Below are 112377 nucleotides of genomic sequence, written 5' to 3' on the forward strand. Positions count from 1 at the left end.
AAATCATCGAATCCGTACATCGTGGACCTTGTGCCTGGCAGGGTGGGACACTCTAGCAGTCTGGCAGCTCACAACAATCTCCGGAATGGATGCCCTGGCTTCAAACGTCCTTTTCGATGACGCTTGAAATGTCGATCGGCGTGCGACCCTCCATCCAGGGCGGCACCGGCAGGTTCTTGCCGCGCAGGAAGTCCGGGTTGAAGATCTTGCTGGCATAGCGATTGCCGTAGTCGCAGAGCACCGTGACGATGGTCTTGCCCGGCCCCAGGTCGCGTGCCATGCGCACCGCGCCGGCAATGTTGATAGCGCTCGAACCGCCCAGGCATAGCCCTTCGTGCTCGAGCAGATCGTAGATGTAGGGCAGGGCCTCGGCATCGGAGATGCGATAGGGCATGTCCACCTCGAGACCTTCGAGGTTGGCGGTGATCCGACCTTGGCCGATGCCTTCGGTGATCGAGTCGCCAGACGATTTCAGTTCGCCATTGGCGAAATATTCGTAGAGCGCCGCACCCTCGGGATCGGCGAGACCGATCTTCACCTCCGGATTGCGCGCCCGCAGCGCTTCGGCCACACCCGCCAGCGTGCCGCCCGAACCCACGGCGCAGATGAAGCCGTCGATGCGGCCATTGGTCTGCTGCCAGATTTCCGGACCCGTGGTCTCCACATGGGCGCGCCGGTTCGAGACATTGTCGAACTGGTTGGCCCAGATGGCGCCATTGGGCAGCTCGGCATTGAGCTTTTCGGCCAGCCGCCCGGATACCTTGATATAGTTGTTGGGGTTCCGATACGGCTTGGCCGGCACTTCGATGAGCTCGGCGCCATAAAGCCGCAGCGCGTCCTTCTTTTCCTGGCTCTGGGTCTCGGGAATGACGATGACCGATTTGAAGCCAAGCGAATTGGCGACCAGCGTCAAACCGATCCCGGTATTGCCCGCCGTCCCCTCGACGATCGTGCCGCCCGGCTTTAGCGCGCCGGATTTGACCGCGTCGTGGATAATGAACAGCGCCGCGCGATCCTTGACTGACTGGCCCGGATTGAGGAATTCGGCCTTGCCCCAGATCTCGCATCCGGTGAGCGTGGATACCCGGTTGAGACGGATCAGCGGCGTGTTGCCGATGGCGGAGATGAGGTCTTCGTGCTTGGCCATACCAGAATTCTGTTGTGTGACGCGCTCGGTGCGCTGGAGGGTTGTGCCAGGCAAGGCCAGCAAAACCAGAAAGATCAGTCACTTATGGTAGGGGCGGGACAGGCGGGCCGCAAGTCGAATGCGCGCAGTTGAGGACCGCTTTTCCCGCTGGCGCGCCGCCGCGCAAGCGGTACTCGGCGCACCCAGCTCAGGTGGAATAGTTTTCCGCGCTAGCTATCGTTCGCGCCCAGATCGGCGAAGGCATCGAGTGCCCGTTGCCGCGTCTGCTTGAGATCGGCAATCGGCTCGGGGTAAGTGTCACCCAACTTCACGCCGGTCTTGGAGAGTGCTTCTGCCGGTGCTTCAAACGGCTTTTGGATGAACTTGTCCGGCAGTGAAGCCAGTTCCGGCACCCAGCGCCGCACATAATCCCCCGTGACGTCGAACCGTTCGCCCTGCGTTACGGGATTGAAAATGCGGAAGTAGGGAGCAGCATCGAGGCCACTTCCGGCCACCCACTGCCAGCTGGCAGGATTGTTGGCCTCGTCGGCATCTACGAGGCAATCCCAGAACCAGTGTTCGCCCTGACGCCAGTCCACCAACAGGTTCTTGGTGAGGAACGACGCCGTCAGCATACGGACCCGGTTGTGCATATAGCCGGTTTCCCAGAGCTCGCGCATGCCGGCGTCGACAATGGGGATGCCGGTCATCCCGGTCTGCCACGCACGCAATTGTGCCGGCGCGTGCCGCCAGTGCAGCCCCTTGAATTTGGCCTGCATCGGAACACGGGCGATGTCGTCCCGGTGGTAGAGTTGGTGGTAGCTGAAATCGCGCCATGCCAGCTCCGAAAGGAATTTGTCGACCGCTCCGGCCTTGCCAGGATGGGCATGGATAAATGCATGCGCCGTGTGCCAGATCTGTCGCGCCGAGATCTCGCCGAACCGCAGATGAGGCGACAGGCGCGACGTCACCGGCCGCGCCGGAAAATCTCGTCCCTCTGGATAGCCGGCAACGCTTTCATCGAGAAATTCCGCCAGCCGCTCCTGCGCTGCACCTTCCCCGATCGACCAATGCTGGCCGAGCTTGCCCGCCCAGTGCGGCTGTTTGTATCCGTTGTCGACCTTGATGCTGCGCTTGGCTTTGCCCTTCGGCGCCGGACTGGGATGCTCGATGTCCATCCCGCGCAGTGTCTTCCAGAAGGGCGTGAAGACCGAATAAGGACGACCCTGGCCGGTCTCAACTGTCCACGGCTCGGCGAGAACATTGCCGGGGTGCGAGTGAGCCGCGATGCCTTGGGTGCGCAGGTCCTCCTTGATATCGGCATCGAGCGCCCGTTCCTTGGGCCCATAGCGGCGGTTCCAATGTACGGCAGCTGCCTCAAGTCCACGCGCCTCGGCCGGCAGGATGTCTCTCGACTTGCCTGCCTCCACTTTGAGCGCAATGCCGATCTCCGCCAGCGACCTTGCAAGATTTTCGAGGCTTTCGTGCAGCCACCAGCGGGCCGCGGCGCCAGTCGGCCGCAGCCCGTCGTCAGCCTCGTCCACATATAGTGCGACGACGCGGTCGTGCTGCTTGGAGGCTGTGAAAAGGGCAGGATTGTCGGCGAGGCGCAGGTCGTTGCGCAGCCAGACCAGGGCAGTGGACACATCAACCTCCGGGCGTCCCACACATAACGGGCGTCCGGAGAATATGGATCAGCCTATTCCATCAGTTCGGCAAGTTCTTCGAGCGCCGCGCTCCAGGCCTCCATGGAAAAGATGCGCGTCTGCGCATCTGCGTGCGGCAGTCCGCGCTCGATCAGCGTGATGATCGTGCTGTCCTCGCCCACCGCCTTGAAGGCAATGTCGAGCACGAAGATCAATTCGCTGTCCTCATCCTCGTCCTTGTGAATCCAGGAGAGAACCAGTCGCTGGTCCTCGACGAAGGTCAAGACCTCGCCGCTCACCTCGTGATCGGCCTCGTCGTCATCTTCGGCGAAGGTGACGAAGCGATACTGGCCGCCTTCGAAGGCGTCGAACTCTGCCTCGTCGGCCTCCCACTGCTCGATCAGGGCCGGATCGGTCCAGGCGGCGAACACGTCCGAGACATGCGCCCCGATGGTGCGAGTCAGCGTGATCTGGCTTTCGTTGTCGGTGTCCATCCCTTGGCTCATGCCGGCTTCCTTTCGGGATGCAGCTCCGCCGTCCGGGGCAGGAGCACGGTAAGAATACCCAGTGCGGGCAGGAAGGCGCAAAGCTGGAACACGGGAATGATGCCGATCCAGTCGGCCAGCCCACCCATCAGCGCTGCGCCCAGAGCACCGATGCCGAAAGCGAAGCCGAAGACGAAGCCAGAAATCATGCCCACTTTGCCGGGCACCAGTTCCTGCGCATAGACCACCATGGCCGAAAACGCCGAGGAGAGGATCAGGCCCACCATGATGCTCATGACGCAGGTCCAGAATAGGTCGAGATAGGGCAGGGCCAGGGTGAAGGGCAGGGCGCCAAGGATCGACACCCAGATCACCGCGAGCCGGCCATAACGATCGCCCACCGGACCGCCGATGAAAGTGCCTGCCGCAACCGCTCCCAGGAAGGCGAACAGGTAATACTGTGCCTCCTGCGCCGAGAGCGCGAATTTCTCGATCAGGAAGAAGGCGTAATAGCTCTTGAGGCCCTCGATATAGATGAACTTGCTGAGCAGCAGGGCGCCGATCACCGCAAACGCGACGACCAACCGCTGCCGCGACAGCACCGGCTTGTGGATTGCGGCGGCCGGGCGCGAGGCGGCCTGGCGCTGGTGGTCGGCGAACCACCGGCCGACATAGGCCAGCAGCGCAATGCCGAATGCCGCCACGATCAGGAACCAGAAGATGCTGGTTTGTCCCATCGGCAGCAGAATCAGCGCCGCCGCCAGCGGGCCGAGCGCGGTGCCGGCATTGCCGCCCACCTGGAACAGGGATTGGGCGAAGCCCAGCCGGCCGCCCGAGGCCATGCGCGCGACGCGAGAGGCTTCCGGGTGGAACAGCGCCGAACCGGTGCCGACGACCACGGCGGCAAGGAACAGCATCCAGAAGCCGCTCGCCGCCGCCAGCAGCGCCACACCCGCCGCAACGATGGTCATCGAAAGGGCCAGCCAATAGGGCTTGGGCCGGAGATCGCCGGACAGACCGAAGATCGGCTGGAGCAGGCACGCGGTGATTTGCTGTCCGAGCGTCAGCATGCCGATCTGGAAATAGGTGAGGCCGTAATTTTCCTTGAGCAGCGGATAAAGCGCCGGCAGCAGGAACTGCAGCAGGTCATTGAGCAGATGCGCCCCGCTCACGCAGAGGATGATCGACAGGGCGGTACGCTGCGCGTCTGGCGCAGTTGGAGCAGCAACGGTGGTCATGGAAATCGCTTCAGGGAAAGGATCTGCCCGCCGTCCTACGCCACGTGACGCGCAAGAGCAATCGCTGGTGCACAATAATCAGGCATTTGGGGGGAGGGAAATGGCTCCGCGAGCTGGACTCGAACCAGCGACCATTCGATTAACAGTCGAACGCTCTACCAACTGAGCTATCGCGGAACACTTTCGTGCGCCCTCTTGGCGAAGGCGAGGTCCGTGTACCCAAACTGATCCGGTTTGCCAAGCCCCCAATGCAGGCCCATGTGAATAACTTGTCACAGACCCTCGGCCTGCGCCCGGCGCGCCAGCGACAGGAGGTCATTGAGCGTGTTGAGATTGGCGAAGGGGTCGGCAGCATGCGTGTCGGCCCAGTCCACCGTCGTGGCCTTTAGCCGGGCCAGCAGGGCTTTCGGGCTTTTCGGCAGCGATCCGTCCTGGGCTCGTGCGGGCAGGTCGCGCAGTGCCGGGAGCCGCCAGATCGCATTGGTGGGATAGACGTTGCCGCCCCATCCCGCCTGCGCGGCGGCCTCGCCCGGCCCTAGCGCAGCGACGAGTCGCCGCACGAAGTCCTCGGGCAGGAATGGCGTATCCACCGCGACCGTCAGCAGCAGGTCAGTGTCGTCATGTCCGGCCAGATGGTCCGCGGCGGCGACCAGGCCAGCCATCGGTCCAGCGATCGGCAGGTCGAGGTCGGGCAGAGAGCTTTCGCCATCGCGCTCTGCGGATGCCCGGCGTCCGGTAGAAATCAGCAGCGGCCTCTCGACATCGCGTAACCGTCCGGCGACGCGTTCCAGCATGGAAGTCCCGCCCAGACGAAGCGCATCCTTGCGCACCGCGCCAAGTCGGCCGCCTTCGCCACCCGCCAGGATCAGCGCATGAATGCTCATTTCGTGTCGCGCGTCCGCAGCAGCAGCATGAGGCCGATGCCGCCGACCAACCCCCAGAACGGCGCGCCGACGCCGACAATGGTGATCCCCGATGCGGTGGTGACAAAGGTGAGAATCGCTGGCAGCCGCGAGTCCTCACTGCCCAGTGCGGCCGCCAGGGCCGCCGCAAGGCTGGAAAACAGCGCGAGACCCGCAACCGCCTGGATCAGCAGGGGCGGGGAGGCGGCAATGAAGGCGGCCGCGAGGCTCGCCGCGAGACCGAAGAGAATATAGGTGGCGCCGGCCGCGACCGGCGCAGGCCAGCGTCTCTCCTTGTCGGGATGGGCCTCGGGACCGGCGCATATGGCGGCGGTGATAGCGGCAAGATTGCTGGTTGGCCCGCCGAAGATGGCCGAGGCGCCGCTGGCGGCCCCGGTCAGCACGAAGAGCGGCGACGGCCGGAGCTCGAAGCCATTGCTCTTCATGACGGCAATGCCCGGAAGGTTCTGCGAGGCCATTGTCACCACATAAAGTGGCAGGGCGATGCGGATGATGGCATCCAGGGTAAACGCGGGCATGACCGGCACCAGCATGGGCCAGGCCCCGTCGAAAGTTCCGACCGGCAGATGCGTTGTCGCAGCCAGCACCACTGCCGTCGCGCAGACCGCCAGCGGAACGGCATAGCGCCGCGCGAAGCGCAGCCCCAGCCCCCAGGCCAGCAATATGGGGAGCGTCTGCCAGGGTAGCTCCGCCAGAGCGTTGATCGGCGCGAGGCACAGCGTCAGCAACATGCCGGCCAGCATGGCGTTGGCGATCACCGCCGGTATAGCTGCAATGGCGCGGCCGAGCGGGGCGATCAAGCCTGTGAGCACGATCAGCACTGCGCAGACGAGAAAAGCGCCCGCCACCGCCGGAAACCCGCCGTCCGGCTCGCCTACGGTGAGCAGGAATGCCATACCCGGCGTGGTCCACGCAAAGCTGATCGGCGTCCGCACGCGCCACGCCACGACCATGTTGAGCACGCCAATGGCGAGGCAGACCGAAAACAGCCCGGAACCCGCCTGTTGCGGCGTCGCCCCCGCAGCGGCGAGCGCGGCCAGCACGAGGGTGAAGGTACTGGCGGAGCCGACAACGGCCGCAAGAATGCCAGCCAGGATCGGCTGGGCATAGTCGCGCCGCGGCGGCGTCAGGGCTTGGGTGGACATGGCGATTCTCTTGTCGGGCAGCCGGAGGCTAGTCCCTCCCGCTTCCCGACGCCACCGGCCTCGGACGAATCGTTTTTATTCGCGCCGGCCCGACGGGCTTGGCCGTTTGAACTGGTCGGTCAGCGCCAGCAGCACCACCATGTGCAGGCGCTCGGGCGTATTGGGTGGCTTGAGGCATTTGACACGCGAGGACACGGTGTATCTCGCGCCATTGCGCTCGCCGGTCGCCGTATAGAGCAGATATTTGCTCGTCTCGTCGTAATAGGCGGAGGTCACCTTGAACTGCATTTTGGGACCAAACTATCCGGATACAACGAAGACAATGGACCATCCCGTCGCCGGTTCCGCTGCCACGGTCAATGCGCGGGAAGGAGAAATTAAGCGGCGCACCAATGAACCTATTGCATAAGCACTTGCCGTCCAATAGGTACTCACGCCCAGAGGCCGCGTGGCGGAGTGGTTACGCAGCGGATTGCAAATCCGTGTACTCCGGTTCGATTCCGGACGCGGCCTCCATCTCTTTTCACTTCTGAATATGCACGTGCAGGCGACTTTCGGCCGGCGACGTCGCTTGCCCTTTGGCGCTTGGCTGACAAAAAGCTGACACCAGCCATCACTCAAATCTAATAGATTTTACAACAGCTTACCTGAAACCTTCCGGTAGGCACCGCGTTTCCGATGCATTCCGCAATCAGCCGAATGACAGGGCGAGCCCCTCGCTCTGAACAAGGAGACCAAGATGAACAAGATGCTGAAAATGATGACCGTCGCCGTGCTCGCATCGACCGCCATGGGCGGCGTGGCACTGGCCCAGTCCTCCTCCGCCACCGCAACCGCCGATCTCAACATCCGGTCCGGTCCGGGACCGCATTATGAATCCATCGGTTTCATTGCCTCCGGCGATACCGCCACCGTGGAAGGCTGCCTCGACGCCAGCAAGTGGTGCCGCGTGGACTATAACGGCGTCAATGGCTGGGCCTATTCCGATTACCTCACGGCCGACCTGTCGGGCGAAGTGGTTGTGCTGACTGACCGCTATGCCGATGTCGGTCTCGAAACCGTCACCTATACCGATGACGGCGGTGCCGAAGGCGGCGCGCTGGCCGGTGCTGCAGGCGGTGCCGTGGTTGGCGCCCTCGTCGGCGGTCCGATTGGCGCGGCGATTGGCGGAACGGTGGGTGCCGCGAGCGGCGCGACCGCCGGCGCCATCATTGATCCGCCCGAAACCGCGCGTGCCTACATCACCGCCAATCCGCTCGATCCCGTCTATCTCGAAGGTGAAGTGGTGATCGGTGCCGGCGTGCCCGATACGGTCGTCCTCGAGACCATCCCCGACTACGAATACAGCTACGTCTACATCAACGGCCAGCCGGTCCTCGTGGACCCGGCGACGCGTCAGATCGTCTACGTCCTCCGCTGATTGTAACCCCGGCATCCTGGGCCCCGCCTGGGATGCCGGCCCCTGGTGGCGCCATCCAACCTCGTGGCGCCACCAGCCCCATTTATCCGGATTGGAACCATGGTTTATCTCACTCGGTCGCAGCGTCGTCAGCGGGCGCAGCTGATCAAAGCCGGCTCTCTCGTAGCCCTTGCCCTCGTCGCCTTCACACCCAAGGACCTGTCAGCTCTGGGCGCGCTTGTCGCGCCGTTGAACCCGGTCGGCGTCGTCCATGCCCAGGAAGCTCCCAGCGCAGATTGAATCCCATTCAGCCGAGTGTGCGAGAAGAAGCGGAAGGCCCTTGCTGCGGCTCTGCGGGGGGCGGGCACCTGCACCAGGGGCCTTCCTGAGGGTCGGCGACTTCTGTGCATGGGGACGCCGACGGGAACACTCTAGCAGACGGCTCCTGATCCATGCCTTCGTGCCGCTGTAAGCGGTTTGTAAGCTTGCGCCCCATAGAATTGCCCCATGCTCAGCCGCCTGCTTTTCCCCCTCCTTATCGTCCTTGCCTGCGCCAGCCCTGCTCTGGCGCAGGGCAACAGTGCCGAGGGTCGGGAAAATGGCAATGGCAACGGCAACGGAAATCCGGGCCAGCAGGGAAACGGCAACGGCAATTCCAATGGGAACGGCAACGCGGGCAATAACGGCAACGGCAACGCCAATGGCGCGGACAACGGCAGCGGAAACTCCAATGGCGGCGGAAACGGCACTTCCAATGGCGACGGCAACGGAAACTCCAATGGCAACGGTAACGCCAACGGAAATTCCAGTTCCAACGGCAACGGCAATTCTGGCGGCAACGGTGATCCCGCTTCGGGCAGCGATAGTGCCGCGCCCGGACCAAGCAGCTCAACCGGGTCCGCCAGCAGCACGGCCGGCAGCTCCAGCAGCGACGGCGATGCGGGTAATGCCGGCGGTGGCGGCAATTCCGGCTCCAACAGCCCGATCGCGGGGGGCAACTCCAGCGCCACGCCGGTGCCGAGCGGCAGCGGCACGCCGGCGCCCGGCAATGCTGCTTCCGCGCCTGCCAGCAGGCCGCTGACGCCGGATCAGGCCCGCCGCGCTGTCGAGACGCGGCAGGCAGCCCCGCTCAAGGATTTTGTAGAGGGCATAAGGCAGCGCAACGGCGGAGAAGTGGTGGACGCCAGCCTGCTGCAGGTCGGGGAAATCCTCGTTTATGCCATCAAGGTCGTGGAGCCGGACGGCGCCCTGACCGTCCAGTATTATTATGCGCGCTCCGGCGGCTATATCGGGAGCCAATGATGCGCATCCTATTGTGCGAGGACGACGACGAGATTGCACAGTCCCTGGCGGTCACGCTGGAGCGGTCGGGTTTTGGCGTCGAACGGGAAAGCGACGGCGAGGCAGCGCTCTATCGGGGCGAAACCGAGAATTTCGACGCAGTCGTGCTCGATTTGGGCCTGCCACAGATGGATGGCCTCACCATCCTCAAGCGCTGGCGTCGGGCAGGGCGTCTGATGCCGGTCCTGATCCTCACGGCCCGCGGCCAATGGGAGGAGCGTGTGGAGGGCATAGAAGCGGGCGCCGACGACTATGTCATCAAGCCATTTCACGTGATGGAGATCGTCGCCCGCTTGCGCGCTCTCATCCGGCGAGCTGCCGGTCTCGCTTCATCGCGCATCACCTTCGGCCCCTATGAACTCGACACCCGCACACTGCAGGTCAGCAAGGACGGTGTGCCCTTCGATCTCAGCCCGCAGGAGTTCAAGCTCGTCTCCTATCTCCTGCACAACAAGGGACGGGTCATCTCTCAACTCGAGATCACCGAGCATCTTTACCGACAGGATTACGAGCGCGATTCCAATGCCGTGGAAGTTCTCGTCGCCCGCGTGCGCAAGCGCCTGGGCCATGAGCTGATCAAGACCCGTCGTGGCTTTGGTTACACCTTGGGGGACGACTATTGAGGCCCCACTCGCTGAGGTTGCGATTGCTGGGCCTGGCCGCTGTGTGGGTTGTCGGCTCGTTGGCCGCGGCCGCCTTTGTCCTCCAATACCTGTTCATGACCAATCTTGAGCGGGACGTGGCCAAGGATTTGGAAGCGGCGATGACACGGGTTATCGCGCTCATCGATCTTAATGCCGCAGTGCCGGCGCTGGCGGGGCCGCTTCCCGACCCGCGATACGAGACGCCCCTGGGTGGGCGCTATTGGCAGATCGAGGCAACGGACGGAAGCGGGGCACTTCGGTCTCGCTCGCTATGGGACATGGTCATCCCCGCCCAGGGCCAGGGCGACGGACTAAGGCACTTCTCCGGCCCCGATGGTTGGCATCTGGTCTATGTGACCCGCAGCATCGACGTCGGCGGTCGCACGTTGCAGGTGAGCGTCGGCGAGGACCATGACCCTATCCATGCGGCGGGCACGGCCTTCCTCTGGGATGTCGTGTGGCTCTTCAGTCTGCTTGGTGCGCTGATCCTGGCCGCCGCCTGGTTGCAGCTCCGCCTGGGACTGGTGCCGCTCACCCGCCTGCGCGAGGAGATCGACCGCATCAGGCAGGGAGCGCAGACGCGTCTCGATGTCGCCTTCCCCAGCGAATTGCTGCCCTTGGTCGATGAGGTCAACGCCTTGCTCGGTGAGCGCGAAGCCAATATCGAACGGGCTCGGGAGCGCGCCTCCGACCTAGCCCATGGCCTCAAGACGCCGCTCGCCGCTCTGCACGGCATTGCCATCCGGGTGCGGGAAAAGGGCAATGCTGCCGACGCAGACCTGATCGACGATATGGCCTTCGAAATGTCGCGGCGGGTCGATTACCAGATGCGTCTCTCGACCATTCGCCTGCGCAGCCATGGCCATCGCGAGAGCGCTTCGCTCAACAGCGCCATCCTGCGCACCATTGCCGTGCTGAAGAAAACCGGCCGGGGCGAGGAGCTGCACTGGCTGGCCCAGCTCGAAGAGGAGATCACGGTCGACATCCATCGGCAGGATCTCATGGAACTCGTCGGCGTCCTGCTGGAAAACGCCGCCCACTGGGCAAGCAGCCGGGTGATCGTGCGATGCGTCACTTCAAACGCAAAGGCAATGCTGGCCATTCTCGACGACGGCCCCGGCATACCGGAGGATCAGCTCTCGCTGCTGGGTGAGCGTGGCCAGCGCCTGGATCAGTCGAAGCCCGGCACAGGTCTGGGCCTCGCCATCGCCCGGGAGATCGTGGCGCTCAATGGCGGCAAGATCCAACTGAGCAAATCCGATATTGGTGGCCTTGCAGTGACCATCACCTTCCGGCTGGCACAGCCGGAACTGCCGGCGCCTTAGCTTGAGCCTGGACGGGACCTTCCGTGTCTTCGCTCAGCAGCATCGCTGTCGCGAAGCAACCCAGGGCCAGGAAGAATGCAAAGAGCAGGAGCGCGATCATCGAACCGGACCTTTCATGAGGTGGATCACTGCCGCGGTCTGATAGGGACGCGGCGAGGATTGGTCGGACAACGGCGATGAGTCCGCGAAGTTCCGCTAAATGGCTGATGTTAAAGTAATATTTTTAATTCAGTGGCAGTAATCTGCCCGTAAGCTTCGAGAAAAATGCGCAGGCGGATAGTTTTCCTGCAACCGATGCGACATACGCGCGTTATTTGAGTATCGGAACGCGATTGAAAAATATCGAAGACCGATAAAAAGAGCCCCGAAGGCGAAAGCCTCCGGGGCTTTTTCATGCCCTGCTCGTCCGCATGGAACGGGAGGCGGGCAGGCGGGTTGCGTGAGGGAAGCACATCGAGGAGAAGACCCATGACCACTGCCCAAAAGAAGCCCGCACCTCTCGAAACTGGTTCAGGCGACCAGAAGGACGACAATATCGACGATCTGGGCCGCCGCCCCGACGGCTCCGAAGAGGACCAGCCCGTCGACGCGGGTCGCGAGAAAAAGTCCCCTGGGGAAAAGCCGGACTCTGGACGCCACTGACGCGACATAATTGTCGCGGACGCTTTAACGGTGTTGCCTTCGAACGGGTCCGGGCATATTCACGTCCAGCATATGCCCGGTTCGGATTTTTGAGTGCACACGCCCGATTACACATCTGCGCGCAAGGCGATGGTGGACAACCAGGTCGCCACCAGCTCGGTAACCGATCCCCGGTTGCTGAGCACCTTGCGTCGCGTGCCGCGCGAACTCTTCCTTCCCGCTGATCGCCACGCCCTTGCCTATAGCGACGCACATCATCCCCTGGGGCAGGGCAGGTTCCTCGTCGCGCCGGCGGTCTTCGCGCGCCTGGTACAACTGACGGAAGTGTCGGAGACCGACCGCGTCCTCGACTACTGGCCTTCGACTGGTTACTCCACCGCTGTCCTGTCCGCCCTTGCTCGCGACGTCGTCGGGTTCGAACCCGATCCTGCACTGGCCGCCGAAGCCCGTATCCGCATGGCCGAGTTGGGCATTTCCAATGCCGTGATCACGCAACAGCTCGCGCCAGGCGACCTCTTTGACGTCGTCCTGGTCGAAGGCGCCGTAGCCGAGATACCGGCGGACCTGCTGCAAAAGCTGGCGCCCGGCGGGCGGCTTGTATGTCTGGTCCGTAACGGGCCGGTGGGTGTCGCCACCGTCTGTCTGCGCGGCGTTACGGGTATTGTTACAAAAACCTGGTTCAATGCGACGCTGCCGGTCATCGACCTTCAGCCAGTTCCGGAGCGCTTCGTCTTCTAGATTGTGTTGCGTTCTGGTCACGTTGCGCCGGGACCTTGATATTAAAGTTTTGTAGGGATTGCCTGGGTCGGTTGTGTACCCCATCTGCCGGGCATTAGAGTGCTGGGGTCTGGAGGCTTGGTCTGATGAAGATTCTTGGGGTACTGACGGCGAGCACGCTCGCCATCATGATGGCAGCTTCGTCGGTCGGCACGGCACAGGCTCAGTCGATCACGCAGGCCCTAACGGCCGCCTATGACCACGCCCCTGATCTGCAATCCGCCCTGATCGCAGCCAAGGCCCAGGCCGAAGGTATCGTTCAGGCCAAGGCGGGCACGATGCCCACCCTCGGCGCCTCCATCAGCGGCAATACCGGCAGCAGCCTGATCGGCGGCACCTGGAGCGACCCCAACCTGTCGTTGACCACAGGTCTGTCGTACAACCAGACCATTTTCGACAACGGCAGCACCGCCGCCCAGGTCGAGGCGGCGCGCGCCGCCGCCGAAGTTGCGGAGTACCAGATCCGCAATACCGAGCAGAACGTCCTGCTCTCCGTGATCCAGGCCTACATGAACGTACTGAGCGGCCGCGAACTGCTCGCGCTGCGCCAGGACAACGTCAATTTCTTCCAGGCCCAGTTGCAGTCGGCGCAGGATCGTCTCGACGTGGGCGAGGGCACCCGCATCGATGTCGCCCAGGCCCAGGCGCGCCTGGCGCAGGGCCAGGCAGCGCTGCAGGCCGCGTCTGGCACGTTGCAGTCCAGTGAGGCGACCTTCCAGCGCCTGGTCGGGCAGCGCCCGCAGGGCCTGTCCACCAGCCACAACTATTCGCGGCTCATTCCGCGCTCGATCGACGCGGCGATCTCGGAAGCGGAAATGGGCCATCCGGCGATCCTGCTGTCCAAGGCCGGCATTCGCGCCGCCCAGGCCGGCAGCGACGTTGCCCAGGCATCCTATTATGGCGCCACGACCAGCGTCTCGGGTCAGGTCGGTTCCACTTGGACCGGTCCTTCGGGTGGCCTGCGGGATGGCATTTCGGCTTCCATGGGCTTCCAGATCACCATTCCGATCTATGCCGGTGGCCGCATGGGCTCCAGCGTCCGCCAGGCGAACCTGCAGCAGATCCAGTCCGAGGTGGACGCCATGTCCGCCTATGACCAGGTCCGCGAAGCGGTTATCTCCGCCTGGACCGGCATCCAGAGCGCCGACGCCCAGATCAGCGCCGCTCAGGCAGCCGTCACCTCCAGCAACACCGTGCTCGATGGCGTGATCCAGGAGCGCGACCTTGGTGCCGCCACCACGCTCGACGTGCTCAATGCCCAGGCCGATCTGACCAGCGCACGCGAGGCGCTTATCAACGCCTCAAACGGCAAGACCATTGCCACCTTCTCCCTGCTGAGCGCCATGGGCCGCATGACCGCTGAGGATCTCGGCCTCGCCGTCGAGATCAAGACTGCGGTGCCCTACACCCAGGCCGTCGAAGATGTCTGGCAGGAACTGCGCACCATCGCCGAATAGTCGGCGTTTGTCAGATCGATCCAAATCTTGTGGCTGGGCTCGTCCCGGCCACAACTTTTCGTGGAAGACGCCAAGTTGGGGGCTTGGGGTGATTCCTAATCCTGCGCCTTGCGATTAAGCTGTTGGTTACGAATCGGGGATGGTGACTGCGGAGACCACCCCTAGTCGGGCGCATGAGTAAGAGGCACTGATGAACAAGCCGGCACCCAAAGAACCCTCCATGGACGAAATCCTGTCGTCCATTCGGCAGATCATCGCAGACGATGACGCCGCAGGGGCGCCGCGTCGTCCGTCTGTGCAGTCGGCGCCGCCGCCGATGCAGGCCGCTCCGGCCCGGGCGCTGAGCGACTCTGACGACCGCGACTTGAGCGACATGCTCGACGATATCGAGCCCTTGGCCCTTTCGCCCTCGCAGATCGTCGACGATGGCGACGATGCAGGTGGCTTCAGCTTCGATTCCATTCTGGCCGATACCGAGGCGCCGGCCGGTGCCCCGCCGCTGGTCGAGGCCGAAGACGTCACCTTCGATATGGACGATCTCCCGAGCTTCGATCCGGCGCCCGCTCGCCCGGCTGTGGTGCAGCCGCTGCGCAGCCCGGCTCCCGAACCGGCTCCCGTGGCGCGCGCCATTCCGGAGCCGGAAATCGAAGTCGAGGAACCCGTCTTCAGCGCGGCAAGTGCCGCGCCGCTCCCCGATCCGACCCTGACGGCCGATATTGCCGACCAGTTGCTTGAGCCGGCCACCCGTGCCGCCGTGCGCGGTTCCATCGGCAAGCTCAGCGCCTTGGGCATCGGCAATCCGAGCCTCACCATTGAGGCCATGATGCGCGACATGCTGCGCCCCATGCTCAAGGAGTGGCTGGACGAAAACCTGCCCTCCGTCGTCGAGCGCATGGTGGAAAAGGAAATCGCCCGCGTATCGCGCGGCGAGTAACGCCCGACGCGGTGCGAGGGCTGTTGACCCCGCACCCCGCATTTGCTTGAAGACTGCCAGCCTGTTTCCGGCCCGCCACGGTCTTTCCTGGCGGGTCGCTGCTGTTCGCGAGTGACGTTATGCTTGAAAAGACCTACGAACCGGCCGTCGTCGAAAGCCGCATCTACGATGCCTGGCTCGATGCCAAGGCCTTTGCCGCCGGTGCCGGCGCAAAGCCGGGTGCGGAAACCTTCACTATCGTCATCCCGCCGCCCAACGTCACCGGCTCGCTCCATATCGGCCACGCGCTCAACAACACCATCCAGGACATCCTCGTTCGCTTCAACCGTATGTTGAAGAAGGATGTGCTCTGGCAGCCCGGAACCGACCATGCCGGCATTGCCACCCAGATGATCGTCGAGCGCCAGCTCGCCGAAAAGCAGATGGATCGCCGCACCATGGGACGCGACGCCTTCATCGAGCGCGTCTGGGAATGGAAGGCCGAAAGCGGCGGCACCATCATGAATCAGCTCAAGCGCCTCGGCGCCTCGGCCGACTTCTCGCGCGAGCGCTTCACCATGGGCGATCGCGGCCAGCCCGACGACCAGATGGTCCGCGCCGTCACCAAGGTCTTTGTCGAGCTGCACAAGCGCGGCCTCATCTACCGCGCCAAGCGCCTCGTGAACTGGCATCCGGGTCTCGAAACCGCGATTTCCGATCTCGAAGTCGAAAATATCGAGGTCAAGGGCCACATGTGGCACCTGCGCTACCCGCTGGCCGATGGCGCAACCTACCAGTTCCCGATCAAGGATGAGGACGGCAACGTCACTGGTACCGAAACGCGCGACTACATCATCGTGGCCACCACCCGCCCCGAAACCATGCTGGGCGACGTCGCCGTCGCTGTTCACCCCGAAGACGAGCGCTACGCTGGTCTGGTTGGGAAATTCATCGAGTTGCCGCTGGTTGGCCGCCGCATTCCCGTTGTCGCCGACGAATATGCCGATCCGACCCTGGGCACGGGCGCGGTGAAGATCACCCCGGCGCATGATTTCAACGACTTCGAAGTCGGAACCCGCGCCGGCGTCGAGCCGATCAACGTCTTCACCACGCGTGGCGCCATCATCGATGCCGATTTCGTTCCCGCAAAATATCGCGGCATGGATCGCTTCGAAGCCCGCAAGGCGATCGTCGCCGACCTGACGGCAATGGCCGAAGAAAACCCGACGCGCGGCCTCGACCATATCGAAGACAAGAAGATCATGGTGCCGCATGACGAGAAGTCCAAGCTCGTCGTCATCGAACCCTTCCTAACCGACCAGTGGTGGGTGAAGGCCGATGTGCTGGCCCAGCCGGCGCTTGCCGCCGTCCGGGAAGGCCGCACCAAGTTCGTGCCGCAGCAATACGAAAACACCTATTTCGCCTGGCTGGAAAACATCAAGCCGTGGTGCATTTCGCGCCAGCTCTGGTGGGGTCACCAGATCCCGGCCTGGTATGGTCCGGACAATGAGGCTTTCGTCGCCTATGACGAAGCCGAGGCCCGTGCGGCCGCCGAAAAACACTATGGCAAGCCGGTCGAGCTGACCCGCGACCCCGACGTGCTCGACACATGGTTCTCATCCGCCCTCTGGCCGTTCTCGACCCTGGGCTGGCCGGACGATACCGCCGAGCTCAAGCGCTATTACCCCACCGACGTTCTCGTCACCGGCTTCGACATCATCTTCTTCTGGGTTGCCCGGATGATGATGATGGGCCTCGAATTCCTCAACGAGGAGCCCTTCCACACGGTCTACATGCACGCCCTGGTCCGCGACGAAAAGGGCCAGAAGATGAGCAAGACCAAAGGCAATGTCATCGACCCGCTTAAGCTCGTCGACGAGTTCGGCGCCGATGCCACCCGCTTCACCCTCGCTGCCATGGCCGCGCAGGGCCGCGACCTCAAGCTCGCCATCAGCCGCGTCGAAGGCTACCGCAACTTCGTCACCAAGCTGTGGAACGCCGCCCGCTTCCTCGAGATGAACGAGTGCCGCCGCGTCACCGGCTACGATCCGCGTGCCAATACGCTGCCGCTCAATCGCTGGATCGTCGGCGCCACCGCGCGTGCCCTGGCCAGCGTCCGCACCGGCATCGAGGACTACAAGTTCAACGAAGCCGCCAACAATGCCTATGACTTCGTCTGGGGCACGTTCTGCGACTGGTACGTGGAATTCGCCAAGCCCGTCTTCATGGGCGAGGACGAGGCCGCCAAGGCCGAGACCCGCGCCACCGCTGCCTGGGCGCTCGACCAGATACTGGTCATGCTGCATCCGATGATGCCCTTCGTCACCGAAGAGCTCTGGGCTGAGACCGGTAAGTTCGGTCCGGCGCGCACCGAGATGCTCATCACGACCGAATGGCCAGACCTCTCGGGTCTCGAAGATGCCGCTGCCGATGCCGAACTTGCCTGGCTGATCGACGTCATTTCAAATGTCCGCTCGGTCCGCGCCGAAATGAACGTGCCGGCCAGCGCCAAGCTGCAGATGGTGGTGACCGGGGCAGGGGAGGAGACTTTGCGTCGCCTCGTCGCCGGCACCTCGCTGATTTCCCGTCTGGCCCGCCTCGAGGAAATTTCGCCGCGCAACGAAGTGCCGGGCGAATCCGCCCAGTTCGTCGTCGGCGACGCGACCTACGCCCTGCCGTTGGCCGGCGTGATCGACATTGCCGTCGAAAAATCCCGCCTCGAAAAGGAAGTGGGCAAGCTCGATGGCGAGATTTCTCAGGTCGACAAGAAGCTGGGCAATGAGCAGTTCGTCTCCAAGGCACCCGAAGAGGTGATCGAGGAGCAGAAGGCCCGCCGCGAAGCCGCCGCCGAGCGTCGTGAAAAGATTCTCGAAGCCCTCAAGCGCCTGAGCTGATCGCCATGACCGATACCGCCGGCCCTCCCAACGATCGCGCCTTGCACAACGGTCTCGTGGGGGGTGGGGCGGTGCTGGTGTTCGACGGCAAGGGCGGCATGCGCCGGCACGAGGGCGGCGAGCCTCCCGTCGTGCCGCCGGGCGGCTTCAAGCTGGTCGTCGGCAATTCCAAGGCGCCGGAATTCAAGCTCTGGCTCAAGAGTGAGCTGGGCGAGTTCAATTCCGGCCTCGTCACAGCGCCCACCTCCCGCAGCCGCTGCAGCGTCCTGGATGATCGTGCCCTCGTCATCCTGCGCGTCGTCCGGCCCGGCGCCGCCCCCCATGATGTCGGCCGCCAGTTCCTCACGATCTGGATCGAGCGCAGCCGGGTCATCATCGCCTCCGAGCTCAACATTCTCGACTTTCTGGGTCTCGCCAGGGCCGAGCAGGCCGAATACGCCCCGACGACGCCGGCTGACCTCATTTCTCGCCTCGCCCTGCGCGCCTCCGACCGGTTGGAGCCGCTGATCGAGATGCTGGGCGATCGGCTCGACGAGATCGAGGAAACCCTCATCACCCAGAAGACCGAAAAGGCGCAGGACAATCTCGAGCAGTTGCGCCGCACGCTGATCAGCTTCCGCCGCCTCGTCTGGCCACAGCGCGACGCCCTCTCGACCCTTGAGGTCGAGGACCTCTCGTTCTTCTCCGACCGCGACCGGCTGCGCCTGCGCGAGGCGGCCATGCGCACCGCCCGTATCGGTGACGAGTTGCAAGCGCTGTCCGAACGCGCCGTGCTTGTGCACGAAGAAATCATCGACGACCGCGCCGAGCAGATGAACAAGGCCATGCTGGTCCTGGCCGCGGTGACAGTGATCTTTTCCCCGCTCACCTTGCTGACCGGCCTTCTCGGCACGAATGTGTCCGGCATTCCCTTTGCTGAGCACCCCGGCGCCTTCTGGGTGGTCTGTGGCGCCGTCCTGGCCATTGGCCTCGGCGCCCTTTGGGTCATGCGAAGGCGGCGCTGGTTGTAGGCGATGGATTGCCCGGACAAGCCGGGCAATGACGATGGGGGCGGATGCCTCCACACCGTCACCACCCGGCTTGTCCGGGTGGTCCATCTTCTCACCCTCAGATGCTCGCCTGCACAGAATGCAATCCGGCATAGACGCCGTCTCGCGCCATCAACTGGTCATGCGTGCCTTCCTCGACGATGCCGTCATTGGTCAGCACCACGATGCGGTCGGCATGACGCACCGTCGACAGCCGGTGGGCGATGACCAGCGTCGTGCGGCCCCGCGCCAGGCCCAGCAGGGCCTTCTGCACGGCCCGCTCGCTCTCGTTGTCGAGCGCACTGGTCGCTTCGTCGAAGATCAGCACCGCCGGGTTCTTCAGGAATGCCCTGGCGATGGTCAGCCGCTGCCTCTGGCCACCCGACAGCTTGACGCCGCGTTGTCCGATCTCCGACTTGTACCCCTCCGGCAAGGCCAGGATAAACTCGTGGGCATTGGCTGCTTTGGCTGCGGCGACGATATCTTCGTCGCTGGCATCAGGCCGGCCATAGCGGAGGTTCTCTTCGACTGAGCCACTGAACAGGTAGACGTCCTGCTGCACAACTCCGATATTCTGACGCAGAGATGCAAGCGTCACATCCCGCACGTCGTGGCCGTCAATGCTGACGCTCCCACCCACCACGTCATAGAAGCGGGGTATCAGGCTGCAGAGGGTGCTCTTGCCCACGCCCGAAGGCCCCACCAGCGCGACGAACTCGCCGGGCGCGATGCGAAGTGACACCCCGTCGAGCACCTTTTGCGCGTCGTCATCATAGTGGAAGCTGATATCGGTGAAGCTGATGCTGCCCTTTACGTCTCGCAGCGGCATGGCGCCGGGGCGGTCCGAGATCTCCGCCTTCTCTTCCAGCAGCTCCATCGCCCGCACGAAGCCAGTATAGCCCAGTTGCCAGAGACGGATGAAGTTATCGAAGCGCTTGATCGGATCGAGCAGCACCCCCACGCAGAGCAGCAGCGTCAGCATGTCGGCTGCCGTCAGGTCGCTGGTGAGGATGCGAATGGCCCCGCCCACGATCACCACCACGGTGATCAACTGGCCGAACGCTTCCATGCCGCTCCAGAGCAGGGCCTCGCTCCGATAGCCATCCTCGCGGCTCTCCAGGAATCGTCGGTTTTCACGGCCAAAGCGCCGGATTTCGTCCCCCTCATTGGCGAAGGACTGCACGACGCGTATGCCGCCCAGCGCGTCCTCGACCCGCTCGTTGATATCGGCGATGCGTTCTTTGGTCTGGCGCAGCGCAATATTCATGCGGCGGTTGAAGTACAACGCGTAACCGCAGGCGAACGGGAGGAGAAGTGCGATGGCGAGTGCGATCACAGGGTCGATATAAGATAGCACCGCCATGGCCCCGACGAATTTGAGGCTGGCAATGGCCAGGTCCTCGGGCCCGTGGTGGAACAGTTCGCCAAGCCAGAGCGAGTCATTGGTGATGCGGCTCATGAGCTGGCCGGTGCGCTGCCGGTCGTAATAGCTGAACGACAAGGTCTGGCAGTGCTCGAACAGCTCCTGGCGCACCTGCGCCTCGATCTTGGCGCCCATGGCGTGGCCTCGGTAGTCGACAAAATAGGTGGCCAGGGCCTGGACGAGAAAGACGCCGACCATCAAGGCGCCCAGCACCAGCAACTGTCCCATTGCGTCTGGCGCCGCGCGCAGGTCGGGCAAACGTCCGACAATGTGGTTGGCCATCAGGGGCAGGGCCAGGGCGGTGCCGGCAACCAGCACGGCGCAGCCGAGAACCGCCGCCAGCAGCGGCAGGTGTGGCCGATAGTAGGATGCGAAGCGTCTCAGCCGCAGCCGGGCGATATCGCGCGCTGCGGTGTCGGGCTCGGAATTTCGGGCGAGAAGTCGGGAGAGCAGGCTAGGGCGTTTGACGCGCCGATCCTGCGCGGAAGACGAAGAAGACATGAGAAACTCTGTCCTGATGAGGAGATGGGTTTTTCTTGGTGGACAGAGTGGTTTTCATCTCGATCTCCCCTTGGAGTGTTCAGCAACTATGCGGCGCGCCGGGCCGCCTGGCAATGTCGGCGTGGTCACAAGCCTGTCTCTGTGACGATTCCGCAACAACGGCATCGATTCCAGTACAGCCCTCTCACCATCAACGATTTGGCGATGTTTCCCGCCACAATCTGCCCCTAAAGCAGGTTGCATGGCATTCGGGGGCGGGTGCCTGCCGGGACTGTCTGGCCACTTTGGGCCCGGCTGTGTCTTGGTATCCCGAACCCCGATAACCTCTGAATTTGGCGCGAAAACCGCCTGAAACGGTACGAATGAACGTGTTTTTGCCGATCGCTGTTGCTCCATACCCGGCGCATGTCGCCTGTCGGGACGGGCTCGATCATCGTTGTGATGGGTTGGGCTGAATGCGGTCACAAAGCTCGTTTACGAAGTCTTCACACTTTGCTTTGCCCGCCAGCGTCCTCCGGGCAAGATCACCCTTGAACCGCGGCCACGCGTCGGCCGCATTGGCAATGCCCGGGCAACCGGCATGGTCGCGTCTATTCGCCCATGGCCCCATGGGCAAAAGGAGTATCATGCGCATCTCTGGGGAGTTTTCCCTTGCCTGCGCTGCGTCAGGATTTTTGTTGGCCCTCGCCATGGCCGTGCCCGCGCACGCCCAGACGGCGGCCGACGCTGCTTTCGACTTTGCCAAGACGCTGGACGGCAATGGCTCGATCGTGTCGAGCGACACGTATCTCTCCGCCCTTGAAAGCGACGCTGCCGCCGGTCGGCCGCTCGCTCTCTGGCAGCTCGGCACCATGTATGAAACCGGCGAAGGCGTCGACAAGGACCCGGTAAAGGCCTTCGGCTATTTCGCGCAGATCGCCAACCAGCACGCAGATACCGCCCCGAAAGGCCTCGAGGCCGATATCGTTGCCAGCTCCTTCGTGAAACTCGGTGAGTATTTCCGCATCGGTGTGCCCGAGGCCGGCGTCTCGCAGAACCCGGCGGAGTACCACCGCATGCTCATGCATGCCGCGACCTATTTCGGTGATGCCGAGGCGCAGTATCGCATCGGCATGCTCTACCAGCAGGAAGAGGGCCTTGGCGTCAGCCCGATGCTCAGCGCCCGCTGGCTGCTCTCGGCTGCACACAAGGGCCACTGCCTGGCGCAGGCGCAGTTGGGCAACCTGCTGTTCAACGGCATGGACAGCTACGACCCGCGGCCTGCCGAAGGGCTGATGTGGCTCAATTTCGCCCAGACCACCTGCCTCGGTACCGGTGACGTGGCGACGGCCGAACACCTGCTCAACAGCGCCATGGCTGTTGCCACCCCGGAAGTTCGTGCCGCCGCGGTGGAAATGGCCAATTCGGGCGTCGTCATCAGCGCCGAATTCTAGTCCGGGAAAAGGGCGCCTCGGCTAGAAGCTGAAGGCGCCTTCCACTGGCACATGGTCGCTCGGCTTGTCCCAGCCGCGTACATCCTTGTGGATCACCACATCGTCCAGCCGATCGGCCGCCTGCGGCGAGAGCATGAGGTGGTCGATGCGGATTCCGGCATTGCGCCGCCACGCCCCGGCCTGGAAATCCCAGAAGGTGAACGCCTGCTCGGCGGTGATGGCCCGCAGCGCGTCGGTCATGCCCATATTGCGCAGGATGCGAAATTTCTCGAGGCTTTCCGGCCGGTAGAGCGCATCGCCCCACCAGGCATCGGGATCATGCGCATCGAGAGGCGCAGGGATCAGGTTGAAGTCGCCCATCAGCACAAAGGGCTCCTCCAGGGTCAGGCGCTCCTCGACGAAGCGATTGAGCCTGTCCATCCACCGCAGCTTATAGGGAAATTTTTCGGTATCCACCGGATTGCCGTTCGGCAGGTAGATATTGCACACCCGCACCACGCCACCCTCGACCGAGAACACGCCCTCGATCAACCGGGACTGCTCGTCCTCGGCATCGCCCGGCAGGCCGCGATGCACCTCGTCGAAAGGGACCTTTGAGAGCAGCGCCACGCCGTTCCAGCTCTTCTGGCCGTGCGTTTCGACATTGTAGCCCAGCGCCTCGATTTCGGCCTTGGGAAACCCGTCGTCCACGCTCTTGATTTCCTGGAGGCCGACAATGTCCGGCTTTTCTTCTTCAAGCCAGCGCAGCAGCAATTCCAGCCGCGCCTTGATGCCGTTGATATTCCAGGTGGCGATACGCAGGGTCATGTCGGCGTCCTCAGGTCAGTTCGGCATAGACGGCCTGGATGATATCCTTCGGATACCGTCCCGTGCACCCCTCGAGTGCCGTATTGCTCATCGAAATCAGCGACAGGCCGTTTGCAGGGTCGATCAGCCATGAATGCCCATAAACGCCGCCCCAGTTGACGGTCCCCTTGGCCGATGGCGAACCGGCAGCCACTGGATCGTCGACAATGGCTCCGAAATAACCGAAGCGCTGTCCGGCTTCGCGTTCGACCTCCCCGATCTGGTTGGAAAAGGCCGCGGCCACAGTATCGCGGCTGACTACGCCACCGCCGCCATTGAGCATCGCCTCGAGAAACCGCAGCACATCGGCCGGCGTGCCGGCCATGCCGGCGCCGCCGGATTGGAACGCTGTCTTGCTGAAGATGCGGGACGGTGAGAATACCACCGGGCCGTTGTCGCCCTCGACCGCCTGCGGATCGGTCATCGGCGTCGGCGGCACTCCATCGGCATAAGGCTTTGCGAGGCGACTTTCGTCGGCCACGAAGAACCCGGTTTCCGTCATCCCGAGCGGTCCGGTCACATGCGCCTTCACGGCATCGCCCAGCGTACCGCCATGCACCTGCGCCAGCACCGCGCCGAGCACATCGATGGCCACCGAATACTGCCAGGCAGAACCCGGCACATAGGCGAGCGGATGCCGGGCCACCCGCGAAAAATTCTCTTGAAGGCTCCGCTCGGTTTGCCCCAGGCCCGTCGTGATTTCAGGGTCCTGCGGATAGCCATAGGATAGGCCGGCCGTATGCGTCAGCAGGTGATGGATGGTTATGGCCCCCTCGCGGCCATCCTGGAGCCGCGGCGCGAACCAAGGAATGTACTGCTTCACTGGCTCATGGAGCCCGATCAGCCCCTCGTCCACCATGGCGAGAGCTGTGGCAGCCACAATCGGCTTGGTCACCGAGGCCAGCCGATAGATCGCATTGTCGATCATCGGCGCGCCGGCCTCGCGATCGAACCAGCCGGCCGTGCGCCGATAGACGATGTCGCCATGGCGTGCCACGGCCAGCTCAGCGCCAACAATGGTCTGGTTGGCGATGGCGGCATCCATAACGGCGTCGATACGGCTGGTCATGGCGTCGATTCCTCCAAACTGGGAGGGACTTTAGCCGCTGTCCGATGTCGGGTGAAGCTAGACCGCGAAGCTGGTGCCGCAGCCGCAGGAGGCAACAGCATTCGGGTTCTTGATCTGGAAGGACTGGCCGATCAGATCGTCGACGAAGTCGATCTCCGCACCGCCCATGAATTCGAGGCTGAGCGAGTCGATCAGCACGGTCGCGTCGCCCTTGGCCAGCACCAGGTCGTCCTCATTGGGCGTTTCCTGCACGAGATTGTACTCGTACTGGAAGCCGGAACAGCCGCCGCCCGCCACCGAAATGCGCAACACCGTTCCGGGCGCTTCCTTGGAGAGAATGCGCGTCACACGCTTGGCGGCGCGATCCGAAAGGGTTACGGCAGGGGTGGCCAGCGCGGCTTCGGTCATGGGGAAATCCCGATTGGTCGTAATGTCATAACGCTGCCGCTAAGATAGGCGCTCCAGACGCCATTGCAAAGGCCCGGACTTACACATGAGCGAGACCGCCCCCTATGCCGCCAAATCCGCCCAGTCCCTGGGCCGGCTCCACGGCGCAGGACCCAGCCCCACACGCTCAGAATTCCAGCGCGACCGCGACCGCATCATCCATTCCACGGCCTTTCGCCGCTTGCAGCACAAGACTCAGGTTTTCCTCGCCCATGAAGGCCGGCATTTCCGCAATCGTCTGACCCATACGCTTGAAGTCAGCCAGATTGCCCGGTCCATCGCCCGCGCCCTACGGCTCGACGAGGATCTTGCCGAGGCGGTCGCGCTCAGCCACGATCTCGGCCACACGCCATTTGGCCATGCTGGCGAACGCGCCCTGCATCGGGCCATGGAGCCCTATGGCGGGTTCGATCACAACGTTCAGGCGCTGCGCGTCGTCACCCTGCTCGAAAACCGCTATGCCGAGCATGACGGCCTCAACCTCACCTGGGAGACGCTCGAAGGCATTCTCAAGCACAACGGCCCGCTGCTCGACGCCCAGGGCCGTCCTTACGGCCGCTACGCCCACGAAGGCCTGCCATCCGGCCTCGACGCCATCCCGGCGCCGGCCGATCTGCGCCTTTCGACCTTTGCCAGCCTCGAAGCCCAGGTGGCCGCCGTCGCCGACGACATCGCCTACAACGCTCACGACATCGACGACGCGCTGCGGGCCGGCCTCGTCACTGTGCCCGATTTCGCCGATGTCCCCATGGCCGGTCCCATCGTCAGCGAAGTGCTCGGCCTTTATCCCGATATTGGCGCCAAGCGCCATGCCCACGAAATCCAGCGCCGCATGATTACCCGTGCCGTCGAAGACGTCATCGCCACCAGCGCCGCCAGGATTGCGGCTGCCGGTGTCGAGACCAGCGAAGACGTCCGCCTTGCCGGTGAGCCGCTGGTTACCTTTTCCGCTGCCACCGCCAACGCGGAAAAAGGCCTCAAGGCCTTCCTCTTCGACCGGGTCTATCGTCACGAGGCAGTCATGGTGCCAGTGCGCGAAAGCGAGAGCGTGGTCGAGCGCCTGTTCGCCGCCTACATGGCCGATCCCGACATGCCCGGCCGCTGGGGCGAGGCGGGCAGGGCGGTCACCGGAGCCGAACGGGCCCGCATCGTTGCCGATTTCGTCGCCGGCATGACCGACCCCTATGCGCTTGATCAATATCAGCGCCTGTTTGACGCTCGCCCGGATTTCCGTTAACCGCACTGAATTGGTGAGGCGCCTAGCCAACAACCTTCCTCGGACTTGAGCCGAGGACCACTCTCTACACCGCGGAAGCGGCGGCTGGCCCTTGGGTCACGCCCGAGGGCGGCATCGTGGTTGTGGATGCGCCTTTCCTCCAAACTAGGACACTTGGTCGTTAAGCCATGGATATTTTCGCCCTTTTCACCACCCGGGTCACCGAGGCCCTGCGTGCCGATTACCCCCAGCTCGACGCCGAGCTGCTGTCGCGCGTCGTGGTGGAACCGCCGCGAGACGCTGCCCATGGCGACCTTTCGACCAATGCGGCCATGGTCGTGGCCAAGCCGCTGGGCAAGAACCCGCGCGAAGTCGCGGCGGCCCTGGTTGAGCGCTTCAAGTCCGCGCCCGATGTGGAATCTGTCGAAGTAGCCGGCCCCGGCTTCATCAATTTCCGTCTGTCGAATTCCATCTGGCATCAGGTGCTGAAGGCCATCGGCGCACAGGGCGACAATTATGGCCGCTCCGATCTCGGCCGGGGCGAACGGGTCAATGTCGAGTATGTCTCGGCCAACCCGACCGGTCCCATGCATGTCGGCCACACTCGCGGCGCCGTCTTTGGCGATGCGCTGGCTTCGCTTATGGCCTGGTCCGGCTATGACGTGACGCGCGAATATTACATCAACGACACCGGCGGCCAGACCATCATCCTCGGGCAATCCGCTTTGCTGCGTTATCGCGAGGCCCTGGGCGAAACCATCGAAATCCCCGCCGGCTTCTATCCGGGCGAGTATCTCATTCCCGTGGGCAAGACGCTGGCGGCCGAATATGGCCCCTCGCTGCTCGAAAAGCCCGAGCAGGAAGCAGTGCTCATCGCCCGCGAGGCCGCCCTTGCGGCCATGATGGAACTGATCAAGGCCGATCTGGCCCAGCTCAATATCCATCACGACGTCTTCTTCTCCGAGCGCACGCTGCACGGGCAGGGGGGCGACATCGACACCACGCTCGACTGGCTGCGCGAGGAGGGCATGGTCTATCAGGGCCGGCTCGAAGCCCCCAAGGGCAAGACGCCGGAGGAGTGGGAAGACCGCGAGCAGACCCTGTTCCGCGCCAAGGATTATGGCGACGACACCGATCGGGCGCTCATCAAGTCCGATGGGTCCTTCACATATTTTGCGGCCGATATCGCCTATCACCGCAACAAGTACCTGCGCGGCTTCAAGCATATGGTCAATGTGCTCGGCGCCGACCATTCGGGCTATGTGAAGCGCCTTTCTGCGGCAGTGAAGGCCGTCTCCCATGGCGAGGCCGACATCGACGTGCGCATCTGCCAGCTTGTCCGCCTGCTCAAGAATGGCGAACCGTTCAAGATGTCCAAGCGCTCGGGGGACCTTGTGACCCTGGCCGACGTGGTCGAGGAAGTGGGCGCCGATGCTACCCGTTTCATGCTCCTCTTCCGGCGCAACGACGCGTCGATGGATTTCGACTTTGCCCTGGTCAAGGAGCAGACGCGCGACAATCCGGTCTTCTACGTCCAATACGCCCATGCCCGGGCCTGCTCGATCTTCAAGACCGCCCGGCGCGACATGCCCGAACTCGACATTTCGCCCGCAGCGCTTGCCGCGGCCGAGGTCGAATTGCTGGGCACGGCTGCCGATATCGAGTTGATCCGCCTGCTCGGCGCCTGGCCGCGCACGGTGGCAGCGGCCGCCGTGGCGCACGAGCCGCACCGCATCGCCTTTTATGTGCACGAACTGGCTGCGGCGCTTCATGGCTTCTGGGCAAAGGGCAAGGATGATCCGCAGTTACGATTTGTTAACCAGTCCGACCCGAAGTTGACGCTTGCTCGACTCGCACTCGTCGATGCCGTTCGCCAGGTTATCCGGAACGGTCTGGGGATTTTGGGGGTCTCTGCGCCCGAAGAGCTTTCATAATTCGGGCGCATTGGTGTGAACACTCGCGGCGAAATCCTTGACAGGACTATCCGCATTCTAGGGGCGCTGCCTGAAGACGACAGCGAAACCGCAATCAATGGCCGCACAGACTGACGCACCGGACGACCTCATCGCCGAATTGGCACGCCTCATGGCCGACGACGCCAAGGTGACGCCGCCACCGGCCAACGACAAGTCGGCGCCGATTCGTATTCCGGGCGACGCGCCCGGGCCGCGTTTTGACTTTTCCGCTTCAAGCAATCTAGCGTCCAATCAGGCGCCGGCTTCGCCCGTGCGCATTCCCGGTGCCGACGCTGCGCCCGCTGCTTCTGCTAATAACGAAGCCTTCCCCTTCAATTTCGATTTCACGCCGTCCGTCGCCAAGCCGCCAGCCGCTCCTGCACCCGTTCCCACGACGCCGGCTCCGGTTGTTGCGCCGGCTCAGCCTGTGCCGCCCGCCGAGCAGCCGGTTTCCGCTGCCGACGAGACCGGGGAACTCGACCACGACAGCCTTGCCGACCTGATCGCAGCCGAACTTGCCGCCGATCTCGGCGCCGACCGCCAGCCTGAGTCCGCCGCGCCAGTCGCGCCCGCTCCGGCCAAGCCTGCTGCTGACAGCTTTGGCGTCCCTCCGGTCTTTGGTTTGGGCTCGTCCCAGCCGGTCGCGTCGTCTGCACCCGTCGCGCGTGAGCCTGCGCCCACGCCAGCCCCCCAGGCTCCGCGTCCCGAGGTGGCAGCACGCGCTCGCGAGGACGATGCCGTCGATCCGCTCGACGAGATCGAGCGTTTGGTCGGTCCCGCCGTTCGCCTCAATACGGCCAGCCCGGCACCGGCACCGGCGCTGCGCAGCCTTGCGACCCCGGTCATGCCCGAGCCGGTCATCCCCGAGCCGGCCAAGGCGCAGCCCGCCCCGGCGCCGGCTGCCATCGGCTCTGTGGACGAGGCCATCCTTGCCGCCGCTGCCGCGACCGGCGCCCATGTCGAATGGGTCAATGCAGGCTCGCCGGACGTTGATGATATCGCCATGGAAGCCGAACCCGAGGTGGCGCCCGCGCGTTCCCGCGTTCGTGGCTTCCGCATGAGCCGCGCCGTTGCCGGGCCGCTCGTTGCCGTCGGTCTGCTGGCCATTGCCGGTTTCGGCCTTTACTGGCTGCTGGGGCAGGGTGGCGCGACCACCGGACCCGCCCCCGTCATCGTCGCCGATACCACCCCCACCAAGGAAGTGCCCGAAGTCGACACCAGCGCGTCGGCCCAGCAGTCGGTGGTCTTCAATGAGATCTCCGGCGCTTCCGCGAATGTCGAGGAGCAGATCGTCTCCCGCGACCAGTCCGATACCGAAGCCGTGGTGGCGGCCAACACGCCCGCCGCGACCTCGGGAGTCATCCCTGACGCCACCGGCACGACTGTCGATCCGAACCAGGATGGGCTCGTCAATCGCAAGGTCCGCACCGTCACCGTGCGTCCCGATGGCACTATCGTAAGTGGCGACGACAGCATGGCCGGCACGGCCATCCTGCCGGTCGATCGCCCCAACGTGCCGGATGTGCCGGGCGCCGATTTCACCACGCCCGACCTGATCGCCAATGCCTCGGCCGAGGCCGAAGCGGCCGCCGCCACCACGCCGATCGACCCTGCGACGGTGCCCGCGACGCCGACGGCACCCGCTGCCGAACCGGGATCGAGCATTGCCGTCGTCGACGCCACGGGTCAGCCCATCACCGGCCGCAGCGTGACCGTACCGATGCAGCGTCCGTCGGACTTCTCCGCCATGGCTTCGGCGGCTATCGCTTCCGCCAATGCCGCGCCCGCCCTGGCCGCGCCGAACACCACCACCACCGCCACCACGCCGGTCGCGGCCGCGCCGCAGGAGGCAGCACCCACTGCAACGGCGCCGACCGGCACGGCCGCCGCCTATGTCCAGCTCGCCTCCCAGCGCAGCGAGGCAGAGGCCCAAGCAACCGTCCAAGCCATCAACACCCGCTATGGCGTGCTGTTCGGCGGCGCATCCCCCCAGATCCAGCGCGTCGATCTGGGCGAACGCGGCATCTACTACCGTGTGCTGGTGCCGGCCGCGTCGCGCGAAGGCGCCGCCAATATCTGCACCAATGTGAAGGCCGCCGGCGGCGATTGCCTCGTGCTCTAGCTGATGTCCGTCGCTTGACGCTGGCTCGCACCAGCGTCAAGGATGGGCGACACGCCATATCCACTGACGGCAGATGACACAGGCAGAAACCAACTGGTTCGACACGCCGGCCCCGCCGCCTGCCGATGAAGTCCTGCATGTCGATGTGGGTGGCTATGAAGGCCCACTCGACCTGCTGCTCGATCTGGCGCGACGCCAGAAGGTCGATCTGGCCAACATTTCCGTCCTGGCACTGGCCGAACAGTATCTCGCCTTTATCGATACCGTGCGGGAACGCCGGATCGAGGTCGCCGCCGATTATCTCGTCATGGCCGCTTGGCTCGCCTATCTCAAGAGCCGGCTCATGGTGCCCCAGGCACAGGGCGACGACGAGCCGAGCGGCGAGATGCTTGCCGCCATGCTGCAGTTTCGTTTGAAGCGGCTCGAAGCCATGCGCATGGCCGCCAGCCGCCTGATGAACCGGCCCCGCCTCGGCTTCCAGATCTATGCCCGCGGTGAACCCGAGCCCATCGAAATTGCCCGGCGCTCCATCTGGGAGGCCAGCCTCTATGACCTGCTCAAGGCCTATTCCAGCCAGCGCGAGCGCGGCATCACCGCCGAATACACGCCGCGCCTGCGCACGGTCTGGTCCCTCCAGGATGCCCGCGACATCCTGCAGCGTCTCATTGGCGACAGCGTTGAATGGGTGTCGCTCGATGCCTATCTGGTGGACTATCTCGCCCGTCCGTCGGAACGCGCCACAGTACGCGCTTCCACCTTTGCCTCGAGCCTCGAACTCGTCCGACAGGGTGAAATCGACATTCGCCAGACCGAAACCTTCGGGCCGCTCTTTATGCGCCGTCGCCGGAAAGAGCCGCGGTGATCGGGATGGAAGACGAAACCGGCGACGTGCTGCGCCGCTCCCTGCGAATCGTCGAAGCGCTGCTCTTCGCCTCCGCCCAGCCGCTGCGCGCTGCCGACATGGCGCCCTACCTGGGCGAGGGCACGGATGTGAATGGCCTCTTGCTGGTGCTGCAGGCCCAGTATGAGGGGAGGGGCATCAATCTCGTCCGGCGGGGTGAGGGCTGGGCCTTCCGGACCGCCGAGGACCTTGGCTTCCTCCTGCGCCGCGAGGAACACGAAACCCGTCCGCTCTCCCGTGCTGCGCTCGAAACCCTCTCCATTATCGCCTATCACCAGCCCGCGACCCGCGCCGAGATCGAAGAGGTGCGCGGCGTCGCCACGGGCAAGGGTACGCTCGACCTTCTGATGGAAGCGGGCTGGGTCCGGATGAGGGGCCGCCGCCGTACAGCCGGCCGGCCCGTCACCTACGGCACGACCGAAGCCTTTCTCGATCATTTCGGGCTCGAAGCGCTATCTGATCTGCCCGGTCTCGATGAACTGAAGGGTTCGGGCCTGCTCTCCGGCCGCCTCCCGGCCTACCTGCAGATCCCGCTGCCGTTCGACGGCGGGCTGCGCGACGACGAGGACCCGCTCGACCCGTCCGACCTGGGCGACCCCGAGCCGGAAGACGGGGAAATCTGACCTTTCCCCGCGCTGAATCACGCCCGGGGGCTACACGTTCTTGTGTTTGGGCGCGATTAAACCTATTTCTCGGTCTATCTATCGCGTGTAACGCGTATCTGGACTTCTAGGGAGAATACTATGCACGCGCCGTCTATCTGGGGCATCCTCGTCGTTGCCGTTGTCGTCATCCTGCTGTTTGGCCGCGGTAAGATTTCCGGCATGATGGGTGAGGTCGCCTCCGGCATCAAAGCCTTCCAGAAGGGCATGAAGGACGACGACAAGCCGGCCGAGCGCATTCAGTCGTCTGCCGAAGTCGAGGCCCGTGAAGTGGATCGCAGCAAGGACGCCTGAGGCGTCCCTTCGCTAGCCACCACTGCAGGCGGCGCGCCGCCTTTCGGAGAATAAATCCATGCTCGGCCTAGGCTGGACAGAGATGCTGGTGATCGGCGTCGTTGCGCTGATCTTCATCGGCCCCAAGGACCTGCCCGTGGTCATGGGCAAGGTTGGCAAGGTCATCGGACAGATCCAGCGCATGGGACGTGAGTTCCAGCGCGAGATCAACAAGACCACCGGCCTCGATGAAGTCCGCAATCTGCGCACCTCGATCACGTCGCCCCTCAAAAAGACCGCAGACGAAATCCGTCGTGATTTCAACGCCATCGGCAAGGATGGTACGCAGTCTCCGACCGGCGCGCTGAAGCCGACTGATCCCAACACCGAAAGCGTCGTCGACGCAATCCAGCAGCAGGCCGGCATGGCACCCGCCAAGAAGTCCAACGACGAACTGGCTGCCGATTACGGCTTCAAGTCCGCAGCGGCCGAGCCGGTCAAGGCTGAGCCCGTCAAGGCCGCGCGCACGCCCGGCAAGCCAAATGTCGTCACCGCGCCGAAACCGGAAGCGATCGCGGCAAAGCCCAAATCCACCGCCAAGCCCAAGGCAGCTGCCTCGACCAAGGCAGCACGCACCAAGGCCGCCTTGGCTGAGGCCGAAGCGGCGGCGGACAAGCCTGCCCGCAAGCCGGCCGCTCCCAAGGCTACCAAGCCGGCCGCTCCCAAGGCTGCCAAGCCGGCGCCGGCCACCGGTGACAAGCCTGCCGCCAAGCCGCGCGCCCCACGCAAGAAACCGGCCGACACCGCCGGAAAGAGCGAATAATGGCCGAAAGCAAGCCGCAGCAGATCGAAGACAAGTCCATGGCCGAGCCGGAAGATGAGCTGGCCGGCAGCGAGGCTCCGCTGCTCGAACACCTGACCGAGCTGCGCAAGCGCCTCATCCACAGCGCCATCGCCATCGTGGTGCTGATGATCGTCTGCTTCCTCTTCGCCGGGCAGATATTCGATATCCTGCTCAATCCCTATCGCTCGATCTATGCCGATCCGGGCGACATGGAGCTGATCTACACCGCGCCGCAGGAATTCTTCTTCACCCAGGTGAACCTCGCTTTCTTCGGCGCCGTGTTCATCGGCTTCCCCTATCTTGCAACGCAAATCTACGGCTTCGTCTCGCCCGGCCTCTACAAGCACGAGCGCAAGGCACTGGTGCCCTATCTCATCGCCACACCGGTCTTCTTCCTGCTCGGCGCGGCCATGGTCTATTTCGTCGTCCTGCCCATGGCGCTCGGCTTCTTTGCCGGCATGCAGACCGACGAAATCAAGCTCCTGGCCAAGGTTTCCGAATATCTCGGCCTTGCCATGACGCTGATCCTCGCCTTTGGCGTCTGCTTCCAGTTGCCCGTGGTCCTGACTCTCTTGGCCCAGCTCGACCTCATCAATGTCGAGCAGCTCAAGAAAGGCCGTCGCTACGCCATTGTCGGCATCCTGATCGTCGCCGCCTTCATTACCCCGCCCGACCCGATCTCGCAGATCGGCCTGGCCCTGCCGATGTACGGCCTTTACGAACTGGCCATCCTCTCGGTCCGCATGGTTGAAAAGCGCCGCAAGGCCGCCCTCGCCGCCGAGGAAGCCAAGAACGTCGAGCAGGCCTGATCTTGCCTCTCCCTCTGGGGAGAGGTCTGCGCGTAGCGGCGGGCGAGGGGCCTTGGGCCCCTTTCCCCTTGCGCCCCCCCGACCACGTCCGTAAACAGTCCGCGTCACCAAAGGAGGCGGGCAGGGGCCCGCATGTGCGATGTTTGATATCAAGTGGATCCGAGACAATCCCGAAGCCTTCGACAAGGCCATGTCGCAGCGCAAGAATGTCTCCGTCCGCTCCAGCGATCTCATCGCCATCGACGACCGTCGTCGGCAGATCATCGTTCGCCTCAACGAGGCCCAGGAAAAGCGCAACAGCCTCTCCAAGCTGATCGGTCAGGCCAAGGCCCAGAAGGATGAGGCGAAAGCCGCCGAACTCATGGCCGAGGTCGCACGCCTCAAGGAAATCATCCCGGCCGGCGAGGCCGAGGAACGTGCGGTGGAAAAGGAACTGCGCGACGCCCTGTCGACCATTCCCAATATGGCGATGGACGATGTGCCTTATGGCGAGGACGAGGGCGGCAATGTCGAGTATTTCGGTTTGAACGGCTCGCCCGAAACGGCGGCCCGGGCGCGCGCGCCCAAGCCGAGCTTTGCCTTTGCGCCCAAGGAGCATTTCGATATCGGCGTCGCCGAGACGAATATGGATTTCGAAATCGCCGCCAAGCTGTCGGGCAGCCGTTTCGTGGTGCTCAAGGGCCAGCTCGCGCGCCTCGAACGCGCCCTCGGCCAGTTCATGCTCGATCTGCACACGACCGAGCACGGCTATCTCGAAGTCCAGCCCCCGGTGCTGGTGCGCGACGATGCGCTCTTTGGCACCGGTCAGTTGCCAAAATTCGAGGAGGACCTGTTCTTCACCCCCCATGGCGAAGGGCGTCTGGCGCTGATCCCCACGGCCGAAGTACCGATGACCAATTTCGTCCGCGAATCCATCATCGCCGAAGAAGAGCTGCCGCTGCGCTTTACCGCGCTGACACCCTGCTTCCGGTCCGAAGCCGGTTCTGCCGGGCGCGATACCCGCGGCATGCTGCGCCAGCATCAGTTCAACAAGGTCGAGCTGGTGGCCATCACCACGCCCGAGGAAGCGGATAATGAGCATGAGCGCATGCTCGTTGCCGCCGAGACCGTGCTGCAAAAGCTCGGCCTCCATTATCGGGTCATGAAGCTTTGCACCGGCGACATGGGCTTTGGCGCCCGACGTACCTATGACATGGAAGTCTGGCTGCCGGGCCAGGACACTTATCGGGAAATCTCCTCGGTGTCGGTCTGCGGTGATTTCCAGGCCCGCCGCATGGAAGCGCGCTATCGGCCTTCCGGCGAAAAGCAGGCGCCGCGCTATGTCCACACGCTCAACGGTTCGGGCACGGCGGTCGGCCGCTGCCTCATCGCGGTTCTCGAGAACTATCAGCAGGAAGATGGCTCGGTGCTCGTCCCCGAGGCGCTCCAGTCCTATATGGGCGGCGTGACATCCATCGGCGGCCGGGGATGAGCCTGCGCATCCTCATCACCAATGATGACGGCGTCGACGCGCCGGGCATTGCCATCATGGCCGAGATCGCCAGCGCGATCTCCGACGATGTCTGGATCGTCGCGCCCGATGGCAACCAGTCCGGGGCAGGGCACCGCTTCAGCTTCGGCCGCGAACTGGCACTCGTCGAGCATGGTCCGCGCCGATTTTCCGTCACTGGTGGCTCCCCGGCCGATTGCGTGGTCGCCGGCATGACCCATGTGCTTGGAGATCGTCCCGCCGATCTGGTTCTGTCGGGCGTCAATGCCGGCCAGAACCTGGGCGACATCGTCAACTGCTCTGGCACGGCCGCGGGCGCCCGCGAAGGCGTGCTCCAGGGCGCCATCGGCATCGCCATGAGTCAGTCCATGGATTACGAAGTCACGCGCGACCCCGAATGGAGCAATGCGCGCCGCTACGGCGCCGAGGTCGTTTCTGCGCTTGTGGCAGCCCATGCTGGCGATGACGTCTTCTACAACGTGAATTTCCCGTTCTGCCACGGCGATGATGTGACCGGCCTTGTCGCCGTGCCGCACCAGCGATTCTCCCGCTCGCCCATACGCCACTATGCAAGCGACAATCCGGGCAAATTCTTCATGGCAATCCCCGAGACGCCAAAGCCGCTGGACCCCAAAGCCGACTTCGAAGTGCTCCGCCGCGGCAACGCCATCACCGTCACCCCCTTTGCCCTGCAACAGACGCACCAGGGCGCGCTCGCACGGCTGGGCAATATGGCGCTCAAGGCGCGATAGTCCTCGCTATATCGAACCTGTGCGAGGGTTCCCCACACAGTGTCGCCCTCGGACTTGATCCGAGGGCCTCTCACCACATGGCATTCCGCTTCGAGTCGATCCGAGGGGTGCTCGCTACCATCTCCCGCACGCGTGATCGCGCCTTCTCCTTTTAACCTTACCCACCTCTGAATCACCGCGCCACGAATTCGCTCAAATCGCATCGGCTTTAAACTCGTCTTTACCTTACCGGCGTAGCGTCAAGCTCAGTTGTTGAGTACCTGCGTACGAGTAAAGCCGATGAGTAATCGCGTTTTTCCGCGGACCCATAGAAGTGCGGTCGCCCTTGCTGGCATCATGATCGCAGCCGTTGGATTGTCCGGCTGTTCGAGCCTTGGGAGCCGCTTTGGCGACTCCACCGTCACCGGCTCGGCCGCCCCGACAGGTCCGGCAACACTCAATCAGCCCATGCCCCCGAGCCTCGGCGCGCCTCAGAGCGTGCAGGTCGCCAGCATGGAATTCTTGCCGCCGGCCAATGTCGGCGCATCCTGGCCTGGTGGCAGCACGCTGCCCCCCGCGCCGGTCGGCAATGGCCTCATGCAGCCGTCCGGTATGACTTCGCCGATCGGGGGCTCCGGCTCCACGGTGCAGACCCAGGCCCTTCCTGCATTGAGTTCGTCGTCACCTATGGGAACCACGCAAGCCATGCCCGCTCCGCAAACTCTTGCCCCAATGCCGGCCGCGCCTGCCGCCGTTGCCATGGGCACTCCGTCCAGCGCCGTCCTGCCGGTCAATTCCAGCGTCCCGGTCCAGGCCGCCGCCAATACCAACGCCTATACCCACACCATCGCCGCCGGCGAGTCGCTCTACACCATTGCCCGCAAGTACGATGTCACCACCCAGGCCATCGTCCATGCAAATGGACTGAGCTCGCCGGACAAGATCATCGTCGGCCAGAAGATCGTCATCCCGGGCCGCTCGGATCTGGTGAACACCGCCAGCGTCCAGGTCGCCAGCACTGCGCCCGTCTCGGCCGTACCGGGCCTGCCCGACAATCGTCCGGCCAATCTGGCCACCACCAATACGCTGCAGACCGCTGCTGCCCCGGCTCCGCTGGGCACCACCCCGGCCGCCGCGCCCGTCGCGGCACCGGTTGCCACACCCGCACCCACCCAGGTGGCTGCCGTGTCGCCTGCGCCGGTTGCTGCGGCCGAACCTGTCGCCTCCGGCAATGACAAGTTCCGCTGGCCGGTCTCGGGCCGAGTCATCACCGATTTCGCCGCCTCGCGTGGCACCGGCATCAATATCGACGTGCCGGAAGGCTCCTCGGTCAAGGCCGCCGAAAACGGCACGGTCATCTATGTCGGCTCCGGCGTCGAAGGCTATGGCAACCTGGTCCTGGTGCGCCACCCCAACGGCTATGTCTCGGCCTATGCTCACCTCAAGGATATGAGCGTCGCCAAGGGTGCCGTGGTCAATCGCGGCGACTCCATCGGCACGGTCGGCCAGACCGGCTCCGTGTCGCGTCCCCAGCTCCACTTCGAGCTGCGCAAGGGCGCAACACCGGTCGACCCGGTCCCGCTGCTCGCCAGCTGAACTGACTACCCTCCAGAGCTGCAAAAGGCCGGAAGTGGTGCTCCGGCCTTTTTCTTTTGATGCGCTGTCAGCTCACGTGCGGGTTCTTCCATCTTTCGTCATTGCCGGGCTTGTCCCGGCAATCCATCTTGGCACTGCATGGACCACCGGGATAAACCCGGTGGTGACGGCGTGGAGGGATCGAGCGCCCGCATAGCACGCCTCAAACCGCCTTGCCCTCTTCGCCCGCGAGTGTCCGAACCAGTTGGATCGCCACGCGGCCCGAACGTGCGCCCCGTGTCGCGGCCCATTCGATGGCCCGCGCCCGCAGCGCCTCGGCATCGATGGCGAGCCCGTAATACTCCGCATAGCCCGAGACCATCGCCAGGTACGTATCCTGGTCCGAATTGTGGAAGCCGAGCCAGAGGCCGAACCGGTCGGAGAGGGACACTTTCTCCTCCACCGCCTCGCTCGGATTGATCGCTGTCGAGCGCTCGTTCTCTATCATGTCGCGCGGCATCAGGTGGCGGCGGTTCGAAGTGGCATAGAACAGCACATTGTCGGGCCGCCCCTCGAGACCACCATCGAGAATGGTCTTGAGCGATTTGTAGCTGGTTTCGCCGCTGTCAAAGCTCAGGTCGTCGCAAAACACGATGAAGCGTGCGGATTGCCCGGAGATTGCCCGCATCAAGTGGGGCAGGGTCTCAAGATCCTCCCGCGCGATCTCCACCAGCACCAGCCGCTCGAAACCCTCGCGCGCTTCGATATCGGCATGGATGGATTTGACCAGCGATGACTTGCCCATGCCGCGCGCCCCCCAGAGCAGGGCATTGTTGGCGCCGTGGCCACGGGCGAACTGCTCGGTATTGGTCAGCAAGAGGTCGCGCACATGGTCGATGCCGCGCAGCATGGCGAGCGGCACGCGGCTGACCTTGGCGACCGGCAGCATGGTGCTATCCTCGCCCTGCCAGTGATAGGCATTGGCGTCGCCCAGCGTGAAGCCGGCCGTCTCGTCCTGGGTCATGGACCGCGCGATCGTCTCCAGCGCATCGGCAATCCTGTCCAGATAGTCCTTGGTTTTCACCACGTCGTCCTTCGCTTTTGGCGCGTCAATCTGCGCGCCCTTATTGGCTTTGCATTAAGCAAACCCCAAATGTATAGTCCGCGCGATTTTGGCCGGGGCGCAAGTGCAGGCAAGCCCGATAGCGTCCACCGTCCCGATGACACCGGACCGGGCCGCCCCATCTCATGAAAAAGAATCGATAAGGAGTTCGCCTGATGTTTGTAACGCCCGCCTATGCGCAGGATGCGGTTGGGGCCCCTGGCGGCATGACTGACATCTTTATTCAGCTCATGCCGATTGCGCTGCTGGTGCTGATTTTCTGGCTGCTGATTTTCCGTCCGCAGCAGAAGCGTCTCAAGGCTCAGCAGGCGATGCTCTCCGCCATCCGCCGTGGCGACACTGTCGTGACCACCGGTGGCCTCGTGGGCAAGGTCACCAAGGCCGTCGATGGTGAAGATCTCGAAGTCGAGATTTCTCAGGGCGTCAAGGTCAAGGTCGTGCGCGGCATGGTCGCCGATGTGCGCTCCAAGTCCGAGCCGGTCAACGACAACAAGCCGGCCTAAGCGCCGTACCGGCCGGAGCCAAGGCTCCGGCCTTATGCCTTTTCAGGACGCCTTTAATGAACCAGTCGCCGTTCCGCGTAATCGTCATTCTGTTCGTCGCTATCGCGGGTATCCTGCTTGCAGCGCCCAATTTCCTGCCCAAGAACGTGCAGGAATCGCTGCCTGGCTGGCTGCCGCAGCCCGGACTGGTTCTCGGCCTGGATTTGCAGGGCGGCTCGCACCTGCTGCTCGAAGTGGACCGCAACGGCATTGTCGAGCAGCGGCTGAGCGATCTGCGGCGCGACGCGCGCAACGTGCTCGCCAACCAGAACGGCATCGGCAACATCATCACCACGGACCCGGCTACCAATTCGATCACCATCGAGCTGACCGATCCGACCCAGAAAGATGCCGCCGCAACCGCCATCCAGGCGCTCCAGAACACCCTCAGCAACAGCCTCTTTTCGGCCGGGGCGGGGGTGAACGAGCTCACTTTTGGCGAAACGACGGACGGCAAGCTCACCATTGCCCTCACCGAAGAGGGCATCACCCAGCGCATGAGCTCCCTGGTGGCCCAGTCCATCGAGGTGATCCGCTCGCGTATCGACGAACTGGGCACGACCGAACCCACCATCCAGCGCCAGGGCGATACGCGCGTCATGGTGCAGGTGCCGGGCTTCGGTGACTCCACCCGCCTCAAGAACATCATTTCCCAGACCGCGCGCCTCACCTTCCACATGGTCTATCCGGGCATGACCGCCGACCAGGCCGAGGCCCAGGGCCTGCCGGTTGGCACCATGATCCTGCCCAGCCAGGATGGCGGCCGCGAGCTGCTCTATGAAGACGTGTCCATCGGCGGCGAATCCCTTGTTGACGCGCAGCCCGCCTATGACCAGCAGCGCGGCATCCCGGTCGTCAGCTTCAAGTTCGACACCCGCGGCGCCATCACCTTCGGCGAGCTCACTTCGGCCAATGTCGGCCAGCGCTTCGCCATCGTCCTCGACGACGAAGTCATAACCGCCCCAGTCATCCAGCAGCCGATCACCGGCGGCTCGGGTCAGATCAGCGGCAGCTTCACCACCGCCAGCGCCAACGACTTGGCCGTGCTGCTGCGCGCCGGTGCGCTGCCGGCCAGCCTCAACGTCATCGAGGAGCGCACCGTAGACGCCAGCCTCGGGGCCGACTCGATCCAGGCCGGTCTCACCGCCGGCATCGTGGCGTCGGTGCTGGTCCTCTCCTTCATGGTGATCGCCTATGGCATCTGGGGCGTCTTCGCCAACGTCTCGCTGATCCTCAACATCATCCTGATCTTTGCCGCGCTCTCCATGCTCGGCTCGACGCTCACGCTGCCTGGCATAGCGGGTATCGTGCTGACCATCGGTATGGCCGTGGACGCCAACGTGCTGATCTACGAGCGAATGCGCGAAGAGCAACGAGCGGGTAAATCGCCATTGCAGGCGATCAATGCCGGCTTCGAGCGCGCCTGGGGCACCATCGTCGACTCTCACCTGACCCAGCTGGTCGCCGCAATCGTGCTCTATTTCATGGGCTCTGGCCCGGTGCAGGGCTTTGCCGTCACACTCGGCCTCGGCATCCTGACCTCGCTTTTCACCTCCTACACGGTCACCTCCTTCCAGGTGCATCTCTGGTACAAGCGCACCCGTCCCAAGGTGCTCAAGATCCAGAAATTCCGCTTCATTCCGGATGGAACCAATATCCCGTTCATGAAGATCTCGCGCTATGTCATCGCGCTCTCGATCATCATGTCGCTGGTTTCCATCGGCGCCGCCTTCACCAAGGGTTTCAACCTCGGCATCGACTTCGTGGGCGGCACCGCCATCGAGGTCCAGCATGTCGGCGGCCCGGCCGATGTGGGTCGCGTGCGCGAATTGCTGACCGATCTCGACCTGGGCGAAATCCAGGTCCAGGGCTTTGGCACGCCCGAAGACGTTCTGGTGCGCGTGCAGGCGCAGGAAGGCGGCCAGTCGGCCGACCAGATCGCCGTCCAGCAGGTGACGGATGCGCTTGCCGGCGACGCCTACGAGGTGCGCCGCGTCGAGGCCGTCAGCGGCACCGTGTCGGGGGAACTCGCCTGGACCGGCACCATCGCCGTTATCATCGCGCTTGTCTGTATTCTCATCTACATCTGGTTCCGCTTCGAGTGGCAGTTCGCCCTGGCCGCGGTCACGACGACGTCGCACGACATCATCATGACCATAGGCCTGTTCTCGCTGACGGGACTCGAATTTAACCTCAGTTCCATCGCCGCGGTGCTGACGCTCGTGGGCCTGTCGCTCAACGAGACCGTGGTGGTCAGCGACCGTATTCGCGAAAATCTGCGGAAACACCGCAAGATGCCGCTGCCTGAGCTGATCGATCTGTCGATCAACCAGACCATCGTCCGAACCTCGCTCACGCAGTTCACCGTGCTCCTGGCCCTCGTGCCGCTGGTGCTGTTCGGCGGCGAGGCCCTGCGCAGCTTCACAATCGCCATGACCTTCGGCTCGCTCGTCGGCATGTACTCGTCGGTCATCATCAACGGCCCGATCCTCATCAACTTCGGCCTCAAGCAGAAGTCCGACGAGGAAGTCGCCGCTGAAGAGGCGAGCAAGAAGGCCAAGACCAACGACGGCGCCTCCGTGTAAGCCATGCGATCCTGCTTGCCTCCATGGAGAGGGGCAGCAGAGCTGGTCCAGACCACCGGCTGTCACCCCGGCGAAGGCCGGGGTCCATCCTGAGACCTCAAGATGGATCCCGGCCTGCGCCGGGATGACATCGAGAGTTTTGAGACAATAGCACTCATGACCAGTGAAACTTCCACAGCCCATTTCCCCCAGCAGGTCGGCATCGACGCCTATGGCAATGGCGGCTTCCGCTTCGCCGACATGTCGCACAAGGGCTCGTTGCTCTGCCTGCCCGGCGGCATGACCGGCTGGCCTGTCGCCTCGGTCGCCGAACTGACGCTCGAAAGCTTGCAGCCGGTGCTCGATCAGGCCGACCGTCTTGACGTCCTCCTGATCGGCCTCGGCGCTGACATCACCGCCATCGATCCGGCCATCCGCCAGGCGTTTCGCGATCGCAAGATCATCATCGAGGCCACCCAGACCGGGGGCGCCGTGCGCACCTACAACGTGCTGCTTGCCGAAGAACGCGCCGTCGGCGCCGCCCTCATCGCCGTCGAGAACGCCCGCTGATGCCGGCCGAAAGTTTCGACTTCGCCGCTCAGGCCCTGCGCGACACCGACCGCGACCGTTTCCTGGCGACCCTCGTCCTTCCGGCCGAGCACCGCCCGGCCATCACCGCGCTTTACGCCTTCAATGCCGACATCGCCGCCATCCGTGAGCGCGTCTCGGGGCCGCAGCCGGGCGAAATCCGACTGCAATGGTGGAATGACGCGCTCACTGGCAGCGGCCACGGTGCCGTCCGCCAAAACCCGCTCGCCGATGCCCTGCTTACCACCATCGAGCAATACGGCCTTCCGGTCGGCACGCTGCAGCGCCTCATCGGCGCCCGCCGCTTCGATCTCTACGACGATCCCATGCCCGATCTCGAGACATTCGAGGGCTATGCCGGGGAAACCGCCTCGACCCTGTTCCAGCTAGCAGCCATGATCCTCAATGGCGGCAAGCCGGTCGAGCAGGGGGATGCCGCCGGTCATCTGGGCGTCGCCCAAGCCATGATCGGCCATCTGCGCGCCTTCGGCTACGTCTCCGCTCAGGGCCGCATCATGCTGCCCTGGTCCATCCTGGAAGCCAATGGCGTCCGCGAAAGCGAAATCTTTGCCGGCCAGGACAGCGAAGGTCTGCAGGCGGCCCTCAGCCAGATTGTCGAACTCGCCGTCAAGCATCGCGATGACGCGCGCGTCGCAATCCGCGCTCTCCCCCCAGCCTTGCGCCCGGCCTTCGCCATCATCGCGCCGCTCGAACAGCAGCTCAAGGATTGGGAAGCCTACAGCTCATCGCCCTTCGCGCCGCCCCCGGACCGGCCTGACTGGCGCAAGATCGCCCGCCTCACCTGGTGGACGCTGCGGAACAGGTAGGTCCGCAACTCAGAAGTCCAGCCCCCACCGTCACCACCCGGCTTGACCGGGTGGTCCATGCGACGATGCTGTGCGTGCCGAGAAATGGATTGCCCGGTCGAGCCGGGCAATGACGAAGGGCGGACGGTATGGAAGCCTGTCAGCGCTCCGCGATCGCCACGAATTCGCCCGCCAGTCGCGCCGCCACTTCGCCGCCGAACAGCAACTCAGCCGTCACGTTGATGCGCGCCCGGTGGCGCCGGTCGAACACATGGCGGAACGCTTGCCAGCTTTCCTCATCGAGTCGCGCCGATGCCCGCACGCATCCCTCTATGGGCCGCAGATATTCCATCTCGGTCCGGTGGATCACCAACTGGTTGGCGATCCCCTCGGCCTCCAGCCGCAGATGGGTGACGCTCCAGGCCGCCAGCAGCCCGAGCGTTGCCGCGCTGCCCCCGAACATCGTGCCATGCACGTTGATATTGGGCTCGAGCGGCGCTTCCAGCACCACCTCGCCGACACCGGCCGACACAACCGACACATCCATGGCCCGCGAGAGCGGGATATGCTGGTGGAGATAGTCTGCCAGCGCCGCGGGGGTCATGCCCAGGCCTTGAGGTCTTCGAGCGCGCGGCCGGTAATGGCGCGGCGCTTGGCGATGGTCTTTTCGGGGCCGCGCCAGCGGGTGACGCCTTCCGGCTTGGTGATCGTCACTTCGGGGAACAGCCCGAAATTGACATTCATGGGCTGGAAGCTGCGCGCGCCGCTATAGCTCTCGGCCTCGATATGCCCGCCGGTAATGTGCCCGATCAGCGCGCCCAGCGCCGTGGTCACCGGCGGCGTCTCAAGCGAACCGCCCAGAGCTTCTGCCGCGGTCATGCGCCCGGTGATCAGGCCCACCGCAGCGCTCTCCACATAGCCCTCGACGCCCGTCACCTGGCCGGCAAAGCGAATGCGGGGATCAGCTTTCAGTTTAAGATCAGGCGCCAGAACCTTGGGAGAATTGATGAATGTGTTCCGATGCAGCCCGCCCAGCCGCGCGAATTGCGCATTGGCCAGCCCCGGGATCATGCGGAAAATCTCCGCCTGGATGCCGTAGCGCATCTTGGTCTGGAACCCGACCATGTTCCACAGCGTGCCCAAGGCATTGTCCTGCCGCAACTGCACGATGGCATAAGGCTTCACGGTGGGATTGCGCGGATTGGTGAGGCCCACCGGCTTCATCGGCCCGTGGCGCAGCGTTTCGACGCCGCGCTCGGCCATCACCTCGATGGGCAGGCAGCCGTCGAAATAGGGCACCTTTTCCCAGTCCTTGAATTCGTGCAGCGGCGCGGTCTTCAGCGCTTCCACGAAGGCAAAATACTGATCCTTGTCCATTGGCAAGTTGAGATAGTCGGCGCCCGTTCCACCCGGGCCGGCCTTGTCATAGCGCGACTGCTTCCAGGCGATGTCGTGATCGATGCTGTCATAGTGGACGATGGGCGCAATGGCGTCGAAAAACGCCAGCGAGTCCTCGCCGGTCTTTTCCAGCACGGCCTCGGCCAGTGCCGGGGAGGTGAGGGGACCCGTGGCGATGATGACATGCTTCCAGTCCCCTAGCGGCCAGCCGGCGACTTCCTCCCGGATGACCGTAATATTGGGATGGTTGCTGATGGCCTCGGTCACTGCGCCCGAAAATCCGTGCCTGTCCACTGCCAGGGCGCCACCGGCCGGCAGTTTATGCTGGTCGGCCGCGCGCATGATCAGCGAATTGCAGCGCCGCATTTCCTCATGCAGCAGCCCCACGGCATTCTGCTCGTGGTCGTCGGAGCGGAAGGAGTTGGAGCAGACGAGTTCTGCAAAGGCATCGGTCTCATGCGCGTCGGTGCGCTTGATGCCGCGCATTTCGTGCAGGATGACCTTGGCGCCCGCTTCCGCGGCCTGCCAAGCGGCTTCAGAGCCGGCGAGGCCTCCGCCGATGATATGAATGGGTTCGTTTGACATGGGCTGGCAAATACCAAGCCCACGAGGCCGGGGCAATCGGCGTTTGCGTCGCGACACGCGCCCCTAAAATCAAAACGCCCGCATCTCAGAGAGAGGCGAGCGTTCGGATCGAAGTATAACCGGCGATATCTTTAGAGAGTATCGGCATGGTCACGAGCAACGCGGCTGATGTCGGTGCGCGAAATGCCCAGGTCGTTGAGCTGACGATTGTCGAGAGCGGCGAGCTCACGGACGGTCTGCTGATAAGCGGCCCATTTCTTGAAAGTCTTGCGGATGTCCATTGGTCTTCTCCTGTCGTTTGCAAGGAGAGATATAGTCCGGCCTGACCTGATCGAGCAGATAGAGATTGATCAAACTTGCCATGCGTTCTGCGCAAGGCTTCAGCAGTGCCCATTCATTCATCGTTCATACCTGTGACGCGTTCGTGGCCGCCGAGAGGCGCCCCGGCGGCCACGAAGCTATGCGAAAGGTGCATCGGGATCAGCGGTCGAAGAGCGACTTTGTCATCTTCGAAAAGTCCGGTCCGGAAATCCCCAGAATGTCGGCATCACGCGTCGAGGGAACGTCCATTTCCCGCAACGTCTGCTTGATGTCGACCAGACGCTTCAAGCGCCAGACGGCTCGTACAAACATGGGCAGGCTCCATGGTGGAGGTCACGGTACGAACAGGAGGATGCGCGCCATTCACGCTCCTGGATAGTGCCCCATTGGCAGGCGCCACATGCGTCAGGTGCATGGATAGTTCGCCTGTTTGTCGCAATTGGCGGCCCGGCGACGGGACGCACGCGGTGTTTACGTCGCAGTAACCACGATCCCTCTTGTGCGAAGCGTCCCAAATCAACACACTCCGGCCAACTGATTTGGGGAGTCGACAGTGCGGCAAGGCGCGCATGTCATCGTTGTTGGCAATGAGAAGGGCGGCTCGGGTAAATCGACCACCGCCTTCCACCTCGCCATTTATCTGCTCTACCAAGGGCACAAGGTGGCGACGATTGACGTCGACAGCCGCCAGCAGACTTTCACCCACTATGTGCGCAATCGGCGCGACTGGGCGCGCGCCAAGGGCCTGAGCCTGCCGCATACGACGCATTTCCACCTGCCGCTGGCGCGTGGCGATTCCGCCCGCGAAAATCACCGCATCGAGTTCGACCTGTTCCGCCAGGCCATCGGCGAGGTCGAGGGCAAGTCGGACTACATCGTCATCGACACGCCCGGCTTCGACACCAATCTCGCCCGGCTGGCCCATTCGCTCGCCGATACGCTGGTAACGCCGGTCAACGACAGCCTCATCGACCTCTCGGTCATGGCGCAGGTCGATCCGGTCACCGGGGAGCCGCGCGAGCTGAGCCACTATGCAAGGCTGGTGCAGCGCGCGCGTTCCGAGCGCCTGTCCATCGATGGTCGCAACATCGACTGGGTCCTGGTCCGCAACCGAATTTCCATGCTGTCCTCGCGCAACATGCGCCAGGTACAGACCATGCTCGAGCGCATTGCCATGCGCCTCGGCTGCCGCGTTGCCGATGGCATCGCCGAGCGCGTCATCTTCCGATCGCTCTTTGCCACTGGCATGACCGTGTTCGATCCGCTCGACGACGATCTGCTGGGCGGTGTGCCGTCCATGTCGCATATGAGCGCGCGCCAGGAATACCGAGCCCTCGTCAATGCCCTCAATCTGCCGTCCAGCCCGCGTGCGGAAGCACGTCGCGAAGTGCTGGCCAGCGCGTCGGGTGACCTCAGCCGCTTCGCCCATATGGCTGGCAGCGAGAGCTGAGCGGGGCTTCAGCCCCGCGCGTAGGCGATCTTGCGCGGCGCTTCGGCGGCCACCGCCACCTCACGCGAATCGTAGATGGCGCGGGCGTCGATAATGGCGTGGTGGTTCTCGGCCGACCAATCCCACAGGGCGCTGATAGGCACCTGCAGGGTCTTGCCCAGTTCGGTGAGGCTATATTCCACCCGCGGCGGGACCTCGGGATAGATGGTGCGGGTGACCAGGCCGTCGCGTTCGAGGTTGCGCAGCGTCAGCGTCAGCATCCGCTGGCTCACCCCGTTGATCATCCGCTTGAGCTCGTTGAAACGCAGCGTCCCGTTGCGGCCGAGCATGCCGACGACCATCACGCTCCATTTGTCACCGATGCGGTTGAGAACATCGGACATGGCCGAGCAATTGGCATGCTGCGACGTATCGGTGAGGGATGTGGATTTGTCGGGCAGCGGCATGTGCGCCTCCATAGTCGTAACTCAGGCACAAATATAGACACGGTTACTGGAATATACCAGAGGGCAGGAGCCGATGTGATCAACCTGTCGTCGCGTGCAACGGTTGACAGCCCCGGCGCGGCCCTGTCTCCTCCCGCCGACTAGTCTCCGGGAGCGACGATGTGACTGAACGTATCGATCAATTGCTGCGCGAATTGACCCTTGAAGAAAAAGTCTCGCTGCTGTCGGGCGAGGATTTCTGGTCCGTCCCCGCGGTCGAGCGGCTCGGCATCGGCAAGCTCCGCGTCACCGATGGCCCCAATGGCGCCCGCGGCGGCGGCTCGCTCATCGGCGGCGTCAACTCGGCCAGCTTTCCGGTCGGCATTGCCTTGGGCGCCACCTGGGACGTGCCTTTGGTGACCGAGATTGGCGCTGCCCTGGCGGACGAGGTGAAATCGAAGGGCGCGCATATGCTGCTGGCGCCAACCGTGAACATCCACCGCTCGGTCACCAATGGCCGCAATTTCGAATGCTATTCGGAAGATCCGATTCTCACGGCTGAGCTTGCCGTCGGCTATATCAACGGCCTGCAGGGGCAGGGGATCGGCGCCACCATCAAGCATTTCGTCGGCAATGAAAGCGAGATCGAGCGCACCACGATTTCAAGCGAGGTCGGCGAACGCGCGCTGCGCGAAATCTATCTCTTTCCCTTCGAACATGCGGTGAAAAAGGCCGGCACCTGGGGCGTCATGAGCTCCTACAACCGCCTCAACGGCACCTTTACCTCCGAGCACAACTGGCTGCTCGCCACCGTCCTCCGCGACGAATGGGGTTATGACGGCATCGTCATGTCCGACTGGTTCGGCTCCCATTCCACCGCGCCCACGGTCAATTCCGGTCTCGACCTCGAAATGCCCGGCCCGCCGCGCGATCGCGGCCAGAAACTCATCGATGCGGTCAAGGCAGGCGAGGTCACCCAGGAAACGCTCGACAAGCGCGTTCTCGCCATGCTGCGCCTCATGGATCGCGTCGGCTCCCTCGACGATCACAGGCCCTTCGTCGAGCGCGCCGATGACCGTCCCGAGCATCGCGCCCTGATCCGTCGCGCCGGTGCCGCGGCTGCGGTGCTGCTGAAAAATCACGGCATCCTGCCCCTGACAGGCAACGGCTCCGTCGCCGTCATCGGACCCAATGCGAAGACCGCGCAGATCATGGGCGGCGGCTCCGCCCAGCTCAACGCCCATTACCGCATCTCGCCCTGGCAAGGGCTGGTGTCTGCGCTTGGCGAAACCCGCCTTTCCTACGCGCCCGGCTGCACCAACCACCGCTTCGAGCCCCTGCTGCGTGGCGCCCTGACGGTCGAATATTTCGCCAACCAGACTCTCAGCGGCGAACCCGTCCATGTCGGCACCATGGAAGATGCGCAGGCCTTCTGGATCGGCCAAGTCGCCGAAGGCAAGGTCGACCCGCTGCATTTCTCCGCCCGCATCAGCGGCGCCTTCACGCCTGAAGTCAGCGGAGAGCATCGCGTCGGCATCTATTCTGCCGGCTTCACCAAAGTCTTTGTCGATGGCAGGCTGGTCGCCGATGCCTGGACCCACTGGACAAAGGGTCGAACCTTCTTCGAAGAAGGCTGCGACGAAGTCGTGGGTACTCTCGACCTCACCGCCGGCCATGCCCACGAAATCGTCATCGAATTCGCCACCAAGGATTTTGCCACCCTCGGCCTCGCCGCCTTTGCCTGCGGCATCGGCCGTCCCATGGGCGATGCCGAGATATCGGAGGCGGTCGCCGCCGCCCGCGCCGCTGAAACGGCCGTCATCTTCATTGGTCGCAATGGCGAATGGGATACCGAGGGCAGCGATCTCGACGGCATCCTGCTGCCCGGCCGCCAGAACGAGCTGGTCGAAGCCGTCGCCGCCGCCAATCCGCGCACCGTTGTTGTGCTCCAGACCGGCGGCCCGGTGGAAATGCCCTGGGTCGGCAATGTCGCCGCCATCCTGCAGGCCTGGTACCCCGGCCAGGAAGCCGGCAATGCCATTGCCGACGTGCTGACAGGTGCGGCCGAACCCGGCGGCCGCCTGCCACAGACTTTTCCGGTCCGCTGGGCCGACAATCCCGCCCATAGCCAGGATCGCGAGGTCTATCCGGGCCTCGAGGGCAAGGTGCGCTACGAGGAGGGCATTTTTGTCGGCTATCGCCACTATGACAAGCTGGGCATGACCCCGCTCTACCCCTTCGGTTTTGGTCTCGGCTACACCGATTTCTCCCTGTCAGACCTTGTCATCGACGACAGCGCCTTCGAGAGCGACGGCCGGCTCGTCGTCTCGCTCACAGCTACCAATACCGGCGCCCGTGCCGGCGCGACCGTGGTGCAGCTCTATGTCAGCGACGACGCCTCCGGCGAACCGCGCCCGGCCAAGGAGCTGAAGGCCTTTGAAAAGCTCCATCTCCAGCCCGGCGAGCAACGATCGGTGACCATGCTGCTCGACGCCCGCGCTTTCGCCTGGTATCGCGAAAAGGCACGGCACTGGCTGGTCGAGGCGGGCAGTTTTACCATCCGCGTCGGCCAATCCTCGGCCGACCTGCCGCTGACCGGGCAGGTCACGCGCTCCACCACGCTGATGCTGCCTGTGTAACTCAGGCGGCCTGATGCTCGGCCGCGTAGAGACCGAGATAGAAGTCGAGGTCCCCATTGCGCAGGCCGAGCGTTTCCAGCACGGCGCCCATGAAGCTCACCGGCGCCGTGCCCGGCGCCGTCACGATCCGCCCATCGAGGACCGCTCGCGGCGATTCCACGTAGTGCGCCACGCCGGCATAACCGGTCTCCGGCAGGCTTTCCGGCCCGTTGGCCGTATGCCGGACGCTGTCCAGCAGGCCCGCTCGCGCCAGCGCCGTCACCCCGTCGCAGATCCCGCCTACCGTCGTGCCGGCCGCATGCGCCGCGCGCAGCACCGACGAGATGTCCGGATAGTCTTCCGTCGACCAGATCGTGCCGCCATTGACGAGAATGGCGTCCACCCGGTCGACTTCGATGTCTTCCACCGCCATGTTGGGCATCACCTTGAGCCCGCCCGCCGAGGTTACGGGCTCGCCACCCGGCGTCGCGAAACGGGTCTCGATCTGGTAATATTCGCGCGCGCCGGCATTGAGCAGTGCAGTTTCCCAATCGGCATAGCCGGGTGTGAGGATGGTCACGATGGTGGTCATTTCGGTCTCCTGGTCTGTTGCAAACACCATTGCCCCATGCGCTGACATTTCCTGTCAGCACCTTCACGGCCCTGTCAGCCCGCTTTCCTTGAGCTTGCATCCCTTGGCTGATATGAGGTGCGCCGTTCCTGCCCGACCGCCCGGAGTTGCTCTCCTTTGCCTTTAGTCCGCCGTTTCCTTCTCGCACTGGTTCTTTACCTTGCCGCTCTCGTGCCCGTCTGGGCCACGCCGCTGCTGGTGGTCGACCGTGCGAATTTGGATGTGCTTTACGCACAGGATGCCGGCAAGCCGTGGCACCCGGCCTCGCTCACCAAGCTGATGACCGCCTATGTCGTCTTCGAGCAGCTCGCGCTCGGAACGGTAACGTTGGAGACACCGGTCAAGATTTCCCGCAATGCCTGGAATCAGGCGGCCAGCAAGTCGGGCCTCGAGATCGACAGCACCGTCAGCCTCAAGGACGCGCTTTATATTCTCATCGTCAAGTCGGCCAACGACATCGCCGTTGCCATCGCCGAGACCGTGGGCACTGACGAGGCCGATTTCGTCGCCAAGATGAACGACGCCGCCCGCCGCATGGGGCTGACGGCGACCCATTTCGTCAATCCGCACGGCCTGCACGATCCCGCCCAGGTCACCAGCGCGCGCGACCTCGCCATCATCGCCCTCTATATCGAGCAGAGCTTTCCCCAATACATGCCCATGTTCGATACCGGCGTGGTCAATCTCGGCAAGCAGCGCATGGAATCCAACAACGGCCTGCTCGAAGGCTTTGCCGGCACCACCGGCATGAAGACCGGCTATGTCTGTGCCTCGGGCCTCAATATCGTCGCCACCGTGGATCGCGACGGACGGCGCCTGTTGGCCGTTGTTCTGGGCGGCTCCTCCGCCCGCGAGCGCAATGAGCGGGCGGCTGGCCTCTTTCTCGAAGCGCTCGATGGCCGCCTACGCCCCACCGGCCAGAACATACTGGCCCTGACCAATGCCGTCGGCGCGCCGCCCACCGATATGCGTCCGCTGATCTGCGGCAAGGAAGCCAAGGCCTATGTCGCCGCCCAGGAGGCCGAGTTCCCCATGGGCCTGGGTGACAATCCGAGCTACCTGACCGAGGAAATCCAGCTCAGTGAATACACTGCGGTCGATCTGGGGCGCCTGCGCACCGGCATCGCTTTCCCGCGTCCGCGCCCGGCGCATATGCCGATGTTCAGCACGCCGCCCGCGGTCGAAAGCGCATCCGTTGATGGCACGCTGCGCCCAAGCATTCCGGTCAGCGGTGTCAACGTCGCCCTGCCGCGCCCACGCCCGGCCGATCTTTAGAAACAAGTACGGCTGTCACCCCGGCGATGGCTGGCGCCCTTCTTGGCCCTTAAGACCCTAGCTTCCCTTCGTCACCACGAACCGCAAGGCGCCGTCGGCCTCGTCGGCGGCGCAGTCATGTCCGTTCCGTCGACAATGAAGCGGAATATCGATCTTCGCCATCGGGTCCGTGGCGAGGACCGTAATGGCGGTCCCGCTCACCACCTCCGCCAGCCGCTTTTCCAGCTTCAGTACGGGCAGGGGGCATTTCAGCCCCCTGGCGTCGATAGTTTGGCCGTCAGTTGCCAAGGACCAGCACCCAGTGCACACCATAGCTCGATGTCGGGTTATAAGCCACGGCAATGCCGGCCTTGGTCGCCGGTGCGGCAAGCCCCACGGCGTCGGCGGCATTGTTGCGCCAGCCCGAGAAGGTTTCCGCAAACGTGGCATAGCCGGCGCTCAGCTTCATCTGCGCCAGCGCTTGCGGCTTGGTCGGCGCCGTGCCGGTCTGGGCATACTGGTTGGCCAGCGCCTGTGCAGTGCCGTTAAGTCCGGCATCGGCCACCAGCGGCGGCATGTTGCGGGTGGCGCGATAGGCGTTGACGAGGCCGATGGCTTCCTGGCTGTTCAGGGTGGCATTGGGCTGGTCCATGCGCGCCGACAGGCCGGCCGACAGCGCGCCCGGCGATGCTGGCCCGCTGAAGGACGAGCATCCGGCCAGAATCACGGCGACGGCGCCTGCGGCCAGCATTGCATGGAGGTTCTTCATGTCATTCCTTTCGGTTCGCCGGGAAACTACCGCCACTATCACGGCCAGCCTTCCGCCATCTTAATGCCCGTGCGCCGCCGTCAATCGGGGCTTGCACGGTAAACTTCGACAACTGCATCTGTTTTGGGCCTATGCGACGCAACGAAAGCCTGCAAAAAAGGGCAGGATTGTGGGAGGCATGGCTGTTGGGGGAGAATAAGACCCGGATTGGGGAAGTGCGCGCCGCAACGGTGGCGGTTGCCATTCTGTCCATCTGCGTTGCGGCCTTTGCCTGCGTCTTCGCCTACTTCGTCTTTCAGGCCATCGGCCAGACGCGGACCCGCCTTGAGGAGCGCTCGCAGGCCGCCGCGCAGGTCGTCGCCACCAATGCCGGCTGGGTGGCGCAGGTGGCCAACCAGACGCTGCGGCGCGTCGATGCCGCGCTCGGCCCGACGCTGAGCAACGACAGTGAAGTTCTTCAGGCCGCTGTCGAGGGACTTCCCGGCAATATCGACGTCTACATCATCGATGCCGATGCCCACACGCTGTTTTCCACCGTGCCCGGCTCCGCAGCGGTCAACGTCGCGGATCGTGAATACTTCACGGCGCTCCGCGATGGTGCGTCGTCCTACACGTCGGGCCTCCTGGTCAGCCGCCTGACCAGCGAGCCGATCTTCGTTTTCTCGCGCCGCGTGAACCGCCAGGGCGATTTCGCCGGGGCGATCATGGTTTCATTCAGCGCCTCGCTGCTGCAATCTTTCCTCTCCAGCCTCGATCTCGAAGACGGTTCGACCGTGAGCCTGGTGCGGCGGGACGGGGCGCTGATGGCGCGCGCGCCCGCTGTCGGCGAGCCTGTGGACCTGTCCCAGCACCCGCTGATCACCCAGCACCTGCCGGCGGCCGAGGCGGGCACCTATTTCTCCGATGTGTCGCCGGTGGACGGCATATCGCGTGTCGTCAGCTATCGCGCCGTCCCGGGCACCGAAATCCTGGCCCTGGCCTCCATCGCCACCAACGAGACCTGGAATAGCCTGCGCGCAGCCATCATCTCGGTGCTCATTATCGCGGCGCCGATTCTGCTCGGCCTTGTCGGGGGGTGCATTTGGATTCTCCGGCTGCTGCGGCGCGACGCCCGTCGCCGTGCCGAACTCGAAGCCGCCAACGAAACCAATGTGCTGCTGTTCCGCGAGATTCATCACCGGGTGAAGAACAACCTGCAGTCGGTGCAGTCCCTTGTTCGAATGCAGGATATTCCGGCCGGCGCCAAGGCGGATCTGCAGAGCCGCCTCAGTGCCATGGCGGCCATGCACCAGCACATCTACCAGCACGACCGCTACGAGGACATCGACGCCCATGACCTGGTCCAGGTCGTGGTCGATGAGGTCATACATGCATATGGCGTCGATGTGCGCGTGGTTTACGACCTCGACCATGTGCCGGTGGATCGCGACCATGCCACGCCGCTTTCGCTGCTGCTGAGCGAGCTGGTCACCAATGCGTTGAAATACGCCTTCAACGATGGCCGGCGCGGCATCATCACCGTCACCCTGCGCGACAAGGGAGGCGGCCGCGCCCAACTTACCGTATCCGATAACGGTCCGGGCATGGGCGAGCCCGCCGATACGTCTGCCAGCATGGGACTTCGCCTGGTCCGTGGCGTGGTCTCGCAGATGGGTGGCACCTACCGCTTCAGATCCGAAGAGGGCACCCATTTTGAAGCCGACCTGGCCTTGGCGGTTGCCGGACATCCGACGCGACAGTGAACCGATGAGCCCATTTTGACCTTGTTCGCGCGCCGCGAATGGGGCAATGGGTAACCGGATTATTCAAGTCAAGTTATCATGCTGAAGCGGTTCTTCTCCTATTACGTCCCCTATAAGGGTCTTTTCGCGCTCGATTTCGGCAGTGCCGTGGTCGCCGGCCTGCTCGAGCTGGCCTTCCCCCTGGCAGTCGCCTACTTCATCGACACGCTGCTCCCCCAGGGCAATTTCAACCTCATTGTGCTGACCGGCATCGTGCTGCTCGTCATTTACTGCCTCACGGCGGCGCTGCGCGGCGTGGTCAATTATTTCGGCCACATGCTGGGCATCCATATCGAGACCGACATGCGGCGCCAGGTGTTCAATCACCTGCAGAAACTGAGCTTTCGCTTCTTCGACAACAACAAGACCGGCCACCTCATCACCCACGTGACCAAGGGCCTCGAAGACATCGGTGAAGTCGCCCATCACGGCCCCGAGGACCTGTTCCTCGCCATCATGACCTTCCTCGGCGCCTTTATCCTGATGTTCATGACTAACTGGCAATTGGCGGCCATCACCGTGACGCTGGTGCCCGTCATGACCTGGCTGGTCACCACCTACGGCGCCCGCATGAACCGCAACTGGCGCGAGCTCTATAGCCGCGTCGGCGACTTCAACACCCGCGTCGAAGATTCCATCGGCGGCGTTCGCGTCGTAAAAGCCTTTGCCAACGAGCCGCACGAGGAAAAGCTCTTCGCCGGCAATAACGAGGCCTACCGGACCACCAAGCTCCAGGCCTATGCGCTGATGACGGCCAGCAATGTCGTCACCTTCCTTTCGACGCGCCTCGTCCAGCTCGCCGTCATGTTGTTCGGCGCCTGGCTCGTGACCTCGGACCAGCTCAGCTATGGCGGTTTCGTCAGCTTCCTGTTGCTGGTCAACGTCTTCATGCGCCCCATCGACCAGATCACCGGCGTGCTGGAAATGTACCCCAAGGGCATTGCCGGCTTCAGCCGCTTCACCAAGCTCATGGACACTGAGCCCGACATCGCCGATCGCCCGGGCGCCAAGGTTGTCGATCACCTGCGCGGCGATATCGAGTTCCGCGACGTCGGCTTTGCCTACGAGCATGGGGGTCGCAAGGTCATCGATGGGCTGAGCCTCTCCGTGCGGGCAGGGGAGACGGTAGCCATTGTCGGACCCTCCGGCGCCGGCAAGACCACGCTCTGCGCGCTGCTTCCGCGCTTTTACGAAATCAGCGATGGCGCCATCAGCATCGACGGCATCGACATCCGCGACATGACCCAGGCGAGCCTCCGCAGTCAGATCGGCATCGTGCAGCAGGATGTCTTCCTGTTCGGCGGCACGCTGCGCGAGAACATCGCCTATGGCCGCCTCGGCGCCACCGACGAGGACATCCTCGCTGCCGCCCGCGCGGCCCGGCTCGACAGCGTCATCAAGCGCCTGCCGGATGGCCTCGACACGGTTGTGGGCGAACGCGGCGTCAAGCTATCGGGCGGGCAGAAGCAGCGTGTCGCCATTGCGCGCATCTTCCTCAAGAACCCGCCCATCCTGGTGCTCGACGAGGCCACCTCCGCCCTCGACACCGCCACCGAGCTGGCGATCCAGCAGTCGCTGACCGAGTTGTCGCGTGGCCGCACCACTCTGGTCATCGCCCATCGTCTGGCCACCATCCAGCATGCCGACCGCATCGTCGTCGTCGACGAAACCGGCATTGTCGAACAGGGGCCGCACGATGAGCTACTGGCCCGCAACGGCGCCTATGCCCATCTCCATTCGGCCCAGTTCGGCGGTCTCGCCACACCGAGGACTTCAGCATGAGCAAGATCTTCTACGATGCCACCGTCCTCGCCACCCGCTACCTGACGCCGGGCATGATGCGGCTCACCTTTGGCGGCGAGGGCTTGGCCGGTTATCCCGGCACCGGCATTGCTGACGAATACATGCGCTTCTTCTTTCCCAACGAGGAAACCGGACGCCTGCATCTGCCCCATATCGACGAGAATGGCCGCTGGACCTATCCCGATGGCGGTCAGGAGGCCATCCGCTGCTCGACCTACACCGTGCGCGCCCATCGCCCCGAGGCCAATGAACTCGACATCGACTTCGTCGTGCACGAGGGCGGGCTTGCCAGCGAATGGGCGCAGAAGGCCCGGCCCGGCGACCGCATCACCGTCAATCGCCCCCGCGGCATCTGTGCCCGTCCCGAGGACACAACTTGGCAATTGCTGGTCTGCGACGCGACCGGCATTCCGGCGCTGTCCCGTCTCCTAGAGCAATCGCCGAAAAACCTGCAGACCCGTGTATTTGTCGAGGTTGCCGCGCCCGAGCATGAGCAGCCCTTGCCGCATCACGACTTCGCCACCGTCACCTGGCTGCATCGCAGTGGCAATGGTGTAGCGCCCAGCCGCATGGCCGATGTCATCAAGGCCATGCCGCTGTCTCCCACGCCGGGCTACATCTGGGTCGCCGGCGAACAGCGTACCGTGCGCGCCATCCGCAAGTTCGTCCGCCAGGAGCTGAAGCTCCCAACCGATCGCTACGAGCTCGTCTCCTACTGGACCAATGAGAGCGAAGCCTGGGAAGCACGCTGGAAAGAGGTGCCGCAGGAGGTCAAGGACGCCATCGACGCCTCCTGGTCCTCCGGCCGCGACGTCGAGGAACTGCGCGACGAATACTACGCCACGCTGGAAAAATACGGCCTCTGAAAGCGGTCCGCTTGTCTGGCGACGGGCCCCGCGCTACCAGCGATCCATGAGAAAAATCGGATTTCTGGGCGCCATGAACCGCGATGTGGTGGTGGAGCAGCCGACGGCTGACCTGCTGCCTTTGCTCGGCGCCGAGGCGACCCCGCTGGTCGAAACGCCGGTCTCCGACGCCGTGGCCCAGCGCGGCAGCGCGCTTCTCGAGGGCAGGGGCGCCGCCACCTGGCTCGGCGGCTCTGCCTTCAACGTTGCTCGCGTCGTGGCGCTGCTCAATCGCGACCGGGCCTTCGACCTCGCCTTCTTTGGCATTGCCGGTTCCGTGGCCGGCACTCAGCCGCATCTCGCCACGCTGGTGGAATGGGCCGTCGACACCGGCTCAGTCGCCGTCTCACCGCTGCCGCCCGCCACGTGCCTCGCCATGGTCGAACCATCGGGCCGCACTCTGCTGACGGCTCTCGGCGCCAACGCCGGCATCGCCGCCTGGCTCACCGCAAACCGCGACCAACTCGCCAAAGCGATAGCCGGACGAGACCTCGTCCATGTCACCTCCTTCCTCGATCCCGAGGCCCCCGGCCTCATCGCAGGCATTCTCGCGACCGCTCGCAGCTTCAATCCATCGCTGATGGTTTCCCTCGATCCCGGCATGGCCTGGATCGCGCCGGGCGGGCAGGGGCTTTCCCCGCTCCTCCGCCAGACCAATATTCTTCATCTCAATGCCGAGGAATTTGCCCTGCTGGGTGGTTCGGAGTCGGTTCCGGGCCTGCTGGACCGCCTCACCCCGGGGGCGAAGATCGTGGCCCGCACCCATGCCGGCGCGACGGTCTTTTCGGCCTCCGGCGCCGAGTCACTGCCCGAACGCGCCCCGGCACAGGACTTCCTCGCTGTCGACCCCAATGGCGCCGGCGATACCTTCTGCGGCGGTTTCCTCAGCGCCTACGCGGAAAACCCCGACGAGCCCCTCCGGGCCGCCGGTCTCGGCTTTGCCCTCGCCCGAAAAAAGGTCGGAATCAAAGGTCCGCTCACGGCGTCCGAGGCGGATATCGTAATGTCACGGTTGGAAAACTGGTGATCCCGACTGGATTCGAACCAGTGGCCTCAGGATTAGGAAATCCGTGTTACAGCCAATTCTGGGGCATTCGGCGGCATCGATCTGTAGCGTAGATCGCCAAACTTCTCTTTTCTGTTAACGACATAGCGCGACGGCCCTTGAAAACGCGAGCGGTGGCTGATTTGCTGGAAGTCGCCCCAATGTCGCCCCAGTCGGCCATTGGGGCGAGCAGAGGTCGCCCCAGCATGCCAGTCACGATCACCGCCACCACCATCGCCAAGGCCAAGTCCGACAGCGGCCCCGGCTGCCGCCGGCACGATATCGTCGATGCCCGGAGCCGTGGGCTGTCGCTCCGCGTCTCGGCGACGGGCGTCCAATGGTCGTTGCGCTATCAGATGGGTGGCAAGGACAAGCGGTTGGCGTTAGGCGACGTGGATCTGTGGACCATCGCTGAGGCGAGGTCGATCGTCGATCGCGCCCAGCTGATGCTCCGCGACAAGATGGGCGTCCCCGACGAGGCTTGGCTGGATCGGATGCGTTCGGCCATGGGCAAGGCCGAGGCGGTGACATTGGCCGCGCCGGATCCGGCACCGCGGCAAGTCTTTGCTTGGACCTTCGCCGAGGGCCGCGAAAAGTTCCTCGCGGAGGTCCACCGCACCCGTCGCCATGACACGTGGAAAGACTACAGCTGGAAGCTCTGCGGTGAGGACCTCAAGGACCTCGATGGCACACCGCTTCCGCTGATCACGCGACAGCAGTTGGCAGGCATACTCGGCGACATTCACCGATCCGGTCGCGAGACCCATGCCCAAAACACGCAGAGGGTCCTGAGCAGGTTCTGGAATTGGTTGGCCGAGGATGGCCAAGCCGCCAAGAGCGGCGTGCAGCCGGGGATCATGCACGGCCTGAAAGCCCCGGAGCCGTCGCTGATCGAAGACGACACGGACCCAGAGGATCCGTTCGGTCCCGGTTACGTGCCGCCGATGACCGAGATCGGCAGGATCGTGGCGATCGCCCGGTCAGGCGCGGTGCATGACACCGTAGCCGCGGCCTTGGAATTGATGTGCTGGACCGTGCAGCGTCGGCGAACGGTCGTCGAAGCCCGCCGGCAGGATTTCGAGGCGCTCGGTGAAGGGCAGGGTGGTCTGTGGCATATCCCGCCGCGGTCGATGAAGAGCCGCTCGAAGAAGGCGAAGCGCCGACCGCACACGATCCCGCTGCCGCCGGTCGCGTGGGCGGTGGTGCAGCGCATGCTCGACGTCGAGACCGATTCCGCCTGGCTGTTCCCCCAGATCCGCGCGCGTCGGCAGGGCGAGGAGCTGACGCATATCAATCCGAGCACACTCACTCATATGTTGGGCTGGCTGCCCGGCGTCCACGCCTCGCCTCACGACGTCAGGCGTGCGTTCGCGACGCATGGCGAGACGACGCTCGGCCTGCTGCGGACGGACACTGCCGCTATCCTCGACCACAACCCGGACGCCAGAGACGTGACTGGTGCTCACTATGCGTTGCACAATGGCACGCACAGGACGTGGCCGATCATGCAAGCATGGTGCAGCGCTGTCGAAGCCGAGATCGCCGGCGCTGCGGCCAGGCTGGAATCGGCGGTAGCGATCAAGGCGGCGGTCACGGCGGCGCGCAAGAATGGTGGCGGCAGGGTGCTGCTGGCAGCGGAATGAGAAAGGGCCCCGTGGGGCCCCAGCTCATTCGTCGGCAGTCGGGTGGCACCATTCGCAGTCCGGGTCAGTGCAGTCTTCCAAGCTCGCAATTTCATCAAGAGCAAAGGAGAAGTCTTCAACGACTGGATCATCGACGTGGGACGTGATTGATGAAACTGTCGTGTGCAACTGAACGGTGGCGAAACACTTCCCAGCCGGTGCTATCAGCTCAAGCGTCCGACAGGACTGATATCTGTTCTCCGGCGTGTAGTCGACGGTGACGCCGGCCTTCTTCGCGGCCCTTCGGACTTGAGCTAGCGTGACAGTCACTTCAGACGTTCCTTTCTTCTGAATTTTCGTCGACCTCTTTCCAAACGATGCCCGGAATTCCGGGTCGTTTCATTCCGATCGACACGCGGTCGAGTGAAATCCAGATGCCCTCGTCCTCGACGTTGTGCTCATCGACGAACTTCATCGCTGCGGCTCGATCGCTGCCGCGATGCTCCCAGACTTCCTTCTTACCCGTCGTTTTCCAACGGCCGTCATGAAGCCGGAAGCGGCGGGCGATGACGAAATATTCCGGCATGGGTTTGGGTTTCCTCCCACGCTTCTGCGGAGCCGGCGCGCCTTCGATCCACTCCGGGGGCACGCCATGCCTGTCGAACATGATCGCCAGCCTGCCCAGCCATGGCGGGATTTTCCTCTCGCCGCTTTCGTATTTGCGGATCGTGCCCGACGCGGTCACGTCGCGACCTTCGTAGCCGAAGGCCCGACCCAGGGCCGTCGTGGACAGCCCTAGGCGATGACGGATTTCTTGCAGTTCGGCCCCAGTCATGCTGTCTCCCTCTCGAACAGCACGAATTCTGCTTCCCGTCCGTCCATGTCGATCGCGATGGAACGTCCCATTTCATCAGTCAGAAAGACGCCGCGGAAACCGGCGACCTTCGCTGCGCGAGGACCCATAATCTGAAGCAACCACGCCGTATCGGAATCGACTTCGAAATTGCTGCGTTCGAAATCGCGTGTTTCGCGGAAATCTGAATAGCTTTCGAAGTCGTCGCTATCGAGCGTGTAGTCGACGAGGGTCTCGTCATATTGAAGGGTCTGATCAATCAGACCTTCGGCAATCTCGTCGTCGATGTTGAGGCCGTGCTGTTTCTTGATCAGCGCCTTCACTTCGCCGACTAATCCACGCATGTTGTCGTTCTCTTCGTAGCTCAGAACGTGCTCCACATCGATGATCTGATCCTCATCTGCTTCGACAGTGAAAACTCTGTCTCCGCGGACCAACTGAACATAGTCCGTGAAGAAGACGAACTCGTCAAAGTAAGGGTGGCTGCCAACTTCGGGGGCAGTGTTAGCGGAGTGGAACAGCTTGATCATCGGTCGGTCTCCGTCTCATCGACCGCTTGTTCACCGCCGATGACAACAATATGAAGTCCGCATATGCGAACATCAATACCGCCACCGCCAAAAATCGACGTCGCAATGCATTATGTCCAGAACGCATGTAAAATCAGTGTGTTAGAGACCGTGCCTTTTGCCGGCGATCAGGTCCGTAAAATGCCATCTAACTTTTCCCCGGACAGCCGCTCCATTCCAGGCTAGCTAATGTCGCAGGTCGCCTTCGTCGCGACCGCGTATCCCCGGGCCCAGCCCTGCAGATGCAGGAGTGCCACGGGGCAGGGTGCCGGAATCGGCCCACGACACTTCCCATCATGACATCGAAGGACAAGACTGGCGCCTCGGACGGCGCTCGCGAGCACTATGCAGCTCGCAAGAAGAGCCACGACGTATTCATTTCGGGCACCCGGCCAGACGTCGACGATCTATTGTCGGGCGCGCCATTCATGGGCGGCGACATCCGCATCGATGCCCGGTCATGGTGCCAGCACATGCTTAGCAACGCTGGCGACCTGCGAAGCTATCAGTCCATGGTGAAGGCTGCCGGTTGCAGCGTGAATTTTGGCCGAGCTCTGCGGGCTCTGCGTGACAGCGTGAGCCTGCAGACGATCAAGCCGGTCGAGCAGGCAGCGCGATCAGTCCAGGACGACGACGCGGTCACGCGCATGCTCGTCTACAGAGCCTGCTTGCGCGATGAGGCCGCACGCAACGAGCTATCGAAGATCGCCGCTTCTCAGCAGTACGGCGACAGCGGTTTCACGCAAGCGCAGCGATACGCTGTCTCGATCGGCCTGGTGCATAGCTACAGCCGCCAGTCGATGTTTGAATATCACTCGCGCGGTCGGCACTGGATCGCCAGCCAAGCCGCAGTGCTTGAAGACATCCGTCTCGCCGCCGCCGAAGCTGAGGCAGCAGCAAAGGCAAAGGTCGCCGAGCCTGCCGACCGTGGGCGGCTCGAGGTTCTCGCTGCAGTTCGCGGCGTCGACCCCGACGACGAGGATTTCATTCGTGCCGTCATGGAGGTCCGGGCCGAGTTCTGGTCCCCGAATGTCCGCGAAATCGTTGTCGTGCCAGCCTTCCCCGAGGGCGGCACAGGGCATCGGAAGGACCTGCAAAAGGGCTGGGCCGGCATGGACGGCCAGCCGCTGCCGGTCGTGCTGCGCGGCGACGTGGCCTCTCATCGCCGCTCGCTGGTCGAGCGCTGGCCACACGCCGCTGATGTCATCGACGTTGTGCTTGGCGATCTTGCCGTCCGCGAGGAGGTCAAATTTCGCCCGACGCTTTTCGTTGGACCTCCGGGTTCCGGCAAGAGCTCATTGGCGCGGGCGATCTGCGACCAGATTGGTCTGCCTTCGGATCTCTACAATCTGGCCGGCATTGCCGATTCCTCGCTCGTCGGCACCAGTGCACAATGGAGCACGGCTCGGGAGTGTGTGCCGCTCCAAGTCATCAAGCGGTCGAAGAGCGCGTCAGTTGGCGTTATCTGGGACGAAGTCGAGAAGGCCAGCACCGGCAGTCAAAATGGCAGCCCGCTCGATGCCATGCTGCCCCTGCTCGAAGCCGATCAAGCCAAGCGCTTCCGCGACCTCGCGTTGGAGGCCGAAGTCGATCTGAGCTTCGTCAGCCACTTCGGCACGGCGAATACGATCGATGGCATCCCCGCGCCGCTGCGCGACCGCATGAGGATTCTGGTGATGCCGGAACCAACGTGGGAGCACCTCGGCACGCTGTCGCGCCAGATCGTGCAGCGGATCGCGCGCGAGCGGGGCGTCGATGCCAGGTGGTTCGCGGATCTCGCCGAGGACGAAATGGACCTCGTTCGGCAGGCGTGGCCCGGCGGGTCGATCCGTCAGTTAACACGCATCGTCACCACGCTGATTGATGGGCGCGATCACCTGATCGGCAGGTGCTGACATGGTGATCCGTGAAAGCGATCGCCGACTCGCTGTCGGCGCTTACCGCGTTGCCGTTGGCATGATCCGTCAACGTGACCCTGCTGTGGCCGATCTGGCCGCGGCGGCGCTGGAGCATCCGACGCCGATGACCGTCCGCGCCTTGCTCACAGCCGGTGCCGGAAAGCCTTGGCTGCAGATGCTGCTGGAAGCTTTGGCACAGGTGGGGATCGCCGGCGCCGAAGACGTACTGAAGGGAGAACAGGAATGAACTACGGCGACATCATTGAGAGAAACAGCGCCCGCTGCCTCGACTGTAACACCGAGATCGTCAGCGTTCACAGGCACGATTTCAAGTTTTGCCGCTGCGGCAGCATCGCAGTCGATGGGGGCGATGAATACCTGCGCCGCGTCTACAAGAAGGAGGCGCGGTGGGAGGACACGTCGATCACGCGTCCGAGGGGAGACGGCGAATGAAACTCTGGGTCGTCTCTGACTTGCACTGCGATCACTATCCCTGGACGCCGGCGCAGGTACCCGGGCACGACGTCATGATCATCGCCGGCGACGTGTCCAATGGCCCGCTGCCGGCGCAGCGCGAGCTGTTCAGGATTGGCCAGCACACGTCTGCGCCGATCATTTTCGTCCCGGGGAATCACGATCTGTTCGGCGTGCCGCTCAATGGCATCGTCGGCAACAAACGGCTGGAGCGTGACGGAATCCACATCTTGCCGGCCGGCCAGAGCGTCGTCATCGGCGGCGCTCGATTCATCGGCGCCACGCTGTGGACGGACTTCACGCTGGCAGACGACGTGTACGGCTCGGAAGCATGGGCAGCGCAGCAAATGCCGGACTATGCGAAAATCCGTCGTGACGACGGTACGCTGATCTGGCCAGCCGACACCAGCGCCGCCCACCGCCAGCACCGCGCGGCGATCGAGGGTGTACTGTTACAGCCGTTCGCCGGCCCCACGGTCGTCATCACGCATCACGCGCCGTCGCGCCGATCAATCGCTGGCGCGGTCGACACCCCCGACGCCGCCTTTGCCAGCGATCTCGAGGGAATGATCCATAAACACCAGCCAGAGCTCTGGGTGCATGGGCACGTGCACCAGCATCATGACTATCACATTAGAAACACTCGAATAATCGCGAACCCGCGGGGGTATCAGGGCGACGAATGGGTTGAGGACAGCGGCTTCGTCGAGGATTTTGTCGTCGAAGTATGAGGGGTAGCGCTTTGAAATTGTTAGCTAATTCGGGATGCTGGCGATTTGCAGATCATGATGATCTGCTGGCAGGTCGTGGGCAGGTTGCTGACAGGTGGCGTCATCACTTGCGTGTATGCAGGCAGAAACCCTCTGGACGGGACGTTCGTTCTGGGTAGGTTCGCGTTTACCGGTTGGTGGTGTGCCTGCGTTAAGATTCGCGCAATCGGGGGATAATGCCTTGCAATTGACCAGCATCGATTTGTTCAGCGGCGCCGGAGGCCTGAGCCTTGGGCTGGAGCGGGCCGGCTTCACTTCGGTAATGGCGCTGGACATGAACAAGGACGCTTGCGCCACCTACAAGATGGCAATGCCCCACGCCGAGGTTCTCAATCGGTCGGTGATGGATGTGGACTTCACCCATTGGCGTGGCGTTGACCTCGTCGCTGGTGGTCCTCCTTGCCAACCATTCTCGAACGGTGGCAAGCGGCTCGCGGCTCAAGATGCACGGGATATGCTGCCTCAGTTCGTCCGCGCCGTGAGGGAAGCACGTCCTCGCGCCTTCCTCATGGAGAATGTGGCTGGCCTTCTTGCGCCGCGGAACTGCGAATACCTCGACGAGGTGCTCGCAATGTTTCCGGAGGAATACACAGTCGTTGGGCCGCAGCTGATCAATGCTGCCGACTATGGCGTGCCGCAGAAGCGCATGCGCGTCATGATCATCGGCTTTCTCGGGAAGCGCTTCGAGTTCCCGAAAGCCACACATGGTGTCGGTTCCTATGTCCCGGCGGGCAGTGTGATCAGTCGCGACAAGCTTCAGGGCGAGGCAAACGGTTCGAAGGTGATGTACGCCAAGACGCCGGATCTCCGAGTCAGTCCGTATGCTGGCCAGCTGTTCAATGGTGGTGGGCGCGCCATCAATTTGGCAGTGCCGGCGCCGACGATCTTGGCCTCAGCCGGGGGCAACAAGACGCATTTCATCGACGAGCTGGAACAGGTGCCGAACTATCATCGTCACCTGCTTGGCGGCGGCAAGCCTCGGTCTGGTGCCCTGGAGGGCGGACGTCGCCTATCCGTGCTAGAATCCGCTCTGATCCAGACGTTCCCGAAGGACATGGTCTTCGCCGGGTCCAAGAGCTCGCAGTACACGCAGGTCGGAAACGCAGTGCCACCGAGGCTGGCAGAGGTCGTCGGCGCGTCAATCGCCAGCGCTCTCCACTAACCCCTCGTCCTTCAGCGCTTCGACGAAGGCATTGGTCCGGCTGGTGTCCGGCTGGTAGCGGTCGAGGTATTCGTAGAGCCGCTGCAGGGCCTCGGCTCGTTGCGGCCGGGTGAGTATCGCCACCACGACCTCGACGACTTGGCGGGTGTCGAGGACCGAGACGTCCTCCGAGACGCCACCAAGAGCCGTGTCGACATCGCCGCGATCGCCCTCGGGGCGTCTGGCGACGATATGGAGCCGCGACAGGTCGTTGTCCTTGATCGTTTTCGTGCTGCCGGCGAGCTTGGTACGCCAGTCGTTGGCAGTGACTTCGAACGCCTCGAGGACACGATTTCCCGTCACGACCTGGACGTCGCCGGCGGCGAATGATGACCGGTCAGACGCGTTGAGGTTCTTGGTCTCGACCCGCGCACGGCCCTCGCCATGGTTCTCGATAGTGGCGTTGAGCAGCGCGGCGACGGTGAACTGGTCGAAGGCACCACCCGAGGACATGGCCAGCATCCTGTGCAGCAGCTTCACGACGCGAGCGAATGTCAGCGCACTGCGATTGAGTGCTGGCATCGGCAGCACGGGTCGCGAGGTGGCGGCCACCGAGGCGCAGGTGTATTGCAGCGCGAGCATCCGGTGGTCCTGATCGGCAGTGTTGGCCCACACCAGAAGCCGATCGAACGGAGGGACGTTGCCGCGGTTGAGGACGTCGGTGTTCTTGGCGATGTTCTGATAGGCGTCCTTGACGGCCGCGATGTGCCTCTCGACGAGGAAGGCGCCGAGTTGCTGGGCGACTGAGCGACCTCCCTGCTGGCGGCGCGTCAGGTCCATAGAGGCGTCGGCCAGGCCGTATCCCAGCTGGATCATGACCCCATCGCGATAGCTCGGACGGTTGTCCGCGAGCACGGCGTTGAGGTCTGCCACGACGGCAGCATCGAGGGTGGTCGCGGCGTTGCCGATGGCTGTCGCGCCCGACGATGGATCGGCGAGGTATCCATCGATCAGCCCGAAGATGTGGTCCCGCGCTGTCTCCGTCGTGCCCATGATTGCTCCTTTGCTTGCCCGTCCTGCGTATCCGCTATCGAAATCTGTGGCAACGCACCCGGCAATCCAAAGGGAAACCGCGCATGTTCTCGCTCTGTTTCTGGGAGCGATGGTAGAACTATTGCATGCGAATCAATCTTTCCGACCAGACGGTCGACGCTCTTGCTCTTGTCATCTCAGGTGGCTCGCAGAACGACCCAACGCCGTCGATAGGCTTGTATCGAGCCGGCTGGCAGCTGGTCGAGTTCTTCAAGCCGTTCAAGGTCATCGTCGACCTCTCCACGCACTCTCGCCTGCCGGCGACGAAATCGTCGCTGCAGTACATGTGCTTCCTCGACGATCAGGCCGACCTGAAGAAGGTGGTCGAGCGCGCAGCGGATCCCCGGGACTTCATCGGGGATGAAGAGCGCCACGTGCGGGTTATGGATTACCTCAATCGTTTCCTAGCCTACGACAACCTGAAGCTCGAGATGGTCGGCCATGTCGTCAGGCTTTCGGAGATCACCGCCAAGGCGGGCGTGGTGACCGCTTTCAGCGCCGCGGCCGAGGACCTCGACTTCGACACGGTGAATCGGGACCTCGATCGAGCGCTAAAGAGCGCAGAGGAGGACCCCGAGGACGCGGTGACGGCGGCATGTTCGGTGATCGAGAGCGTATGCCGATCGATCCTCATTGAGCTTGGTCTGGAGTTGCCGGCCAAGCAAGACATTAGCGGGCTCTATCGGGCGGTCCGCGAGCCGCTCGGTTTGTCGCCCACGAAGGACGGAGTTCCTGACCTGATCGCCGACGATGTGCGGAACGTGCTGTCGGGGTTGGTCACCGCCGTGCAGGGCATCGGCGCTTTGAGGACGCATGGCGGGGACGCCCACGGACGCGAGCGAGGGTTCAAGCGGGTCGATGCGCGGATAGCCAGGTTGGCAATCCATTCGGCGAGCGCCGTGGCGCTGTTCCTGCTGGAGACTTGGAAACTGCGCTTCCCCGACAAGGCGCTGCCTAAGCGGGACTAAGCAGAATGCCGCAGTCGCCTCTTGCCTTCGCGGATCATGTTCGAAATCGTCCGGGGCCCGAGCCAGCCCCAGCGCTCGCATGCCGCCAGATAGCCATGAGAGGCCGCGATCTTAGCGACTTTCTCCGGCGTTGGGGTGACGTGAACGGCGAGGGTCCAATCGATACCGCGGGGTTTCTTCGAGCGGATGTCCGCCATTCTGGTTGAGGCGCTAAAGTCGATTATCGCGCTGACGCTTTCCCTGTCCAACCACCATGCGCCGTCGCAGCGTTCGATTGCCGGCACGACCGACATTGCCAACGCCGCCTTTGCCTCAGATATCAATGACTGATCATGCGACATCAGCCGGCACTTTGAGTGCACTTACACGTCCATCAACATCTCGACTGCCGCCTTGGAAACACACGGATAACCGCCTATCCGCGAGGCTATAGGGGGAAGGGTTGGAGTGAAGATAGCGGCTTCGTCGAAGATTTTGGTCGTTGAAGTGGGGGAGATAGTGCTCTGAAAATGATAACTAATTTGGGATGCTGGCGATTTGCAGATCAGTGTGAACCGCTGGCAGGTCGTGGGCAGGTTGCAAGCCGCGTCAAATGCCTGAACCTCATTGCGTCGTCTGAACTGCAAGTCGACACTGCAGGGTCAATAGGCCTGCGCCAAGGTGTAATCGGCAGACGCGACGCTAATGTCGCCGTTCTGACAACCGGCAAAAATGTGATCGTTCACTGAATTGGGCATTCTAATGACCGTACGGCGGCAAAGAGGGTTCCAGGCTGTTAACATCCTCCGATGCGATTTATGTGGCTCCTACGTCGATCCTAAGCAGTGTTTCCCTTCGGTCAAATGTCCACAGCGTCCATCTGCATTGCTCCAGCTCGGACACTCGCATTTTTGCTTAAGGTTTTGAATTTGCTTGTTCTTTTCTGATTTGATTCGGAGAATACATGCCCAGAATTCGATTCGTGAGGATGAGATGAGTAAGAAACGCAAGGGCCGCTCGGGCGGCGGCTTTGTACAGGTATTCAATTACATGATGGAAAGCGCGGCCTGGAAGGACTTGTCGGTCGGAGCCCGTGCGACTTACGTGGAGCTCAAAAAGCTCTACAACGGCGCTAACAATGGGCGCCTGGGTTTCGGTTCCCGTGGTGCCGCCAACGTTCTGGGCAAGAGCAAATCCATGGCCAATAGGTACCTCAAGGAGCTGGAGGACCATGGCTTTATCGTGCGCCAGCGGGAAAGTTCTTATTATCAGACACGGATGACGGTGGAATGGTGTTTGACCGAGGAGCGGAACGACGTAACTGGCGAAACACCCACCCGTCTTTTTCGCAATTGGCCGAACATCGAAAATCAAAGGCCAGTCCCATCAGTGGCTCGACCAGTCCCACCAGTGGGACAGAAAAAGGAAATTCCAGCGAGTTCGGCCTCACATAGTCCCACCAGTGGGACTAAAACGACAAATGATGGCGGGCAACAGTCCCACCTGTGGGACGCATCTACATCTAAGCCAGAGGGGGGTGCGGTTCTGGGATGGTCAGTGCCGGCGTTGACTCGTCAAGTGCGCCGGATCTGTGAGACTACCGCGAACGCACCTGAGGACTCCCGCTCCGCTTCTGCGAAGGCCGTCGCCGTGGCCCAGAACATTTACCACGACCTGACGGAGGACCCGCTATTGCAATGCGTCGGTCGGGTGTTCCCGGGGGCGAGGTTCGTTTTGACGAAGGCGGATATCGAGGATCGGCTGAGCAAATTGGAAGCCGCCTGATCTCAACACTGCTGTGCCGCAAAGTTAGGCAGGCTGGCTCAGGGGTGGATGCCCGTCGAGTGCCGTCCTATGGGCCTGCCATACAATAGATGACGCAACGATGGGTGGACTCCCGCATCGAAGCCTTTCGTAGCATAGCAAGGGCGATGATGAGGGGTCTGGAGAGGAATTGGCAATGAGTTCGTTGTCGCAACGAGATGTTGCCCAAATAAGCGTGGACGAGGCCATCAATTGGTGGGACCGCAATCCCGCAGAAATTAGAAGGCCGGATGGCAGTGCGCTGCACAAACTGGTGGAGGCTTGGGTTGCCGGCGTTGTTGTCTCACCCAACACGGCCAGCACGGCTGCTGGTCGTGAGTTTATGTCCTCCCTGATCATGGGTGGACCGCAGGTCTTTCTTGTCCAACATGATTGGTCGGCGGCCATGCGACAGGACATTGACCTCCGCACGGTCGAGCCACGTTTGCCTTTCGAGCTGGTCGCGTATGAATTCGATATTTCAGGGCACCGCGTCATCCATATCGAACATCAGGAGAGGGGTTCGCTGGTCGCGGTGCATGCCGGTCAACACTGGTGCGCTTTTCCTCTCTGGACAGCGTATACGCCGCCCAAGACCCGCGAGGTCGGCCTCAACTCAATATTCCAAATCACGACCGAGATGGTCAGAGCCATCACCATTCTCTTGGAGTCGGATGTGCTGTTGGCCCAGCGTATCGAGGCTGCTCCTGCGTTGAACCGGTCTCGGGCTCGATCAAAGAAGCTCCCCATTTTTGACCACCACGTTTTGCACATCGCGATAGCCAGGCCGAAGTCGGCGATTGATGCCGAAGCGGGGATATCAGGGGGCAGGTCTGGGGTGAGGCTTCACTTCCGTCGTGGCCATTATCGACGCGTAGAAGGTGGCTCTACATGGATACGGTGGACGCTTGTCGGGGATCCGGATTTGGGTTTCGTAGAGAAGACCTATCGGCTATAGAGCCATTTCCAGCGAAATGTCCGCGGACAAGTCCGTAAACATTCTAGTTGGCAGGGCAGGCCCGTACTGCGGCCAAACAAGGGTAAAGTCGGGAACTTCTTCGTGAGCATGTTACGAAGATGTAGCGCTATGTAGCGCTACACCCTGCTACGCAGCGGACCTTGGCTGTAGCAATTGCGGCAGTTTCAGGTGGCCATCGTTGTCGACATAGAGCAAGCTCGCATGGCGTAGTGCGTCTACCACCTGGGTGACGACTTCTATCTGCATTTCCTCCAACCCGGGCAGGAGGGGGACTTCCAGCTCATCGACCGCCACCTCCTCGACCAGTTGCTGATGAATTACTTCAAAAATGAACTCGACATCCACGGCACTCACGCCCTCGACGTCAGGCATGTGCAGCCCCGGCCTCTTGTGGTTTTGGACTGTCAGGTTGAGGGCGTGCTGCAGTCCAGCCGCGCGCTTATGGGCTTCGTGAAGTCGGCTGTCAGCGGTCGCCAGCGCCTTCTCCAGTTCATGTTTCTGATCTCTAAGGGCTTCAAGCTCGCTGATCATCATCTGCAACTTCTCCTGCAGGTTATCGAACTGGCCCTGCAAGTCGTCTGCATAGCCAATAGCCTCCGCAGCGCTAGCGTCCGCCTGGGAAATCCGCTTTGTGGCTATCTCGGCTTGATCAGAGATCTGTCTATTGGCCTCGACCTGCATTGCTGACCACAATTGCAGGACAAGACTTTCGGCCTTGGCGAATAATTCTGGCGGCATGGTTTTATTCGAGGCAGCTTCCTGCTCGATGTGTTCTCGCCGTTCCCGGAGCATTCTCGAGATGTCGGTCCATGACCCTGCGCCGAGTTTATCGCGGATATTACGACACGTGGGTTTCAACCCGGCTTTCTCGATCGCCTCGTATGCGTCGTTGAAGGTTTGCTGATCCATCGTTGAACTACTCTTTTGCATCGTTGGCGGACATGCGGGGCAATCAAGTAGATGCCTGTGGTCGCCGAAACTCATCATCCACCACACGGCATCACCCGATTTCAGGAATTCGGGCAAACGGCGATGACAATCAGCGGCGAGCATTTGGTCTGCCCTGCGCCGGATACGGTGACGGCGACCATACTCCTTGGAAATGGAGCACGGACGATGCGGATCGCCCGGAGGCGATCCGATCCATCCAGCATCTTGCTGACTAAATAACGTCCGCAGCTGCCTCGTCTTCCATTTCACCCTGCTTGGATTTGAGTGCGTAGAGCACGTCATAGATGAAGAACCCATCCTCTAGCGCGCGTCGCTCAATGTCGTCGACCATTTGCCTCAGTTCTTCGTTAGAGGTGGTCAACGACAACGGCACGGCTTCCCAACCGCTTTGTTCGAGCCAGTCGTAGGCGTCGAGGACGTCGTCTACTGTCCACCAATCTCCGAGATCCATGATCTCTTTGATCTCGTCGGCCGCCTCCTGGGCATCGTCTGACAGCGTGCCCTCCGATGTGTCGGCATTTTCGAGCACGTCATGGCCGGCGTGCACCCGAGCGAGCAGAGGACCAATCTCGAGGATCATTGCCTCGATCGCATCTTCGTTCGTCCGCACCCATGTGTTGGAAGGTGCGCGAGAAGTCCACTGGATCTCCACGCCGCGCTGGGCAGCCTTATTTTCTATCCAGCTGTTGCTGGGGAGGGACCTCACGTCGCACTCTCCGGCCCCATCGGCTTCCAGAACAATCACAATCTCCCCACTAAAGGAGTTGCCCCCGAGCAACTGAGGGGGGATACTGGTGGAGCAGGAGACGAATTCGCCGTCATTCACGTCAAAGTTAATCATTTTTTGCCTCGTTGAGCTGTATCAGTGGCACCAGGTCCGTGCGCATAATCACGGTGGACCCGGCGAGATCATCGACAGAAATCGTGAGGCTTCAGGTCTGCAACATGACGTGCATGTCGGCAGGCTTGCGCCCTTGAATTTTCGAAAGATCAGCCGCCTTCGCGGCAGGTAACGATCAGCCGCTTTCGCGGCAGGTAGCTCGGCTTGATGCCATAGTGGCGGGCCAAGATCAGTGTCAGCCGCTCTCGCGGCAGGTGGGCTGCTGGAGGTCAGAAGACCCGGAGCCGTATTCGCTAGTTCGACTTGTCCACGAAGCTTTCAATAATTTCGCGGGCGGTAACTTCACTGACAAAAGGTGACGGACGATCGGCACCCCGGAGAAGGCGATATAGGTGCCACCTGATCGCCAGCATGTCGCGAAGCACTGTCAGGTAGAACTTCGCGTCGGCCTGTCCTTCGTCTCCTCTTCTAATTGCACCGATCAGCGTCGGGATGACTTTCGCTTCCTGCTCATGCAGCAGTTCCACGGCTTCGGCGATGGCCTGCGCTGGAAGCATCAGCTCTGACCCATAGCCGACCGGCGGGACTGGAGTTCTTTGGCAACCCTTCTAGGCACTTCCTGTAAATTTGGTATCGCACCGGTTCTGTAGTGGGCTGGCATCTGGCCAACGAGGCCGGTTTCTGTCCAGATGGAGAGCGCGAGATTGGTGCCGGCCTCATTGGCAGGCAGCCTCCTGTCGCTCTGCCCGGCAGCAAGGAAGAAGACGTAGGGTTCGTCGGATCCATCCTCAAACAAGATCTCAAAGGTCTCCTGGTTGTTCTGCTCCGACCAGACGCCGAAGCTGATCACCGCGAATTGGGCGGCAATCATCTCAGGCACGTCCTTTGTGTGTGGCCATGGAACGAGCAGCCTGGCCGCGCCAGCATTCCACGTCAGATAACAGAATCCTTCTCGGGCGAACTGGGTCGACCAGAAGTTGGTCTGAGAGATGAGTTGGCCTCTGTTGCCGACTGTGATGAAGCGATTGTTGAAGTTTTCCATTTTATGCCCCGGTAAGCTCGAAAAATTCTCCCAGTTCCTCAATTGCATTGTCGCGCTCGAGGATTTTGAGAGCTTCAGCCTCGTGGACTAACTGCGGCCCTTCGTCACTGACGGTGTCGTAGCGCAGGCCCTTCATAATCGCCTTCATCGTGTCACTCCAAGTGTGAATAAGCGGCTTATTCCATATTGCTTGAGATTTGTCGACGCCTCATGCTAGTCGACGTTAACGGATTATTTCGTGGGGGCTTTGGAGCGGTGCGACGTTGGCTTGAAATCGCCCGGGAGGGGAAACAACTGATGCTTGCCTCGACGGATCAGGTTGGTGTGCTCAGTTACCGTTCCGATGTCGCCTCTCGCCTTGGTGTCGGGAGAGGCACGCTACACAATTACATTGAGGCGCTGAGTTTTATAGAAAGCTTGCAGGATACGGCTCCGGACCTGGCCGCCGCCTTGGAAACTTTTTCCGCTGCAGCGGTGGCCGTCTATGAACGATGGTGGCGTCGTGATGCGGACACTGTTCGACGCCACATAGAACAAGCAGTGAAATTGGGGTGGTCCGCTCGAAAGGTCATTTCGGACGAGGCAAGGGCCAGATTGGCGGTTCGCCCACGGTCAATGCTCGAGAGTGCCCTTGAGCAAAGGAATGACAAACGCGCCTGGGAAACCAGCGCTGTGATCCGTGAGGCTTTTCGACGAGCAGGCGCAAGGGTCCCGGATATTATGCGGCTAGACGTCGAGAAAAACGGTTCGGCTCTCTCAAGTGCCCTCGGGGCTGAACAGCTTCTGGTCGATCGCGAGATCGAGGCCCAAAAATCACTTGAGATCGCGGTATTCGAGGCAGGGGCAGGGGAGACAAGACGTGCTCACATCCGCAACGCTCGAAATCTACTGGCTCGTGCAACGATTGCTGCATCAGCGCATACTCTATCCCTTATTCTGGTGGAGGATGTCCTCGCTGTGTCAGAGTTTGGCAAAGCGCTGCCTGCCTTCGAGGAGTTTCAAATTGACGGGTCATCGTCATCGCTGATTGGCTTTGAACTACTACCCGGGGCGATCGTGATCCTCGCCAATGCAGATGAGTTTGTTCACGGCTGGAGCGGTGGCGGCGAAACAATGTGGCATCGGGTCTAACTGCCGACCGTTGGTTCCGATCAGCCTTCCTCGAAACCACGTGTGGCTAGTGCAGACGGTCGGGAACGCGCCCCATTCCGGTCATTCAACCGGCCTTTTCGACCTCCCGAAAGCGGTCGGTCCGCTCTGGTCGAGACAGTGGCAATAACGGGGTGGTTTGCAGACTGCCGGCTATTCTGCGCCAGCGCCAGCTTTGCGCCACAAGCGGTCGCTGCCCGAGGTGCTAGTGCAGAGGCTAGCGTCCGCCTTCTCCTCGCTTTAGTATCGCCCGGCTGTGCGCGGTCTAGAAGGACGAGGGTAGAAAAAGCCCCAGAACCGTAGGGGGCGTTCCCCCACCGCAACAGCGTGATATCCTGCAGCAATGCTTGGGAACTGAGCTTGGAGCTTGGCTATGCTCAAAATAAACTTTGTCGACGACAGGGAAGCTCCGCCCAACAGCGAGCAGTTCGCCGCCGATTGGCGAATTGCGCAGATCGAACGCCTGCAATTGGGCCGCGAAGATTGGTGGTTCGACACCTTTGGCCACCCGTCCTTCGGTTCGACGATCGCGTTGCTGGGTCGCCCAGATCGAATTGGGTTGCTGCTGAAAAACGCCACGTGGCCAAAGTGCGCTCGGGGTTCGTCTCTGGCTATCGTGCATGTCGACTGGCATTGGCTTGAGGAACAACTCAGCAGCTTCGCCGAAGACTTCGCGTTCACCGCCGCTACGACCCGCACGGTCATCGCCCTGTTCATGACCGGGGACGTGCGAAAAGCCGCCGATGCTACTGGCATCTCCTACGAGACTGCGCGCGAGTATCTGGAAAAGGCACGCACCCTTGTCGGGGCCAGCAACCTGCAGCGGCTCGTCACGATTATGGGCATGGGACTTGGTCGTACCGGCGAGGTGGCCGAGGAGAGCGATCAGTTTCTCGCGGTTGCTTATGATGTGTCCGAACGGCAAATGCGGATCGCCGGGATGATCGCCAATGGCGACACGCGTGCGGAGGTTGCCGTTGCGCTCGGGATATCAGAGGCGCTGGTGAAGAAGGAGATGGCTGTCATCTACGCGGCTCTGGACGTTTCGACAGCGCCAGCTCTGGCGAGATCGATAATCGAGATTCGCCTGCTGGCGATCGCTGCATCGCTTGGCAAAGACACCGACCGGTTCCCGGAGGCGGCACACCGTACCTTGTCGGTTATGTCCCGCGACGGCCGCCCGATCGCAGCGAGTGACTACGGGCCACGACATGCGGCACCGGTTCTGGTTCTCCACAGCAGCATGACCAGCCGACCCATCAATCGCGCGCTCGTCGAAGCCCTGCAGAATGGTGGCTTTCGTCCGATATCCATGGACCGACCCGGATTCGGTGAAACTCCAGTGCCACCGGACTGCAAAGGCGAGGCCTATTTCGCACTAGCGGCCGAGGACGTCGTCGACCTGTGCACTAGGATGAAATGGAAGCGCATTGCGATCGTTACGCGCGGTGCCGCCCAAGTCGTTCTGGCCCTGCACGAGGCGGCGCCGGATCTGATCGAAGGAGCGGTGGTGACGAATCCCGACCCGGATGCGGCGTCGAGCTTGCGTCGATCGGGCTTTCTGGCCACCATGAAGCGCAACTTCGTCAAGCGCCCATGGGCTGTGGCGCTCATGGCTAGATGGTTCGCGCAATCCCTGACCTATGAGCGGGTTTCGGACAACGTCATGCGATCGACGGCAGGCTGCCCGTCCGATCGCGAGGTCATGGCAAGGCCAGAGCAGATGGCGGACTACTACCGGTCGCTCTCGAGCTTCCGGCAAGGTCGCTTGGACGGCTTCGTCACGGAACAGACGGCTTTGGCGACGATCGGACGCCCAGGGCCAAGCCATGGCACCGATCAGTTCACTCTGTTGGTCGGCGAGCACGACAGCATCCATGATCCCGGCGAAACCCTGGAATACTGGCGACAGGTGCTTCCTGATGCACGCGTCGAGATGATCGAGGGAGCTGGCCGGTTCATGACGTACAGCCATGCCGATGTCGTGGTCGCCGCGTTGACCGCACGACTTCGGAAGATCATCACGCGAGGTGCAGCATGACCATTGTCCGCAACAAGATGTTCGATCTGATGCTCGAGGTCCTGCCCTCCCTCCGGCCCATGCGAACGGCCTTCGTCGCAAAATGGACGAGCAACTCGAGCAACCACTTCAACGCGCCGGACGATCTGCCCGAGTACCTGCTGCTCGGCGACCTAGGGCGATGGCTCATCGATCGCCTGAAAGCGGGCGATGTCGAAGACGTTAGGCTCGCCCTCACCGTGGTCGAGACCTGGCTCCTGGAAGGCGACCACTACGTCCAGGAGGCGGCCACGATCGGCTTTATCGAGACGCTTCAGAACAACATCGAGGACGACGACACACGCCTACGCTTCTTCGATCTGTTCGGTCCTGAGGGGCAGCACTGGTGGAATAAACTCGACCGGTTCTGGACAAAGGGCGAGCACCTCGTCGACGAGCGGAAACTGCCAGTTGAGAAGCAAGCGACTTGGACGATCGACCAGGTGGTGAACATCCCGCTCTGGCGGGCGAACCGCAAACCGAGCGGAGCAGACGACTGATGCCGCGATCACCGATTTCCCTCATTAGGGACAATACCCCCCAAATGGATACGGCAAGCGTGGCATCGCGCGATATCGTGCGGGTGCATGGGAAATTCCGTGAGGGAACGATTGAAGTGACGTGTCGGAAGAACTGTATGAGCGCGCTGCTCGGCGTGATGATGTCGTCCATTGTGGTGCACCCGGTCCAGGCAGCCTGGTTCACGGAGGACTATCTCGATTTCGGCGAGTTCTCTGCCGTCACCGACGACGAGCAGGGCAAGGTCGAGATGCATATCTCCTGCAGCCTCCACTATCCCGATCACGTGGGTATCACGATCTTCACCGGCGAGACCTACGACCCGGAGACGAGCTACGCGGACGAGGTCCCGATCAGCGTGATCGCCAGCGACCAGCAACAGCCCGTCGCCTACGGCACGTTCGAAGAGCGCAATGGTGAGCTGGTCGTCGTGTCCGACACCTTCCGTGACGACATTTTGGCGCTGGTCATCGGTGCCATGGCGACGAGCACGTCCACCATCGCCGTACAGTTCTTCACACGGGACTATCGGTTCTCGCCGGATGATCTCGATACCGCGCTCGTCTACCTGTTCGAGAGCTGCACATGACCGGAATGCCCTCCAAGATCGCTGTGCTGCCAATCCTGCTGATAATGTCGGGAGGCGTTGTCCAAGCCGCCCCCGAGGACGATTACGTGGCCTTGATGACCGCACTCGAGATCGACAAGGCCTGCATCGCCCTCAAGTACATGGAGTTCACCGCAGTCCGCGGCATTGCTCAGCGATATCTGGAAAGCACGTCTCAGCACGTTCAGAGCCTGGATGGCCGACTGTCGCCCGCAGACTACGACGCTTGGCGCGTCGGGCTCGACGAACAGGCGCGCACTGCCGCGACTGCAGCGGGGTGCACGCAGGCGGCGATGAGCCATGTTCTCACCGCCAAGGCCGCGGCCTCGGATCAGCTCTACCAGGGGTTGCTGCTTGCCTTCCATTTCGACAGCCTCTCCGATTTCGACCGCATCCCGCTGGATGGGCACAAGAAGCAGACGGCGATGGGCTACGAAGCCTATCTGCGCCAGCTGTACGGTCAGAGCTTCGACGCCTTCGCCCAACGGCAGCGGGATGCCGTGGTCCAGATGATTCCGGTCGAAGATCCGGGACTATCAACGTGGTCTTGGTCGCCCGATGCAGAGCAGCACGCCGGCACGCTTTGGGATCTCCAGATCCGCGCAGCTGCTGCGATGAGCGCCGTTCAGTTCGAGGTGACGGCCGAGGCGAACGGGTACTTCGTCCGGCCATATTTCGTCACCGAGGTTATGGTCGTCCCGTCGCTGGTGCGTCCCGAGATAGAGGGCTCGTTGCCGATCATCCGGGGACCGAGCTATCAGTTGATCAAGGATGGCGATGAACTGGTCGAACTCTACTCGGTTGCAGCGATGCTGCCCGACCGCCGCATAGGGCTCTTGTTCTACGGCGACACGGCAACCAAGCACATGCAGTCCCCGACCGTCCGGCTCTATGTACCCCAGCAACCGTACCCTGATGGCACGAGTGGCATCACGGCTTTCAACAACGCTTCGTTCCGCGACAATGCCCTCGTCTTCGAAGGCAACTGGGCTTCGGATGGCTGCATGGGCGCACCATGCTACGACTTCCCGGTCGAGGCTACAGACGCCCTGGTGGCCGATCCGGCGGGAACGTATGCCGAGCTGTTCGTCTCGTTCACGCCGAACGACCAGCCGCCCCCGTTCGACGAGACCGGCCGCGAGCGCTTCGACAGTCAGTGGATGCTCTGGTGGGCCGACAGCGTCGGAGCGCAGAGATGACGAACTCTCGCCTACAGGCCGCTCTGCTGGTCATGTTTTTTTCCTCGCCGGTCGCGGCACAGGACACGACCTGGACGCCACTGGCGTTCTCGGGCGACAACGCGGTCTTCGTCCTCGGCGGCCCAGAAACCCGAGAGGGCACCAGGGAGATCTCGCTCGCCGTAGTACCATCCGAAGACTCCTTGGGCTTCGGCGACGACATTGGCTACTTCGTGAACTTCTACGCGGTGCACTGCTCCGAACGAAAGTCGCGCAACCATACCGTTCACGTGTACGGACCCGATGGAAACATCGTTTCTCAGCGTAACCTCGACCATTCGGCGGAACCAGTTCCGGCTGATGGCAGCGCGATGGATCTGGCAGTTCGGCTCAAATGCTTCGCTGACCCACCGTCCGTCACGGGTGGGGTCGACCAAAGTCGTTTGATGGAAACGGCAAATGCCCTGCGTGGCGGCACGGGTGGCTAGGGTGCTGAACGTCACAATGAAAGCGCCTTTGCACGCACTCTCCCTGGTCATGCTTCCCTTTGGCCTTTTGACGCCCACGTGGGCAGTTGAGCCGATCTCGCTCGACGCGATCGACACCGTCTGCCTCAAGTCGGTGCTCCGGGATTGCAAGGTGCTGACGGCTGGCTACCTCAATGTCGATTGGGGCGACGACGAAGGGGCGCCAATGCTCGCATGGCAGACGCAATCCGGCTTCACGCCCGAGGCCGGCGTACTCGGCGGCTTCGTGCTGCTTCAACATGTTGACGGGAACTGGGTGCGCTTGGACGCCGGTTTCGACGGCTGGCGCTTCTTCCCACCGCGTCTCAGTCAGGATGGGCTGTTGCATCTACCGGGCTATACCGGTGGCACGGGCCGTTACAACGCCGATCGTCTCTACCAATGGAACGATACCGAGTGGGAGCCGATCGACACCAAGACCTGGCTGAAGACCGTATCGGAGCAGCTGCCGGCCGATCGCGAGATATGGAAGGGCGTACAGTACGACTTTGACAACCCATGGTCGCAGCTTGTGGCTCGCACTGCCCTATGGCGCGGTGAGGATGGAAACTGCTGCCCCACCGGAGGCAATGCCGAGATACTCTTATCCATCGTCGACGGTCGCCTGACGGTCGATCGCGTGAACTACGTGCCAGCCGCGGAAAAACTCGCGCCTCCCTCAGAGGAAGTGCAATGAAGAAGTGGGAGAACACATGCGCCGCGAAACAAGAGCATTGAAGTCGGCTCTGATTGCCGGGGTGTTGGCGATGTCGGTCGCTGGGCCGGCACAGGCCCAGTTCGAGACCGATCCGGAGTTCCAGGAAGTGTTCTGGTGCTATCTGGCATTGGGCATGCTGCCGGATTTCTACGAGCTGAACGAGGACGAGACATTCGTTGCCGAAAGGGGCTACGATTACTTCGGCGGCTTGCAGTACCACCTGAACGTGAAATACGGCATCGGCGACGAGAACTATCGGGCGCTCCTCGAACGTCACATGCCGGTCATCGCTGGGGAGCTGATGACCAAGCCGTACCAGGAAAGCGGCTACATGATGATCGACCGCTGCTTCTCCCGCGCTCTGGAGCACATCGAGACCGAAAACTGACCATCCGGCAAGGGGTGCTGGACCAAGTCGTGAATTGATGGCGTCGGGAGAGCGCGACGCACTTGCAACCGATGGCGGCAATGTGCAGCAGTTTCACCGCACAATAGCTGGCCACAATAAATCGAACACCGGAGCGCCGCGAAAGGACTAGGCGACGTCCGTTTCGGGCCAAAAGCGGGTGCTTGTGGCAGCTTATGCGAACGGCCAAATGGGGGGCGACATCGGCCTGGCAGAGACGCGCCCCATTCCGGCCGTTCAACGAAACGTCGCGTGCTCCCAAAAGCGGACACCGCCGGACCGCTGGCTCAACGACCAGATGGGGGTGGAATGCTGACAGGCTGCTTTGGAATGTCCGCATTACGAAAACTGACGTCTCGTATCGACGAATTCTGGAGCCAACCTGCGTTTTAGATCGACTTAATGCCGACCCGCTCCTCAAGTTTAGCTGCCGTTTCTTTACGCTCGCTGTAGCGGGAGGTCAGGTAGCCGGAAACGCCGCGATTGATCAGCGTGACCTTCACCAGCTCTTCCATGACGTCGACAACCTGTCGTAATACGACGACGGTCTCATGCGTCCGTCGTCGTCGAACTCCTGGAAGGCCTTGGCCACCGACGACTGGTTCGGGATGGTGACCATCCGCATCCACCGGCCCAGGATACGCATCTGGTTCACGGCGTTGAAGGACTGGGACCCGCCCGACACCTGCATGACTGCCAAGGTTCTACCTTGCGTGGGGCGGATGGCGCCTCCCGGTAGCGGTATCCAGTCGATCTGCGCCTTCATCACTGCGCTCATGGCACCGTGTCGCTCGGGCGACGTCCAGACCTGCCCCTCCGACCACAGCATGGCCTCACGCAGTTCCTGCACCTTGGGGTGAGTGTCCGGTGCGTCGTTCGGCAGCGGCAAGCCGTTAGCGTGAAAGACCCGGACCTCGGCGCCGAACGCTTCGAGCAGCCGCTGCCCTTCAAGGGTCAGGAACCGGGAATAGGAGCGCTCCCGCAGCGAGCCGTAGAGCATCAGGATGCGTGGCTTGTGCTGCAGGTTCGGAGCATTGAGACGAGAGAAATCTGGAACTTCGAGAGCGGCCGGTACGACGTTGGGTAGATCAGACAAGCCGGCTCCCTTCTGCATTGATGATGACCTCGCCGTCCTCTTTGGTGAACGGGCCGATCTCAGGGTTTTCGAGGATGTCGAGCACGACCTCGGAGGGGCGGCATAGGCGCGTGCCTCTCGGGGTCACCACAAAGGGACGGTTGAGCAGGATTGGCTGTTCCGCGATCGCGTCGAGCAAATCATCGTCGGTCCTGGTGGGGTCAGCCAATCCGAGTTCATCGAAGGGTGTATCCTTCTTTCGAAGCGCCTCGCGCACAGTGAGCCCGGCATCGCGGATCAGCCGGGTGACGGTGGCCCGGTCGGGCGGGGTCTTGAGGTATTCGATCACCGCGGGCTCGACGCCGCTCTGGCGGATCATCGCCAAGGTGTTGCGAGACGTGCCGCAGTCGGGGTTGTGATAGATGGTGACGCTCATTCGGCGGCCCTCGCTTCGGTGGTGCGGCTGACGGCTGCACCGCGTTCGTACCAGCCCTTGGTGCGGTTCACGATCCAGACCACCGAGAGCATCACCGGCACTTCCACCAGCACGCCGACAACGGTGGCAAGCGCTGCGCCGGAATTGAAGCCGAACAGGCTGATGGCGGCGGCAACTGCCAGCTCGAAGAAGTTCGAGGCACCGATCAGGGCGGACGGTCCCGCAACGCAGTGCTGCTCCCCCGACACCCGGTTCAGCAGGTAGGCGAGGCCGGAGTTGAAGTAAACCTGGATCAGGATCGGCACCGCCAGCAGCAGGATGACCGTGGGCTGGGCGATGATCTGTTCGCCCTGGAAGCCGAAGAGCATGACGAGGGTCAGCAGCAATGAGGCAATGGAGATCGGCTGCAGGACTGCAAGCGCCCGGTTCATCTTGTCGATCCCGCCGTTGGCCAGCAGCCAGCGGCGGTAGAGCTGTGCGGCGATCACCGGCACGACGATATAAAGCCCGACCGAGAGCAGCAGCGTGTCCCAGGGGACGGTGATAGCGGAGAGACCGAGCAGCAGGCCGACGATGGGGGCGAAGGCTATCACCATGATGGCGTCGTTCAGCGCCACCTGCGACAGGGTGAAGTGCGGCTCGCCCCGGGTCAGGTTGGACCACACGAATACCATGGCGGTACAGGGTGCAGCGGCAAGGATGATAAGGCCGGCTATGTAGCTGTCGATCTGCGTTTCCGGCAGCAGCGGGCGGAACAGCCAGCCGATGAAAAGCCAGCCCAACAATGCCATGGAGAACGGTTTGATGGCCCAGTTGATGAACAGGGTGACGCCGATACCGCGCCAGTAGGCGCCGACCTGGCGCAGCGACATGAAGTCGATGCGCACCAGCATGGGGATGATCATCAGCCAGATCAGGACCGCCATCGGCAGGTTGACCCGCGCATATTCGAGAGCGGCCAAGCCCTCGAAGAACGAAGGCAGGAAATGGCCGGCGGCGACCCCGACAATGATGCAGATGGCGACCCAAAGGGTCAGGTAGCGTTCGAAGATGGACACGGGGTCAGGTCTTTCGGATAAGCTTGCCGTTGAGACCGGCAGACTCGGCGACGGTGTTGAAGATGGTGCCGTATTTGCGTACGTTCGTGTGCAGCAGTTCCAGCCTCTGGTCGGACTCGTCACTGTCGACCGTCAGGACGTAATCGACCGAGATGATGCGCGGCGGAGCATCCTGGCGCTTGGCCTCAAGGCTCACCTCCACCCCGCGAAGCTCGAACTTCAGCATCGGGCTGACCCGCTCGATGCCCTTGAGCATGCAGGCGGCTATCGAGGCGAGAAACAACTCGGCCGGATTGAAGGCGTCCGGGCGTCCCGCAAGGGCGGTGTCGATAACCAATTCCGCCTCCTTGCAGGTGGCGAGGCTGCCATTGGCGTCGACCCGCCTTGCGTGAACCTTGTATTCAAGCATCAGGCCGCCCCTTTGTCCGATCCGGTGGAGCCATCCATGGCGCCAATGCCTTGCAGCCTCGAGGTGAGCGACATCCGATCGATGGTCGCCAGCGGCAGGTTCATGAAGGCCGCGATGCGGTTGCGCAGGTAGCGCAAGGCGTCGTCGAACGCAGCCTCCTTCTTGAAGTCGGGGCCCTCGACTGCGGCGGGGTCCTCGATGCCCCAGTGCGCCGTCACCGGATGTCCCGGCCAGACCGGGCAGGCTTCGCCGGCGGCGTTGTCACAGACGGTAAAGACGAAGTCCATCTTCGGCGCGTCAGGCGTCGCGAACTCGTCCCATGCCTTCGAGCGCAGGCCGTCGGTGGAGATTCCCGCCTTGCGCAGCGTCTGCAGGGTCAGGGGATGCACCGCACCCTTGGGCGTCGAGCCGGCCGAAAACCCGCGGAAGCGATCACCACCCACATGGTTGATCAGGGCTTCCCCTAGGATCGATCGAGCCGAGTTTCCGGTGCAGAGGAACAGGAGGTTGTAGACGCGATCAGCAGGCATTCTTTCCCTCCGAAGGGGTGGTGCAGCATAGGGTGAATTCGGCGACGAGCGGCTCACACAGTTCCGGACGACCACCGCAGCAGTCCTGGACCAGGAAGCTGGTGAGTTCGCGGACGCGGTCGAGGACGGCGCGATAGATGATGGAGCGGCTGTGACGCTCCGACTCGACCAGCCCGGCGCGCGCAAGGATCGCCAGGTGCGAGGACATCGTGTTCTGCGGTACCTCCAGGCGGCGCGCGATCTCGCCGGCCGGAAGCCCCGCCGGCTCGTGCTCCATAAGGAGACGGAACGTTTCGAGGCGTGTCGGTTGCGAAAGCGCAGCGAAGATTTCGATAGCGTAATTTGATTCCATATATCGAGGATTATGGATTTATGGGCCAGTGTCAAGATGTGGACATTCCACGTTTCGTGGAGTGCCTTGGCAGCTTTCAGTACTTAGATGCGACAGCCCAAATGGCAGAATGGGGTCGAGACCTGCCGATCCCCAACGCGCCCCATTCCGGTCGTTCCAAGCGCCTTCGTTATTCCCCGGAAGCGGACATACCCGACACTGCAGGGGCTAAGTCTAAGCTTCAGCCTGCGGCAGAAGTAGGCGGTCGCTAAGGCCCTGAATCGTGCTGAGCAGCTGCAGTATCTCTTTTCGCCATTCTTCATATGATTCATCTGACTTGGCCGACTCAGCGTGGGCTTGGCACAAGCGTCGCAGCGAACGAACGCTCGAGGTGAAACTATCGAAGTCCGTCGATGAGCCGCTGTTGGCCTTGAGGTAGTCGATAAATGTTTCGAGCCCCTTCAACGGTATCGGTGCACCGGTGCTTCTTGAGCCAGAGGCGACCTTTTGAAGCTCGCCCAGCGTCCTATACCAACCGTCAACCGCCCTTCCGCGAAGTTCATTGTCGACACGCCCGCCGGCCAGCACGGTGGTCAACACATGGAAGAGCGTCGGAGCCTGGTCGTGCCAACGGTCCAGAACCGAAACGGCCACTTGAACGATCGCGCGTTCTGATCTTGCTTCTCCCGCAATCGTGACTATTCGCCCGACGACCACGTTGGGCACTTCTGCGGCGACGGCGTATTGAAGCTGCCTGAGCTCGGCAACATTGACGGGCCACCACTGACTGAACTCCTGAACCCGATAGAAGCCGATTATGTCCAGTTTCCGCGGGCCATTCTTTACTTCCTGCAACTTGAACTCGACCAAGCAGAACGACGCGAACACTTCGCCGGTACCGGTCTCAGAGAAATCGCGCGCAGGGTCTATCAATGTCGCGATGGCGCGGCTCGTCGGTTTATCCTTGAGCAGCGATATGATGCGGTTGAGCTGATCGAAGTTGCCGTTGTAGTTCCGAAGCCGCGATCCATGTGGGAAGGGGAATGTCACCACATTCTTGGGGTTGGGCAGCTGCCACCAGGCCACAATATCCTGCAGCCATTTCGTCCGGTCTTCACCGGGCATTTCGGAAGTCAGCGGAAAACCTTCTGGGAGAGGCAGGCGCACATCAGGGTTCAGGTCGAGATCGGCAATGATGATGCCGCCGGCCGCCTTGCCCGAAGCCGCCTCAACGACGCGTTCGTAAACTTCGGTGATGTCGGTACCGGTGATCATGACCGGCGCGCTTTCGTCATGGCGAGGTTGGCTCAGCTTCAACGAGACGCATGCGCTCCAGTCAGGTTCGAGGCCCTGAGCGGTCACGCTGAGCATTTCCACCTCGACCGATGGGTTATGCGGCAGACCCTTCAGATGAACGAGACGCATGGCGTCCCGGTGTTGCGAGTTATCGAATGTCGCGCCGGAGATCACGGCAAGCCGATGCGGCACATCCTCGCCGTCAGCATAGATGTCTTCGTAGGTCAGTGCGGTCTCGTGCTTGTGTCCATGTAGCAGCGCGACAAAATCCTGCTCACGAAGAAAAGTACGTACATGCTCCTGGTTGGTGATGCTCTCGAAGGTCTTGAGTTCTTCGCGCAAGGACGGAGCCCTCAGATGATGGTGCATCATCGCAATGCGCAGCTGGCGAGGAGACGAGAGATCCGACCTCAACATGGTCCGCAATGCCTCGAGTTGTTCAGGCGAAACGCGCGGAACATCATGGACCCGCAGGGCATCCAACTGTCTCGCCAACTTTTCTTGCAATTGATCATCTGCTGGCGCTGCCAGCACCGGGAGCCTGTCCCAGATGGTCGCAAGTTCGTCCGGAAAGCTCACCTCTGTCTGACACCAGTTGCTGGAGTTTATCGGGACGATCTTCCAGCTCTTGTCTGTCGCCTCGAGAACGTGTGGATTTCGGCCGTTCGATTCATGATCGCCGTCGAGCCAAGGTATTACGCACCCTTCGGCGCCCCAGGCTTCGAGGAAAGCCTTATAGCGGATGGCCGAGGACGGTGGCGATTTTCGCGGCACATCGTGGTTGCCCGGCGTCGCGACTATGTTGCCTCGACTGACGCCATGAGGCGCCAGATGCTTCAGAATTGCCGCAAGCAGCTCGGCATGCCCGCCATCCTCACCCCGAAATTGCGCGTCACCCGAAAAAAGGACGCCGTCCAGTTTCTGGTTGGTAGACTCCAGACGTTCCGCAACCATAGCCAGCAATCGGTCGACGGCAGCCTCGCGCGTGTCCTGCGTTACCCCGGGTAGCGCAGTCTTGATATCTCTGGTCCGGAGTTCCGTGGTTGCTGCGCGAAGATGGGTATCCGTCAGATGCAGGAAAGTCGCGGAAGATGCCAAGGCTCAATCCTTTACGTAAAAGGCGCGGCTACCGAGAAACCGACGACGGTCCTGAAGCAGTGCATTCACATCCAGTGATAGCTCTCGTGCCTTGGCGATTGACCAGAGCATGATGTCGACATTGGCGGTCTTGGCTAAGGCCAGGAAGTCTTCGAGATGGTCGATCTTCTCGCAGGCATCGGCGAAGCGGCCGGCGGCGTCGGTGAGACGCTCGAGTGTCGCGCTCCTTCTGTCTGAGGGAATGGCCCCGATCTCCTGATCCAGGTGTTGGCTCAACGCGTTGGCTGCGCTCAGCGAAACGAGGATCGCGTCGACCACGGTCTGGGCCTGCGACTTCTCTTCCGCATCACCGCGGGCCATTCGGCCAGCATATTTGGCGAAGTGCAGTCCGTAGTGCTTGAGGCGGTCAGCCCTGGGCAGGCAAACGATATCGGAGTGGTTTCGCCGGTCGTGGGCGAACTGCTCCCGTTGTTGCTCGAGCAAAAGCGCTGGATCGTCAAACGGCATGAATACCTCCATTCCTGCCGTCGTCACCGAGGCGACCGGCAGGGGCTTGAAACTTCAGTTGCGTAAGATTATCTTACCAGTACGTAAGGAGTTCATACCGATGACCCAGGAAGACGTCAAGGCAGCCCTTCTCGCCGTTCTCAATGATATCCAGACCGTCTGTGCTCTCCCCTCACCACATCTGGACGGCAGCGATGTGCCGTCGCAGGTCCTCCCAAAATTCGACAGCATCGTCTGGCCAGTCGCCACCTCCCGGTTGGCGAACGCACTGGATGTCGATATCCCCTCCGACGTCCACATTTTCGGCGGCAAGAACAAGAATCCCCCGCTTACCGTCGATCAGACCGTGGACCTCGTCATGAAGAAAAGTAAGCCGAAGGCCGCAGTTGCGGTCGCGGCGGAGTAAGCCATGCCAGACAACGACAAGCAAATCGTTATCGCCAATAGAATTAAGTCCGCCAGGCAACTTGCTGGCCTCAGTCAAGGCCAGGTAGCGAAGCTGATGAAATTGCATCGTCCTTCGATCAGCGAAATCGAAGCCGCCAATCGCAAGGTTAGTGCCGAAGAACTTGCACGTTTCGCCGAAATTTTCGACGTCAGCGTGTCTTATCTGATGGGCGAAGCGCCGGACGCCGTTGCCGAGAACGACGAGCGCCTCAAATTGGCCGCGCGTGAGTTGAGCAAGCTCTCGCCCGACGCCCTGAACGGCTTGTTGCGCGCACTCGCCGCGGTTCAAAGTGATCTGAATACGGGTAAGAAATGACCAACCGTCGCAGCCTCTTGCTGGAAGCCAATGAAGCGGCTGCGCGTCTACGTGAGGCCGCCGGATACGACGATCTCAGTCCGGTCGATATTTACCAGGTCGCCTCCGATGTCGGCGCCCGCGTCCTCTTTGTCGACCTCAGCATGGAAGGCATGTTCAGCCAAGGCACGCCGCCGAGAATCCTGTTGTCCAGTTTGAGACCCCTGGCGCGCCGGAATTTTACCTGTGCACATGAACTGGGGCACATGGTTTTCGATCACGGCTCCACCATCGACGAACTTTACGAGGACGACCGCCCGGAGTCTCATCAGCCCAACGAAATAATGGCGAATGGCTTTGCGGCATTCATGTTGATGCCGACCCTGGGTCTGCGCAGTGCGTTCGCGCGGCGCTTCATCTCGGCCGAAACCGCTAGTCCGGCGGAGATCCTGACAATCGCAACCGAGTTCGGGGTTGGCTATGAAACGCTCATCAACCACCTGCATTTCACGCTGAAGGACCTCAGTGAACCGCGCAAAACCCTCCTGCTGAAGTCCTCGCCCAAGGCAATACGCGAGCAGCTGTTCGGCCCCTCAGACGCCGTGTCGCTGGCCTTGGTGGACCTCAAGACGTCCGCACGCAATATCGACGTCGAAGTGGGCCACGCCATCTCCTTGCCGGCCGGTGCATCCGTGGCAGGAAATGCCATCAACCATGTCGGCGAATATCCCACCTTCCGCCTTTTCAGCGCCGTTGCCCCCGGTATCGCGAAAGCGTCATTCGCGGGCAAAATCATCAACATTCGCGTTGCGCGCTACCGCTTTGCCGGCCGCGCAATCTATCGTCACCTGGAGGAGACCGATGAGCAGGACGACTAAGCCGGAAGTTATCGAAGCTGACAATTTGTCTCTCGGTTGGGCCAAAATCCTGCTCAGGATCATGGAGCCCGGCGGTCACGCCATTTCACCCCTGATGTTTTCGCTGACGGGGTTCGACGCCGACGGCGCTCCGACAGAGACACCACAGATCAGGCAGGAGCTCGATGAATTCCTGACGGCGATCGGCAAGAAGGATGTGGAGAACGTTGCCTTCACCATCTTCCCGCAGCGGTACCTGACTTTGGCTGGGGGCGACCGACACCTGCTCTATCGCACCTATCTCGAGGCGTTTCCGCGCATAAAGGCGTTCAATCCGGCCCGGAACTCGCGCGGGCTGTATTTCCAGCGCCTGATCGACTATCACGATGACGGTAAGAGCAACCAACTTGAGTGGATGATCGAGCAATACAATGCCGGCCTGAAACGGCGGTCGATGTTCCAGGCGTCGATCTTTGATCCCTCTCGCGACCCGACGTCCCAGCCCTATATGGAATTCCCGTGCCTTCAGGGCATCAGCTTCACCTTCGATGACGACAAAAACCTGACCTTGAACGCTTTCTACGCGACACAGCAGATCATCCATAAGGGCTATGGGAATTATCTTGGGCTCAGCCGCTTGGGCGCGTTCATGGCCAAGGAGATGGGCGGTCGCAAGCTGGAGCGCTTGAACGTTTTTGTCGGCATTGCCAAGGCCGACAAGATCCCAAGCTCGGATGCCAATCTGCGGGCGCTGCTTGCAGCGATCAGAAATGCGAGCGAACAGGCTGTGGGTATCGAACCGGCGTGAGCACTTTCGATGTCGCCGCCTATGAAGCCACGCCTGTCTTCGAGGCCTACTGGCGTTTTGCCGCGGAGCGGCAGAACGTTCTCTATCGGCGTCTCGAAGGTTGGCATGGCCCATGGACGACCGATCCCATACTTGCGCGCTACCGCTTCACGAACGCTTTCCGCGCCAGCGATCGCGTAAGCCAATACCTTATCCGAAACGTGCAGTATGCAGCCGACCTCGACCCGGCGCCCGAGGAAGTCCTCTTTCGCACCCTTCTGTTCAAGATATTCAACCGGATCGAGACCTGGGAGACCCTGGTCGGGATACTGGGAACACCGACCTTGCGGTTTTTCGAACCAGAGGCCTACGATCGGGCACTCAGCGCCGAAATGGCCAGGAAGAACAGGGTCTACTCGGCTGCATACATCATGCCGCCCGTACAGACTTTCGGCCCCGGTGGCGCCAAACACACTGGTCACCTTCGCCTGCTCGACAGCATGCTCTCCAATGGCATCACGCACGCAGTGCAGGCCACAACGTCGTTGCAGGAGCTCTTCGCGCTGCTCAAGAGCTTTCCGTCTTTCGGTCCATTTCTGGCCTTTCAGCTCGCGATAGACATCAACTACTCTCGCCTGACCGCTCACCGGGAAAGCGAGTTCGTCGTTGCAGGTCCCGGCGCCATCGACGGGATCTCCCGGTGCTTTGGGCTTGAGGCCACTGCCCGGGCACAGGACATCATCATGTGGGTATTCGAAAACCAGGATCGTGAGTTCGAGAAGCGCGGAATTGAGTTTCATCGACTGGAGGGAAGACGACTGCAGCCGATCGACTGCCAAAACCTGTTCTGCGAAATCAGCAAGTATGCCCGGGTCGCTTTTCCGCAGATCCAAAGCATTTCGGGCAGAACCCGGATCAAGCAGTCCTATTCGATCAAAGGTCCGCTCCCGCCACTCTTTTTGCCACCCAAGTGGCGCGACGAGAACTAGGTCGACGCTCCAATAGTCACGGCGCCGACGGTATTATCCGTATGGCTGATTGAGACGAGCCAACTCGTGATGCCCAGGCTCTGCGCCTTGGCGGATGCGCCGCGGTGAAGTTTCACCGATGGCGAGCCATCAGGGGCAGTACGCAACTCGATGTCGGTCCAGGACATGCCGTCCTGCATGCCACCCAAAACCTTGAGAACCGCTTCCTTCACGGCCCAGCGGGCCGCGAGGCGATGCCAACGGTCGGCACCAGCTGCGGTGACTTCGAGTTCATGCGGTGTGAAGACCCTGCAGAGGGTATCGGGGTCGCTGTCTCCATAGAGGAGGCGAAAGCGTTCCAAGTCCACCAGGTCGAAACCCAGCCCGACCGGGTTCATTTTACTTTTGGACGCTTTTGCGAAGTGCAGGGTCTTTTATCTCGCGCGTCGTCTCGACCCGGCTCTTATTGATCTCGAGCGCTTCTTTGATGATAGACTCCATGGCGGCCCTATGGCGTCCCAAGCGCTCGGTAATCGCCTGGGAGGGCTGGTCTTGTTGGGTCACGCGACGCTTGAACGTCGAACTATTCCAAGCCATTTTCCTGCTCCAGATCAGCCAGCCGATCGGCAATCGCCGCGAAGAAATCCCTCACACCATTTTCTATCTCGGACAGTGCCAAGTCAACGTCGTCCGATTGCGGCAGTTGCTTGTTGCCATCGATCTGAACGACGAGCTTTGTGGCTTCGTTTGCTTCATCCAAAATGGGGATGGCAAAAACCCATTCAAGGTCCTCCCGCATCAGGCGCCGGCGTACACGGTTCGCGGGACCGGGCAGATAGAGTTCTTCCGGGAACGGCATCAGTTCCAACCGGCTCGCTCGCTCCTTGAATGCCGCGCCGACAATCGATCCTTCGATTGGCAGGAGCATCGCTTCGTCGGGATAGTCATCGTATCCAACGGCAAAACGCAGGCGTAGCGACATGGTGTAGCCGGGATCCATGATCGCAACCGCCACTCGGACCGAACCGGGGGCTGGGATGACGGACGATAGGACGTCCTCGACAAGCGCTTTTGTCACCTTGCATGCATCGACGTAGAGTTCTGGCCTGCGGAACAATCGCTGATCAAGACGCACGGTCGCGGCCTTCTCGGCGTCCTCAACTTCGCGGAAGGCGCGTTCGGCGCTCATGTCGAAATCGAAAAGATCGAGGCTGCTGTTCAGTACCAGGCGTTCCGCGGCGCCGGACGCTCGCAGGTTGAGTTCACCCGCGCCGAACAGCGCAGTCTTGAAAAACGAGGGAGGCCAGTTGAATAAGCCGAGGGCCGCAGGTTTGGCCGATCCGCCAACTTCGACGGCAATCGTCAGGGCGTCGGGATCGAGCTCTCGCTCTTCGTCGAATGGCCATGCCGGAAGATTAGAGACGATGCCGCCATCCATGTGCAGATCGCCGTCAATCATTCTGGGTGCGAAGACGATAGGCAACGCGATGGACGCGACGACGGCGTCGGCGGTCGACATTTCGGGGGTGCGCTCAGGTGAAAACAGATGCAGGCGGTGCCGACTGAGGTTCGCGCTGACGATCTTCAAGGTCGGGCGACCGTTCACCCCGAAGTCTCCCATGCGCACCACCCGGCCGGGTTCGGTCGGGAACATTCGGCGGCGGAGCAGCTCCTGCAGGGCATCCCGCAGCCTAGACGCGTCTGCCATCCCGGCGAGGATGTAAGCGCCCGCACAGACAAGCCATAGGACGACGCAGAAGAGAGTACCGAGTGCTAGCCATGGATTGCCCGGCGCCACCACCCACCCGATTCCAAAGACAGTTGCGATCGGCAGCAGGATAGTCGCGGCAAGGGTGGTGGGCAGACGCTGAATCGCCAGCCGCAACTTTGCGATCCGGCGCCACCCCAGGTTACCGAACAAGTCGGTGGTTCGCCGGATGCCAGGATCAATGTCGCGTAGCCCGTCGATCAAGGTACGGCCGGTCTGCGGATCCATCATCTCGCTCGACGACATGCCGGCGGCAGCAAGAGTTGCGATTAACGCACCCGCCGACGTTCCCGCCAGTCCGACGAACCGGACTTGGCGGCGTTCCATGGCTCTCAAGGCTCCGACATGGGTCAACGCTTTCGCGCCGCCTCCTGCGAAAGCTACAAACGCTCTTCGAGTCATTCCCCGCGCCCCTACCTGCACCCGCAATGGGCGCAGATAAAATCCTAACCTGTATACTCGGCTTTGGGAAAACCTCTGTTTCGCTCGAAAGGGAGTTTCTTAGTGCCCGTTTGGCATTGGCGCATATCTGGAACCTGAATGGCCGCTCTCCTTTAGTTGCTGCCGAAACCTGCCGTTCCGCTTCCGGCCCCGCTTAAGGCGCTGGCGTGGAATTGTGGGGCAGGGGGCTTACGTAACCCGCCGGGCAGGTGCGCGCCCCATTCCGGCCATTGGTGGCGCCGCTGGCGAACGCCAATAGCTGCCGCTTTTTGAGCTTGAGTTGATTGCCTCGAGAACGATCGGGTATCGAGCCGGCCAGTCTGGCGACTGCGCCAGGCCGGGTTGTGGCCTGCCATGCCTATGGGGCTGAGGCGGAGCGCTTTGCGGCGCCGCGGCACCGGGAGCGGAGCAAATCAGCGCCGATCGCCGTTCGTCCGTTTGCGGATCGGCCGCTGTTGCGCGTCTCCCATCTCAACAAGCACTTTCCGGTGCGGGCCGGGTTTTTCCAACGCCGGATCGGGAGCATCCACGCCGTCAACGATGTGAGCTTCGCACTTTTTGCCGGCGAGACGCTGGGGCTGGTGGGCGAGAGCGGATGTAGGAAATCGACGCTCGGCCAGACCATCGTGGGCCTGCATCCGGCCGATGGCGGCGACCTGCAGTATGTGCCCAGGGATGGCGCTGCGGTCGATCTGCGCCAGGCGCGGGGAGCGGTGGCGCGGCGGCTCAAGACCGAGATCCGCATGGTGTTCCAGGACCCAACGGGCTCGCTCAATCCGCGCATGCGGGTGCGCGACATCATCGGGGAAGTGCTGCAGGTCAATGGCGTGGGCAAGGCGGAGATCGAGGCGCGGGTGTAGCATCTGCTGTCGCGGGTGGGACTGAGCCCAGACTATGCCGAGCGCTATCCCCATGCCTTTTCCGGCGGTCAGCGCCAGCGGATCGCCATTGCACGGGCGCTGGCGTCCAATCCGCAATTGGTGATTGCCGATGAAGCGGTCTCGGCGCTCGATGTGTCGGTGCAGACCCAGATCATCAATATGATGCGCGAGCTGCAGGCCGAACTTGGGCTGACCTATCTCTTCGTCAGCCATGACCTGGGCGTCGTCGCCAATATCAGCGACCGCGTGGCGGTGATGTATGCGGGACGGATTGTCGAAATCGGGCCGACCGAGGCGATTTTCAGGGCGCCGCGCCATCCCTATACCGAGGCCCTGCTCGCCGCCATTCCCGGACGTCACCAACGCGGCGGGGCAGGGCGCATCCGCCTTGAGGGACACGTGCCCGATCCTGCCCATAAGCAGCCGGGATGCGCCTTTGCCGACCGATGCCGCTATGCGCTTCCTGCCTGCCGGGAGACGCCGCCGCCAATGGCCGGGACGCCGGTGCACAGCTACGCCTGCATCCGGGCCGACGAGCTGAGTTTGCGGGCTGTGCACAGGGAGCGCGCGCTCGAGCCCGCCTGAAGGGTGGCGCCTGCAGCAATTATCGGGGCGACGCCGTGCTGCCGACGATTTCCTCCAGCTCGGTCGCAACTTGCGGCGCACAGGCGAAAACGTCGCCCCGTCCATAAAGGCCGGTATCGGCCATGAAGTCGTTGGTGACGCCGCCGGCCTCGGAAACCAGCAACAGTCCGGCCAGGCAATCCCAGGAATTGAGCAGCGGCTGGAAGTAGCCCACATAGTGACCTGCCGCGACATGGGCCAGGGTGAGCGCCGTCGAGCCATTGCGCATGTAAGAGCCGCCGGCCGCCAGGAGGCGCTCGATGATGCCGCCCAGTTGCGCGCTGTAGACGGCATTGCTGCCGCCGATGGCGGTGAGGCCGTCGGCAATGACCGCGCGCGGATGGACCCTGATACGGGCGTCGTTGCGCCAGGCCCCTTCGCCCAATGCCGCCCAGTAGAGGTGATCGCGACAGGCATCATAGGTCAGGCCGAGCACCGGCACACCGTTTTCGAGCACCGCAATCACGACGCACCATGTCGGCAGACCGTGGAGGAAGCAGCTTGTGCCGTCGATGGGGTCGATCACCCATTGCCAGGTGCTGGTGCCCTCCTGCTTGCCATATTCCTCCCCCACCAGGCCATCGCAGGGAAACTGTTCGGCAATGGCGGTGCGGATCAGGCGTTCGACATTGGTATCAGCTTCGCTGAACAGGTCCTGGGCGGTGCGCTTGCTCTGGACTTCGAGCATGTCGTAGCGCTCGAAATAGTCCAGGGCGACTGCCCCGGACTGGCGGATAATGGTCTTGGCCGCGCTGAGGCGGTCGGCGCGTTCGCGCACTGTGTCGGTCATCTTGATACTTGCTAAATGGGGTCGGAGGCGCCGGTGGTTCTGCGGCGGATGAGAGTCACCGGGATAATGACATGCGGCTGCGCCGCTTCGGATTCCTCGATGCGTTTGGAAAGAGCCGCAATGGCCGCATCGGCGACGGCCTTGGGATCTTGCCGGATCGAGGTGATGTCATAGCTTTGCCAGGCTGCCTCGGCGATGTCGTCGCAGGCAACGAGCTTGATGTCTTCGGGCACGCGCAAGTCGCTCAGCCGCCGCAACTGGTCCAGGAATCCCAAGGCCATGAAATCGTTGACGCAATAGACGCCATCCACTTCGATGCAACTGGCAATGAAGGCTTCGGCGGCCTCTGCGCCGCCACCGTAATTCTGAACGCTGCCCTGAAAATCGCCGACAATATCGAGCCCGAGCGAACGCGCGGTGGCAATGAAGGCGGCCTTGCGCTGGGCAATCGTGTGAGAGGCGCGGCGCTGGCTGGCAATGGCGATGCGCTTGCAGCCGACCCTGGCCAGCTCTTCCGCCGCCAGGCGGCCGGCAGTGGCCGTATCGATGGAGACATTGGAAACATGCGTGCCCACTTCGGGCTTGTTGATCAGGACCAGCGGCACGCCATAGGCGGCGCATTCCTGCGCAATCTCGGCCGGCGGCGTGTCCGAGGTCACGATTGTGCCATTCACATTGTAATTGAGCATCATGTCGATGAGGTAGCCCACATCCTCACCCGGCTCCGTCGGCAGCAGCAGCGGCCGGAAACCGAGCGTGGCGAGGCCGCGCGCCAGATGGTCCACAGTGCGGGCCCGAAGCGAATTGTCCATGTCCGAGACGATCAGCGCAACCAGATTGGTCCGCTGTTGCGACAGGCCGCGGGCCAGGAAATTGACACGGTAGCCGAGCGTCTTGGCAGCGGAGATGACCTTTTCGCGCGTCGCCGGGGCAACGCTGGCACCGGCAGTGAACGTTCGGGAAACGGCCGAACGCGAGACGCCGGCCAAGAGGGCGACATCATCTGAAGTCGGTACGCGGTTGGCCCGCTCGTCGTTGCTCATGCCCAATTGTCCAGCCCGGCCTGCCTGCGGAATGCGGCAAGCAATAGATCTGCCCTGTCGAGATTGATCATGGGTGGGCGCAGGGCAACGATCTTCTCGAATATTTTCGGGGCATCCCCAAAATATTGCAGCATCGGCACGATGTTCAGTCTCTGCGCCTCCGGTGCATCGCGTTCGTAAGTCTCGACCCTGATTTCGATAATGGCAGGATCGAGATGATCCTTGAGCGCCTGCATCGAGTTGTAGCGCGCCCCATTCGACTTGATGCGGGCCGTGGGGGAAAGCGCCCTGATCCCGGCTTGCAACGCATGATCGCCGGACCAGTGAAAGCAATGCTCGGCAAAACCCATCGTGTCGACCAGGGCAAGTATCTTGGCCGGATCGGCGCATTTGTTCTCGATATAGATCTGGCGACCATAGGACTGACAGAGGGTGATCATCTCGGCCAGGGTCGGAATGCGCTGACCGGCAAATTGCGGAGAGAACCAGGCACCGGCATCGAGATTGCGGAGTGCGGCAAGCGTATGGTCGGCGACCTTGCCGGTGCCATTGGTGGTGCGCTCAAGCGTAGGGTCATGGATGACGACGAGTTCGCCATCGGCACTCTCGCGCACATCGAGTTCGAGATAAGCGCAGCCCTGGTCGAAGATCATCCGGGCCGCCGCCATGGTGTTCTCGGGAGCAAAGCGATTGGCGCCGCGATGGCAGACAATCTGCATGCCACCGATGTCGACGCGCTCGCAGCCCCCCAGGAGTTCGGGCTGGTTGGTGCAGATGCCCAGGCTCGGCAATTTGAGCAGGTCATCGAGGACCGCCTTGCGCTCCTCGTGCCATAGCACCAGGCCAAGTCCGAGTTGCCGTGCTCTGGCCAGCAGGTCGGGTGTCACCAGGTCCTGCGGCCGGTCACCGCCACGCTCCCAGCACAGATGGATGATATCTGCACCCGACTGTTCGGCGCGCTCGAAGGGGTCGGCGCCCAGCGGCACCAGGATCGAGACCGGATAGGGGCAATCGGCCGCGACCAGATCGCGGACCTCATCAACGCCGAAACTCCCCAGGCCGGCGCGCGTGAAGCTGGCCGCCTTCAGACGCGACATGACAATCCGCCCGGCGCCGCGGGCCTTGATCTCGACATAGAGGGCCTGGTCGAGTTCCCCGGCCAAGGCGATGACCTCGTCAAGGGTCGGTAGGTCGGGTGCGGCCTGGCGAATCTGCACCAGGGTCATCTCTGCGATCACCCCCGGAACGCCAAAAACACGCATCAACTCGGCGTCATGCGACACCACCGGCTGATTGTCGGCGGTGAGCTGCACGTCGATTTCCCACATGTCGGCGCCGAAGGCGGCGGCGACCCGAAAGGCCTGGAGGGTATTTTCGCGCGCATGCTGAGATGCACCGCGATGGGCTATGCATAGCGGTCGGCGATCCGGCCGTGCCGGAAAAGGGATGGTGTTGCGCATGGTGGACTAGACCGCCCGCCCGGATACGTCGAAGGCAAGCAGTTTCTCCGCGTCGAGCGGCCAGACAACCTTTTGCCCAAACACGACATCATCTCGCGCCGGCTGAATTGAGCGCAACACAACGCCATCGTCGAGGGTAACGTCGAACAGCGTCTCACGCCCCTGTGGCTCGACAAAGCTAATCGTGCCTTCGACCCGATTGGCGCCAGCGGCGCCGAAATGCTCCGGGCGGACGCCGAGGCTAAGCGGCGTATCTCCCGGCATGCCGGCAAGACGCGCGGGCAGGGGCAGGCTCGTACCCTCCTTGACGAGGAACCGACCGTCGCCGCTGGTCCGGCCTTCGAGCATGACGATGGGTGGATTTCCCAGAAAACCGGCCACGAACTTGTTGACCGGGGCCCGATACATGTCTGTCGGCGTGGCAATCTGCAGGATTTCGCCCTTGTTCATGATGGCGATGCGATCGCACATCGACATGGCCTCGACCTGGTCATGCGTGACCAGGATGGCCGTGATGCCGGTTTCGAGCTGGATGCGGCGGATTTCGGAGCGCATCTCGAGGCGCAATTTGGCATCGAGATTGGCCAGCGGTTCATCGAGCAGCAGGACATCGGGCTTGCGCACCAGTGCGCGGGCAAGGGCAACGCGTTGCTGTTGCCCGCCGGAGAGCTGCGCCGGCCGGCGCGCCAACAGTTCCTCGATATGCGTGAGCGCGGCAATGGCACGCACTTCGCGCTCGATATCGGGCTTGCTGTCGCCACGCACAGAAAGCGGGAAGGCGATGTTCTCGAACACCGTCAGATGCGGATAGAGCGCATAGTTCTGGAACACGACGCCCACATTGCGCTTCTGGCTCGGCACGTCGCTGACATCGCGGTCGCCGAACAGGATCTGGCCGCCATTGATGCGGTGAATGCCGCAGATGGCAAACAGCGTGGTCGACTTGCCGCAGCCCGAGGGGCCGAGCAGAGCCAGCATCTCGCCGTCATTGACGGCCAGGTTCATGCTGTCGATGACGGTGGTGTCATCGAAAGTCTTGGTGAAATTCTTGAGGGTGACTTGCATCAGCCTTTCGTGCCTCCGCCGAAAATGTTCATCAGCCGGTTCTGGAACACCACGAAGAGCACGAGGATCGGCAGGGTGTAGTAGAGCCCGACGGACTTGAAGAGGTTGAAGTTGTAAGTGGTGGAGTTGGGGTCCGAGACCACGTTGAGATAGGTGGACAGCACCTGGAAATTGGCCGAGGGGGCCAGGATCCGGGGCAGCATGAACTCGCTCCACCCATCGATGAAGGCAAAGATGCCGAGCGAAAGCAGGCCCGGTGTCACCTGGGGCAGGATCAGGCGCCGCCAGACGGTGAACCGGCTGGCCCCGTCCTGCACGCCGGCCATTTCGATCTCCCAGGGCACCTGGTCGTAAAAGCCCTTCATGATCCAGACGCCGAAAGGCAGCATGAGGCTGGCCTTGACCAGGATCACGCCGATCAGCGTGTTGTAGAGCCCCGCATATTGCAGCACGAGAAACACGCCGATGATCAGGGTCACCGAAGGGAAGGCGTGCATCACCATGATCCCGGACAGGAAGAACCGGCGGAACGGCAGGTTGAGCCGAGAAATGGCATAGCCGGCCGTGGAGGAGATGGCGAGGACGATCACCACCATGGACGTGGCGAAGAGGAAGGTCGTCAGCGTCGGCCCCCAGACGTCACCGGTCACCGTCGGGTCCCAGAGGAAGCGCCAGTGGTGGAAGGTGAACTCATTGGGAATGAGCGAGCCGGGCGGGGCATTGGTGAAGGTATCGATGACGAGGAAGAGATACATGATGGCCAGTGGCGCACTCAGAATGCCGAGCAAGGCATAGATAGGCCAGGCGGAGAAATTGCGGGTCATCATAGCTCCTAGAATTCGATCCGCGGCTTGTTGACCAGTTCGTCGAACCGGAACATGCGCAGATAGAGAATGGAGAGGATCAGGCCGACCGCGACCAGGATCAGCGCCATGGCGGCGCCCATGCCGTATTCGAGATTGCCGGTATAGTTGTTGAGCGCGGTATTGAAGGCTTCGAGGGCCCAGACCGTTGTCGTGCTGCCCGGGCCGCCATTGGTGGTCAGCCAGATCTGCTCATAGGACGAGAGCAGGGACAGGGTCTGATAGGAGGTGACAAACAGGATTGGCCAGCGCAATTGCGGCAGGATGATCCGCCTGATCTGCTGCCAGCGGCTGGCGCCGTCGACCTCACTGGCCCAGAGCTGCTGCACCGGTATGGCCCGCAGGGCCCCGGAAAACAGGATCATGCCAAAGGATGCGCCAACAAAACCGTTGACCAGGATGATCGTGGCCCAGGCGGTCGGCACGGAGCCCTTCATGTAGTTGAAGGCGGGCAGGCCAAGCTGTTCGGCGATGACGTAGAGAAAGCCATTGTCCCAGGTGAACCACTTCCACATCACAGCATAGAGCACGACCGGGGTGATGCGCGGCAGCAACCAGAGCACGCTGAAAAAGCCGGCCCCGGTCTTGGGCAGATAAAATGTGGTGATGGCCAGGAATAGCCCGACAAAAACGTTGAAGGCGAGGGTAGCAGCCACATAGAAAACGGTGTTGAGGACAATGCGGATGGTTTCCGGCCGGTCCAGCAGGGTCTGGAAATTGCCGCCATCAATCCAGCGCCAACCGGTATAGCTGGCTTCGGCGATGGCGCTGACGGTATCGACCGGCGCATCGGGCACCATGCTGGCAATGGCGGTCTCCATCGCGGCACGGCTGGAATAGCGGGTATTGAGGATCGAGCGTTCGAAGGGCTCTGTAGCCAGTTTGATATCGCGGATGCGGGTCGGGCGCGAGGGCAGGGCCTTGAGCGCGGATTCAAAGCTCCTTGCGTCCTCGAAGCTCTGGCCCATCAGGCTGGATTCGATTTCGCCCAGGAACCGAGGTTCGACACCGGCCTCGGCAGCGGCCGCGAGCGTTTCTGGTGTCACCGAGAAGCTGCCTTCGCTCAGCGCAGCGACGATGTCGTCATCGACCCCGGCATTGCCCAGGTCACGCAGCAGGTTGCCAGTGATGACATGAGAGCCGCCGGTAATGCCGGTGGACGTGCTCATATTGGTGAAGGCGAAGACGGTCGTCAGCACCACGGGCATGAGAAAGAAGGCAAAGAGCAGCGCAAGGGCCGGGCTGACAAAGGCCAGGCCGAGCAGGCAGGTTCGGGTGCGCATGAGAGCAGTCTCCAACGGAACCCGGGGCGCGGGTGGCGCCCCGGGAAGAGTGGCGGTTAGCGGACGATGATCTGGTCGCCCAGGGCCGAAGTGACTTCGGCTTCCAGCGCATTGACGGCGTCTTCGACCGAGATCGTGCCGGTCCAGGAGGCCTCGAGGTTCTTGTACATCGCGGTCCAGTAGGGGCCGAACTCGACATCGTTGGGGATGGCGGTGGCGTGCGGCAGCAGCTCGGTGGTGGCGATGCCGGCCCAGCGGTCATTGGCAAAGAGCGGGATCGAGGCCTGGGCATCGCTCAGCGCGACCTTGCCCGACTTGACTGCATGGAGCGCGTTGAAGCGCGGCTCGGAAGCGATGGTGATCAGTTCCGCAGCGATGGCGGCATCCTCATCGGTGCCGGCATTGGAGAGCAGGTAGACCAGCGGATGGCTGATGGTATTGGCCTTGCCGTTCTCGTTGCCGGCAGGGATCAGGCTGTACTGCATCTGGCCGAAGAAGTCTTCCACGCCCCATTTGGTCTTCCATTCCGAAACCGTCCAGGTGCCGGCATGCCAGAAACCGGCCTGATCGTTGGCGACGGCTTCGTGGAAGGCATCCCAGGTCGAACCGAGATGGGTCGCCGGCACAACGCCAGCATCAGCCGCATCGACGAAGAACTGGAACATGTCGGTCATGGCCTGCTTGTCGAGGACAAGCTTGCCGGTTTCCGCGTCGACCATTTCACCGCCGAAGCTGATATAGAACTGCCAGTAGTCAGGGCCGTTGCTGGGGCGGGGCAGGAAGCCCTTGCCGGCTTCGACCACACCGGCATCCTGCATCTTCTTGGCGTCGTCGATCATGTTGTAGAGCGTGTATTCGCCGCTGGCGACCTTGCCGGGCAGGGCCTCGATATCGGCATCGGTCCAGCCGATGGCCTTGAGGTTGGCACGCGAATAGTAGAACGGGCGCGACTCGGCATCCTGCGGAATGCCCCAGACGACGCCGTCATAGCTGCTGATCTCATAAAGGTTCGGATAGATGGCGTTGAGCGGCCAGGCGTCGAAATCGACATAGTCCTCGACCGGACGCAGCAGGCCCGACTGGGACCATGGGCCGATATCTTCGTGTCCCGAGATGATGATATTGGGCGCATTGCCCGCTTCGGCTGCCAGGGTTACGGCCTGCTTGAAGTCGTCCCAGCCGGACCAGGCCTGCGTTTCGACGGTAATGTTGAGCTCTTCGCCGCGAATGGCCGCTTCGCGCTCAAGAATGTCGGCCGCCAGGACGATATTGTCGTAGCGGTAGTTGCTGGTGTCGCCGGTGCCGCCAGCCCACACGGTGATGGTATAATCCTCGGCCTGCGCGGCGAGCATGGTGCCCGAGAGCAGCATTGCCGTGGTGGCGAGCAGTTTTGTCGTCTTGAGAGAGATCATGTTTGAAGCCCCGATAATGCGTCGGATGAATGTCGTTGCACGCGCGTGCAAACATGTCTTTACGGGGGCGTTGTGACAGGCAAATTACAGCAGCGCGAGAAAACTGCGGTCGATAGAGTTCCTTGACGTTCCCCGCGTGGATAGGGCGCCAAGGTCTGCGGAACCTGTCCTTCGGGTGACGCATGCGCCCTCGAAATGGTCCGGCAAGGGCCCCACACAGTTGGCGGGCATCGTGTCTGCACTTGGCCGGTTTGAGATATTTCCCGACATTCCGCAACCGGCCCCCCCCCCTCAAGGCGCTGGTGAGCAAGGATCCGGGGCAGGGGACATTCTCGCGAGGCGGCACTGCGCTGCCCGACGAACCGCTCGCCTCAATCGTTCTCCCGACTGGCCGATGTTGGCCAAAGGAGAATGAAAATGGGTATCTCACAATACGACCCAGCCGCTAGAGGTCGGTCGGCGTGGAACGCCGGTCGGCAGGTCGGCGCCAAGCGGGCGCTCAACGTCCGGCAGATCTGGGCAATATGGACCTGTCGCGGTTTGATGCCGCTCCTTTGATAGCATTTACTGCAACAAAGGAGACGAACTATGGGCACGGTAAGAACGGATGAATTCCGTAAGGACGCGGTGCGGATTGCGCTGACCAGCGGGCTGACACGGCGGCAAGTTGCGGCTGATTTGGGCGTTGGGCTTTCGACCCTGAACAAATGGGTGAACGCACACCGGGACACAGATGTAGTCTCGGCCGAGGACCGTGAGCTGGCGCGGGAGAACGAGCGGCTTCGGCACGAGATCCGCATCCTGAAGGAGGAGAGGGACATCCTAAAAAAAGCCCCCCAGTTCTTCGCGAGCCAAAAGCCATGAGGTTTCGGTTTATCGAAGAGCATCGTGGGGCCTTCCAGATCGACCGGTTGTGTCAGGTCATGAACGTTAGCACGCGCGGGTTTCGGGCTTTCCGCAGGCGCCCGGCCAGCCACAGGCAGCGGACGGATCTTGTTGTTCTGGCGCATATCAAGGAACAGTCGCGTCTGAGCCTGGGCAGCTATGGCAGGCCCCGAATGACCGAAGAACTGAAAGAGGTCGGCATCGATGTCGGTCACCGGCGCGTCGGTCGCCTGATGCGCGAAAACGGGATCACCGTTGAAAGAACGAGGAAATTCAAAGCGACAACAGACAGTGACCACACCTTCAACATCGCGCCAAACCTGCTGGACCGTGACTTCACGGCGGATCGGCCCAACCAGAAATGGGCAGGCGACATCAGCTATATCTGGACCCGCGAGGGGTGGTTATATCTGGCAGTCATCCTGGATCTGCATTCCCGCCGCGTGATCGGTTGGGCCGTCAGCAACCGCATGAAGCGGGATCTGGCGATCCGAGCCTTGAAAATGGCCATCGCCTTCCGGGCGCCTCCCAAGGGCTGCATCTTCCACAGTGATCGCGGCAGCCAATACTGTTCGCATGACTATCAGAAGATCCTGCGCCCAGCATGGCTTCCGGGTCTCAATGAGCGGCAAAGGTAATTGTTATGACAATGCGGCCGTCGAGACGTTCTTCAAAACCATCAAGGCCGAGCTGATCTGGCGACGGTCATGGGTAACCAGACGGCAAGCTGAGATGGCGATCTTCGAATACATCAATGGCTTCTACAATCCGCGTCGACGGCACTCAGCATTGGGCTGGAAAAGCCCGGTCGCCTTCGAGCGGAAGGTGGCTTAAACGAGCACCTGGGGCGGCACAAAAACGCGACAGGTCCAATACGGTTCTTCCTGGATCGGGAGGGTCGCATGCGCGACCGAGCGCTGTTTGACCTCGCCATCGATAGCAAATTGCGCGGTTGCGATCTGGTCAAGCTCAAGATCGGCACCCTGGTGACCGGTCGTGAGATTCGCGCCCGGGCGATGGTGACCCAGCAGAAGACCGGCCGGCCGGTGCAGTTCGAGATCACGAGTGATGCCAGAACAAGTGTGTTGGCGTGGCTCGAAAGGCGAGGGGGCTCGGTTGAGGATTTCGTCTTTCCAAGCCGAGCCGATCCGAACGACCACCTGAGCACCAGGCAATATGCCCGGTTGGTGGATGAGTGGGTGACCGCCATCGGTCTTCGCAAGGAGGAATATGGTACGCATTCGCTCCGGCGCACCAAGGCTTCGCTCATCTACAAGGCGACCGGCAATCTCCGTGCCGTGCAGATCCTTCTGGGCCATACCAAGATCGAAAACACGGTTCGGTATCTGGGCGTCGACGTTGAGGACGCACTGGAACTGGCGGAACACACAGAAGTCTGACGATCAGCGGCCTCACCGTTGGTGAGGCCGCACAGGAGGACACCGCCGTCAATGATCTTGGTTCGAAAACGGCAACCGGACGGTCAGCATTCCCATGATCGCGTCTCTACCAAAGAGCACATCCGGACCATCTTCGATGCGCCCCGTTCCGGCCGTTAAGAGCCAAAAAGCCGGTTCTCGAAAGCAGACATGCAAATTTGGCAGGGATAGTTCCGCCAGCAGCCCCCGCTGTTTCCCCTTCCATACACTACGCGGGATTGTGCATTTGGGCAGTTCAGTCGGTTTGTCGGATATGGGCAAAGCCACGCATCCGGAAGCTAGAGCAGCGACGCGCTGGGGGCAAAGCGGCGCGCGGTGACTTCAAGCAGCAGGGCTACCGCCAGGGTCACGGCAACGACGACGGTGGCCAGGGCCGAGGCCGCCGGGGAGTTCCCCTCATACTGCAGGAAGAACACCATCACGCCCAGCGTCTCTGTGCCGGTTGACCACAGGAGGGCCGAGAGCGTCAATTCGTTGAAGGCGCTCATGAAGACGAGGAGGGCACCGGCAATGGTTGCGGGCAGCACCGAGGGCAGCGACAGCTGCACAAGCCGCCGCGGCACGCGCGCACCGAGGATCTGGCCGGCCTCGTCGAGTGCCGGATCCATCGTGGCGTAGCTTGCCGCGACAGGACGGAGCGCCAGCGGCAAGAAGCGGGCCAGATAGGCGACAAGAATGATCCAGGCGGTGCCATAGAGTGACACGCCGAACACCGGCAGTGGCGGCAGGAAGACCATGATTACACCAAGCGCCAGCACAGTGCCGGGAACGGCATAGGGCGCGTCGGCAAGAAGATCTAGCAGCCGGGCGAGCGCATTTCGGCGGACGGTGGTCAGGTAGCCGAGGATGAAACTGGCCAGGGCCGAAATCAGCGCAGCGGCGCCGGCCAGAAGAAAGCTGTTGGTGAAGGCGCGGCGCAGGGCGGCATTGCTGAAAAGGAAGCCGAAATTATCGAGGCTGAGGGTGGCAACGCTCAAGCGAACGCCAAGCGCCGGAACAAGGGCGCTGGCGATCAGTGCCAGCAGCGGCAGAACCGAAATCAGCAGCACAAGCAGCCAGACGACACACTCCATGGGCAGGCGGAACCTGCCGAGCGCGAAGGGATCAAGGGGCTGCCCGGTGCGGTCGAGGTAGGAGGTGCGGCGCAGCAACAGCCAGCGGAGCAACAATCCGGCTGCAGCCAGCAGCACCAGCACCAGCGACAGGCTCGCCACCTGCGCCAGCGCCGACGGCCCGAAGCCGGTGAGGCGTTGATAGATCAGGGTCGTCAGCACCGTGACGCGCCCGGGGATGCCGAGCAGTGCCGGCACGCCGAAATTGCCGATGGCCGCGACGAAGGCAAGGGCACCGCCGGCCAACAGGCCCGGCCGGGCCAGTGGCAAGACGATGCGCCAGAGGATCGCCGTGCGCCGCGCGCCGCTCACGCTGGCGGCTTCGACGAGATCGCGCGGCAGTGCGCGCAAAGAGGTCAGCGTCGCCAGCATGACCAGCGGCGCATGTTCGAGCCCCATGACCCAGATGATGCCGCCCATGGAATATAGAGGATTGGCGGTGCCCGGTGGCGGCGCAAGGCCGGCGAGGCGTAGGAGCGGGCTTGAGGGGCCGGTGAGTTCGATCCAGGCCAGGGCCGAGATCTGCGGCGGGATCAGCATGGGCAGCAATAGCAGGAAGCCAAGTGCTGTCCGGCCGCGAATGTCGGTCAGATGCAGCACGGCCGCGCCCAGCCCCCCGATCAGCAGCGAGACCATGGTCGCGCCGACCGAGGCAATCATCGTATTGCCGAGTGCGCGTGGCGCCGCGCGGCTCTGCCAGACGTCGAACAGGATGCCGAAGGCCTGGCCGTCCTCGCCAGGCCGCAGCGCCTCGATCAGCAGCCGGCCGAGCGGCATCACCCCGACCACGAGCACGTAAAGACACAGTCCGGCGAGGAGGAAAACCTCGCCGGACTGCGAAGGCCACCGCATGCGCAGGGGTGGCAACAGGCCCAGGCGATCAGCCGCCGAAGAGATCGGCAAAGTGCTGCTTGTTGGCTTCGTCGTCGGCCAGCATCTGGTCGAAGTCGGCCGGCAGAATGTTCAGGGAATCGACTTCCGGATAGCCTTCGGGAACGGCAACGCCGGCAAAGATCGGGAAGTAGCCCTGGGTGACCGACTGCTCCTGGGCGGACGCGGACAACTGCCAGTCGACAAAGATCTTGGCAGCTTCGAGCGCGTCGGTGTCCTTGAAGATGGCGATCGGCTGGGTGATGGAGGAAACGCCCTCGGCCGGGAAGACGAAATCGACGGGCGAGCCGTCCTTCTTGGCGTTGAGCGCCATATATTCGATGATGATGCCATAGGGCTTTTCGCCACGCGCCACGGCCTCGACCACGGTGCCATTGCCCTGGCCGGCCACGGCGCCATTATCAGCGAGAGTCTCGTAATATTCCCAGCCGAATTCGGGCTGCTGCACAACGGTGCCGACATGGATGACGGCCGCGCCGGAATAAAGCGGGCTCGGCATGATGAGGCCTGAGGCGATCTCGGGCTGGGTGAGGTCGGCCCAGGCAGTCGGCGGCGTGTCGACCAGGTCGGTGTTGTAGATGATGCCGGTGGTGATCAGCTTGGTGCCGAAAAAGGTCATGTCCGGATCAACGCCGCTGGCCGGAAGGTTTTCGACCGGCGCGTCGGTATAGGCATAGAGCAGGCCTTCGTTCTTGAGCTGCGTCATGGCGACCGCATCGGCGATCAGGATGACGTCGGCCTGGACCTGACCGGCGGCCACTTCGGCCTGCAGCTTGCTCATCACTTCGGTCGTGCCCGAACGGAAGAGTTCGACGGTGATCTCGGGGTGATCGACGTTGAACGCCTCGATCACGGCTGTCATCTGCTCGGTGGGCTGGGACGTATAGACGGTGATGGTCGAGCCATCCTGGGCCAGAACGGAGGCCGGAACGGCCGAAATGGCGAAGGCTGCCGCAAGGCGAAGAAGCGTTGTTTTCATCGGATTTTCCATCGTGTGACCCGCGGGTGCGAGCGTCGGAGGGGACGTAGCCAAATCGCGTGACATCGGCGTGACGCTCAGGCGAGTTGCAGCGCGCCTTCCGTCCAGGGGATGGCGGGTAACGCCGCATGCAGGGCGCGGAGTTGTTCCGCCGGCACGAAGGCAGGCATCACGACCTCCGGCTCGACCGCGTCGAGAAGGGCCCGAATATCTGACAATCGGGGGTGCACGTTCCAGCGCAGGACGCTGGCGCGGCCTCCGGCAACGGCAAGCGCCGCCGGCGTGCCGCGCGAGACATGGCCGGTGAAGACGATTTTGACTTCGCCGGTCCGCCAGGTGGCGAGCAATTGCGCGGCGAGACCGCCGCTTGCATCGGCCTTGGCTGCGATCATGACGCCGTCCGGCTCGTCATCTGCATAGAGAGTTTCCGTCTGCTCGAGCAGGGAGGCCAGGCGCTCTAGTGCGCCCGGTGCCAGTTCCGCGCCGCCCTCGATCAGCATGGCGGCCACGGCGCGATGGACGGGGCAGAGGCGGACGCGATGGCCTGCCTCCCACAGCAAGAGCGCCATTTCCAGGCCGCGGCCCGCCGCCGGAGCGGGCAGCAGCAAGGGGCCGGCGGCGGCAAGTGCGGTCAGTTCGGCAAGGGCCTGCTGCACCGTGCCGTCCCAGGCGCCATAGGAGGCATCGGCAACCAACGCACGCGCGCGCGGCCAGGGTTCAGCAGGATAGAGGTTGCTTTCGAGCGAGAAGTCGCCGGTATAGAGCAATCCTTCTGCGCCGCCGATCCGCATCCAGACGGCGCCGGGGGCATGGCCGCAGCGGCCGGTGGCGATCTCGAGGCCGAGATGGCGGGCGGCATCGTCAAAATCGCCGACGGCGCGGATATCGGCGAGCCGTGCGGCAAGGCCGGTGGCAAAGACCGGGGGGCTGCCGATGTCTCCGAGGCGATACAGGGCACCGGTATGGTCACGGTGGGAATGGCTGACAAGAACTGCGTCCACGGTGCCGACGCCGACCAGGTCGGGTTCGCGGTCGTCATCGGGCCCCTTGCCGCAATCGAGCAGCAGGCGGCGTCCGGCGATCTCGAGAAGGAAGCAGGCGGGTCCCTTTTGTCCATAGCCCGATATCGCGGTCAGCCTCATGCCGGGAGCACCCAGCCGCCGGTCACGGCAAGATCGACACGCGCACCAGGCTCTGGCGCCGCCGCCATGCCGAGGCCGATGGTCTTGCCGCCAAACTGCTCCAGCGCCAGCGTCACCAGGTGATCGGCGCCGCGGAAGGATGTGTCGACTACCCTGCCGACCAGATGGGGCCGCAGTCCGGCCGCTGCCGGGACGACGTTTTCGGGACGCAGGCTGAGCTGGGCGGCGCCGACTGCAGCCACACCCGGAAGGTCGAGCGTCACGCCGCCGAGTGAGACGCGGCGCGTTCGGTCGTCGAGCCGTGCGGCCACGTCGACCGGCAGAACCACCCCCTTGCCGAAAAACTCGGCCACCATCCGCGTCGCCGGCTGCCCATATAGCTCCTGGGGCGTTCCCAGCTGCTCGATGCGACCGGCATTCATGACGGCGACCCGGTCGGCCAGGGCCATGGCCTCGGCCTGGTCATGCGTGACAAAGACGAAGGTGGTGCCGGTCTTGCGGTGAATGCGGCGAAACTCGGCCTGCATGGACTCGCGCAGGTGCGGATCGAGATTGGCCAGCGGCTCGTCGAGCAGGATGAGTTCAGGCTCGGTCACGAGGCAGCGCGCCAGTGCGGTGCGCTGGCGCTGGCCGCCGGACAGTTCGGGCGGTCGGCGACTGCCCAGGCCCTCGAGTCCAACCATCGCAAGGGCGGCCTCGACCCGTGCCGCGCGCTCGCGGCCGTGCATACCCCGCACCGACAGGCCAAAGCCCACATTTTCGGCGACGCTCATGTGCGGCCAAAGGGCATAAGACTGAAATACCATGCCCAGCTTGCGCGCTTCGGTCTCAACCCAATGGTCGGGGCCAGCCACCACGCGGCCAGCGATCTCGATCTCGCCGGAGGTTGGCCGTTCGAGCCCGGCAATCAGGCGCAGCAAGGTGGTCTTGCCGCAGCCGGACGGTCCCAGCAGCGCGAGGAAGGTGCTCGGCTCGACCGACAGCGTCACATCCTGCAGCACTGCGGTGTTGCCGAAGCGCTTGTTGATCTGCCTCAGTGTGATCTGGTCCATCGCAATCGCCCCTTCGGGCGGTGGCTGTAGGCAGGCGATGTGACAATCGTGTAACGGCAAGGCCGGCTGCGGGTCTGCCTGGCCTCCGAAGCCAGGAATTCGCACGTCGATCCTCCGTCACGCAACCTTCGCCTTAGCGTTAAGAAACCGTCAGCTCTGCCGCGTACATCGACCGGGCAATGCAATTACAATTGCAGGGAGAGATCATGTCACGCAGTTTGCACATTTCGATTGCAGCCAGCTTCGTCGCCCTGGCCGCCTCCACCATCGCCGCCCAGGCGCAGACCACAGTCAGCTTTTGGCACAGCTTCAACAATCGAGCCGGTGAAGCTCTCGAAGAAATCATCGCCAACTACGAAGCCGCCAATCCGGACGTCGACATCCAGGGTGAGTATGTCGGCAACTACAACGACATCGTCGCTCGCCTGCAGGCCGCCATTCCTGCCAACCGGGCGCCCGCCGCAGTGATCCTGGAGGTCACGCGCTACGGGCTCTTTGCCGATGGCGGTGTGCTGGTGGACCTCACGCCCTATTTCGAAGCCGACCCGCTCAAGGACGAGCTCTTTGATTATGCTCGCGAAATCGGGGTCATAGGGGACAAGAACTATACCGTCCCGTTCAACTCCTCGACCCCGGTCCTGTATTACAACAAGGACATTTTCGCCCGCGCCGGCATTGAGGGCGAGCCCGACCTCGGCACTTTCGACGAGATCCTCAAGGCTGCCCAGACAATCACCGAAACGCTTGGATCAGAGGGCATCACTGGAATCGCCGCACCCGGCCAGTTCGCACGCTGGGGCCTCGTCATGGCCAATGGCAGCGACCTCATCGATTCCATGACCGGCGAAATCCTGCTTGATGATCCCAAGACCATCGAGGCCTACGAATGGATGGCATCCCTCGTGGATGAGCACAAGGTAGCCTCGGCCGACGGTGTCACCGAGGAAGACAACGGACGTGACGCGTTCCTCGCCGGCAAGGTCGGCATCATGATGAACTCGACCGGCAACTATGTCGGCGCCCGCGAAGCTCTCGGCGATAACCTCGGCGTTTTGCCCATGCCCTGCAATCCCGATTGCTCCGTGCCGATCGGCGGCGCCGGCATCGGCATTCTTGCCAGCGCTCCGCAGGACGTCCAGGACGCGGCCTATGATTTCGTGAGCTATGCCGCCTCGGCCGAAGCCAACGCCATCTGGTTTGCCGCGACCGGCTACCTGCCGATCAACAAGAACTCGGCCGAACAGCCTGTCGCCGTCGAAGCACTGGCCAACCAGCCGGGCATCGACGTAGCGATCAAGTCCCTTCCCTATGCCCACGGCCGTGCCCGCACCCCGGTGGTGACCTGGATGCGCACTACCGAGTACGATGTGTGGCAAGCGATGGCCTTGGGCCAGACCCCCGTGGAAGCGGCGATGACCAAATTCGCTGAAGACACCCGTGCTGAGGAAGCCCGCATCAGCAACTGATCCTCTGCCAGATGGGCGGCGGGCCGTTTCCGGTCCGCTGCCCTCCCAGGTGCCTGCGAAATGTCCAAGCTCACGCCCTATCTGCTGGTCGCGCCGCTTATCGCCTTCATCGCGATTTTTACCTATGTCCCGATCGTTTCGAGCGTCGACCTCAGCTTCCGCTCCTGGAACTTCATGTCGCCGGAAATGCCGTTCGTCGGCTTTTCCAACTATGCGCGGCTCTTTGCCTGGGACGACTTTTGGGATTCGCTCAAGGTCACGACGATCTTTGCGGTCATATCGGTGCCGATCAGGCTGGTGCTGGCCCTGGCCATCGCGAGCTACCTCAAGCGCGAAACGCTGAGCTCGCGAGTCTTGCGCGGGGCCATGTTTCTGCCGACCATCACTTCGACGGTCTCGATCGCGGTTGTCTTTTCCTGGGTATTCTCCACCGACTATGGTCTCGCCAACGGCCTACTGACCGCCATGGGGCTGGGCAAGGTACCGTGGCTGCAGGACCCGAGCGTGACGCTCCTCGTCCTCATCTTCATCAACACCTGGAAGCAGCTTGGCTACGACGTCATCATCTATATCGCCGGGCTGCAGGCGGTGCCTCAGGAGCTCTACGACGCTGCCGCCATGGACGGGGGACGGCGCTTCCAGGTGTTCCGGCGGGTCACCGTGCCGCTCATTATGCCCACGACCTATTTCCTGCTGGTGATCTCGGTCATCGAGGCCTTCCAGATTTTCACCATCATCAACGTGATGACGCGCGGCGGGCCGGCGGGAGCGACCGACATGCTGGTGCACCTGCTTTATCGCACCGGCTTCGTGCTCTTCGATATCGGCACGGGCTCGGCGCTCGCCATCATCCTTTTCGTGCTGCTGATCGGGCTGGCCCTGGTCAAGGCGCGGGTCCTTGGCGCCAAGGTGCACTATGAAGCTTAGGCAAAACGCAACGACCGCGCTGGCGCTCGTTGCCGGGCTCCTGTTCCTGTCGCCGGTCCTCTACTCGATCTGGATGTCGTTCCAGACGGCGCAGTCCTATTATCGCGGCGGCTTCGAATTCAGCCTGGGCAACTATGGGACGGCGGTCACCAAGTTCAATTTCGCCCGCTACCTCGTCAACTCGATCATTGTGTCGGGCATGGTGACGCTGGTGGGGCTGGCGGTTTCGACGACGGCGGCGTTTGCCTTCGCGCGCTTCGACTTCAAGGGCCGCGACCTGCTCTTCGGGATCACGGTGGCGACTTTGATGATCCCGAGCCACATCACGCTCATTCCGAACTATCTGACCCTGGCGCGGGTCGGCCTGCTCGATACCTATGCCGGGCTCATTTTGCCCGCGATCTCCAACGGCTTTGCCGCGTTTTTCCTGCGCCAGTACATCCGCGGCATTCCGCGCGCACTCGATGAGGCAGCTTACATGGACGGGGCACGGCCGCTGCAGGTCCTGTGGCGGGTGATCGTGCCGATCTCGCGGCCCGCCATCTTCTCGATGGGGCTCTACATCTTCCTTGGCGAGTGGAACAACTACATCTGGCCGCTCGTCGCGGTAGGCAAGGAAGACCTCTATACGCTGCAACTCGGGCTCGCCAGGCTCTACAGCGTCAACCCCGGTGAAGGATTGATCGACTGGCCGCTGGTCATGGCGGCCTCGACCATCACCATCCTGCCGGTCCTGTTCGGCTTTTTCC

General features: G+C 62.6%; 113 protein-coding genes, 2 tRNA genes and 3 pseudogenes (2 of these 118 only partly in view). 65 read left to right on the plus strand and 53 right to left on the minus strand.

Features of this window, described 5'->3' with window-relative positions:
- The 9 genes from cls to JEQ47_RS12485 form a co-directional block, all read right to left on the minus strand.
- Nucleotides 1-20 carry the 5' portion of a cardiolipin synthase gene (gene cls / locus JEQ47_RS12445; protein WP_198876705.1) on the minus strand. 1432 nt of this gene lie to the left of the window's left edge, so the window shows 20 of its 1452 coding nt (coding positions 1-20); it begins with the start codon at nt 18-20; the stop codon falls past the left edge of the window.
- Between the two features lie 80 nt (nt 21-100).
- On the minus strand, nt 101-1147 hold the full coding sequence (locus JEQ47_RS12450; RefSeq protein WP_198876706.1) for a cysteine synthase A: 1047 nt from the start codon (nt 1145-1147) through the stop codon (nt 101-103).
- Between the two features lie 209 nt (nt 1148-1356).
- A complete protein-coding gene (locus JEQ47_RS12455; RefSeq protein ID WP_198876707.1) occupies nt 1357-2772 on the minus strand; it encodes a cryptochrome/photolyase family protein in 1416 nt (471 codons plus the stop codon).
- 53 nt (nt 2773-2825) lie between these two features.
- Entirely contained in the window at nt 2826-3278 is a 453-nt protein-coding gene (locus JEQ47_RS12460; RefSeq protein ID WP_198876708.1) for an SRPBCC family protein, read from the minus strand.
- Nucleotides 3275-4495, minus strand: a complete 1221-nt coding sequence (locus JEQ47_RS12465; RefSeq protein ID WP_198876709.1) for an MFS transporter — start codon at nt 4493-4495, stop codon at nt 3275-3277. Before JEQ47_RS12465 ends, JEQ47_RS12460 begins: the two co-directional genes overlap by 4 nt.
- Nucleotides 4496-4596: 101 nt before the next feature.
- Nucleotides 4597-4672, minus strand: a tRNA-Asn gene (locus JEQ47_RS12470).
- A 95-nt stretch (nt 4673-4767) separates the two neighbouring features.
- Nucleotides 4768-5379, minus strand: coding sequence for a molybdenum cofactor guanylyltransferase (gene mobA / locus JEQ47_RS12475; RefSeq protein ID WP_198876710.1), 612 nt, complete (start codon nt 5377-5379; stop codon nt 4768-4770).
- A complete protein-coding gene (locus JEQ47_RS12480) occupies nt 5376-6563 on the minus strand; it encodes a benzoate/H(+) symporter BenE family transporter (protein WP_198876711.1) in 1188 nt (395 codons plus the stop codon). Before JEQ47_RS12480 ends, mobA begins: the two co-directional genes overlap by 4 nt.
- A gap of 75 nt (nt 6564-6638) precedes the next feature.
- Nucleotides 6639-6851 (minus strand): hypothetical protein, encoded by a 213-nt coding sequence (locus JEQ47_RS12485; RefSeq protein ID WP_198876712.1) that lies wholly within the window; start codon nt 6849-6851, stop codon nt 6639-6641.
- Nucleotides 6852-7005: 154 nt separating this feature from the next.
- Between JEQ47_RS12485 and JEQ47_RS12490 the strand changes: the two genes are divergently transcribed.
- The 6 genes from JEQ47_RS12490 (at nt 7006) to JEQ47_RS12515 (ending at nt 11272) form a co-directional block, all read left to right on the plus strand.
- Nucleotides 7006-7079 (plus strand) — tRNA-Cys (locus JEQ47_RS12490).
- Nucleotides 7080-7302: 223 nt separating this feature from the next.
- Entirely contained in the window at nt 7303-7983 is a 681-nt protein-coding gene (locus JEQ47_RS12495; RefSeq protein ID WP_236020787.1) for a DUF1236 domain-containing protein, read from the plus strand.
- Nucleotides 7984-8082: 99 nt separating this feature from the next.
- Nucleotides 8083-8262 carry a hypothetical protein gene (locus JEQ47_RS12500; RefSeq protein ID WP_198876713.1) on the plus strand — a complete coding sequence of 60 codons (180 nt, stop codon included), beginning with the start codon at nt 8083-8085 and terminating at the stop codon, nt 8260-8262.
- Nucleotides 8263-8469: 207 nt separating this feature from the next.
- A complete protein-coding gene (locus JEQ47_RS12505) occupies nt 8470-9264 on the plus strand; it encodes a PepSY domain-containing protein (protein WP_198876714.1) in 795 nt (264 codons plus the stop codon).
- Nucleotides 9264-9926, plus strand: a complete 663-nt coding sequence (locus JEQ47_RS12510) for a response regulator transcription factor (protein WP_198876715.1) — start codon at nt 9264-9266, stop codon at nt 9924-9926. Before JEQ47_RS12505 ends, JEQ47_RS12510 begins: the two co-directional genes overlap by 1 nt.
- Before the next feature lie 23 nt (nt 9927-9949).
- Nucleotides 9950-11272, plus strand: coding sequence for a sensor histidine kinase (locus JEQ47_RS12515; protein ID WP_198876716.1), 1323 nt, complete (start codon nt 9950-9952; stop codon nt 11270-11272).
- 209 nt (nt 11273-11481) lie between these two features.
- Here the strand turns inward: JEQ47_RS12515 and JEQ47_RS12520 are convergent, their stop codons facing one another.
- Nucleotides 11482-11742, minus strand: a complete 261-nt coding sequence (locus JEQ47_RS12520) for a hypothetical protein (protein WP_198876717.1) — start codon at nt 11740-11742, stop codon at nt 11482-11484.
- Between JEQ47_RS12520 and JEQ47_RS12525 the strand changes: the two genes are divergently transcribed.
- The 6 genes from JEQ47_RS12525 (at nt 11741) to JEQ47_RS12550 (ending at nt 18965) form a co-directional block, all read left to right on the plus strand.
- Complete coding sequence (locus JEQ47_RS12525; protein WP_198876718.1) at nt 11741-11914, plus strand: hypothetical protein; 174 nt, start codon at nt 11741-11743, stop codon at nt 11912-11914. The genes JEQ47_RS12520 and JEQ47_RS12525 overlap by 2 nt on opposite strands.
- Nucleotides 11915-12007: 93 nt before the next feature.
- Nucleotides 12008-12652: a protein-L-isoaspartate O-methyltransferase family protein gene (locus JEQ47_RS12530; protein ID WP_198876719.1), complete on the plus strand. Its 645-nt coding sequence runs from the start codon at nt 12008-12010 to the stop codon at nt 12650-12652.
- Between the two features lie 125 nt (nt 12653-12777).
- The gene (locus JEQ47_RS12535; protein WP_198876720.1) at nt 12778-14148 is read left to right on the plus strand and encodes a TolC family outer membrane protein; all 1371 of its coding nucleotides are present in this window, start codon (nt 12778-12780) and stop codon (nt 14146-14148) included.
- Between the two features lie 190 nt (nt 14149-14338).
- A complete protein-coding gene (locus JEQ47_RS21060) occupies nt 14339-15082 on the plus strand; it encodes a DUF2497 domain-containing protein (RefSeq protein ID WP_198876721.1) in 744 nt (247 codons plus the stop codon).
- Between the two features lie 119 nt (nt 15083-15201).
- On the plus strand, nt 15202-17955 hold the full coding sequence (locus tag JEQ47_RS12545; protein WP_198876722.1) for a valine--tRNA ligase: 2754 nt from the start codon (nt 15202-15204) through the stop codon (nt 17953-17955).
- A gap of 5 nt (nt 17956-17960) precedes the next feature.
- Entirely contained in the window at nt 17961-18965 is a 1005-nt protein-coding gene (locus JEQ47_RS12550; protein WP_198876723.1) for a CorA family divalent cation transporter, read from the plus strand.
- 97 nt (nt 18966-19062) lie between these two features.
- Here JEQ47_RS12550 and JEQ47_RS12555 read toward each other — a convergent pair whose 3' ends face one another.
- The gene (locus JEQ47_RS12555) at nt 19063-20790 is read right to left on the minus strand and encodes an ABC transporter ATP-binding protein (protein ID WP_236020862.1); all 1728 of its coding nucleotides are present in this window, start codon (nt 20788-20790) and stop codon (nt 19063-19065) included.
- Nucleotides 20791-21533: 743 nt separating this feature from the next.
- Between JEQ47_RS12555 and JEQ47_RS12560 the strand changes: the two genes are divergently transcribed.
- Nucleotides 21534-22340: a tetratricopeptide repeat protein gene (locus JEQ47_RS12560; RefSeq protein ID WP_198876725.1), complete on the plus strand. Its 807-nt coding sequence runs from the start codon at nt 21534-21536 to the stop codon at nt 22338-22340.
- 21 nt (nt 22341-22361) lie between these two features.
- Here the strand turns inward: JEQ47_RS12560 and xth are convergent, their stop codons facing one another.
- The 3 genes from xth to JEQ47_RS12575 are packed head-to-tail and all read right to left on the minus strand — an operon-like array spanning nt 22362 to nt 24663.
- A complete protein-coding gene (gene xth, locus JEQ47_RS12565) occupies nt 22362-23141 on the minus strand; it encodes an exodeoxyribonuclease III (protein ID WP_198876882.1) in 780 nt (259 codons plus the stop codon).
- A gap of 16 nt (nt 23142-23157) precedes the next feature.
- A complete protein-coding gene (locus JEQ47_RS12570) occupies nt 23158-24255 on the minus strand; it encodes a serine hydrolase domain-containing protein (RefSeq protein ID WP_198876726.1) in 1098 nt (365 codons plus the stop codon).
- 57 nt (nt 24256-24312) lie between these two features.
- Nucleotides 24313-24663, minus strand: a complete 351-nt coding sequence (locus JEQ47_RS12575) for a HesB/IscA family protein (protein ID WP_198876727.1) — start codon at nt 24661-24663, stop codon at nt 24313-24315.
- An 85-nt stretch (nt 24664-24748) separates the two neighbouring features.
- Between JEQ47_RS12575 and JEQ47_RS12580 the strand changes: the two genes are divergently transcribed.
- From JEQ47_RS12580 to JEQ47_RS12630, 11 genes are all read left to right on the plus strand, one after another.
- Nucleotides 24749-25939 carry a deoxyguanosinetriphosphate triphosphohydrolase gene (locus JEQ47_RS12580; protein WP_198876728.1) on the plus strand — a complete coding sequence of 397 codons (1191 nt, stop codon included), beginning with the start codon at nt 24749-24751 and terminating at the stop codon, nt 25937-25939.
- A 167-nt stretch (nt 25940-26106) separates the two neighbouring features.
- A complete protein-coding gene (gene argS, locus JEQ47_RS12585) occupies nt 26107-27852 on the plus strand; it encodes an arginine--tRNA ligase (protein ID WP_198876729.1) in 1746 nt (581 codons plus the stop codon).
- Between the two features lie 97 nt (nt 27853-27949).
- Complete coding sequence (locus JEQ47_RS12590) at nt 27950-29995, plus strand: SPOR domain-containing protein (protein WP_198876730.1); 2046 nt, start codon at nt 27950-27952, stop codon at nt 29993-29995.
- A 73-nt stretch (nt 29996-30068) separates the two neighbouring features.
- Nucleotides 30069-30857, plus strand: a complete 789-nt coding sequence (locus JEQ47_RS12595; RefSeq protein ID WP_198876731.1) for a segregation and condensation protein A — start codon at nt 30069-30071, stop codon at nt 30855-30857.
- Between the two features lie 5 nt (nt 30858-30862).
- Nucleotides 30863-31519: an SMC-Scp complex subunit ScpB gene (gene scpB, locus JEQ47_RS12600; RefSeq protein WP_198876732.1), complete on the plus strand. Its 657-nt coding sequence runs from the start codon at nt 30863-30865 to the stop codon at nt 31517-31519.
- Nucleotides 31520-31639: 120 nt separating this feature from the next.
- Entirely contained in the window at nt 31640-31852 is a 213-nt protein-coding gene (locus tag JEQ47_RS12605) for a twin-arginine translocase TatA/TatE family subunit (protein ID WP_198876733.1), read from the plus strand.
- Nucleotides 31853-31910: 58 nt separating this feature from the next.
- Nucleotides 31911-32654, plus strand: coding sequence for a Sec-independent protein translocase protein TatB (gene tatB, locus JEQ47_RS12610; protein ID WP_198876734.1), 744 nt, complete (start codon nt 31911-31913; stop codon nt 32652-32654).
- Nucleotides 32654-33484 carry a twin-arginine translocase subunit TatC gene (gene tatC, locus JEQ47_RS12615; protein WP_236020788.1) on the plus strand — a complete coding sequence of 277 codons (831 nt, stop codon included), beginning with the start codon at nt 32654-32656 and terminating at the stop codon, nt 33482-33484. The genes tatB and tatC overlap by 1 nt, the downstream gene beginning before the upstream one ends.
- A gap of 139 nt (nt 33485-33623) precedes the next feature.
- Nucleotides 33624-34955, plus strand: coding sequence for a serine--tRNA ligase (gene serS, locus JEQ47_RS12620; protein WP_198876735.1), 1332 nt, complete (start codon nt 33624-33626; stop codon nt 34953-34955).
- The gene (gene surE, locus JEQ47_RS12625) at nt 34952-35725 is read left to right on the plus strand and encodes a 5'/3'-nucleotidase SurE (RefSeq protein WP_198876736.1); all 774 of its coding nucleotides are present in this window, start codon (nt 34952-34954) and stop codon (nt 35723-35725) included. Before serS ends, surE begins: the two co-directional genes overlap by 4 nt.
- Nucleotides 35726-36004: 279 nt before the next feature.
- Nucleotides 36005-37300, plus strand: coding sequence for a M23 family metallopeptidase (locus JEQ47_RS12630; protein ID WP_198876737.1), 1296 nt, complete (start codon nt 36005-36007; stop codon nt 37298-37300).
- Between the two features lie 202 nt (nt 37301-37502).
- Here JEQ47_RS12630 and JEQ47_RS12635 read toward each other — a convergent pair whose 3' ends face one another.
- A complete protein-coding gene (locus JEQ47_RS12635) occupies nt 37503-38303 on the minus strand; it encodes an ATP-binding protein (RefSeq protein WP_198876884.1) in 801 nt (266 codons plus the stop codon).
- Nucleotides 38304-38557: 254 nt separating this feature from the next.
- Between JEQ47_RS12635 and yajC the strand changes: the two genes are divergently transcribed.
- From yajC to JEQ47_RS12655, 4 genes are all read left to right on the plus strand, one after another.
- Entirely contained in the window at nt 38558-38905 is a 348-nt protein-coding gene (yajC, locus tag JEQ47_RS12640) for a preprotein translocase subunit YajC (RefSeq protein WP_198876738.1), read from the plus strand.
- Between the two features lie 56 nt (nt 38906-38961).
- Nucleotides 38962-41529, plus strand: a complete 2568-nt coding sequence (gene secD / locus JEQ47_RS12645) for a protein translocase subunit SecD (protein WP_198876739.1) — start codon at nt 38962-38964, stop codon at nt 41527-41529.
- Nucleotides 41530-41685: 156 nt separating this feature from the next.
- Entirely contained in the window at nt 41686-42078 is a 393-nt protein-coding gene (locus tag JEQ47_RS12650; RefSeq protein WP_198876740.1) for an Mth938-like domain-containing protein, read from the plus strand.
- Nucleotides 42078-42923 (plus strand): phytoene/squalene synthase family protein, encoded by an 846-nt coding sequence (locus tag JEQ47_RS12655; RefSeq protein WP_198876741.1) that lies wholly within the window; start codon nt 42078-42080, stop codon nt 42921-42923. Before JEQ47_RS12650 ends, JEQ47_RS12655 begins: the two co-directional genes overlap by 1 nt.
- A gap of 139 nt (nt 42924-43062) precedes the next feature.
- Here the strand turns inward: JEQ47_RS12655 and JEQ47_RS12660 are convergent, their stop codons facing one another.
- The 4 genes from JEQ47_RS12660 to JEQ47_RS12675 all read right to left on the minus strand — a co-directional run bounded on the left by JEQ47_RS12660 (nt 43063) and on the right by JEQ47_RS12675 (nt 45518).
- Nucleotides 43063-43506 carry a YiiD C-terminal domain-containing protein gene (locus tag JEQ47_RS12660; RefSeq protein ID WP_198876742.1) on the minus strand — a complete coding sequence of 148 codons (444 nt, stop codon included), beginning with the start codon at nt 43504-43506 and terminating at the stop codon, nt 43063-43065.
- A complete protein-coding gene (gene trmFO / locus JEQ47_RS12665) occupies nt 43503-44885 on the minus strand; it encodes a methylenetetrahydrofolate--tRNA-(uracil(54)-C(5))-methyltransferase (FADH(2)-oxidizing) TrmFO (RefSeq protein WP_198876743.1) in 1383 nt (460 codons plus the stop codon). The genes JEQ47_RS12660 and trmFO overlap by 4 nt, the downstream gene beginning before the upstream one ends.
- Nucleotides 44886-45016: 131 nt before the next feature.
- Complete coding sequence (locus JEQ47_RS12670; RefSeq protein ID WP_198876744.1) at nt 45017-45166, minus strand: DUF1127 domain-containing protein; 150 nt, start codon at nt 45164-45166, stop codon at nt 45017-45019.
- Nucleotides 45167-45365: 199 nt separating this feature from the next.
- On the minus strand, nt 45366-45518 hold the full coding sequence (locus JEQ47_RS12675) for a hypothetical protein (protein WP_198876745.1): 153 nt from the start codon (nt 45516-45518) through the stop codon (nt 45366-45368).
- Between the two features lie 241 nt (nt 45519-45759).
- Between JEQ47_RS12675 and JEQ47_RS12680 the strand changes: the two genes are divergently transcribed.
- A complete protein-coding gene (locus JEQ47_RS12680) occupies nt 45760-46656 on the plus strand; it encodes a division plane positioning ATPase MipZ (RefSeq protein ID WP_198876746.1) in 897 nt (298 codons plus the stop codon).
- A gap of 8 nt (nt 46657-46664) precedes the next feature.
- Here JEQ47_RS12680 and JEQ47_RS12685 read toward each other — a convergent pair whose 3' ends face one another.
- On the minus strand, nt 46665-47102 hold the full coding sequence (locus JEQ47_RS12685) for a winged helix-turn-helix transcriptional regulator (protein ID WP_236020789.1): 438 nt from the start codon (nt 47100-47102) through the stop codon (nt 46665-46667).
- Nucleotides 47103-47263: 161 nt separating this feature from the next.
- Here JEQ47_RS12685 and JEQ47_RS12690 point away from each other — a divergent pair, with 161 nt between their 5' ends.
- Nucleotides 47264-49720, plus strand: coding sequence for a beta-glucosidase (locus JEQ47_RS12690; RefSeq protein ID WP_328768927.1), 2457 nt, complete (start codon nt 47264-47266; stop codon nt 49718-49720).
- A 1-nt stretch (nt 49721) separates the two neighbouring features.
- Here JEQ47_RS12690 and JEQ47_RS12695 read toward each other — a convergent pair whose 3' ends face one another.
- On the minus strand, nt 49722-50291 hold the full coding sequence (locus JEQ47_RS12695; protein ID WP_198876748.1) for a DJ-1/PfpI family protein: 570 nt from the start codon (nt 50289-50291) through the stop codon (nt 49722-49724).
- A 156-nt stretch (nt 50292-50447) separates the two neighbouring features.
- Here JEQ47_RS12695 and JEQ47_RS12700 point away from each other — a divergent pair, with 156 nt between their 5' ends.
- Complete coding sequence (locus tag JEQ47_RS12700; RefSeq protein ID WP_198876749.1) at nt 50448-51605, plus strand: D-alanyl-D-alanine carboxypeptidase family protein; 1158 nt, start codon at nt 50448-50450, stop codon at nt 51603-51605.
- 57 nt (nt 51606-51662) lie between these two features.
- Here the strand turns inward: JEQ47_RS12700 and JEQ47_RS12705 are convergent, their stop codons facing one another.
- Both JEQ47_RS12705 and JEQ47_RS12710 read right to left on the minus strand, forming a co-directional pair.
- Complete coding sequence (locus JEQ47_RS12705; RefSeq protein WP_236020790.1) at nt 51663-51893, minus strand: sulfurtransferase TusA family protein; 231 nt, start codon at nt 51891-51893, stop codon at nt 51663-51665.
- On the minus strand, nt 51883-52353 hold the full coding sequence (locus JEQ47_RS12710) for a CAP domain-containing protein (protein WP_198876751.1): 471 nt from the start codon (nt 52351-52353) through the stop codon (nt 51883-51885). The genes JEQ47_RS12705 and JEQ47_RS12710 overlap by 11 nt, the downstream gene beginning before the upstream one ends.
- Before the next feature lie 215 nt (nt 52354-52568).
- On the opposite strand from JEQ47_RS12710, the gene JEQ47_RS12715 reads away from it, so the two are divergent.
- The 5 genes from JEQ47_RS12715 to JEQ47_RS12735 all read left to right on the plus strand — a co-directional run bounded on the left by JEQ47_RS12715 (nt 52569) and on the right by JEQ47_RS12735 (nt 59530).
- On the plus strand, nt 52569-54095 hold the full coding sequence (locus JEQ47_RS12715) for a sensor histidine kinase (protein WP_198876752.1): 1527 nt from the start codon (nt 52569-52571) through the stop codon (nt 54093-54095).
- A gap of 78 nt (nt 54096-54173) precedes the next feature.
- On the plus strand, nt 54174-55916 hold the full coding sequence (locus JEQ47_RS12720; RefSeq protein ID WP_198876753.1) for an ABC transporter ATP-binding protein: 1743 nt from the start codon (nt 54174-54176) through the stop codon (nt 55914-55916).
- Nucleotides 55913-56803 carry a siderophore-interacting protein gene (locus tag JEQ47_RS12725; protein WP_198876754.1) on the plus strand — a complete coding sequence of 297 codons (891 nt, stop codon included), beginning with the start codon at nt 55913-55915 and terminating at the stop codon, nt 56801-56803. The genes JEQ47_RS12720 and JEQ47_RS12725 overlap by 4 nt, the downstream gene beginning before the upstream one ends.
- Before the next feature lie 46 nt (nt 56804-56849).
- A complete protein-coding gene (locus tag JEQ47_RS12730) occupies nt 56850-57869 on the plus strand; it encodes a carbohydrate kinase family protein (RefSeq protein ID WP_198876755.1) in 1020 nt (339 codons plus the stop codon).
- A gap of 224 nt (nt 57870-58093) precedes the next feature.
- Entirely contained in the window at nt 58094-59530 is a 1437-nt protein-coding gene (locus tag JEQ47_RS12735; RefSeq protein WP_198876756.1) for a tyrosine-type recombinase/integrase, read from the plus strand.
- Between the two features lie 310 nt (nt 59531-59840).
- On the opposite strand, the gene JEQ47_RS12740 is transcribed toward JEQ47_RS12735, so the two are convergent.
- Nucleotides 59841-60344 carry a hypothetical protein gene (locus tag JEQ47_RS12740; protein ID WP_198876757.1) on the minus strand — a complete coding sequence of 168 codons (504 nt, stop codon included), beginning with the start codon at nt 60342-60344 and terminating at the stop codon, nt 59841-59843.
- The gene (locus tag JEQ47_RS12745) at nt 60341-60892 is read right to left on the minus strand and encodes an AcrIF11 family anti-CRISPR ADP-ribosyltransferase (protein WP_198876758.1); all 552 of its coding nucleotides are present in this window, start codon (nt 60890-60892) and stop codon (nt 60341-60343) included. The genes JEQ47_RS12740 and JEQ47_RS12745 overlap by 4 nt, the downstream gene beginning before the upstream one ends.
- A gap of 335 nt (nt 60893-61227) precedes the next feature.
- On the opposite strand from JEQ47_RS12745, the gene JEQ47_RS12750 reads away from it, so the two are divergent.
- The 5 genes from JEQ47_RS12750 (at nt 61228) to JEQ47_RS12770 (ending at nt 65235) form a co-directional block, all read left to right on the plus strand.
- Nucleotides 61228-62826, plus strand: a complete 1599-nt coding sequence (locus JEQ47_RS12750; RefSeq protein ID WP_198876759.1) for an AAA family ATPase — start codon at nt 61228-61230, stop codon at nt 62824-62826.
- A 1-nt stretch (nt 62827) separates the two neighbouring features.
- Nucleotides 62828-63076 carry a hypothetical protein gene (locus tag JEQ47_RS12755; protein WP_198876760.1) on the plus strand — a complete coding sequence of 83 codons (249 nt, stop codon included), beginning with the start codon at nt 62828-62830 and terminating at the stop codon, nt 63074-63076.
- A complete protein-coding gene (locus JEQ47_RS12760; RefSeq protein ID WP_198876761.1) occupies nt 63073-63282 on the plus strand; it encodes a DUF7695 domain-containing protein in 210 nt (69 codons plus the stop codon). Before JEQ47_RS12755 ends, JEQ47_RS12760 begins: the two co-directional genes overlap by 4 nt.
- Entirely contained in the window at nt 63279-64034 is a 756-nt protein-coding gene (locus JEQ47_RS12765; RefSeq protein WP_198876762.1) for a metallophosphoesterase, read from the plus strand. The genes JEQ47_RS12760 and JEQ47_RS12765 overlap by 4 nt, the downstream gene beginning before the upstream one ends.
- A gap of 226 nt (nt 64035-64260) precedes the next feature.
- The gene (locus tag JEQ47_RS12770; protein WP_198876763.1) at nt 64261-65235 is read left to right on the plus strand and encodes a DNA cytosine methyltransferase; all 975 of its coding nucleotides are present in this window, start codon (nt 64261-64263) and stop codon (nt 65233-65235) included.
- On the opposite strand, the gene JEQ47_RS12775 is transcribed toward JEQ47_RS12770, so the two are convergent.
- The gene (locus JEQ47_RS12775) at nt 65212-66267 is read right to left on the minus strand and encodes a hypothetical protein (protein ID WP_198876764.1); all 1056 of its coding nucleotides are present in this window, start codon (nt 66265-66267) and stop codon (nt 65212-65214) included. The genes JEQ47_RS12770 and JEQ47_RS12775 overlap by 24 nt on opposite strands.
- A 125-nt stretch (nt 66268-66392) precedes the next feature.
- Between JEQ47_RS12775 and JEQ47_RS12780 the strand changes: the two genes are divergently transcribed.
- From JEQ47_RS12780 to JEQ47_RS12795, 4 genes are all read left to right on the plus strand, one after another.
- Nucleotides 66393-67274, plus strand: a complete 882-nt coding sequence (locus tag JEQ47_RS12780; RefSeq protein WP_198876765.1) for an abortive infection family protein — start codon at nt 66393-66395, stop codon at nt 67272-67274.
- 186 nt (nt 67275-67460) lie between these two features.
- Complete coding sequence (locus tag JEQ47_RS12785; RefSeq protein ID WP_198876766.1) at nt 67461-67604, plus strand: hypothetical protein; 144 nt, start codon at nt 67461-67463, stop codon at nt 67602-67604.
- Nucleotides 67605-68186: 582 nt separating this feature from the next.
- Nucleotides 68187-69038 (plus strand): hypothetical protein, encoded by an 852-nt coding sequence (locus JEQ47_RS12790; RefSeq protein WP_198876767.1) that lies wholly within the window; start codon nt 68187-68189, stop codon nt 69036-69038.
- 175 nt (nt 69039-69213) lie between these two features.
- Entirely contained in the window at nt 69214-70014 is an 801-nt protein-coding gene (locus JEQ47_RS12795; RefSeq protein WP_198876768.1) for a hypothetical protein, read from the plus strand.
- A gap of 147 nt (nt 70015-70161) precedes the next feature.
- Here the strand turns inward: JEQ47_RS12795 and JEQ47_RS12800 are convergent, their stop codons facing one another.
- From JEQ47_RS12800 to JEQ47_RS12820, 5 genes are all read right to left on the minus strand, one after another.
- Nucleotides 70162-71088, minus strand: coding sequence for a DNA-binding protein (locus tag JEQ47_RS12800; RefSeq protein ID WP_198876769.1), 927 nt, complete (start codon nt 71086-71088; stop codon nt 70162-70164).
- Between the two features lie 109 nt (nt 71089-71197).
- Entirely contained in the window at nt 71198-71827 is a 630-nt protein-coding gene (locus tag JEQ47_RS12805) for a hypothetical protein (RefSeq protein WP_198876770.1), read from the minus strand.
- A 293-nt stretch (nt 71828-72120) separates the two neighbouring features.
- On the minus strand, nt 72121-72384 hold the full coding sequence (locus tag JEQ47_RS12810; RefSeq protein WP_198876771.1) for a hypothetical protein: 264 nt from the start codon (nt 72382-72384) through the stop codon (nt 72121-72123).
- On the minus strand, nt 72384-72869 hold the full coding sequence (locus JEQ47_RS12815; protein ID WP_198876772.1) for a hypothetical protein: 486 nt from the start codon (nt 72867-72869) through the stop codon (nt 72384-72386). The genes JEQ47_RS12810 and JEQ47_RS12815 overlap by 1 nt, the downstream gene beginning before the upstream one ends.
- A 1-nt stretch (nt 72870) precedes the next feature.
- A complete protein-coding gene (locus JEQ47_RS12820) occupies nt 72871-73017 on the minus strand; it encodes a hypothetical protein (protein WP_198876773.1) in 147 nt (48 codons plus the stop codon).
- A 62-nt stretch (nt 73018-73079) separates the two neighbouring features.
- Here JEQ47_RS12820 and JEQ47_RS12825 point away from each other — a divergent pair, with 62 nt between their 5' ends.
- The 8 genes from JEQ47_RS12825 to JEQ47_RS12860 all read left to right on the plus strand — a co-directional run bounded on the left by JEQ47_RS12825 (nt 73080) and on the right by JEQ47_RS12860 (nt 79993).
- Nucleotides 73080-74000, plus strand: a complete 921-nt coding sequence (locus JEQ47_RS12825) for a hypothetical protein (protein ID WP_198876774.1) — start codon at nt 73080-73082, stop codon at nt 73998-74000.
- Between the two features lie 391 nt (nt 74001-74391).
- Nucleotides 74392-76059, plus strand: coding sequence for an alpha/beta hydrolase (locus tag JEQ47_RS12830; protein WP_198876775.1), 1668 nt, complete (start codon nt 74392-74394; stop codon nt 76057-76059).
- Nucleotides 76056-76577 (plus strand): DUF7674 family protein, encoded by a 522-nt coding sequence (locus JEQ47_RS12835; protein ID WP_198876776.1) that lies wholly within the window; start codon nt 76056-76058, stop codon nt 76575-76577. The genes JEQ47_RS12830 and JEQ47_RS12835 overlap by 4 nt, the downstream gene beginning before the upstream one ends.
- Nucleotides 76578-76714: 137 nt before the next feature.
- Nucleotides 76715-77185 (plus strand): hypothetical protein, encoded by a 471-nt coding sequence (locus JEQ47_RS12840; protein ID WP_198876777.1) that lies wholly within the window; start codon nt 76715-76717, stop codon nt 77183-77185.
- Entirely contained in the window at nt 77182-78402 is a 1221-nt protein-coding gene (locus JEQ47_RS12845) for a hypothetical protein (protein WP_198876778.1), read from the plus strand. Before JEQ47_RS12840 ends, JEQ47_RS12845 begins: the two co-directional genes overlap by 4 nt.
- The gene (locus tag JEQ47_RS12850; RefSeq protein WP_198876779.1) at nt 78399-78869 is read left to right on the plus strand and encodes a hypothetical protein; all 471 of its coding nucleotides are present in this window, start codon (nt 78399-78401) and stop codon (nt 78867-78869) included. Before JEQ47_RS12845 ends, JEQ47_RS12850 begins: the two co-directional genes overlap by 4 nt.
- Nucleotides 78870-78885: 16 nt before the next feature.
- Entirely contained in the window at nt 78886-79584 is a 699-nt protein-coding gene (locus JEQ47_RS12855; protein ID WP_198876780.1) for a hypothetical protein, read from the plus strand.
- A gap of 16 nt (nt 79585-79600) precedes the next feature.
- Nucleotides 79601-79993 (plus strand): hypothetical protein, encoded by a 393-nt coding sequence (locus JEQ47_RS12860; RefSeq protein ID WP_198876781.1) that lies wholly within the window; start codon nt 79601-79603, stop codon nt 79991-79993.
- Between the two features lie 407 nt (nt 79994-80400).
- Here JEQ47_RS12860 and arsH read toward each other — a convergent pair.
- From arsH to JEQ47_RS12900, 8 genes and pseudogenes are all read right to left on the minus strand, one after another.
- Nucleotides 80401-81125: pseudogene (gene arsH, locus JEQ47_RS12865) on the minus strand (arsenical resistance protein ArsH).
- Nucleotides 81100-81522: an arsenate reductase (glutaredoxin) gene (gene arsC, locus JEQ47_RS12870; protein ID WP_198876782.1), complete on the minus strand. Its 423-nt coding sequence runs from the start codon at nt 81520-81522 to the stop codon at nt 81100-81102. Before arsC ends, arsH begins: the two are co-directional and overlap by 26 nt.
- On the minus strand, nt 81519-82580 hold the full coding sequence (gene arsB / locus JEQ47_RS12875; RefSeq protein ID WP_198876783.1) for an ACR3 family arsenite efflux transporter: 1062 nt from the start codon (nt 82578-82580) through the stop codon (nt 81519-81521). The genes arsC and arsB overlap by 4 nt, the downstream gene beginning before the upstream one ends.
- 4 nt (nt 82581-82584) lie before the next feature.
- Nucleotides 82585-82989, minus strand: coding sequence for an OsmC family protein (locus JEQ47_RS12880; RefSeq protein ID WP_126148535.1), 405 nt, complete (start codon nt 82987-82989; stop codon nt 82585-82587).
- The gene (locus JEQ47_RS12885; RefSeq protein ID WP_126148534.1) at nt 82989-83519 is read right to left on the minus strand and encodes an arsenate reductase ArsC; all 531 of its coding nucleotides are present in this window, start codon (nt 83517-83519) and stop codon (nt 82989-82991) included. Before JEQ47_RS12885 ends, JEQ47_RS12880 begins: the two co-directional genes overlap by 1 nt.
- Nucleotides 83509-83871, minus strand: a complete 363-nt coding sequence (locus tag JEQ47_RS12890; protein WP_126148533.1) for an ArsR/SmtB family transcription factor — start codon at nt 83869-83871, stop codon at nt 83509-83511. Before JEQ47_RS12890 ends, JEQ47_RS12885 begins: the two co-directional genes overlap by 11 nt.
- A 213-nt stretch (nt 83872-84084) precedes the next feature.
- Nucleotides 84085-86244, minus strand: a complete 2160-nt coding sequence (locus JEQ47_RS12895; protein ID WP_198876784.1) for a metallophosphoesterase — start codon at nt 86242-86244, stop codon at nt 84085-84087.
- A gap of 3 nt (nt 86245-86247) precedes the next feature.
- Nucleotides 86248-86751, minus strand: a complete 504-nt coding sequence (locus JEQ47_RS12900) for a hypothetical protein (protein WP_198876785.1) — start codon at nt 86749-86751, stop codon at nt 86248-86250.
- Between JEQ47_RS12900 and JEQ47_RS12905 the strand changes: the two genes are divergently transcribed.
- The 5 genes from JEQ47_RS12905 to JEQ47_RS12925 are packed head-to-tail and all read left to right on the plus strand — an operon-like array spanning nt 86750 to nt 90126.
- On the plus strand, nt 86750-87157 hold the full coding sequence (locus JEQ47_RS12905) for a hypothetical protein (RefSeq protein ID WP_198876786.1): 408 nt from the start codon (nt 86750-86752) through the stop codon (nt 87155-87157). The two genes, JEQ47_RS12900 and JEQ47_RS12905, sit on opposite strands and share 2 nt — an antisense overlap.
- 3 nt (nt 87158-87160) lie before the next feature.
- The gene (locus JEQ47_RS12910; RefSeq protein ID WP_198876787.1) at nt 87161-87514 is read left to right on the plus strand and encodes a helix-turn-helix domain-containing protein; all 354 of its coding nucleotides are present in this window, start codon (nt 87161-87163) and stop codon (nt 87512-87514) included.
- Nucleotides 87511-88371: an ImmA/IrrE family metallo-endopeptidase gene (locus JEQ47_RS12915; protein WP_198876788.1), complete on the plus strand. Its 861-nt coding sequence runs from the start codon at nt 87511-87513 to the stop codon at nt 88369-88371. The genes JEQ47_RS12910 and JEQ47_RS12915 overlap by 4 nt, the downstream gene beginning before the upstream one ends.
- Nucleotides 88355-89158, plus strand: coding sequence for a thymidylate synthase family protein (locus JEQ47_RS12920; RefSeq protein WP_198876789.1), 804 nt, complete (start codon nt 88355-88357; stop codon nt 89156-89158). Before JEQ47_RS12915 ends, JEQ47_RS12920 begins: the two co-directional genes overlap by 17 nt.
- Nucleotides 89155-90126, plus strand: coding sequence for a nucleotide kinase domain-containing protein (locus tag JEQ47_RS12925; protein WP_198876790.1), 972 nt, complete (start codon nt 89155-89157; stop codon nt 90124-90126). Before JEQ47_RS12920 ends, JEQ47_RS12925 begins: the two co-directional genes overlap by 4 nt.
- Here the strand turns inward: JEQ47_RS12925 and JEQ47_RS12930 are convergent.
- From JEQ47_RS12930 to JEQ47_RS12940, 3 genes are read right to left on the minus strand one after another with little or no spacing between them, the layout of a single operon-like run.
- Nucleotides 90123-90503 (minus strand): holo-ACP synthase, encoded by a 381-nt coding sequence (locus JEQ47_RS12930; RefSeq protein WP_198876791.1) that lies wholly within the window; start codon nt 90501-90503, stop codon nt 90123-90125. The two genes, JEQ47_RS12925 and JEQ47_RS12930, sit on opposite strands and share 4 nt — an antisense overlap.
- Nucleotide 90504: 1 nt before the next feature.
- Nucleotides 90505-90702, minus strand: a complete 198-nt coding sequence (locus tag JEQ47_RS12935) for a hypothetical protein (RefSeq protein ID WP_198876792.1) — start codon at nt 90700-90702, stop codon at nt 90505-90507.
- Nucleotides 90689-92275: a patatin-like phospholipase family protein gene (locus JEQ47_RS12940; protein ID WP_268905744.1), complete on the minus strand. Its 1587-nt coding sequence runs from the start codon at nt 92273-92275 to the stop codon at nt 90689-90691. The genes JEQ47_RS12935 and JEQ47_RS12940 overlap by 14 nt, the downstream gene beginning before the upstream one ends.
- Before the next feature lie 581 nt (nt 92276-92856).
- Between JEQ47_RS12940 and JEQ47_RS20680 the strand changes: the two are divergent.
- Nucleotides 92857-93303: pseudogene (locus JEQ47_RS20680) on the plus strand (ATP-binding cassette domain-containing protein); the annotation flags it as partial.
- Nucleotides 93304-93450: 147 nt separating this feature from the next.
- The gene (locus tag JEQ47_RS20685; RefSeq protein ID WP_236020865.1) at nt 93451-93780 is read left to right on the plus strand and encodes an oligopeptide/dipeptide ABC transporter ATP-binding protein; all 330 of its coding nucleotides are present in this window, start codon (nt 93451-93453) and stop codon (nt 93778-93780) included.
- A gap of 19 nt (nt 93781-93799) precedes the next feature.
- Here the strand turns inward: JEQ47_RS20685 and JEQ47_RS12950 are convergent, their stop codons facing one another.
- From JEQ47_RS12950 to JEQ47_RS12980, 7 genes are read right to left on the minus strand one after another with little or no spacing between them, the layout of a single operon-like run.
- Nucleotides 93800-94609, minus strand: coding sequence for an inositol monophosphatase family protein (locus JEQ47_RS12950; protein ID WP_198876794.1), 810 nt, complete (start codon nt 94607-94609; stop codon nt 93800-93802).
- Between the two features lie 11 nt (nt 94610-94620).
- Complete coding sequence (locus tag JEQ47_RS12955; protein WP_198876795.1) at nt 94621-95652, minus strand: LacI family DNA-binding transcriptional regulator; 1032 nt, start codon at nt 95650-95652, stop codon at nt 94621-94623.
- On the minus strand, nt 95649-97112 hold the full coding sequence (locus JEQ47_RS21170) for a glycerophosphodiester phosphodiesterase family protein (RefSeq protein WP_198876796.1): 1464 nt from the start codon (nt 97110-97112) through the stop codon (nt 95649-95651). Before JEQ47_RS21170 ends, JEQ47_RS12955 begins: the two co-directional genes overlap by 4 nt.
- Nucleotides 97113-97118: 6 nt before the next feature.
- Nucleotides 97119-98177, minus strand: coding sequence for an ABC transporter ATP-binding protein (locus JEQ47_RS12965; RefSeq protein ID WP_035086513.1), 1059 nt, complete (start codon nt 98175-98177; stop codon nt 97119-97121).
- Nucleotides 98177-99001: a carbohydrate ABC transporter permease gene (locus JEQ47_RS12970; protein ID WP_035086538.1), complete on the minus strand. Its 825-nt coding sequence runs from the start codon at nt 98999-99001 to the stop codon at nt 98177-98179. Before JEQ47_RS12970 ends, JEQ47_RS12965 begins: the two co-directional genes overlap by 1 nt.
- Nucleotides 99002-99009: 8 nt before the next feature.
- Nucleotides 99010-100323 (minus strand): carbohydrate ABC transporter permease, encoded by a 1314-nt coding sequence (locus JEQ47_RS12975; protein WP_198876797.1) that lies wholly within the window; start codon nt 100321-100323, stop codon nt 99010-99012.
- Nucleotides 100324-100379: 56 nt separating this feature from the next.
- On the minus strand, nt 100380-101735 hold the full coding sequence (locus tag JEQ47_RS12980; protein ID WP_035086508.1) for an ABC transporter substrate-binding protein: 1356 nt from the start codon (nt 101733-101735) through the stop codon (nt 100380-100382).
- A 588-nt stretch (nt 101736-102323) separates the two neighbouring features.
- Between JEQ47_RS12980 and JEQ47_RS12985 the strand changes: the two are divergent.
- Both JEQ47_RS12985 and JEQ47_RS12990 read left to right on the plus strand, forming a co-directional pair.
- Nucleotides 102324-103454 (plus strand): annotated as a pseudogene (locus JEQ47_RS12985) (IS3 family transposase).
- A gap of 8 nt (nt 103455-103462) precedes the next feature.
- Nucleotides 103463-104020, plus strand: coding sequence for a tyrosine-type recombinase/integrase (locus tag JEQ47_RS12990; protein WP_236020867.1), 558 nt, complete (start codon nt 103463-103465; stop codon nt 104018-104020).
- 317 nt (nt 104021-104337) lie between these two features.
- On the opposite strand, the gene JEQ47_RS12995 is transcribed toward JEQ47_RS12990, so the two are convergent.
- From JEQ47_RS12995 to JEQ47_RS13010, 4 genes are all read right to left on the minus strand, one after another.
- Nucleotides 104338-106074, minus strand: coding sequence for an ABC transporter permease (locus tag JEQ47_RS12995; RefSeq protein WP_198876799.1), 1737 nt, complete (start codon nt 106072-106074; stop codon nt 104338-104340).
- On the minus strand, nt 106052-107041 hold the full coding sequence (locus JEQ47_RS13000; protein ID WP_198876800.1) for an ABC transporter substrate-binding protein: 990 nt from the start codon (nt 107039-107041) through the stop codon (nt 106052-106054). The genes JEQ47_RS12995 and JEQ47_RS13000 overlap by 23 nt, the downstream gene beginning before the upstream one ends.
- A 77-nt stretch (nt 107042-107118) precedes the next feature.
- A complete protein-coding gene (locus JEQ47_RS13005; protein WP_035077460.1) occupies nt 107119-108183 on the minus strand; it encodes an MBL fold metallo-hydrolase in 1065 nt (354 codons plus the stop codon).
- Nucleotides 108180-109235 carry an ABC transporter ATP-binding protein gene (locus JEQ47_RS13010; protein ID WP_035077463.1) on the minus strand — a complete coding sequence of 352 codons (1056 nt, stop codon included), beginning with the start codon at nt 109233-109235 and terminating at the stop codon, nt 108180-108182. Before JEQ47_RS13010 ends, JEQ47_RS13005 begins: the two co-directional genes overlap by 4 nt.
- Before the next feature lie 206 nt (nt 109236-109441).
- Here JEQ47_RS13010 and JEQ47_RS13015 point away from each other — a divergent pair, with 206 nt between their 5' ends.
- The 3 genes in view from JEQ47_RS13015 to JEQ47_RS13025 are tightly spaced (at most 60 nt apart) and all read left to right on the plus strand, a layout consistent with a single transcriptional unit that may run on beyond the window.
- Complete coding sequence (locus JEQ47_RS13015; protein ID WP_198876801.1) at nt 109442-110701, plus strand: ABC transporter substrate-binding protein; 1260 nt, start codon at nt 109442-109444, stop codon at nt 110699-110701.
- 60 nt (nt 110702-110761) lie between these two features.
- Nucleotides 110762-111628: a carbohydrate ABC transporter permease gene (locus JEQ47_RS13020; RefSeq protein ID WP_198876802.1), complete on the plus strand. Its 867-nt coding sequence runs from the start codon at nt 110762-110764 to the stop codon at nt 111626-111628.
- On the plus strand, nt 111618-112377 hold the 5' portion of the coding sequence (locus tag JEQ47_RS13025) for a carbohydrate ABC transporter permease (RefSeq protein WP_035077473.1). It continues 50 nt past the right edge of the window; only the first 760 of its 810 coding nucleotides appear in the window; the start codon lies at nt 111618-111620; its stop codon lies off the right edge, out of view. Before JEQ47_RS13020 ends, JEQ47_RS13025 begins: the two co-directional genes overlap by 11 nt.

This window comes from Devosia sediminis, assembly GCF_016411825.1.
Taxonomy (GTDB): Bacteria; Pseudomonadota; Alphaproteobacteria; order Rhizobiales; family Devosiaceae; genus Devosia; species Devosia sediminis.

Coding starts and splice junctions, on each gene's coding strand:
- JEQ47_RS12580 (WP_198876728.1), top strand. CDS start 24,749: ATGAGCGAGACCGCCCCCTATGCCGCCAAATCCGCCCAGTCCCTGGGC.
- JEQ47_RS12735 (WP_198876756.1), top strand. CDS start 58,094: ATGCCAGTCACGATCACCGCCACCACCATCGCCAAGGCCAAGTCCGAC.
- JEQ47_RS12775 (WP_198876764.1), bottom strand. CDS start 66,267: ATGGGCACGACGGAGACAGCGCGGGACCACATCTTCGGGCTGATCGAT.
- JEQ47_RS12760 (WP_198876761.1), top strand. CDS start 63,073: ATGAACTACGGCGACATCATTGAGAGAAACAGCGCCCGCTGCCTCGAC.
- JEQ47_RS12710 (WP_198876751.1), bottom strand. CDS start 52,353: ATGAAGAACCTCCATGCAATGCTGGCCGCAGGCGCCGTCGCCGTGATT.
- JEQ47_RS12910 (WP_198876787.1), top strand. CDS start 87,161: ATGCCAGACAACGACAAGCAAATCGTTATCGCCAATAGAATTAAGTCC.
- JEQ47_RS12880 (WP_126148535.1), bottom strand. CDS start 82,989: ATGCTTGAATACAAGGTTCACGCAAGGCGGGTCGACGCCAATGGCAGC.
- JEQ47_RS12980 (WP_035086508.1), bottom strand. CDS start 101,735: ATGATCTCTCTCAAGACGACAAAACTGCTCGCCACCACGGCAATGCTG.
- JEQ47_RS12915 (WP_198876788.1), top strand. CDS start 87,511: ATGACCAACCGTCGCAGCCTCTTGCTGGAAGCCAATGAAGCGGCTGCG.
- JEQ47_RS12850 (WP_198876779.1), top strand. CDS start 78,399: ATGACGAACTCTCGCCTACAGGCCGCTCTGCTGGTCATGTTTTTTTCC.
- JEQ47_RS13010 (WP_035077463.1), bottom strand. CDS start 109,235: ATGGACCAGATCACACTGAGGCAGATCAACAAGCGCTTCGGCAACACC.
- JEQ47_RS12660 (WP_198876742.1), bottom strand. CDS start 43,506: ATGACCCCCGCGGCGCTGGCAGACTATCTCCACCAGCATATCCCGCTC.
- JEQ47_RS12695 (WP_198876748.1), bottom strand. CDS start 50,291: ATGACCACCATCGTGACCATCCTCACACCCGGCTATGCCGATTGGGAA.
- JEQ47_RS13020 (WP_198876802.1), top strand. CDS start 110,762: ATGTCCAAGCTCACGCCCTATCTGCTGGTCGCGCCGCTTATCGCCTTC.
- JEQ47_RS12855 (WP_198876780.1), top strand. CDS start 78,886: ATGAAAGCGCCTTTGCACGCACTCTCCCTGGTCATGCTTCCCTTTGGC.
- JEQ47_RS12930 (WP_198876791.1), bottom strand. CDS start 90,503: ATGAACCCGGTCGGGCTGGGTTTCGACCTGGTGGACTTGGAACGCTTT.
- JEQ47_RS12670 (WP_198876744.1), bottom strand. CDS start 45,166: ATGGACATCCGCAAGACTTTCAAGAAATGGGCCGCTTATCAGCAGACC.
- JEQ47_RS12920 (WP_198876789.1), top strand. CDS start 88,355: ATGAGCAGGACGACTAAGCCGGAAGTTATCGAAGCTGACAATTTGTCT.
- JEQ47_RS12450 (WP_198876706.1), bottom strand. CDS start 1,147: ATGGCCAAGCACGAAGACCTCATCTCCGCCATCGGCAACACGCCGCTG.
- JEQ47_RS12780 (WP_198876765.1), top strand. CDS start 66,393: ATGCGAATCAATCTTTCCGACCAGACGGTCGACGCTCTTGCTCTTGTC.
- JEQ47_RS13005 (WP_035077460.1), bottom strand. CDS start 108,183: ATGAGGCTGACCGCGATATCGGGCTATGGACAAAAGGGACCCGCCTGC.
- JEQ47_RS12655 (WP_198876741.1), top strand. CDS start 42,078: ATGCCGGCCGAAAGTTTCGACTTCGCCGCTCAGGCCCTGCGCGACACC.
- JEQ47_RS12805 (WP_198876770.1), bottom strand. CDS start 71,827: ATGATTAACTTTGACGTGAATGACGGCGAATTCGTCTCCTGCTCCACC.
- JEQ47_RS12840 (WP_198876777.1), top strand. CDS start 76,715: ATGAGCGCGCTGCTCGGCGTGATGATGTCGTCCATTGTGGTGCACCCG.
- JEQ47_RS12550 (WP_198876723.1), top strand. CDS start 17,961: ATGACCGATACCGCCGGCCCTCCCAACGATCGCGCCTTGCACAACGGT.
- yajC (WP_198876738.1), top strand. CDS start 38,558: ATGTTTGTAACGCCCGCCTATGCGCAGGATGCGGTTGGGGCCCCTGGC.
- JEQ47_RS12795 (WP_198876768.1), top strand. CDS start 69,214: ATGAGTTCGTTGTCGCAACGAGATGTTGCCCAAATAAGCGTGGACGAG.
- JEQ47_RS12685 (WP_236020789.1), bottom strand. CDS start 47,102: ATGCCGCTGCCCGACAAATCCACATCCCTCACCGATACGTCGCAGCAT.
- JEQ47_RS13000 (WP_198876800.1), bottom strand. CDS start 107,041: ATGAAAACAACGCTTCTTCGCCTTGCGGCAGCCTTCGCCATTTCGGCC.
- JEQ47_RS12845 (WP_198876778.1), top strand. CDS start 77,182: ATGACCGGAATGCCCTCCAAGATCGCTGTGCTGCCAATCCTGCTGATA.
- JEQ47_RS12965 (WP_035086513.1), bottom strand. CDS start 98,177: ATGCAAGTCACCCTCAAGAATTTCACCAAGACTTTCGATGACACCACC.
- JEQ47_RS12955 (WP_198876795.1), bottom strand. CDS start 95,652: ATGAGCAACGACGAGCGGGCCAACCGCGTACCGACTTCAGATGATGTC.
- JEQ47_RS12575 (WP_198876727.1), bottom strand. CDS start 24,663: ATGACCGAAGCCGCGCTGGCCACCCCTGCCGTAACCCTTTCGGATCGC.
- JEQ47_RS20685 (WP_236020865.1), top strand. CDS start 93,451: ATGTATGCGGGACGGATTGTCGAAATCGGGCCGACCGAGGCGATTTTC.
- tatB (WP_198876734.1), top strand. CDS start 31,911: ATGCTCGGCCTAGGCTGGACAGAGATGCTGGTGATCGGCGTCGTTGCG.
- JEQ47_RS12535 (WP_198876720.1), top strand. CDS start 12,778: ATGAAGATTCTTGGGGTACTGACGGCGAGCACGCTCGCCATCATGATG.
- JEQ47_RS12520 (WP_198876717.1), bottom strand. CDS start 11,742: ATGGGTCTTCTCCTCGATGTGCTTCCCTCACGCAACCCGCCTGCCCGC.
- JEQ47_RS12860 (WP_198876781.1), top strand. CDS start 79,601: ATGCGCCGCGAAACAAGAGCATTGAAGTCGGCTCTGATTGCCGGGGTG.
- JEQ47_RS12630 (WP_198876737.1), top strand. CDS start 36,005: ATGAGTAATCGCGTTTTTCCGCGGACCCATAGAAGTGCGGTCGCCCTT.
- JEQ47_RS12900 (WP_198876785.1), bottom strand. CDS start 86,751: ATGCCGTTTGACGATCCAGCGCTTTTGCTCGAGCAACAACGGGAGCAG.
- JEQ47_RS12495 (WP_236020787.1), top strand. CDS start 7,303: ATGAACAAGATGCTGAAAATGATGACCGTCGCCGTGCTCGCATCGACC.
- JEQ47_RS12835 (WP_198876776.1), top strand. CDS start 76,056: ATGACCATTGTCCGCAACAAGATGTTCGATCTGATGCTCGAGGTCCTG.
- JEQ47_RS12460 (WP_198876708.1), bottom strand. CDS start 3,278: ATGAGCCAAGGGATGGACACCGACAACGAAAGCCAGATCACGCTGACT.
- JEQ47_RS12750 (WP_198876759.1), top strand. CDS start 61,228: ATGACATCGAAGGACAAGACTGGCGCCTCGGACGGCGCTCGCGAGCAC.
- serS (WP_198876735.1), top strand. CDS start 33,624: ATGTTTGATATCAAGTGGATCCGAGACAATCCCGAAGCCTTCGACAAG.
- JEQ47_RS12975 (WP_198876797.1), bottom strand. CDS start 100,323: ATGCGCACCCGAACCTGCCTGCTCGGCCTGGCCTTTGTCAGCCCGGCC.
- JEQ47_RS12480 (WP_198876711.1), bottom strand. CDS start 6,563: ATGTCCACCCAAGCCCTGACGCCGCCGCGGCGCGACTATGCCCAGCCG.
- JEQ47_RS12730 (WP_198876755.1), top strand. CDS start 56,850: ATGAGAAAAATCGGATTTCTGGGCGCCATGAACCGCGATGTGGTGGTG.
- JEQ47_RS21170 (WP_198876796.1), bottom strand. CDS start 97,112: ATGCGCAACACCATCCCTTTTCCGGCACGGCCGGATCGCCGACCGCTA.
- JEQ47_RS12830 (WP_198876775.1), top strand. CDS start 74,392: ATGCTCAAAATAAACTTTGTCGACGACAGGGAAGCTCCGCCCAACAGC.
- JEQ47_RS12545 (WP_198876722.1), top strand. CDS start 15,202: ATGCTTGAAAAGACCTACGAACCGGCCGTCGTCGAAAGCCGCATCTAC.
- JEQ47_RS12755 (WP_198876760.1), top strand. CDS start 62,828: ATGGTGATCCGTGAAAGCGATCGCCGACTCGCTGTCGGCGCTTACCGC.
- JEQ47_RS12950 (WP_198876794.1), bottom strand. CDS start 94,609: ATGACCGACACAGTGCGCGAACGCGCCGACCGCCTCAGCGCGGCCAAG.
- JEQ47_RS12890 (WP_126148533.1), bottom strand. CDS start 83,871: ATGGAATCAAATTACGCTATCGAAATCTTCGCTGCGCTTTCGCAACCG.
- scpB (WP_198876732.1), top strand. CDS start 30,863: ATGGAAGACGAAACCGGCGACGTGCTGCGCCGCTCCCTGCGAATCGTC.
- JEQ47_RS12525 (WP_198876718.1), top strand. CDS start 11,741: ATGACCACTGCCCAAAAGAAGCCCGCACCTCTCGAAACTGGTTCAGGC.
- JEQ47_RS12675 (WP_198876745.1), bottom strand. CDS start 45,518: ATGTTTGTACGAGCCGTCTGGCGCTTGAAGCGTCTGGTCGACATCAAG.
- JEQ47_RS12800 (WP_198876769.1), bottom strand. CDS start 71,088: ATGCTCGCCGCTGATTGTCATCGCCGTTTGCCCGAATTCCTGAAATCG.
- JEQ47_RS21060 (WP_198876721.1), top strand. CDS start 14,339: ATGAACAAGCCGGCACCCAAAGAACCCTCCATGGACGAAATCCTGTCG.
- JEQ47_RS12485 (WP_198876712.1), bottom strand. CDS start 6,851: ATGCAGTTCAAGGTGACCTCCGCCTATTACGACGAGACGAGCAAATAT.
- tatC (WP_236020788.1), top strand. CDS start 32,654: ATGGCCGAAAGCAAGCCGCAGCAGATCGAAGACAAGTCCATGGCCGAG.
- JEQ47_RS12815 (WP_198876772.1), bottom strand. CDS start 72,869: ATGGAAAACTTCAACAATCGCTTCATCACAGTCGGCAACAGAGGCCAA.
- JEQ47_RS12765 (WP_198876762.1), top strand. CDS start 63,279: ATGAAACTCTGGGTCGTCTCTGACTTGCACTGCGATCACTATCCCTGG.
- JEQ47_RS12465 (WP_198876709.1), bottom strand. CDS start 4,495: ATGACCACCGTTGCTGCTCCAACTGCGCCAGACGCGCAGCGTACCGCC.
- trmFO (WP_198876743.1), bottom strand. CDS start 44,885: ATGTCAAACGAACCCATTCATATCATCGGCGGAGGCCTCGCCGGCTCT.
- JEQ47_RS12745 (WP_198876758.1), bottom strand. CDS start 60,892: ATGATCAAGCTGTTCCACTCCGCTAACACTGCCCCCGAAGTTGGCAGC.
- JEQ47_RS12940 (WP_268905744.1), bottom strand. CDS start 92,275: ATGACTCGAAGAGCGTTTGTAGCTTTCGCAGGAGGCGGCGCGAAAGCG.
- argS (WP_198876729.1), top strand. CDS start 26,107: ATGGATATTTTCGCCCTTTTCACCACCCGGGTCACCGAGGCCCTGCGT.
- JEQ47_RS12810 (WP_198876771.1), bottom strand. CDS start 72,384: ATGCTTCCAGCGCAGGCCATCGCCGAAGCCGTGGAACTGCTGCATGAG.
- JEQ47_RS12560 (WP_198876725.1), top strand. CDS start 21,534: ATGCGCATCTCTGGGGAGTTTTCCCTTGCCTGCGCTGCGTCAGGATTT.
- JEQ47_RS12785 (WP_198876766.1), top strand. CDS start 67,461: ATGTCCGCCATTCTGGTTGAGGCGCTAAAGTCGATTATCGCGCTGACG.
- surE (WP_198876736.1), top strand. CDS start 34,952: ATGAGCCTGCGCATCCTCATCACCAATGATGACGGCGTCGACGCGCCG.
- arsC (WP_198876782.1), bottom strand. CDS start 81,522: ATGAGCGTCACCATCTATCACAACCCCGACTGCGGCACGTCTCGCAAC.
- JEQ47_RS12970 (WP_035086538.1), bottom strand. CDS start 99,001: ATGACCCGCAATTTCTCCGCCTGGCCTATCTATGCCTTGCTCGGCATT.
- JEQ47_RS12605 (WP_198876733.1), top strand. CDS start 31,640: ATGCACGCGCCGTCTATCTGGGGCATCCTCGTCGTTGCCGTTGTCGTC.
- JEQ47_RS13015 (WP_198876801.1), top strand. CDS start 109,442: ATGTCACGCAGTTTGCACATTTCGATTGCAGCCAGCTTCGTCGCCCTG.
- JEQ47_RS12510 (WP_198876715.1), top strand. CDS start 9,264: ATGCGCATCCTATTGTGCGAGGACGACGACGAGATTGCACAGTCCCTG.
- JEQ47_RS12725 (WP_198876754.1), top strand. CDS start 55,913: ATGAGCAAGATCTTCTACGATGCCACCGTCCTCGCCACCCGCTACCTG.
- JEQ47_RS12905 (WP_198876786.1), top strand. CDS start 86,750: ATGAATACCTCCATTCCTGCCGTCGTCACCGAGGCGACCGGCAGGGGC.
- JEQ47_RS12590 (WP_198876730.1), top strand. CDS start 27,950: ATGGCCGCACAGACTGACGCACCGGACGACCTCATCGCCGAATTGGCA.
- JEQ47_RS12505 (WP_198876714.1), top strand. CDS start 8,470: ATGCTCAGCCGCCTGCTTTTCCCCCTCCTTATCGTCCTTGCCTGCGCC.
- JEQ47_RS12595 (WP_198876731.1), top strand. CDS start 30,069: ATGACACAGGCAGAAACCAACTGGTTCGACACGCCGGCCCCGCCGCCT.
- JEQ47_RS12720 (WP_198876753.1), top strand. CDS start 54,174: ATGCTGAAGCGGTTCTTCTCCTATTACGTCCCCTATAAGGGTCTTTTC.
- JEQ47_RS12635 (WP_198876884.1), bottom strand. CDS start 38,303: ATGACCCAGGACGAGACGGCCGGCTTCACGCTGGGCGACGCCAATGCC.
- JEQ47_RS12570 (WP_198876726.1), bottom strand. CDS start 24,255: ATGACCAGCCGTATCGACGCCGTTATGGATGCCGCCATCGCCAACCAG.
- JEQ47_RS12935 (WP_198876792.1), bottom strand. CDS start 90,702: ATGGCTTGGAATAGTTCGACGTTCAAGCGTCGCGTGACCCAACAAGAC.
- JEQ47_RS12740 (WP_198876757.1), bottom strand. CDS start 60,344: ATGACTGGGGCCGAACTGCAAGAAATCCGTCATCGCCTAGGGCTGTCC.
- JEQ47_RS12650 (WP_198876740.1), top strand. CDS start 41,686: ATGACCAGTGAAACTTCCACAGCCCATTTCCCCCAGCAGGTCGGCATC.
- mobA (WP_198876710.1), bottom strand. CDS start 5,379: ATGAGCATTCATGCGCTGATCCTGGCGGGTGGCGAAGGCGGCCGACTT.
- secD (WP_198876739.1), top strand. CDS start 38,962: ATGAACCAGTCGCCGTTCCGCGTAATCGTCATTCTGTTCGTCGCTATC.
- JEQ47_RS12825 (WP_198876774.1), top strand. CDS start 73,080: ATGCTAGTCGACGTTAACGGATTATTTCGTGGGGGCTTTGGAGCGGTG.
- JEQ47_RS12885 (WP_126148534.1), bottom strand. CDS start 83,519: ATGCCTGCTGATCGCGTCTACAACCTCCTGTTCCTCTGCACCGGAAAC.
- JEQ47_RS12820 (WP_198876773.1), bottom strand. CDS start 73,017: ATGAAGGCGATTATGAAGGGCCTGCGCTACGACACCGTCAGTGACGAA.
- JEQ47_RS12500 (WP_198876713.1), top strand. CDS start 8,083: ATGGTTTATCTCACTCGGTCGCAGCGTCGTCAGCGGGCGCAGCTGATC.